This window comes from Streptomyces sp. NPDC037401, assembly GCF_055602345.1.
This window is the reverse complement of the sequence record NZ_JBVJWO010000002.1, coordinates 80903-193053: the sequence shown is the minus strand read 5'-3', so window position 1 is coordinate 193053 and position 112151 is coordinate 80903. Positions and strand designations below refer to the sequence as shown.

Here is a 112151-nt window from a genome sequence, read left to right as displayed (position 1 = left end):
TTGTCCACCCCGGCCAACCACGGACGGGTGATCCTTCCGGACAGGCGGAAATCCGCCCCCGCGCCGCCACTACACTGCTCAACACATACGCGTCAGGCCCACAGTGTCGTGCGTCTTCCACGCGGCTACCCCCTCCACCGCCTGCGGCCGTCGGGACGGCCGTCCGCACTGGACTTGTGAGGACCCACGTGAGCTCGAAACCTGTCGTACTCATCGCCGAAGAGCTTTCGCCTGCCACCGTCGAGGCGCTCGGCCCCGACTTCGAGATCAGGCACTGCAACGGCGCCGACCGCGCGGAGCTGCTGCCCGCCATCGTGGACGTGGACGCGATCCTCGTCCGCTCCGCCACCAAGGTCGACGCCGAGGCCATCGCCCTCGCGAAGAAGCTCCGGGTCGTCGCCCGTGCGGGCGTCGGTCTCGACAATGTGGACGTCTCCGCCGCCACCAAGGCCGGCGTGATGGTCGTGAACGCCCCGACCTCCAACATCGTCACCGCCGCCGAGCTGGCCTGCGGCCTGCTCGTCGCCACGGCCCGCAACATCCCGCAGGCCAACACCGCCCTGAAGAACGGCGAGTGGAAGCGGAACAAGTACACGGGCGTCGAGCTCAGCGAGAAGACCCTCGGCGTCGTCGGCCTCGGCCGCATCGGCGTCCTGGTCGCCCAGCGGATGTCGGCCTTCGGCATGAAGGTCGTCGCGTACGACCCGTACGTGCAGCCGGCGCGCGCCGCCCAGATGGGCGTCAAGATGCTGACGCTGGACGAGCTGCTGGAGGTCGCGGACTTCATCACCGTGCACCTGCCCAAGACGCCGGAGACCCTCGGTCTCATCGGCGACGAGGCCCTGCACAAGGTCAAGCCGTCCGTCCGCATCGTCAACGCCGCGCGCGGCGGGATCGTGGACGAGGCCGCGCTGTACTCCGCCATCAAGGAGGGCCGCGTCGCCGGCGCCGGCCTGGACGTGTACGCGAAGGAGCCCTGCACGGACTCCCCGCTGTTCGAGCTCGACCAGGTCGTCTGCACCCCGCACCTGGGCGCGTCCACGGACGAGGCCCAGGAGAAGGCCGGCGTCTCGGTCGCCAAGTCGGTGCGCCTCGCGCTCGCCGGCGAGCTCGTGCCGGACGCGGTCAACGTCCAGGGAGGCGTCATCGCCGAGGACGTCCGTCCGGGACTGCCGCTCGCCGAGAAGCTCGGCCGCATCTTCACCGCCCTCGCGGGCGAGGTCGCGGTCCGCCTCGACGTCGAGGTGTGCGGCGAGATCACCCAGCACGACGTGAAGGTGCTCGAGCTGTCCGCGCTCAAGGGCGTGTTCGAGGACGTCGTGGACGAGACGGTCTCCTACGTCAACGCGCCGCTGTTCGCGCAGGAGCGCGGTGTCGAGGTGCGCCTGACGACGAGCTCGGAGTCCCCGGACCACCGCAACGTCGTCACCGTCCGCGGCACGCTCTCGGACGGCCAGGAGGTGTCGGTCTCCGGCACCCTCGCGGGCCCCAAGCACCTCCAGAAGATCGTCGGCGTCGGCGAGTACGACGTGGACCTGTCGCTGGCCGACCACATGGTCGTGCTGCGCTACCAGGACCGCCCGGGCGTCGTCGGCACCGTGGGCCGGATCCTCGGTGAGGGCGGCCTGAACATCGCGGGCATGCAGGTCGCCCGTGCGGAGGAGCACGGCGAGGCGCTCGCCGTCCTCACCGTGGACGACACCGTTCCGCAGTCCGTGCTCACGGAGATCTCCGAGGAGATCGGTGCCACGTCGGCCCGCTCGGTGAACCTGGCCGGCTGACCGCCGGCGGCAGTGTGACGAAGGGCCCGGGGTGTTCCCCGGGCCCTTCGCCGTGTCCGCCGGACGGCGGTGTGGCACGTACGCCGTTCGGCGCGCGGCGCCGGCCGGCCCGGGCACCTCCGCCGGGACCGGAGCCCCACCGGGCCGCAGCAGCGCGGCCGCGAGGAGGGCCGCCCCCAGCAGGAGGGCCGCGCCGCCGAGGGCGGCGTACTGCATCCCGTGCACGAAGGCCTCCCGCGCCAGGGTCAGGACGCCGTCGCCCGCCGGGCCCCCGAGCTGCCGGGCGGCGGCCACCGGGCCGCCCAGGGTCTCGCGGACCGCGGGCCCGCTGCCGTCGAGGTCGTCGCGGTAGACCGCCGTGCCGAGGCTGCCGAGCGGGGCCATGCCGAGGGCGCCGCCGAACTCCTGGCCGGTCTCCAGCAGGGACGCGGCAGATCCGGCCTTCTCGGCGGGGGTGGAGGCCAGCCAAGGACGCCCTGCTCACCCAGGCCTTCATCGCCCTCATGGAGGAGTGGGGCGAAGGCTTCTCGAGCGGCGTCACGGGCGAGCCCGGCTCGCTGGACCGCTTCCGCTCGGTGTGGGAGGGCGTGATGGCCCAGCACGAGGCCTCGGCGCCGGTGCGGGCCGCGAGCCTGGAGGTCGCGCTGAGCCGGGACCGGCTCCCGGAGCTGCGCGCGATGATGTCGACCTCGCAGGCCGAGGGGCGCCGCGGACTGATCTCCATGCTGGCCGGCACGCCGGAGGACGAGGTCGACGAACGGGACGAGCGCACCGTCGGGGCCTTCTGCCAGGCCCTCCTGAACGGCCTCATGATCCAGTGGCTGTTCGACCCCGAGTCGGCCGCCACCCCGGAGGAGCTCACGGAGGGAATGCGCCGCGCCGCCGGGGCGGCGACCCGCAACCAGGGCCCCGCCGGTGCCTCACCGCGCCAGCCGGGCCGCCTTCAGTGACATGTGCAGGAGCAGCCGGTCCTCGCCCTCGTCGAGGTCGAGGCCGGTGAGCTGCTCCACGCGGGAGAGCCGGTAGTACAGCGTCTGGCGGTGGATGCCGAGGGCCGCCGCCGCCCGGCTCGCCTGGCCCGCGCAGTCGAGGAACACCTCGGCGGTGCGGGCCAGTTCGGCATGGGCGGGGGAGAGCAGCGCGCGGGTGGCCGGATCGTCGGCCGGGCCCGCCGGGAGCGCCGCCAGCATCCGGTACGGGCCGACGTCCGACCAGTGCGCGACCTGGCCCAGCCGGGGCTGCGCCGCTGCCGCGCGGGCCGCGGCGACCGCTTCGCCCCAGGCGTCGGCCAGCTCGCCCAGTCCCCTCCGCGGGGCGGCGATCCCGCCGGTGCGGGGGGCGGCACCGGCCGGCGCGGCGGTCGAGACGCCGGCGCCGCTGCCGCCCGTTCCGCTCCTCGCCCCGTTCCCCTCCCCGGTTCCGGAAGCCCGCGCCGTCCCCGCGCCGCCGTCGGCGAGCAGCCGGGCCGCGGCCGCCGCCGCAGGCGCCGGGGTGTCCGCCGAGCGCAGCCGGACCAGGGCGGCGAGGGCGTGCGTACCCTCCGACCGCCACGGTGCCAGGCACACGGCGGCCGCGCCCGGCACCGACTGCGGGGCCTCCGTCTGCCAGGGGGCCACGCAGACCACGGCGTGCAGTCCCTCCGCCCCCGCGCCCAGCGCCGCCCGCAGTGCGGCCAGTGCCGAGTCCCGTTCCCAGCCCGGGCCCGCCGTCAGCACCGCCCGGAACTCCCGGGACAGGTCGGCCCCGGCCTTCGCCTCGTCGGCCATCAGCACGCCGATCCGGGCGGCCACCTCCATCGCCGCGTCGAGCTGCTCCCGACCGGGGCCCGGGTCGGTGTCCAGCAGCCACACGTAGCCGTGGACGATGCCGCGGTGGCGGACCGGCAGGCAGATCCGGCCGCGGAAGACCCCCGCGTCCGGGGCCGCCGGGATGCGGACCGGGCCGGTGGCCCGGGCGATCCCGAAGCCCTCGAACCAGCTGCGCACGGCCGCCGTCGACCGGCGGGTCAGGATCGACCGGGTCCGCACCGGGTCCATGGCGAGGTCGTCCTCGCTGTCGTGCGCACCGAAGGCGATCAGCCGGAAATCGCGGTTCTCCAAGGTCGCCGGCGCCCCCAGCAGCACGGAGATCTCGTCGACCAGGTCCTGGTAATCGCCCTTCACGCTGGCATTCTCCCACCCCTTCAGACATCTGTCTGAGATCCCGGCCACGGATGCGTGACAGCTGTCGATGGCAGAGCATCGGAACGGTCCTTAGGTTTCACGGTGGTTCTCCGTGTCGCGGCGGGATAAAGATGTTCCGTTCATCTCCATCACCTTTGCGGCATTTCTTATAGTTTTTCTGCCACCCGTTGGAGGTGCCCCGTGCTGGGTCCCGTGATCCTCGCCGCGTCGCGCAGCGACAAGATGCGCAAGATCGTCTCTGCTGCCCCGGTGACCAAGCCCGTGGTGAACCGGTTCATCCCCGGTGAGACGGTCGGCCAGGTCATCCCGATCGTCACGGAGCTCACCGACAAGGGCCTCGAGGTCACCCTCGACGTGGTCGGCGAGGACATCACCACCGTCGAGCAGTCCTACGCCGCGCGTGACGCCTACCTCGAGCTGATCGGCCGCCTGAAGGAGCTCGGCCTGGGTACCAGGGCCGAGATGTCCGTCAAGCTGTCGATGTTCGGCCAGGCGCTGGAGGGCGGCCACGAGCTCGCCCTCGCGAACGTCCGCCCGGTCGTCGAGGCCGCCGCCGCCATCGGCACCACCGTCACCCTGGACGCCGAGGACCACACCACCCTCGACTCGATGTTCGCCATCCACGACGAGCTGCGGAAGGACTTCCCGCAGACCGGATGCGTCATCCAGGCGTACCTCTTCCGCACCGAGGACGACGCCCGCCGCCTGGCCGACTCCGGCAGCCGCGTGCGCATCGTCAAGGGCGCCTACAAGGAGCCCGCCGAGGTCGCGTACCAGGACAAGGGCGAGATCGACAAAGCGTACGTCCGCATCCTGAAGATCCTCATGGAGGGCGAGGGCTACCCGATGATCGGGTCCCACGACCCGCGCCTGATCGCCATCACGCAGGAGCTGGCCCGCAAGGCCGGCCGCAAGCTCGACGAGTACGAGTTCCAGATGCTGTACGGCATCCGCAGCGAGGAGCACGTCCGGCTCGCCGCCGAGGGCCACCGGATGCGCGTCTACACGGCGTACGGCACCGACTGGTACGGGTACTTCATGCGGCGCCTCGCGGAGAAGCCGGCGAATCTGCTGTTCTTCGTCCGATCTTTGATCACCAAGAACTAGCTTCAGGCCCGAGCACCCCCGGTCGGCAGAACACCCCTCATCAAGGAGTTGCACCTCTCATGGACGCTGTGACCCAGGTCCCCGCCCCGGTCAACGAGCCGGTTCACTCGTACGCCCCCGGCAGCCCGGAGCGCACCCGGCTCGAGGCCCAGCTGAAGCAGCTGGCCGAGAACCCGATCGACCTCCCGATGACCATCAACGGCGAGAAGCGGATGGGTGGCGGCGAGCGTTTCGACGTGGTCCAGCCGCACAACCACAAGGCCGTCATCGGCACCTACGCCAACGCCACCAAGCAGGACGCGCAGGACGCCGTCGACGCCGCACTGGCCGCGGCCCCGGCCTGGCGCGCCTCCTCCTTCGACGACCGCGCCGCGATCATCCTGCGCGCCGCCGAGCTGCTGGCCGGCCCGTGGCGCGAGAAGCTCGCCGCCTCGACCATGCTCGGCCAGTCCAAGACCGCCCAGCAGGCCGAGATCGACACCCCCTGCGAGCTCGTCGACTTCTGGCGCTTCAACGTCCACTTCGCCCGCCAGATCCTGGCCGAGCAGCCGATGGCGAACTCCGCCGGCGTGTGGAACCGCAGCGACCACCGCCCGCTCGAGGGCTTCGTCTACGCGATCACGCCGTTCAACTTCACGGCCATCGCGGGCAACCTGCCCACCGCCCCCGCCCTGATGGGCAACGTGGTCGTGTGGAAGCCGTCCCCGACGCAGACCCACGCCGCCGTGCTCCTCATGGAGCTCCTGGAGGAGGCCGGCCTGCCCAAGGGCGTCATCAACCTGGTCACCGGCGACGGCATCGCGGTCTCCGAGGTCGCCCTCGAGCACCCCGAGCTCGCCGGCATCCACTTCACCGGCTCGACCAAGACCTTCCAGTACCTGTGGAAGACGGTCGGCAACAACATCGAGAAGTACAAGTCCTACCCGCGCCTGGTCGGCGAGACCGGTGGCAAGGACTTCGTCGTCGCGCACCCGTCCGCCGACCGCGCGATCCTGAAGACCGCCCTGACCCGCGGCTCCTTCGAGTTCCAGGGCCAGAAGTGCTCGGCTTCCTCCCGCGCCTACGTCCCGGCCTCCATCTGGAACGACGGCTTCAAGGAGCAGTTCGCGGCCGAGGTCGACGGCATCACCATGGGTGACGTCACCGACCTGTCGAACTTCATCGGCGCGGTCATCGACGAGCGCTCCTTCGCGAAGAACAAGGCCGCGATCGACCGTGCGAAGGCCGACCCGACCTGCACGATCGTCGCCGGCGGCACCTACGACGACTCGGAGGGCTACTTCGTCCGCCCGACCGTCATCGCGTGCACCGACCCGGAGAACGAGGTCTTCACGACCGAGTACTTCGGCCCGATCCTCGCGATCCACGTCTACGAGGACGACAAGTACGACGAGATGCTCGCCCAGATGGAGAACGTCTCGGCGTACGCGCTGACCGGCTCGGTCATCGCCGCGGACCGCTACGCGGCCGCGCACACGATGGAGAAGCTCCGCTTCGCCGCGGGCAACTTCTACATCAACGACAAGTCGACCGGCGCCGTCGTCGGCCAGCAGCCCTTCGGCGGCGGCCGCGCCTCCGGCACCAACGACAAGGCCGGTGCCGCCTCGAACCTCCTGCGCTGGACCTCCACGCGCTCCATCAAGGAGACGCTGGTCCCGCCGACCGAGTACGGCTACCCCCACATGGGCTGACGCCCCCACGGGCCGCCCGCCGGCCCCTTGTGACCCCGCCCCCGCCCCGGTACCCCCAAGTCCGGAGCGGGGGCGGTTCCATGTCCGCGGCACCCCACCCCGAGGGCGCGACCCTGTGGGTGCACCCCGAGATGGGGCGCCAGGTCCTCGCCTCGCTGCTCCCGCGGGTCGACTCGTTCAGCGGCGGGGGGTGCCGCGCGTTGCGCGGGATCCCCGGGGTGCGGCCCGAGCGCGAGGGGACCCAGGTCCGCCTGCGGTGCGACGCCTCCCTCCTGCTGCTGCACCCCGACCCGGGTGGGCTTCCTACCTGGAGGAGTTCGCCTGCCCCGACCACGTGTGGTGGCACAGCCGGAACCGGCTGCACCCGGCCGAGGCCGAGTGGCTGGACGCGGCCCGGGATCCGGACCCGGACCGGGACCGCCTGCTCAGCCGGCTGATCCGCAGGCCCAGGCTCCTCAACGCCGCGGGCTCGGCCCACGGATGGGCCAACACCTACAGCCGCGGCGACCGGGAGCTGGCCATCGAATGGTGCTGCTCCGTCGAGACCGACGAACTGGCCCGGCGGCTGCGGCGCAGCGGGCTCACCGCCGGGCAGGCCCGGGAAGCGGCGCGGCGCGGGTGGGACGGACCCGGGACCCTGGCGCTCGGCGATGCGGCGGTCATCATCCGGCGCGGGCCGTGCGGGCTCGCCCCGCAGGCCGCCGGTTGGAAGGCCGGGGCATGCTGACCGCCGGCATCGTGGCGGCCGTGGTGCTCGGGGTCGCCAAAGTGGTGCGGGACGTGCTGATCCTGCGGCAGGTGCGGGCCGCCATGGACGGGTGCTCGGCCAGGGACCGGGTGCGGATCGGGCTCCGGCTCGCGGGGGCGCTGGGCGGGCGGCGCGCCGGGGATCCGGGCCCGCCCGCCGAACCCCGGAACTAGACCTCCACCAGGACCTGGTCCAGGGACTTGCGGACCAGGTCGGGGACCTCGCAGGGGTCGGCGGGGTAGCCGACCGGGATGACCGCGAAGGCCTTCTCGTTCTCGGGCCGTCCCAGGACGTGGCTCAGGAAGCGCATCGGGCTCGGAGTGTGGATCAGGGCGGACAGGCCGCTCAGGTGGAGGGCCGAGAGGAGCATGCCGACCGCGATGCCGACCGACTCGTCGACGTAGTAGTGCTTGCGCTTGGTGCCGTCGGGGCCCAGCCAGTACCGCTGCTGGAAGACCACGACGAGGGCGGGCGCGTCGGTGAGGTGGGTCTTGACGGAGTCGGTGCCCAGCGGGCGCAGTGCCGCCAGCCATTCGTCGCCGAGCCGCCCGTCGTAGGAGAGCTCCTCCTCCTGCTCGGCGGCCGCCCGGATCTGCTGCCGGACCGCGGGGTCCTTCACCAGGACGAAGGTCCACGGCTGCTGGTGGGCCCCGGACGGCGCGGTCGCCGCGCAGGCGATCGCGTCCCGGACGACCTGCTCGGGCACGGGGTCGGCGGAGAAGTGCCGTACGGTCCGCCGCTCGTCCATCCGGGCACGCAACTCCGCGGCCCGCGCGAGCGATTCGCCGGCCGGCATGCGGTCGGGACGGTAGGCGACGGGCCGGTAGGGCTGTCCGTGCGTGGGGGTCCACTGCTGCGTCTCAGGTGCCATGCGCAGAGTGTGCGACGCGCACACCGCACTGGCTACCGGCTCTTCGCGGGCTCCTGTCCGATGTGTACGGACAGGCGGACTATGCCCCGCGCACACGTCGGCCGTTTCCCGCCCGGCCCGGGCCGCCGCCGCGGGCACCGCCGGAGCCCCGCGGCCGCAACGCCCCTGGCGCGCCTGGCCGCACCCCGCGTCCGGCATCCGGACCCCGCACGATTCCGGCCTTTCCCGTGCGGACGGGGCCTGTGCGAGGGGCAGACTGGCGCCATGAACGCGACACGTCTTGCGCACACCTCCCAGCTGACCGCGCCGGAACTCCGCGAGGTCCGCGGGCTGCTCGACGAGGCCTTCGACGGGGACTTCTCCGACGAGGACTTCGAGCACGGCCTCGGCGGCATGCACGCGCTGCTGCGCGAGGGCGGGGAACTGGTCGCGCACGGGAGCGTGGTGCAGCGGCGGGTCGTCCACGAGGGGCGGGCGCTGCGGACGGGGTACGTCGAGGCGGTGGCCGTACGGGCGGGACGGCGGCGCCGGGGGGTGGGGCACGCCGTGATGGACGCCCTCGAGGGGGTCATCGCCGGGGCCTACGTCCTCGGCGCGCTGTCGGCGTCGGACGAGGGCGCGCTGCTGTACGCGGTCCGGGGCTGGCAGGTCTGGGGCGGCCGGGTCGGCGCCCTGTCGCCCGGGGGACCGGTCCGCCTCCCCGAGGAGGAGGGCTCGACATACCTGTGGACGCCGCCCGGCGGCGCCCTGCCGGACCCCGCCGGGGCGCTGTTCTTCGACTGGCGGGACGGGGACGTGCTCTGAGGGGGCCGCGCAGGCGGGCCCGGCGTGCTCCGGACGGTGCAGTCCCGCGCGCCGGGACGCCGGAGGCTGCCTAGCGTGGCGCTGTGGAAGCAGCCCGCCGGACGCCGTCCGGCCCGACGCCCCCGACCGCGTACCTGAACCTGGCTGTCGTCACGGTCGGGTTCACGCTCACGTTCTGGGGCTGGGACCTGATCGCCCCGCTGGGCAGCGACTACCGGGACCGGCTCGGGCTGAGTTCGTTCGAGCAGTCCCTCCTCGTCGCCGTGCCGGTGATCGTCGGGTCTCTGGGCCGGGTCCCGGTCGGCGCGCTCACCGACCGGTACGGCGCCCGCCTGATGTTCCCGCTGGTCTCCGCGCTCACCATCGTGCCGGTGCTGCTGCCGCGGCCCTTCAGGATCCCGTGATGCTCGGCGTGCCGGTCTCGATGTGGCCGGTGTAGCGGCGCGACCAGGTGCCGTCGGAGTCGGCCAGGACCGTGAAGTCGTACCAGCCGTTGCTGTAGGCGACGGCGTTGAAGAAGTCCTCGCGGGAGGAGTTCGCGGGGACCGTGTAGGTCCACGGCCCGTCCGTGCGGTAGGCGTTGGCGCGGACGGTGAAGGTGACGGGCGCGCCGGAGGCGTTGGTCATCTTCAGCCAGAGTGCGGTCTTGCCCGTGCCGGGTTCCACCGCGTAGCGCGAGGCGACCTCGATCGACTTGCCCGCCTTGGACGCGTCGCCGATGAAGCGGCGCAGGAAGCGGTTCGGGCCGTACATCGAGATGTCGTACTTCCCCGCGCCGTGGCCGAGGCCGATGTAGAAGTAGTCCGAGGCGGTGGCGCCCGGCTCGACCGTGTACTGCCAGGCCGTCGTGTCCCGGTGCTGGTGCGGGTGGATGGAGAAGTGCGCCGCGCGGGTGGCCTGCGGGCCCGTGTTGCCCATCTCGAACCACGCCAGGATCTTCCCGGCGGCGCCGAACTCCAGGCGGGTCAGGTTGCCGTTCGGCTGGTACGGCAGGGCGCGGGCCGGGCGGGTGCCGGGTTCCTGGGCGGGCAGGGCGTTGTCCTGCGGGGCCGGGTTGGGGAGCGGGCGGCAGGTGTCCTGGCCGATCACCTTTGCCGTGGAGGGGAGACCGGCGGGGACCCCGTACACCGGGCGGGCGAAGTCGAAGACGCCGGTGAGGTCGCCGGTCACCTTGCGGCGCCAGGGGCTGATGTGCGGGCAGGCGGCGGGGGTGCCGAGGGCGGCCGTCCACGTCTCCAGGAAGCGCAGGACGGAGGTGTGGTCGAAGACCTCGGAGCTGACCCAGCCGCCCCGGGTCCACGGGGACATGACGAGCATCGGTACGCGGAAGCCGAGCCCGATCGGGACCCCGTCGAGGTATTCGCCGGGGGTGCCGGGCGGGGCCACGGGCGGCGGCACGTGGTCGAAGAAGCCGTCGTTCTCGTCGTAGTTGAGGATGAAGACGGTCGAGTCGAAGACCTCGGGGTTCGCGGCGAGCGCACGGTAGACCAGGTCCACGAAGTGGGCGCCGTCGCCGGGCGGGGCGTACGGGTGCTCGGAGAAGGCCTCGCTGGCGACGACCCAGGAGACCTGGGGGAGGGTGCCCGCGAGGGCGTCGGCGCGCAGGGCGGCCGCGATGTCGTCGGGGGTCGAGCCGGTGACCCGGGGGACCGAGGCCATCCCGCGGTCGTGGAGCGGGTCGCCGGGGCGTGCGTCGGTGAACTTCTTGAAGTAGGCGAGCCCGTTGTCCCCGTAGTTGTCCTGGGCGTTCTGGTAGACCTTCCAGCTGACGCCCGCCCGCTGGAGGGCCTCGGCGTACGTCTCCCAGGTCAGCCCTGCCGCCTCGCCGCCGTCCTTGCTGGACGCGTCGATCCGCCCGCTCCACAGGAACGCGCGGTTGGGTCCGGTGGCGCTGAGCGCGGAGCAGAAGTACGCGTCGCAGACGGTGTAGTGGTCGGCGAGCGCGTAGTGGAAGGGGATGTCGTCGCGGTCGAGGTGGCCCAGGGTGCGGACGTTGCCGACGCCGGTGACCCAGTTGTCCATCCGGCCCTTGTTCCAGGCGGCGTGCTGAGAGGTCCAGCTGTGCGGCAGGTCGCCGGTGCACTGGGCGAGGGTCTTGCCGTCGGCCCCGCCCGCAGGCGGGGTGGAGCTGAGCTTCCACGGGAACTGCCGGCCGCCCCAGTTGGGCTGCTGGAACGTCCCCCAGCCGCCCGGAATGTTGCCCGCGGCGCGGTCGCCGAAGCCGCGGACCCCGCGCAGCCTGCCGAAGTAGTGGTCGAAGCTGCGGTTCTCCTGCATGAGGATCACGACGTGCCGCACGTCGGTCAGGGTCCCCGTGGCCGCGGCGGCCGCCGCGCTCGCGGCGGCGGGCGGCACCGCGCCGGCCACGAGCCCTGCACCCAGCCCTGCACCGATCCCGACGAATCCCCTGCGGCTGATGGGAGTCATGCCCCGCCCCTCGCGTCCCGCGTGCCCCGGCGGCACGCCCAGCACAGGGTGGGGGAGCGGAGCCCAAAGGTCTAGATCCGTGCAGTAAGCCCTCGGTTAACATCCGGTGGACACCGGTCAGTTCGCCACGCGGACGAGCATCTTGCCCGTGTTCTCCCCGCCCAGCATGCCGAGGAAGGCGTCGACGGTCCGCTCGAAACCGGTGACCACGGTGTCGTCCGAGGTGACGGCGCCGCTGCGCAGGTGGGGCACGAGGAAGTCCTCCAGCTCCTCCTGGAGATTGGTGTGGTTTCGAACCAATACGCCTTCCAGGCGAAGGGACTTGTGCACGACCTCGAAGAGGTTGCGCGGCGCGGCGGGCGCCCGGTCCCCGTGGTACTGCGCGATCGCCCCCACCCACGCGATCCGCCCGTACTCGCGCAGCCCCTCGATGGCGCCCTCGAGGTGGTCGCCGCCCACGTTGTCCACGTACACGTCGATCCCCTCCGGCGCGGCGGCGGCCAGCTGCTCCGCCACCGGGCCGTCGTGGTAGTCGAAGGCGGCGTCGTAGCCGACGTGCGACGTCAGGTACGAGACCTTCGCCGCCGAGCCTGCGCTGCCCACGATCCGGCGGGCGCCGAGCAGCCGCGCGATGCGCCCGGCGGCCGTGCCGACCCCGCCCGCCGCGGAGGAGACGAAGAGGTCCTCGCCCTCGCGCAGGGCGGCGGTACGGGTGAGGGCGGCGTACGCGGTCAGCCCGGTGCCGCCGAGGATGCCGAGGTGCGCGGCGAGCGGCACGCCCTCGTGGGAACGGATCCGGCGGGTCCCGTCGGTGCCCGCCGTGACCAGGGCGTGGGTGCGCCAGCCCTGGCGGTGGAAGACGAGGTCCCCCTCGCGCAGCGACGGGTCCTTCGAGTGCAGGACCCGGCCCAGCGCCCGGCCCTCCAGCGGGGCGTTCAGGTCGAAGCCGCCCTCGCCGCCGTCCATCAGCCCGCGGTGGTACGGGTCGACGGAGAGGTAGAGGTTCTCGACCAGGGCGGTGCCGGGTGCGGGGGAGGGCACCGGGACCTCGGCGTAGCGGAACAGGTCCGCGGTCGGGAAGCCGGTGGGGCGGGCGGTCTGGTGGACGGCGTAGCCGGTGTGCGTGGTCATGGCCATGACGTTAGGAAGGAATCCCGGGGCCGGGCAGGGGGTTGGGTTCATGGCAGCACCCGCTGCATGAATCCCGCTCATGGATCGAGGTGGCAGGCCTGATGACGGATCTCGCACCGCAGGAACTGCGGATCCTGGTGGCCGTCGCGGACGAGGGCGGCTTCTCCGCGGCCGGAGCCGCGCTCGGGATCACCCAGTCGGCCGTGTCCCACTCCGTGCGGGCGAGCGAGGCGAAGATCGGCGCGGTGCTCTTCGAGCGCGACCGGCGGGGGGCCCGGCCGACCCCGGCCGGAGAGCGGGCCGTCGGACACGCGCGGCGCATCCTGCGCCTGATGTCCGCCCTGGTGTCCGAGGCCCGCGGCGCCGGCCGTCCCGTCGACGGGACGGCACTCGGCGGCACGCTGCGCATCGCGGCCTTCCGCAGCGCGGCGCTGCACCTGCTGCCGCCCGTCCTGGAGCGGCTCCGGGCCCGCCATCCGGGGATCGAGCCCGAGGTACGGGTCGTCCGCGAGCTCGGGGCGGGCACCGCGGGGGAGGTGCTGGCGGGCCGCGCCGACCTGGGCATCGCCACCCTGAACGGCCCGGACGGACTGCCGCCGGGCCTGCTCAGCGGCGTCCTGCTGGAGGAGCCCTACGCCCTGGTCCACCCGGCCGGGCACGCCGATCCGCGGAACCTGCCGCTGCTGGACTGGGACGAGAACTGCGGCTCCTACACCCGGTCCTGGTGGGCCGGCCAGGACTGGATCCCGCGTGCCACGGTGAAGGCCGAGGACGACGCCATGGTGGTGACGATGGTGGAGCGCGGGCTCGGCATGGCGATCATGCCCGCCCTGTCCCTGACCGGGGCTCCCGCCGCCGTCGGCATCACCGACCTCGGCCCGGACCGGCCGACCCGCTCGGTGGGGTACGTCACCACCCCGGAGCAGGCCGCGACCCTGGCCGTCCAGGCGCTGGTGCGAGAGCTGAGGGCCACCCGCGCGAACCCCGCCGGGTGAGCCCCGTCTCAGATACTAGGAAGTCCGACTAATTGCAGAGACATACAGCGAAAGCTGTCCTAGCGTTGTAGGAGCCGAACGTCTCGCTGATCAGCGACCGGCGGTCGTGAGTGTGCGCCCCCGTGCAGGCAACCCCTGCCGGCGCCCGACTCCCCGCCCCTTCCGGCGCCTTGAAGAACCCCTCTCATCAGCGGCCCCCTCCTGCTTTCCGGGCCGCGCCGTGACCTCAAGGAGTCGATCACGATGACCAAGACCGCCATGCCCGCCGCCCGCCGCGTCCGCCGCTCCTCCCGCTCCGCCGCCGAGCGCCAGAACGCCGCCGCCGCCCTGCAGCGCGCCCTGGACCGCCGCGACAACGGCGGATCCACCGGCCACTGACGTCGCGCTTGCATTCCGCTGACACGTCATGTCCGGATGATGGACATGACGTGTCAACGGATGGGACAGGGAGTACGGTGCCGTCATGTCGACCAGCATCAATCTCGCAGTGATCCCCGGTGACGGCATCGGCCAGGAAGTCGTGGCGCAGGGCCTGAAGGTCCTGACCGCGGTCCTGCCCCAGGATGTGAAGCTGGAGACCAAGGAATACGACCTCGGCGCCAAGCGCTGGCACCGCACCGGCGAAACCCTGCCGGACGCGGAGCTGGAGGCCCTCAGGCACCACGACGCGATCCTGCTGGGCGCCATCGGCGACCCGTCGGTGCCGTCCGGCGTGCTGGAGCGGGGGCTGCTGCTGAAGCTCCGCTTCGCCTTCGACCACTTCATCAACCTGCGCCCGTCGAAGCTGTTCCCGAACACCGCCACCCCGCTCGCGAGCCGCCCGGAGATCGACTTCGTCGTGGTCCGCGAGGGCACCGAGGGCCCGTACACCGGCAACGGCGGCTCGCTGCGCACGGGCACGCCGGCCGAGGTGGCCACCGAAGTCAGCATCAACACCGCCTACGGCGTCGAGCGCGTCGTCCGTGACGCGTACGAGCGCGCCAACAGCCGCCCGCGCAAGAAGCTGACCCTGGTCCACAAGAACAACGTGCTCGTGTACGCGGGCCACCTGTGGAAGAACACCTTCGACAAGGTCGGCCAGGAGTACCCCGAGGTCACCACCGATTACCTGCACGTCGACGCCGCGACGATCTTCTTCGTCACCCAGCCCGAGCGCTTCGACGTCATCGTCACGGACAACCTCTTCGGCGACATCCTCACCGACCTGGCCGCAGCCGTGACCGGCGGCATCGGCCTGGCCGCCTCGGGCAACGTCAACCCGACCGGCGCCTTCCCGTCCATGTTCGAGCCGGTCCACGGCTCGGCCCCGGACATCGCGGGCACCGGCAAGGCCGACCCGACCGCGACGATCCTCTCGGTCGCCCTGCTGCTGCGCCACCTCGGCTACGAGGCCCAGGCCGTGCGGATCGAGGAAGCGGTCTCCGCCGACCTGGCCGAGCGCGACGGCACCTTCCGCAGCACCGACGAGATCGGCGACACCCTCGCGGCGCGAGTAGCCGGCTGACCCGGCAGCCCTTCACTCTTCACAAGCGAAGCCGCCGGGTCCGCCCTGTAAGGGCCCCGGCGGCTTCTCCTGTGCGGCCTCCGGGTGCCACCATCTCCCCTGGGCCGCATCACCCCGGTTCTCCGTACGACCGCTCCCGCGCGATAATCGAACGCGGGGCCGCGGAAAACGGGGAGCTCGGACGTCCTAGTACGCAGTGAGCGCGGTCCACTCCACACAACCGGTGAAGGACACGCACTCATGACGACGCCCACGATCGAGCTCAAGCCCTCCTCGCACCCGCTGTCCGACACGGAGCGCGAGGCGATCTTGGCCAGCCCCGGATTCGGCCGCCACTTCACCGACCACATGGTGACCATCAAGTGGACCGAGGGGCGCGGCTGGCACGACGCCGAGCTGGTCCCGTACGCGCCGCTCGCCATCGACCCGGCGAACATGACCCTGCACTACGCGCAGACGATCTTCGAGGGTCTCAAGGCCTACCGGCAGCCCGACGGCTCGGTGGCCACCTTCCGCCCGGAGGCGAACGCCGAGCGCTTCCGGGCCTCCGCCCGCCGGATGGCCATGCCGGAGCTCCCGACCGACCTGTTCATCGCCGCCTGTGACGCCCTGATCCAGCAGGACCGGTCCTGGGTCCCGTCCTCCGGCGAGGCCTCCCTCTACTTGCGGCCGTTCATGTTCGCCACCGAGGTGGGCCTCGGCGTCCGCCCGGCCAACGAATTCCTGTTCATGGTCATCGCCTCGCCGGCCGGCGCGTACTTCCCCGGCGGCGTGAAGCCGGTCTCCGTGTGGCTGTCCGAGGAGTACGTCCGCGCCGTCAAGGGCGGCACCGGCGCCGCGAAGACCGGCGGCAACTACGCCGCCTCCCTCGTCGCGCAGGCCGAGGCCGCCGGCCACGGCTGTGACCAGGTGGTCTGGCTCGACGCCGTCGAGCACCGCTGGATCGAGGAGATGGGCGGCATGAACCTGTACTTCGTGTACGGCGACCGCATCGTCACCCCCTCGCTCACCGGCTCGCTGCTGCCGGGCATCACCCGCGACTCGCTCCTCACCATCGCCCGCGACCTCGGCTACACCGCCGAGGAGGGACGTATCTCCACCGAGGACTGGAAGCGCGACAACGAGAACGGCACGCTCACCGAGGTCTTCGCCTGCGGCACCGCCGCGGTCATCACCCCGGTCGGCTCGGTCAAGTCCCACGGCGCGAGCTGGACCCAGGGCAACGGCGAGCCCGGCGAGGTCACCATGAAGCTCCGCAAGGCGCTGCTGGACCTCCAGACCGGCCAGAGCGCGGACGCCCACGGCTGGATGCACCCGCTCGGCTAGCCCTCAGCTCCACGACATACGGGAAGGGCCCCGCGCACACTGCGCGGGGCCCTTCCCGTATGCCTGCCGGCGGGTGCGCCGGGCGGTCAGCGCGTGCGGCGCCTGCGCTTCTGCTTGCGTGCGGCGACCCGGGAGCTGCCGTCCGGCAGGAGCGCCACCAGCGCGTCACCGAAGAGGTACAGCACGCCGGCCAGCCCCCTGACGACCTTGCCCAGTACGAATGCAGCCTCTTCCACGGTCACTCCCCGTATGTCCCCGTCGCCGTCAGTCCACGGCGGCGACCTCGATGTTACCGGTCGGTTCGGTGGAGTTGATCACCGTCGGCCGGAGCGTCAGTGCGGCGTAGGCCAGGCCGCCCGACAGCCCCGACAGGACGAAGCTGCAGTCCACCCCGCCCGTCAGGGCCAGCAGCGGACCCTCGTACAGCGGTGTGGACACGGCGGCCAGGCCCACCGCCGCGCCCAGCGCCCAGGACGCCGTCGCGCGGAGGTTCCACCCGGCGCTGTACCAGTAGACGCCGCCGCGGGCCCGACGGTTGAACACCTGGAGCGCGTCGGCGTCGTAGCGGCCTCGGCAGCGGACGTACCCGATCAGGGTGATGACCGCCCAGGGGGTGCCGAGGGCGGTCAGGAGCAGGACGAACGACGTCATCGCGGACTGGGCGTCCCAGGCGAAGGACCCGAGGAAGACGAAGGCGGTCGCGACGGCCGCGGCCACCACGGTGGCCCGGGTGCGGGTGGTCTTGGGGACGATCGCGTCGAGGTCCAGGCCCATCGAGTAGAGCATCAGGCCGGCGTTGCCCACCGTCCCGCCCGCGGCGGCGGCGAACAGCGGCAGCAGGTACCAGACGGGCGAGGCGTCCACGAGCGGCCCGGCGTAGTCCAGTCCCGCGCGGGCGGCCAGCGCGGTGTACGTGCCGAACAGCTGCGGGATCAGCAGGCCGGCGAACAGCCCCAGGCAGGTCGCCCACAGGACCGTACGGGAGCCGTGCCGGCGCGGGGAGACGTAGCGGGTGTAGTCGCCGAGCAGCGTGATGAAGGCGACCGGCCCGCTGAGCCCGGCGGCGACGGCGGCGAGCAGCCAGGTCGGCCAGAACGAGCCGAGCAGGTACGGGGTGTCCGGCGGGGCGGCGGTGGTGAAGTCGCCGGCGTACGCGAACACGCCCACCGCGAGCAGGACCACCATGGCGACGGCGAGCACCTTGCTCATGCGCAGCAGGAGCCGGTAGCCGAAGACGGCTCCGACGACGGTGCACGCGGCCAGGACGCCGTACATCACGGCGCGCGAGAGCCCGGTGTCGGGCAGTCCGGTCAGCCGGGACAGCACGCCGACCATGACGTCACCGCCGATCCACAGCGTCAGGGCGGTGTAGCCGAGGGAGAGCAGCAGGCCGACCACCGAGCCGACGAGCCGGCCGCGGACGCCGAACTGCGCTCCGCTGGACGTGGACAGATTGGTGGCCGTGCGCAGCGAGACGAGTGCCAGCGGCGCGGTGAACGCGATTCCCACCACGGTGCCGGTGACGATCGCGGTGACCGAGGGCCACAGGCCCAGTCCGAACGACGGGGGCAGCCAGCCGAAGACGATCACGCCGAGGCAGAGATTGGAGCCGAGGAGGATCGAAATCAAGTCACGAGGGCCGCTCGTGCGCTCCTCTTCGGGGATGGTGTCGACTCCGCGCTGTTCGATGGGCATGGGGGGACTCCCTCACAGGGCGACAGAAGGGCGGCGTGAAGTGCCGGAGAAATTTGAGCGCCACTCAATGTGACTCAAGCCCTGCTGTCAGGTCAATGATTCCGTGCAGCGAAATGAAGAGTTAGAGTGATGCTCTAACCGGACGAGTGGAAGAGTGGTGGATCGTCGTGCGGCTTACTCCAACCGAGCGTGACCGGCTTCTGCTGTTCAGCGCGGCAGAGCTCGCACGGGCACGCCGGGCCCGTGGCCTGAAACTAAATGTCCCCGAGGCGACCGCGCTGATCGCGGACACGGTCTGCGAAGCCGCCCGCGACGGAATGCGGCTCGCCGAGGCCATCGAGGCGGCGCGCAGTGTGCTCGGCGCCGACGACGTCCTCCCCGGTGTCGCCGACGTCGTCACCGAGGTGCACGTCGAGGCGGTCTTCGACGACGGCTCCCGGCTCGCCGTGGTCTCCGCGCCGATCCAGGGCGCCACCGGCCTCGGCGACGACGCCCCCGGCGCCGTCGTGCCCGGACCGGAGAGCCCCGCCGCGGAGCCCGAGCTGCGCCTGACCGTGCGCAACACGGCCGCGGTGCCGGTGAGCGTGACCTCGCACTTCCACTTCTTCGAGGCCAATCCGCGGCTCGACTTCGACCGCGCCGCCGCCTACGGCATGCGGCTGTGCGTGCCGGCCGGGTCCTCGGTCCGCTTCGACCCGGGCGGCGAGGCCGAGGTCGGCCTGGTGTCCATCGGCGGTGCCCGGGTCGCGATCGGTTTCGCGGGTCTGGTGGATGGGCCGCTGGATGCGCCCGGTGCGCGGGAAGAGGCCCTGCGCAAGGCCGTGGCCTGCGGTTATCTCGGAGCCGAGGGAGAGCAGCGATGAGCAAGCAGACCAGGCACAGTGATCACTGTGCGCCGGGGAGCCGGCACATCGATCCGCACGAGTACGCGGCGGTGTTCGGGCCGCGTGCGGGGGACCGGGTGCGGTTGGGCGACTCGGGGCTGACCGTGCGGGTCGAGTCCGATGCGCAGAAGCCGGGGGAGGAGTTCCTGGCGGGTTTCGGCAAGACGGCGCGGGACGGGCTGCACCTGAAGGCGGCCGCGGTCCGCGAGACGTGTGACGTGGTGATCAGCAACGTGCTGGTCATCGATGCGGTGCTCGGCATCCGCAAGGTGTCGATCGGTATCCGCGAGGGCCGGATCCACGCGATCGGGCGGGCGGGGAATCCCGACACCCTCGACGGCGTCGACGTCGTCGTCGGCACCGGCACCTCGATCGTCTCCGGCGAGGGCCTGATCGCCACCGCCGGAGCCGTGGACACGCACGTCCACCTGCTCTCCCCCCGGATCATGGAAGCCTCGCTCGCCGCGGGTGTCACCACCGTGATCGGCCAGGAGTTCGGCCCGGTCTGGGGCGTGGGGGTCAACTCCCCGTGGGCCCTCAAGCACGCCTTCAACGCCTTCGACGCCTGGCCGGTGAACATCGGGTTCCTGGCCCGCGGCTCCTCCTCCGACGCCGCTCCGCTGGTGGAGGCGCTGGCCGAGGGCGGTGCGTCCGGGTTCAAGGTGCACGAGGACATGGGTGCGCATACGCGTGCGCTGGACACGGCGCTGCGGGTGGCGGAGGAACACGACGTGCAGGTCGCGCTGCACAGTGACGGTCTCAACGAGTGCCTGTCGGTGGAGGACACCCTGCGGGTGCTGGAGGGCCGTACGATCCACGCGTTCCACATCGAGGGGTGTGGCGGCGGGCACGTTCCGAACGTGCTGAAGATGGCGGGCGTGCCGAACGTCATCGGCTCCTCGACGAACCCGACGCTGCCGTTCGGGCGGGACGCGGTGGCCGAGCACTACGGGATGATCGTCTCGGTCCACGACCTCAAGCCCGACCTGCCCGGGGACGCGGCGATGGCCCGGGACCGGATCCGCGCGGGCACGATGGGCGCCGAGGACGTCCTGCACGACCTCGGCGCGATCGGCATCACCTCCTCCGACGCCCAGGGCATGGGCCGCGCCGGCGAGACGATCCGCCGCACCTTCGCCATGGCCGCCAAGATGAAACACGAACTGGGCCCCATGGCCGGCGACGGCGAAGGCGACGACAACGCCCGCGTGCTGCGCTACATCGCGAAGCTGACGATCAATCCGGCGATCGCGCACGGTCTGGCGCACGAGATCGGGTCGGTGGAGGTCGGCAAGCTCGCGGACATCGTGCTGTGGCGTCCGCAGTTCTTCGGTGCGAAGCCGCAGCTGGTCCTGAAGTCCGGCTTCCCCGCCTACGGCGTCACCGGCGACCCCAACGCCGCCACCGACACCTGCGAACCCCTCGTCCTCGGACCGCAGTTCGGCTCGTACGGCGCCACCGCCGCCGACATCTCCGTCGCGTTCGTCTCCGCGGCCGCCGCCGCCCTCGGCTCCGACGAGATGCCCACCCGGCGCCGCCGCGTCGCCGTCCGCGGCACCCGCGGCATCGGCCCCAAGGACATGCTCCTCAACTCCCGGGTGGGCGCGGTCGATGTCGACGGCCGCAGCGGCCTCGTCACCCTCGACGGTGACCCGCTGCGCTCCGAAGCCGCCGAATCGGTCTCCCTCAACCGCCTGTACTTCCTGTAAGTCAGCTCAGCCCGTAAGGACCCCCGACCATGAGCACGACTCCTGCTGCCGCCCCCGCCGGCACCCCCGCCGCCAACGGTTTCCGGATGCCCCCCGAGTGGGCTCCCCACGAGCGCACCTGGATGGCCTGGCCCAGCCCCAACCCCACGTTCACCGACGCCCGCGAGCTGGCCGAGGCCCGCGAGGCCTGGGGTGCCGTCGCCCGCGCCGTCCGCGCCTTCGAGCCGGTGACCCTGGTCGTCGCCCCCGGTGACGCCGAGGACGCCCGCGCGACCGCAGGCGCCGGCGACGGCCACCCCCTCGACGTCGTCGAGCGCGAACTCGACGACGCCTGGATGCGCGACATCGGCCCCACCTTCGTCACCGACGGCCGCGGCGCACTGGCCGCCGTAGACTGGACCTTCAACGGCTGGGGCGCCCAGGAGTGGGCCCGCTGGGAGCACGACTCCAAGATCGCCCGGCACGTCTCCGACCTCGCGGGCACCCGTACGTACAGCACGAAGCTGGTCAACGAGGGCGGTGCGATCCACGTCGACGGCGAGGGCACCGTCCTGCTCACCGACACCGTGCAGCTCGGCGAGGGCCGCAACCCCGGCTGGACACGCGAGCAGGTCGAGGCCGAGATCCACGCCCACCTCGGCACCACCAAGGCCATCTGGCTCCCGTACGGACTGGCCGGCGACTACGGCACCTACGGCACCCAGGGCCACGTCGACATCGTCGCCGCCTTCGCCCGCCCCGGCGTGGTGATGGTGCACACCCAGCCCGACCCGGCCCACCCCGACCACGAGCGGTGCAAGCTGATCGCCGCCCTGTTGCGGGCGGCCACCGACGCGCAGGGCCGCCGGCTGGAGGTCGTCGAGATCCCCGCGCCGACCGTGCTCCAGGAGGACGGCGAGTGGGTCGACTACTCGTACATCAACCACTTCCTGTGCAACGACGGCGTCGTGCTGTGCTCCTTCGACGACCCGCGGGACGAGGAGGCGGCCGAGATCTTCCGCGGACTCTTCCCGGACCGGACGGTCACGCTGGTTGACGCACGTACGATCTTTGCCGGGGGCGGCGGTATCCACTGCATCACCCAGCAGCAGCCGAAGGTCTAGGACACACCGAGGAGAGGTCATGGCGGCAGGGGCGCGTGCACGCAGGAACGCACCGCCGCGCGAGGACGTACTCGTAGCCGCCATGGCCACGATCGCCGAACGCGGCCTGGACGGGCTCACCATGGCCGGTCTGGGCCGCGAGGTCGGCATGAGCAGCGGCCACCTCCTCTACTACTTCCGCAGCAAGGACGAGCTCCTGCTGCAGACCCTGGAGTGGAGCGAGGCCCGGCTCGGCACCGAGCGCCGGGCCCTGCTCGCCCGCCGCGGCACGGTCCGCGAGCGGCTCGAGGCGTACGTCGACCTGTACGTGCCCGACGGACCCCGCGACCCGCACTGGACCCTGTGGCTGGAGGTCTGGAACCGCTCGCAGAACGCCGGTCCGGAGGAGCGCGAGCGGCAGGCCGCCATCGAAGGCGCCTGGCACCGCGACCTGGTCGCCCTGCTCGCCGAAGGCGTCTCGCGCGGCGAGTTCAGGCCGGTCGACGCCGACCGCTTCGCCACCCGGATACGGGCGTTGCTCGACGGCTTCAGCATCCAGCTGGCGGTCGGCCTCCCGGACACGGCGCGGGCGGAGATCCTGGAACACGCCCGCGAGTTCCTCACCGAAGGGCTCGCCCCGCGGCCCGAATCGTGAGACGGCCCCTGCCCGCCGCAGGGGGTATGGCAGACTGCGGACCGTGCATGCATTCACCATGATTATGGGAAGCAGCGCGCCGGTCCGCAGTGCCCGCTGAACCGTGGAAGACCCCCGCGGCAGCGGCCACCGTGCCCCAGACCCGCGCGCAGACCTCTCGCACCCGCGAGAGGTTTTTTCGTTTCCCGGCTCCATTCCTGCCGGGAGCCGAGTGCGCGGGATGATGAGGGCAAGTGGATCCCGGGCATCCGGAGCCACTCATCCGACAGGAGTCAGATCAGCATGACGACAGAGGTCATCGACGACAGCTTCCATGTCTTCGACACCACGCTGCGCGACGGTGCACAGCGCGAAGGCATCAACCTCACGGTCGCGGACAAGCTGACGATCGCCCGTCACCTGGACGACTTCGGTGTCGGCTTCATCGAGGGCGGCTGGCCCGGTGCCAACCCGCGGGACACCGAGTTCTTCGCGCGGGCCAGGACCGAGATCGAGTTCAAGAACGCCAAGCTGGTGGCCTTCGGCGCCACCCGCCGCGCCGGCGGCCGCGCCGCCGAGGACCCGCAGGTCAGGGCGCTGCTGGAGTCCGGCGCCCCGGTGATCACGCTGGTCGCCAAATCGCACGACCGGCACGTCGAGCTGGCTCTGCGCACCACGCTCGACGAGAACCTCGAAATGGTCCGGGACACCGTCTCCTACCTGGTCGGACAGGGGCGGCGGGTGTTCGTGGACTGCGAACACTTCTTCGACGGCTACCGCGCCAACGCCGAGTACGCGAAGTCCGTGGTCCGCGCCGCCCACGAGGCGGGCGCGGACGTCGTCATCCTGTGCGACACCAACGGCGGCATGCTCCCGGCCCAGATCTCCGCCGTGGTGGCCACGGTCCTGTCGGACACCGGAGCCCGCCTGGGCATCCACGCCCAGGACGACACCGGCTGCGCGGTGGCCAACACCCTCGCGGCGGTCGATGCGGGCGCGACCCACGTGCAGTGCACCGCGAACGGCTACGGCGAGCGGGTCGGCAACGCCAACCTCTTCCCCGTCGTCGCGGCCTTGGAGATCAAGTACGGCCGCAAGGTGCTGCCCACGGGCGCACTCGCGGAGATGACCCGGATCTCGCACGCCATCGCCGAGGTCGTCAACCTGACCCCGTCCACCCACCAGCCGTACGTCGGCGTCTCGGCCTTCGCGCACAAGGCCGGCCTGCACGCCTCGGCGATCAAGGTCGACCCCGACCTGTACCAGCACATCGACCCCGAGCGGGTCGGCAACACCATGCGGATGCTGGTCTCCGACATGGCAGGGCGCGCCTCCATCGAGCTCAAGGGCAAGGAGCTCGGCGTCGACCTGGGCGGGGACCGCGCCCTGGTCTCCCGCGTGGTCGAGCGGGTCAAGGAGCGCGAGCTCCGCGGCTACACGTACGAGGCCGCCGACGCCTCCTTCGAACTGCTGCTGCGCGCCGAGGCCGAGGGCCGGGCCCGGCGCTACTTCCGCACGGAGTCCTGGCGCTCGATCGCCGAGACCCGCCCGGACGGCACCCACGCCAACGAGGCCACGATCAAGCTGTGGGCCAAGGGCGAGCGGATCGTCGCCACGGCCGAGGGCATCGGCCCGGTGAACGCGCTCGACCGCGCCCTGCGCGTCGCACTGCAGCGGTTCTACCCCCAGCTCGCCAAGTTCGAGCTGGTGGACTACAAGGTCCGCATCCTCGAGGGCACGCACGGCACCGAGTCCACGACCCGGGTCCTGATCTCCACCACCGACGGCCACCGCGAATGGTCCACGGTCGGCGTCGCGACCAACGTCATCGCTGCTTCCTGGGAGGCCATCGTCGACGCCTTCACCTACGGCCTCCTCCACGCGGGCGTGGAGCCCGCCGAGTAGGCCCACGGGTGCCCGACCTGGCCCTTATGTCCTACTCACACAGGAAAGTCCCTGTTCAGGTAGCGTCATGCATATGAGGACCAGGCTGATAACCGTACTGTCCGGTCTGCTGCTGGGCCTGTCGGTGGCCGCCCTCGGGGCGGCCCCGCAGGCACAGGCGGCCACCGGGCCCGCTGCCGTGGCTGAGGCCCTCAAGAAGGGCCCCGTCTATGTGGATCCGCGTGCCGAGGCGCAGCTGCCCAAGGAGCAGGCGGACGCCCTCGCGCAGAAGATCAAGGACGCCGGGAAGCCCGTGTTCGTCGCGGTGCTGCCGGCCGTGTCCGAGTTCCCGCCCGCGAGCGTGCTGAAGACCGTGCGGGCCGAGACCGGGATCACCGGGCTCTACGGCATCCGGCTCGGCGACGGCTTCGACGCCGGAGCCGACCGGGCCGTCATGCCCGTGAACGCCGTACGCAACCTCACCGACGCGGTGAAGGCCGGCGGCCCGGTCGACGCCGCGACCCAGCTGAACAACTTCGTCGACCAGGCGCTGACCCAGGTCAGGGGCGGCGCCCCGAGTTCGTGGCAGGGCTCCGGCGGAAGCGGTGACGGGGTGCCCGTCGGCGGTCTGGTCGCGCTCGGCACGGTGGCCGCCCTCGGCGGCGGCGGGGCGTACGCGCTGGTGCGGCGCAACCGGAAGAAGAAGGAAGAGGCCGAGCGCGAAGCCGTCGAGAAGCTGCGCGTGGTCGTGGACGAGGACATCACGGCCTTCGGCGAGGAGCTGGAGCGGCTGGACTTCCACCCCGGCGAGCCCGGCGCCGACGACGCCATGCGCAAGGACTACGAACAGGCCCTGGACTCGTACGACCGGGCGAAGCAGATCATGGGGAACGTCCGCCACCCCGACGAGGTGAAGGGCGTGACCCAGGCGCTGGAGGAGGGCCGGTTCTCGCTCGCGGTCCTGGCCGCCCGGCGCGAGGGCGGCCCGCTCCCCGAGCGGCGCTCGCCCTGCTTCTTCGACCCGCGCCACGGTCCCAGTACCGAGGACGCCGAGTGGACCCCGGCCGGCGGGGCGGCCCGTACGGTCCCGGTGTGCGCGGCGGACGCGGTCCGGCTGCGGGAGGGCCGGGAGCCGATGGTCCGTACGGTCGACACCGAACACGGCCCGCGCCCGTACTACGACGCGGGGCCGGCGTACGGCCCGTGGGCCGGCGGCTACTTCGGCGGCGGCATCCTGCCCGGTCTGCTGGTGGGCACCATGCTCGGCTCGATGATGGCGACCCCCGCGTACGCCTCCGACTACGGCGGCGGATACGAGGGCGGCGACTACTCCGGCTCCGACTTCAGCTCCTCCGACTTCGGGGGAGGGGACTTCGGCGGCGGCGGAGGCTTCGACGGCGGGGGCGGCTTCTAGGGAGTGGCCTGCCGCCCCCGGGGCCGGTCGGGCCCGCAGCTCAGGCCTGCTTGATCGCGGAGATGTCGAAGGTCAGCCGGACCTTGTCGCTGACCATCACGCCACCGGCCTCGATGGCGGCGTTCCAGGTCAGACCCCACTCGGAGCGCAGGATGTCGGTGCTGCCCTCGAAGCCCACGCGCTCGTTGCCGTACACGTCCGTCGCGGAGCCGTTGAACTCCAGGTCGATGGAGAGCGGGCGGGTGACGTCCTTGATGGTCAGCTCGCCGGTGATGCGGTACGTGTCGCCGCCGAGTGCGGACGCCGCGGTGGAGCGGAAGGTCATCAGCGGGAAGGTCTCGGAGTCGAAGAAGTCACCGCTGCGCAGGTGGCCGTCGCGGTCGGCGATGCCGGTGTCGATCGAGGCGGTCGTGACGTCGATGGTGGCGGTGGAGCGCGCCGGGTCCGCGCCGTCCAGGTGCAGGGCGCCCTCGTACGTGCCGAACGATCCGCGGACGTTGGTCACCATCGCGTGGCGGACCGTGAAGCCGATGCGGCTGTGGGCCGCGTCGATGACGTAGTCGCCGGTCAGGGCCGCGAGGGCCGGGTCGGCTTCGAGCGTGGCGACGGCGCCGGCGGCGACGGTCGTGGCCGGGGTACCGGTGGTGGCGGTCTCGCGGCTGCGGCGGGTGAACAGACCCATGACGTTCCTCCTCGTTCGGGTCGCCCTCTCAGGGCGGCCTCGTTGAATGTTCAACTAGAACCACAGTAGAGCCCGTCTGTTCAAATTTCAACTTTCTAGTGGGACTCCAGCCGATTTTGTAGGACACGCACAAAGGACTCGGGTTGCAACTGGTGGGTCACTTACCCCGCCGACCCGTACTGTCCGGCCACCACAGCGGATCGGGCCGGAGACTGTGCGGAACTGACGGAGGGTTTTTCTTGACGCTCTTCGTAAGGTCGGTACATGACCGTTGTGGACGAGACCCCCGGCGAGCCGACGGACGCTCGCGGCCGCGTGGCCGAGCTGCTTGCCCTGCGTGAGCAGGCGCGGCGCGGACCCAGTGAGCGCGCCACCGAGGCCCAGCACGCCAAGGGCAAGCTCACCGCCCGTGAGCGCATCGAGCTGCTGCTCGACGCAGGTTCGTTCAAGGAGGTCGAGCAGCTCCGGCGGCACCGCGCCACCGGCTTCGGCCTCGAGTCCCGCAAGCCGTACACCGACGGTGTCATCACCGGCTGGGGCACGGTCGAGGGCCGCACGGTCTTCGTCTACGCGCACGACTTCCGGATCTTCGGCGGCGCGCTGGGCGAGGCCCACGCCACCAAGATCCACAAGATCATGGACATGGCCATCGCGGCCGGTGCCCCTCTGGTCTCCCTCAATGACGGCGCCGGCGCCCGCATCCAGGAGGGCGTCTCCGCCCTCGCCGGCTACGGCGGCATCTTCCAGCGCAACACCAAGGCCTCCGGGGTCATCCCCCAGATCTCCGTCATGCTCGGCCCCTGCGCCGGCGGCGCGGCCTACTCCCCGGCCCTCACCGACTTCGTGTTCATGGTCCGGGAGACCTCGCAGATGTTCATCACCGGCCCGGACGTGGTCCGCGCGGTGACCGGCGAGGAGATCACCCAGAACGGGCTCGGCGGCGCGGACGTCCACGCCGAGACCTCCGGCGTCGCGCACTTCGCCTACGACGACGAGGAGACCTGTATCGCCGAGGTGCGGTACCTGATCTCCATGCTCCCGTCGAACAACCGGGAGAACCCTCCGGTCCACGAGACCGACGACCCCGCCGACCGGCGCTCCGACGTCCTCCTGGACCTCGTGCCGGCCGACGGCAACCGCCCGTACGACATGCACAAGGTCATCGAGGAGCTCGTCGACGACGGCGACGTCCTGGAGATCCACGAGCGCTGGGCGCGCAACATCATCTGCGCCCTCGCCCGACTGGACGGCCAGGTCGTCGGCATCGTCGCCAACCAGCCCCAGTCGCTGGCCGGCGTGCTCGACATCGAGGCCTCGGAGAAGGCCGCGCGCTTCGTCCAGATGTGCGACGCCTTCAACATCCCGATCATCACGCTGCTGGACGTCCCCGGCTTCCTCCCGGGCGTCGACCAGGAGCACGGCGGCATCATCCGCCACGGTGCCAAGCTGCTCTACGCCTACTGCAACGCCACCGTGCCCCGGATCTCCCTGATCCTCCGCAAGGCCTACGGCGGCGCCTACATCGTCATGGACTCCCAGTCCATCGGCGCCGACCTCACGTACGCCTGGCCGACCAACGAGATCGCGGTCATGGGTGCCGAGGGCGCCGCCAACGTCATCTTCCGCAAGCAGATCGCCGAGGCCGAGGACCCAGAGGCCATGCGCACCCGCATGGTCAAGGAGTACAAGGCCGAGCTCATGCACCCGTACTACGCGGCCGAGCGGGGCCTGGTCGACGACGTCATCGACCCCGCCGAGACCCGAGAGGTGCTCATCAGCTCGCTCGCGATGCTGCGCAACAAGCACGCAGACCTTCCGTCCCGCAAGCACGGCAACCCGCCGCAGTAAGGAGACACGCCACCCCATGAGCACTCCCGCTGACGCTCTGCTCCGCGTCGAGAAGGGCCACGCCGAGCCCGAGGAGCTGGCCGCGATCACCGCGATCCTGATGGCCCGCGCCGCCTCTGCCCCGGCCCCCGCCCGGCGCAGCCGCTCCCAGGCCGGCTGGCGCCGCCTGGAGCGCACACCGGGCTTCCGCGCCCCGCACAGCTGGCAGGGCTGAGCCGGTACGCCCCAGGGGCGCAACGGCACGCCGCGAAGGCCCCCGTACCCGTCACCGGGTGCGGGGGCCTTCGGCGTACCGGGACGCGTGCAGGACGGGCCGGTACGCGCCCACGGGAAGGCCCCCGCACTCCGATGGGTGCGGGGGCCTTCCCGTACGGTGACGCGGCCTGGGGGCCCGACTACCGGAGGCGGGCCATGAGTGCGTGTTCGACGAGCGTGATGAGGGCGCTCTTGGCGTCGGCGCGGTGGCGGGCGTCGGTGGTGATGATGGGTGCGTCGGGGCCGATCTGGAGTGCTTCGCGGACTTCTTCGGGGGTGTACGGCTGGTGCCCGTCGAAGCCGTTGAGGGCGATGACGAAGGGGAGGCCGCTGTTTTCGAAGTAGTCGACGGCGGGGAAGCAGTCGGCGAGGCGGCGGGTGTCGACGAGGACGACGGCGCCGATGGCGCCGCGGACGAGGTCGTCCCACATGAACCAGAAGCGGTCCTGTCCGGGGGTGCCGAACAGGTAGAGGATGAGGTCCTGGTCGAGGGTGATGCGGCCGAAGTCCATGGCGACCGTGGTGGTCGTCTTGTCACCGGTGTGGGTGAGGTCGTCGATTCCGGCGGATGCGGATGTCATGACGGCTTCGGTGCGCAGCGGGTTGATCTCGGAGACGGCGCCGACGAACGTGGTCTTGCCCACGCCGAAGCCGCCCGCCACCACGATCTTCGCGGAGGTGGTGGAGCGCGGCGCCCCTCCAGCAGAACCTCCGTTAGAGCTTGCGAAGTCCACTGAGCACCCTTTCGAGCAGTGTCACGTCAGGCTGGCCGCCGGCCGACTCGTCGCCGCCGGGCTGGTGAATGGCGACGAGTCCGGCCTCGGCCAGGTCGGCGACGAGGATTCGGGCGACGCCGAGGGGAATGGAGAGGAGTGCCGAGATCTCCGCAACGGACTTGATCTCCTGGCACAGGCGGCAGATGCGCTGGTGCTCGGGCAACTGCCCTTGCAGCCGTGCGGGATCCGCCGTGGTGCTGACCAGCGCCTCGATGGCGAGCTGGTAGCGCGGCCGGGTCCGGCCACCGGTCATCGCGTAAGGGCGTACCAGCGGGTTGTGGGCCTTCGGAGCCGCCTGGGCTGCCCGCTGGGGCTGCGGCGGCGGCATATGAGGCGGCTGGGACTGCCCATAAGGCTGCTGTTGCATATACGGGTTCTGCTCCTGCGAGGGGTGCCTGGACGGAGCGGAGGGGAAGTTGAAGCGGTTCTGGTCGTGCCCACCCTGCGGCTGGCCGCCGCCATAAGGATGTCCTCCGGGTGTTGTCACGTTTCCTCCTCCGACTCCAAGAACGCAGTACTCCCTGTGGAACCGCGCCACCGCACCTTATGGTGCGGTGGCGCGAAACGCACTGCCTGTCTGCTAGTTGAGAACTAGTTGAGAAGGCTTCCTTGCAGTTCGGCGCGCAGGTCCGGGGTGAGGACACTGCCCGCTCGGTCCACGAGGAGGGCCATCTCGTAGCCCACGAGGCCGATATCGCACTCCGGGTGCGCGAGCACGGCCAGCGAGGAGCCGTCCGAGATCGACATGAGGAAGAGGAAGCCTCGCTCCATCTCCACCACCGTCTGGTTGACCGCGCCACCCTCGAAGATCCGCGAGGCACCCGCAGTCAGCGACGTCAGGCCGGAGGCCACGGCCGCCAGCTGATCGGCGCGGTCACGCGGGAATCCGTCGGACATCGCCAGAAGAAGGCCGTCGGCGGAGACCACCACGGTGTGGGACACCCCGGGGGTGTTGTCCACGAAGTTGGTGATCAACCAGTTCAGGTTCTGTGCCGCCTGGCTCATCGGGCTCACACTAACGCTCCTGGTCATAGCTGTTACTTGACTGCTCGTTTCCCGCGCTGCGGCCCTGCTGCACACCGCGGCGGAGGTTGCTCAACCTGCCGCGGACGTCCTCAGGGGCGCGGGAGACCTGTGGGCCGCCCTGCGGGGTGGACTCCGCGGTGCCCTCGACCAGGTTGGCCTTGGGCACCCGCCGGGGGAGACCGGAGGGGGTGACCCCGCCTGCCTTCGGCTCACGGAGCTTTCCGGCCTGCTGCCAGCGCTCGTCGTTGGCCGACCGCCAGCTCTCGTCGCCCGCCCCGTTCTCCGCGGCGCCGGAAGTGGCCCCCTCGAAGAACGACTTGCGCTCCGTTTCCTGCTGCGCCGGCTGCCACTGCTGCTGGCTGCCGCGCCGCGGCAGGCCCGCTCCGGTCATCTGGTGACCGGTGTCGGCAGCGGTACCCGGACGGTCGAAGCCTACGCGGTCCCGGGCTGCTTCGGGAGCGGGCTGGGATTCCGATTCGGAGCCGTAACCCTGCTGGTAGTCGCCCTGATAGGCGTTCTGGGCAGGCCACTCGGCCTGGTGGGGCCGGGCGTCGTAGCCGCTCTCGTACTCCTGGCCGACGGGCGGCTGGTCCTGGTACTGCGCTTCCGGATAGGCGTACCCGTCCGGGGTGTAGTCCTGGTAGCCGTTCTCGGCCGGCTGCTCGTAGCCGCCGTCCTGCTGCTGGTACCCGCCCGGCTGCTGCTCGTACCCGCCGGACTGCCGGTAACCGGCCTCCTCGGAGTACTGGCCCTCCGCTTCGCCCTGGTACTGCTGGTAGCCGTGCTCCGGCTGGGGCTCCTGCGGGTAGCCGTCCTGCGGGGGCTGCGGGCCCTGCTGGTATTCGGCCTGGGCGCCGAGGTTCGCACGCCGCTCACCGCGGCCGAGCGAGCGGCCGACCGGATCGAGGCTCGTGCCGTCGGCCTGCGGGGCGTCATAGCGGGAGTCGTCGAAGCCGAGTTCGGCGGCCGTGCGCAGCGGGGCGCCCTCGTGGGCCTGCTGCTGGGGGATCATCGAGGACACCGTGAAGTCGTCCTCGGGGATGCCCTCGCCACCGCCACCGTGGGTGATCGCGTCCGGGAGCATGACCAGCGAGGTGGTGCCGGCCGCCTCGCCCGAGGGGCGCAGCTGGACGCGGATGCCGTGCCGGTCCGACAGCCGGCCGACCACGAACAGACCCATGCGCTGCGAGATCGCGGCGTCCACGGTCGGCGGGTTGGCCAGCTTGTGGTTGATGTCCGCGAAGTCCTCGGCCGTGAGGCCGATGCCCTTGTCGTGGATCTCGATCATCACGCGGCCGTCGGGAAGACGGGTGGCGTTGACGCGGACCTTGGTCTGCGGGGAGGAGAACGTGGTGGCGTTCTCCAGCAGCTCGGCGAGCAGGTGCACGAGGTCGGTCACGGCCTGGCCGTGGATCTCGGCCTCCGAGACGCCCGAGAGCTCGATGCGCTCGTACTGCTCCACCTCGGAGGAGGCGGCGCGCAGGACGTCGACCAGCGGGACCGGCTGGTCCCAGCGGCGGCCGGGCTCCTCGCCCGCGAGGATGAGGAGGTTCTCGCCGTTGCGGCGCATACGGGTCGCGAGGTGGTCCAGGCGGAAGAGGTTCTCCAGCTGGTCCGGGTCGGCCTCGTTGTTCTCCAGGTCGGTGATGAGGGTCAGCTGGCCCTCGATCAGCGACTGGTTGCGCATGGAGAGGTTCGTGAAGATCGCGTTGACGTTCCCTCGCAGGAGCGCCTGCTCGGCGGCGAGACGGACCGCTTCGCGGTGGACCTGGTCGAACGCGCGGGCGACCTCGCCGATCTCGTCCTGGGAGTCGATCGGGATGGGGTGGACGCGGGTGTCGACCTTGCCCGGGTCGGTGCGCGAGAGCTGGTCGACGAGCGACGGCAGGCGCTGCTCGGCGATGTCGAAGGCGGCACCGCGCAGACGGCGCATGGAGCGGCCCATCTGGCGTGCCATCAGACCGGCCATGATGAAGGCGGTGAGGAGGGCCACGACCACGACGGCGCCGTTGATGATGGCGTCGTTGCGGGCGTCCTCGGAGATCGCCACGGCCTCGTTCACGGCCTTGGCGAGAACGTCCTTCTCGATGTCGGTGTACGCGTCGAACTTGGCGGTGGCACCGGCCTGCCAGAAGACGGCGTTGGTGCCCTTCTCGGCGAGGTCCTTCGGGTCCTCGCCGCTGGCTATCGCCTCGGTCATGCCCTCGAGCGCGGAGCCGTTGACGACCGGCGGGGACTTGAACTCGGCGCCCACGGCGTCGGCGTCGGCCTTGGCCTGCGCGAGCTTGGCCTCGGCCTCCTTGGTCTTCGTGGCGAAGACGTCCTTGAGCCGCTGGGTGTCGGCGTCGGTGCCCGCCGCGACGTACTCGGCGAGGGCGATCTCTTCCAGGTACGCGTACGAGGAGAAGGCGACGAGCTGGCCGTCGTGGATCTCCTCGTTCTTGCTCGGGCGCACGAGGAGGTGCGTGCCGATGGCGCGCTGGAGCGAGCCGGCGGCCTTGGCCAGCTGGATCGCGTAGACCATGCGGCCGTAGGACGTGACGTTCCCGGTGCCGAGGCCGAGTTCGTTGGAGAACTGCATGAGGTTGTGCTGGACCAGCACGTAGCCCTCTTCGGTGGCGACGGGGCCACCCTGGTTCTGCGCCGGGTTCTTCTTCGGGGTCTCGGCAGCCGTGGCGTAGGCGGTCTGGCGGATCTTCTCCAGCTTCGGCTCTTCGCGGCGGAAGAGGTCGAGGCGGTGCTCCAGACCCTGCTTCTCCGGCATGCCCTTGACGGCCTCGTCGAAGTTCGCCTTCGCCGTGTCCGTCGCGGCACGGGCCGAGGCGACGGCGTCGCTGCCCTTCTTGCCGCTCAGGAGCGGTTCGGCGCTGAGGTCGCGCTCGTTGAGGAGGGCCTGTCCGTACTCCGACGCGGCCTGGACGATGCGCGCGGTCTTCTCCGCGTCCTTGGCCTCGTCCCAGGTCTCGATGGAGCCCTTCACCTGGAAGCCGCCCATGACCAGGCCGACGAGGGCGGGCACGAGCAGGATCGCGTTCAGACGCGTGGGCACACGCCAGTTGCGGGGCGCGAACCGGCTCTGGCTGCCGGGCTTCGCCGGCAGGTCGGCAGGCGCGTCGGACGACGGCACCGCGCGCTGTGCCGGGGTGAAGTTGCCCCGTGCACCCCCGTCGGACGGGACTGCCTCCGCGGGGCTCTCGTTGCTTCGCCTCACTCGACCAACAACCTCTCGGCGGTGCTACTAGCTAGTTCGTTGAATTCCAGCACGGGTAACGTCCGTGTTCCAAACAGTTGAATCCGGCCGTTCCAAGAGCCTTATGCCACACGTAAAACGGACATAAAGAGCGAGCTGCGGCAAAAGCCGGGGCTGTCGTGCGCGCAGCGACACCGGGCGAACGCACGGGGTGTCCAACTCGCGCCAATTCTCTGTCGAAACGTTATGAACAAAAGGGCGGGCCGTGTCAGAGGACACAGCCCGCCCCGGAGTCGGCGGCACCGCCGCTACTTCAGCCGGGCCATGAGTGCGTGTTCGACGAGCGTGATGAGGGCGCTCTTGGCGTCGGCGCGGTGGCGGGCGTCGGTGGTGATGATGGGTGCGTCGGGGCCGATCTGGAGTGCTTCGCGGACTTCTTCGGGGGTGTACGGCTGGTATCCGTCGAAGCCGTTGAGGGCGATGACGAAGGGGAGGCCGCTGTTTTCGAAGTAGTCGACGGCGGGGAAGCAGTCGGCGAGGCGGCGGGTGTCGACGAGGACGACGGCGCCGATGGCGCCGCGGACGAGGTCGTCCCACATGAACCAGAAGCGGTCCTGTCCGGGGGTGCCGAACAGGTAGAGGATGAGGTCCTGGTCGAGGGTGATGCGGCCGAAGTCCATGGCGACCGTGGTGGTCGTCTTGTCACCGGTGTGGGTGAGGTCGTCGATTCCGGCGGATGCGGATGTCATGACGGCTTCGGTGCGCAGCGGGTTGATCTCGGAGACGGCGCCGACGAACGTGGTCTTGCCCACGCCGAAGCCGCCCGCCACCACGATCTTCGCGGAGGTGGTGGAGCGAGCCGCTCCACCGCTAGATGTTCCGAAGGCCACTGAGCACCCTTTCGAGGAGCGTTACATCCGGCGTTCCGCCGGCCTCTCCGTTGCCCGGCTGGTGGATGGCCACCATCCCGGCCTCCGCCAGGTCGGCGACGAGGATCCGGGCGACGCCGAGCGGCATCTGAAGCAGTGCCGACACCTCGGCGACGGACTTCACCTCACGGCACAGCGTGCAGATGCGCTGGTGCTCGGGAAGCAGTGTCGACAGGTGCGCCGGGTCGGCCGTGGTGCTGACCAGCGCCTCGATGGCGAGCTGGTAGCGCGGCCGGGTCCGGCCACCGGTCATGGCGTAGGGACGTACCAGCGGCTGGTCGCCTTCCGCGTACGACTGGTCGCCGTACGCATCGGGAAAGGCGGGGGGCGGGGTCATTGATCCTCCGGGCTGGACAGCAGTGGTCAGCCTGCCGTCCTACGGGGCCGGTGGGGGGACGGGGGTACGGCCTGACGGTGGTACTGGGAATCCGGGTACGCCCCGGTCCCCTGGCCGGGAGTACCGCCCGGCCAGGGGAGTGGCGGTTCAGCTGAGGAGACTGCCTTGCAGTTCGGCGCGCAGGTCCGGGGTGAGGACACTGCCCGCGCGGTCCACGAGGAGGGCCATCTCGTAGCCCACGAGGCCGATGTCGCACTCGGGGTGCGCGAGCACGGCCAGCGAGGAGCCGTCCGAGACGGACATGAGGAAGAGGAATCCCCGGTCCATCTCGACCACGGTCTGGTTGACGTGGCCGCCCTCGAAGATGCGGGAGGCGCCTGCGGTCAGCGAGGTCAGACCGGAGGCCACGGCCGCCAGCTGATCGGCGCGGTCACGCGGGAAACCTTCGGACATCGCCAGAAGGAGGCCGTCGGCGGAGACCACCACGGTGTGGGACACCCCAGGGGTGTTGTCCACGAAATTGGTGATCAGCCAGTTCAGGTTCTGTGCCGCCTGGCTCATGGAACTCAACTAACGCTCCTGCTGGTGAGTGGGGCCGGTGCGGTAACTGCCGGTGGCCGGGCCGCTGTTGCCCGCCTGGCGACCCTGCTGGATACCGCGGCGGAGGTTGGTGAGTCGTCCGCGCACGTCGTCGGGCGCACGCGAGACCTGGGGTCCGGACTGGGCGTCCGACTGCTGCTGAGCGGTGCCCGCGACGAGGTTGGCCCGCGGGACCCGGCGGGGCAGGCCCGAGGTGGTGATGCCGCCCGCTGCGGGCTGACGCACCCGCTCGGCCTGCTTCATCAGCTCGTCGTTGGGGGAGCTGCGCCAGCTCACCGTCGGCGTCGCGCCCGTGGCCGTCAGCGGGTCCGCGGCACGCTCCTGAGCGCGCTGCGGGAGGGGCCGCTGGGGCGGCTGCGGGGCCGGGGCGTTCGGCTGCTGGTACTGCTGCGGCTGCTGCGGTACCGAGGGGTTCTGCTGGCCGGGCTGGCCGGCGTCGCTCTGGTACCAGTTCGACTCGAGGTTGTCGAAGAGCGGCGTGCGGCCGTCGACCGGGCCGGAGGCCGGGGGCAGCGCCTCGGGCTGGTGGGCCTGCGGCAGGCGCGGCGCCTCGGGACGCGCACCCGGTACGGGGAACTCGCCGGTCTGGTGCTGCTGCTGCGGATACGGCTGGCCCTGGGGCTGTCCGTAGCCGCCGACACCCGGGCCGCCGGGCCGCGGGGCCTGGAAGTCGGGCCGCTCGAACTGAGCGGTGGCAGCCGGGTCCTGGGCGGCCGGGAACTGCGGGCGCGGGAACTGGCCGGTGGTGGAGCCGAGGTGCTGCTGCGGCAGCTCCGGACGGGCGAACTGCCCCGTCTGGGACGGGTCCGCGGCGCCGGGGCCCTGCGGCGTCGGCGCGTTGAAGTCCGGCCGGGCGAACTCGGCGGTGGAGCCGGGGCCCTGGCGCTCGTCGTGACCGCGCGGCACGTCCTGGCCGCCGCGGCCGGCCGCCTGGTCCGCACCCCAGCTGGCGGCCTGCGGCATGCCGGGCAGCTCGGGGCGGGCGCCGCCGCGGGGAGGCAGCTGCGGCCGCGGCGCGCCGGGCAGCTCGCCCGCGTCGGCCCGGACCGGTGCGGCCGGAGCCGCGGGACGGGTGGGCGCGGCGGGCGCGGCCGGGTTCTGCTGCGGGCGCTCGAAGCCGGTGCCCTGCGGGAAACCGCCCTGCTGACCCTGACCCTGACCGGGCTGGCCCTGCTGCTGACCACGGGCGCCGTCTTGCCGGCCCGGACCCTGCTGCCCCGGACCCTGCTGGCCGCGGGCGGGCTGTGCCGGAGCCGGCCGGCCCTGCGGAGCACCCTGCGGGCCGCCCTGCGGACCACGGGAGCCCATCGGGGCGCCGGCACCGAAGGCGTTGGGGGCCTGCGACTGGCCCTGGCCCGGACCCTGCTGCCGGCCGCCCTGCTGCTGACCGCGCTGACCGGCACCGTCGCGGCCGGGAAGCGCGGCGCGCTGACCGCCGCCGGCGACCTGGCTGCGCTGGGGGCCGCCCGCGAGCAGGCCGCCGCCCTGCGGCATCGCTCCGGCGTTCGGCCGGGCACCGCCGCCCTGCTGGCCGGGCGCCTGGCCCGGAGCCTGCTGTCCGGCACCCGGGGCACCGGGCACGGGGCCCGGCTTCTTGCCGCCCTGGGCCACGTCGACGGGGAGCATGACGAGGGCCGTCGTACCGCCCGAGTCGGACGGGCGCAGCTGGATGCGGATGCCGTGTCGCAGGGACAGGCGGCCGACCACGAACAGGCCCATGCGGCGGGAGACGGAGACGTCCACGGTGGGCGGCGAGGCGAGCCGCTCGTTGATCGCGGCGAGGTCCTCGGGGGAGAGGCCGATGCCGGTGTCGTGGATCTCGACCAGCACGCGGCCGTCAGGCAGCGCGTGACCGGTCACCTTGACCTTGGTCTGCGGGGAGGAGAACGACGTGGCGTTCTCCAGCAGCTCGGCGAGGAGGTGCACGAGGTCGTTGACGACGCGGCCGGCGACCTCGGTGCCGGGCACCGAGGCGAGTTCGATGCGCTCGTACTGCTCCACCTCGGAGGCGGCGGCACGCAGGACGTCGACCAGCGGGACCGGGCGGGTCCACCGGCGGCCGGGCTCCTCACCCGCGAGGACGAGGAGGTTTTCGCCGTTACGGCGCATGCGGGTCGCGAGGTGGTCGAGCTTGAAGAGCGAGGACAGCTGGTCCGGGTCGGCCTCGCGGGACTCCAGCTCGGAGATGAGCGAGAGCTGGCGCTGGATAAGACCCTGGGAGCGGCGCGAGAGGTTGGTGAACATCGCGTTGACGTTGCCCCGGAGGAGGGCCTGCTCGGCGGCGAGGCGGACGGCCTCGCGGTGCACGTCGTCGAAGGCCGCGGCCACCTGGCCGATCTCGTCGCGCGAGTGGACACCGACCGACTCCACGGACGTGTCCACGTCCTGCGGGTCGGTCTCGGAGAGCTGCTTGACGAGCTCGGGCAGGCGGTCCTGGGCGACCCGGGTCGCCGTGTCCTGCAGCCGCTTCAGCGAGCGGATCATCGAGCGGGCCACCACGAAGGCGCCGACGAGCGAGACGCCGAGGACGAGGAGGATCAGCGCACCGTTGATGATGGCGTCGCGCTGGGCCTCGCTCTTGAGCCGGCGGGCTTCCTGGTCCATGTCGTCGAGCAGCGAGAGCTCGATGGTCTTCATGGCCGCGAGCTTGGTGTCGGCCTGGTCGTACCAGTCCATCCAGGAGCGGTTCTTCTCCTTGGCGAACTGGCCCTGGGTGCCGAGGATGCGGCGCGCGTAGTGCTCGGCGCTGGAGATCTCGGCGTGGCCGTCGTTGAGGGTCTCCGTGAGCTCCTCGGCCTTGCCCTGGTAGACGAGGTCGAAGGTCTTGCGGGCCTGGCCCTCGCTCTTGAGCGCGGCGAGCGCGTAGAGGCGGTCGTTCTCCGTGAGGGTGCCGGGCTTGCTGTTGGACTCGGGCAGCGCGGCGGCGATGACCGCGCGCTGCATCGAGGCGTACTCCTTGGCGGCGGAGAACGCGGCCAGGGCACGGGTGCGCTTGATCATCTCCGGGCTGGAGGTGGCCTGGGCCATGTCCTGGGAGAGGCTGAGCAGCGACTGGATCAGCTGGTTGTACTCGGAGACGGTCTGCTGAGCGCCGTTCTGATAGGCGTTCTTCCGGATGTCCTCGATCGTCATCAGCTGCTGGCTGATCTGGAGGACGTTGGACCGGATCGACTCGAGCGTCTCGTCGTTCTGGTCCTGCTCGTCGATGTTCTGCGTGGCCTCGAGGAAGGCGGTCGCCGAGTCGGTGGTGTTCTTGCGAACGCCGTCGACGAGGCTGTTGGGCTTGTTCTTGTTGTTCTTCAGCGGGCCCGCGGACTTGTCGCGCTCCTCCTGGAGCGCGGAGGCCAGCGCGGTCGCCTGCTTCGTCATCGTGGTCAGCAGCTGCATGTGCTCGAGCTGCTGGATGTCGGTCATCGACTCGTTGATACGGAAGCCACCGAGCGAGGTGGCGGCGACGACCGGCAGGGCGAGCAGCGACACGAGTCGCGTGCTGATGCGCCAGTTCTGGAGAGCGAGGCGGGAGCCGGGGCCCTGGGGAGCCGCGGCGACGGGTATCGCCTGGTCCTGCCCCTGGTCGCTGCTCTTGCCGGCCTTGGCCTTGGCGGTCTTGCCCTTGCCCTTGCCCTTGGCCTTCACCTGAGCACCGGGCTCGCCCGCGGGGGCGGCACCCGGGCCGCCTGCGGCCGGCCCTCGGTTCTGGGCGTGCTGGGGCGAGGAGCCACGGTCGTTCCCGCCGCGCGGCTCCTGCTCCGCCGCCGCGCTGCCATCCCTCTTGAATCGTCCCTGCACTAGCGTCGCAACCTCTGGACCAGGCGTTCCACCGGTGAACGGCGGAACGGTGTCGAGTCGTGGGGCACTAACGAGCCCCATGGTGGTCGTCGGTGACCGGCGCTTCTCCCCTTCCGATACCGCCGCCCGGCGCTGCGTTGCGCCCTCTGCGCGCCGGCTGAATCCCGCGGCGGTCCCCGGAATTCCAGCACAGTGCCGGATCTCCAACAAGGTGCGAGTACCGCACCCCGTGATCCGTGACCCCTTGTGACGGGAGTGCTACGCGACGTCGAAGGTGTTCCAGGAGAAAACGGACTTTAGTTTATGAATCACTTACGCCCCCCGGGTGTCCCAGTCGAGATGATCAGGAGCGGAATGGAGCATTCAGTGGCGCAATGTCCGTTTCTTCGGGTCAAAGCGCCTGTCCGTAATGTCGGTAATGCCTGGCAGCTCGTGAGCAAACTCACATACTCGGAGCCATTACTTCCTTGGTTCCGCGGGGATTTCGATGTTTAGCCTTGCTGTTTACATGGATGAGTCATCCGACAACCGGCGCCCTCGGGTGCCCGTGACCGACAGGGTTCCGAGACAGCGATGAAGACGACGATGATGTTCCGCAACATAGCCAACCCGCGCCGCACCACCCTCGCGCACCTGAAGGACGCCGAGGAGCTGCAGGCCGTCGAGGCCCCGGAGCACGCCGTCGAGCTGCCCACCCAGACCGCAAACCCGCGCCGTACGGTCCTCATGGTCGCGCCCGCCGGCACCGCCGCGCAGTAGCCACCGCACCCCGAAGGAACGCCAAGCGTCAGGCCCGCCGCGTTAGCCTGGAGCGCAGACTCCAGCCAGCGGAAACAGAGGGGCAGACGCAACACGTGCGCATCGCCAGGTTCTCCATCGACGGCAATGTCGCCTTCGGCGCCGTAGAGGGCACTGCCCAAGACGAGCTCGTCCTCGACATCATCAAGGGCATCCCGTTCGCGGACTTCGAGCTCTCGGGCACGAAGGTCCCGCTGAACAAGGTCCGCCTGCTGCCGCCCGTGCTCCCCAACAAGGTCGTGGCCATCGGCCGCAACTATGCGGAGCACGCGGCGGAGCTCGGCAACGCCATCGTCGACGATCAAGGCCGTCCCGAGGCCCCGATCACGTTCTTCAAGCCCTCGACCTCCGTCGTCGGCTCCGGTGACCCGATCACCTACCCCTCCTTCTCGCAGGAGCTGCACCACGAGGCCGAGCTGGCCGTGGTCATCGGCCGGATGTGCCGCGAGGTCCCCCGCGAGCGCGTCAAGGAAGTGATCCTCGGCTACACCTGCGCCAACGACGTCACCGCGCGCGACGTCCAGCGGCGCGAGAAGCAGTGGGCCCGGGCCAAGGGCTTCGACAGCGCCTGCCCGCTCGGCCCCTGGATCGAGACCGACCTCGACCCCGGCGACCTCACGATCCAGTGCACGGTCAACGGCGAACAGCGCCAGCTCGGCCGCACCAGCGACATGGTCCGGTCGGTCGAGGACCTGGTCGTGCACATCTCCGAGGCCATGACGCTGCTCCCGGGCGACGTCATCCTCACGGGCACCCCGGCAGGGGTCGGCCCCCTCAACGTCGGCGACGAGGTCGCCGTCACCATCGAAGGCATCGGCACTCTCACCAACAAGGTGATCAAGCGTGGCTAACGCGAACGTCCGCGTACGTTTCTGTCCCTCACCGACCGGCAACCCCCACGTGGGCCTGGTCCGCACCGCCCTCTTCAACTGGGCGTTCGCCCGCCACCACGGCGGTGCGTTCGTCTTCCGCATCGAGGACACCGACGCGGCGCGCGACTCCGAGGAGTCGTACGTCCAGCTGCTCGACTCGCTGCGCTGGCTCGGCTTCACCTGGGACGAGGGCCCCGAGGTCGGCGGCCCGCACGCTCCGTACCGCCAGTCCCAGCGGATGGACGTCTACGCCGACGTCGCCAAGAAGCTGATCGACGGCGGGTACGCGTACCACTGCTACTGCACCGCGGAGGAGCTCGACGAGCGCCGCGAGCTCGCCCGCCGCGAGGGCCGGGCCTCCGGCTACGACGGCACGTGCCGCGTGGTGACCGAGGAGCAGAAGGCCGCGTACGAGGCCGAGGGACGGACCTCCATCGTCCGCTTCCGCATGCCCGACGAGCCGATCACCTTCACCGACCTGGTCCGCGGCGAGCTCACCTTCACCCCGGAGAACGTGCCGGACTACGGCATCGTCCGGGCCAACGGCGCCCCGCTGTACACCCTGGTGAACCCGGTGGACGACGCGCTGATGGAGATCACGCACGTCCTGCGCGGCGAGGACCTGCTCTCCTCCACCCCCCGCCAGATCGCCCTGTACAAGGCGCTGATCGAGCTGGGTATCGCGCAGCAGATCCCGTCCTTCGGCCACCTCCCGTACGTCATGGGCGAGGGCAACAAGAAGCTCTCCAAGCGCGACCCCGAGTCCTCGCTCAACCTGTACCGCGAGCGCGGCTTCCTGCCCGAGGGGCTGCTCAACTACCTCTCGCTGCTGGGCTGGTCGTTCTCCAAGGACCAGGACGTCTTCTCGATCGAGGAGATGGTGGCGAAGTTCGACATCGACGGCGTGAACGCCAACCCGGCGCGCTTCGACCTGAAGAAGGCCGAGTCGATCAACGCCGACCACATCCGCCTCCTGGACCCGAAGGCCTTCGCGGACGCCTGCACCCCGTGGCTGCAGGCCCCGCACGCCAACTGGGAGCCCGAGGAGTTCGACGCCGAGGCCTGGGCGCGCATCGCGCCCCACGCCCAGACGCGCGTGACCGTCCTGTCGGACATCACCGCCAACGTCGACTTCCTCTTCCGCAAGGAGCCCGTCGAGGACCAGGCGTCCTGGGACAAGGCCATGAAGGGCGAGCCCGCGGCCCTGCTGACCACCGCGCGCGCCAATCTGGACGCCGCCGACTGGTCGGACCCGGAGTCCCTCAAGCAGGCCGTCCTGACCGCCGGCGAGGCCCACGGACTCAAGCTCGGCAAGGCCCAGGCCCCCGTCCGCGTGGCCGTCACCGGCCGCACGGTCGGCCTGCCGCTCTTCGAGTCCCTGGAGATCCTGGGCAAGGAGAAGTCGCTCGCCCGCATCGACGCGGCGCTGGCCAAGCTCGCCGCCTGAGCCGTCCGCGGCGGCGCACCAGGCGACCTGTACGTCCCGCAGGGGGCGGCGGCCGGACCACCGGCCGCCGCCCCCTGCGGCGTTACCCGGCCGCCGGTCTTCCCGTACCGCCCCCGCGGGCGCGGCGCCCGGCGTAGGCTCGGCCCATGCCGATCCGCGCCGTGCTGTGGGACATCGACGACACCCTCTTCGACTACACGGGGGCCGACGCCGCCGGTCTGGCCCGGCAGCTCGAAGCCGAGCGGATCGCGGAGCGCTACGGCACGCCCGCGCAGGCGCTCGCCCTGTGGCGGGAGATCACCGACCGCCACTGGGAGCGCTTCGCCGCCGGCGAGGGCACCTTCCAGGGGCAGCGCCGGGACCGCGTACGGGAGTTCCTCGGAGAGCCCGGGATGACCGAGGACGAGGCCGACGCGTGGTTCGACCGGTACGTCGTGCACTACAAGTCCGCCTGGAGCGTCTTCCCCGACGTCGTGCCCGCCCTCGACGCCCTCGCGCAGGGCTACCGGCACGGGGTTCTCTCCAACTCCTCCACCGCCAACCAGGACCCCAAACTGCGCGACCTCGGGCTGCGCGACCGGTTCGAGGTGCTGGTCTGCGCCGTCGAACTGGGGATCAGCAAGCCCGAGGAAGGTGCGTTCCTGGCCGCCTGCGAGGCGATGCGGCTGCCGCCGGGCGAGGTGGCGTACGTGGGCGACCAGCCGGAGATCGACGCGCGCGGGGCGCGCGACGCGGGGCTGCTGGCGGTCTGGCTCGACCGGGACGGCGGCCGCGGGGACGGTCCCGCCGGCGTGCACCGCATCTCCGGCCTCGACGGGCTCCCGGATCTGCTGGCAGGGGATACCCGTTTTGGAGCACGGTCAGGCATCCGGTAATGTTCTTTCTGCGCCGCCGGAGCGGGCCGAAAGGCCGGACGGAGGCGCCACTCGAAAGAAAGTACCGACAAGGTCTTGACTTTCAGTGGGGTATAGTGTAATTGGCAACACGAGGGTTTCTGGTTCCCTTATTCTAGGTTCGAGTCCTGGTACCCCAGCGCAGTGCAGCAGTAACGCAGTGCTTTGCCCCCGTTGTGTAGCGGCCTAGCACGCCGCCCTCTCAAGGCGGTAGCGCCGGTTCGAATCCGGTCGGGGGTACAGATCCTTCCCGCGAGGTGTCCTGGGTAGCTCCCGTACGTCTTGATGCAGGATCGCTAGGGCCCCCGTTGTGTAGCGGCCTAGCACGCCGCCCTCTCAAGGCGGTAGCGCCGGTTCGAATCCGGTCGGGGGTACTGTTGGTCTGGTTTAGACCACTTTGGGCTATGGTGTAATTGGCAACACGAAGGTTTCTGGTTCCTTTGTTCTAGGTTCGAGTCCTGGTAGCCCAGCGCAGTGCAGCGAAAGCTGTGAGGCATGCCCCCGTTGTGTAGCGGCCTAGCACGCCGCCCTCTCAAGGCGGTAGCGCCGGTTCGAATCCGGTCGGGGGTACGCACAGAAGAGGCCCTCCGCGATCATCGCGGAGGGCCTCTTTCGTGTTCCCGGGTTCCCGTGTTCCCGGGTCCGGGAGCAAGTGCGGGCCCGAAGGCGCCTGTTCGGACGTGTGCGGCGTCGTAGGCGCCCCCGGGCCCGGGGGAGTGGGTGGCGGGCCGGAAACCGGTCAGCCGGAGCGGCGGAGGGCCTCCGAGAGGCGTGCGGCGGCGTCGATGACCGCCTGGGCGTGCATCCGGCCCGGGTGGCGCGTCAGGCGCTCGATCGGCCCGGAGACCGACACGGCGGCGACCACGCGGTTCGAAGGCCCGCGCACGGGCGCCGAGACGGAGGCCACACCGGGCTCCCGCTCGCCGATCGACTGGGCCCAGCCGCGGCGCCGTACGCCGGACAGGGCCGTGGCCGTGAAGCGCGCGCCCTGCAGGCCGCGGTGGAGCCGCTCGGGCTCTTCCCAGGCCATCAGGATCTGCGCGGCCGAGCCGGCCTTCATGGGGAGCGTGGAGCCGACCGGAACCGTGTCCCGTAGACCGGACAGCCGCTCGGCGGCCGCCACGCAGATGCGCATGTCGCCCTGCCGGCGGTAGAGCTGCGCGCTCTCGCCGGTGACGTCGCGCAGGTGGGTGAGTACCGGTCCCGCCGTGGCCAGGAGCCGGTCCTCGCCCGCCGCCGCGGCGAGCTCCGCAAGCCGCGGGCCGAGGATGAACCGGCCCTGCATGTCCCTCGCCACCATCCGGTGGTGTTCCAGTGCCACGGCCAGGCGATGTGCCGTGGGTCGTGCGAGCCCTGTCGCCGCGACCAGCCCGGCGAGGGTGGCCGGACCGGACTCCAGTGCGCTCAATACCAGAGCTGCCTTGTCGAGAACGCCGACGCCGCTAGAGTTGTCCATGCAACGATATTCATGTCTCACACTGTGAAACGCAAGTTCAATTTTTCCAAGAAGCCGCCAGTCTGTATGTACGGGCCCACGAACCAGTGGGTTCAGAGTCTCGACAAGCGCCGGCAGAAGCCGCTGGCCGGAGGGAAGGCGATGGGTAGGACACTCGCGGAGAAGGTCTGGGACGACCATGTCGTCCGGCGCGCCGAAGGCGAGCCCGACCTGCTCTTCATCGATCTGCACCTGCTGCACGAGGTGACCAGCCCGCAGGCCTTCGAGGGGCTGCGGCAGAACGGCCGCAAGGTGCGGCGCCTCGACCTCACCATCGCGACCGAGGACCACAACACCCCCACGCTCGACATCGACAAGCCGATCGCGGACCCGGTCTCCCGCATGCAGCTGGAGACGCTGCGCAGGAACTGCGCCGAGTTCGGCGTCCGGCTGCACTCGCTGGGCGACGTCGAGCAGGGTGTCGTCCACGTGGTGGGACCGCAGCTGGGACTGACGCAGCCCGGCACCACCGTGGTCTGCGGTGACTCCCACACCTCCACCCACGGCGCCTTCGGTGCGCTGGCCTTCGGCATCGGCACCAGCCAGGTCGAGCACGTGCTCGCCACGCAGACGCTGCCGCTGGCCCGCCCGAAGACCATGGCGATCACGGTGACCGGAGAGCTGGCCGAGGGCGTCACCGCCAAGGACCTGATCCTGGCGATCATCGCCAAGATCGGCACCGGCGGCGGCCAGGGCTACATCCTGGAGTACCGCGGCGAGGCCATCGAGAAGCTGTCGATGGAAGCCCGCATGACCATCTGCAACATGTCGATCGAGGCCGGTGCCCGGGCGGGCATGATCGCCCCGGACCAGACCACCTTCGACTACCTGGAAGGCCGCGACCACGCGCCCGCGGGAGCGGACTGGGACGCGGCCGTCGCGTACTGGAAGACCCTGCACACCGACGAGGACGCGGTCTTCGACGCGGAGGTCGTCATCGACGGCGCCTCGCTGTCGCCGTTCGTCACCTGGGGCACCAACCCGGGCCAGGGCGCGCCGCTGTCGGCCGACGTCCCCGACCCGGCTTCGTACGAGGACGCTTCGGAGCGCCTGGCCGCCGAAAAGGCCCTGGAATACATGGGGTTGACCGCCGGACAGCCGCTGCGCGACATCAAGGTCGACACCGTCTTCGTAGGTTCCTGCACCAACGGCCGCATCGAGGACCTGCGCGCGGTCGCCGGGATCGTCGAGGGCCGCAAAGTCGCCGACGGCGTACGGATGCTGATCGTCCCGGGCTCCGTCCGGGTCGCGCTCCAGGCCGTCGAGGAGGGCCTGGACAAGGTCTTCAAGGAGGCCGGCGCCGAATGGCGGCACGCGGGCTGCTCGATGTGTCTGGGCATGAACCCCGACCAACTGGCCCCCGGTGAGCGCTCCGCGTCCACGTCGAACCGTAACTTCGAGGGGCGCCAGGGCAAGGGCGGCCGTACCCACCTGGTCTCCCCCCAGGTGGCCGCCGCCACCGCGGTCCTGGGCCACCTGGCCTCGCCCGCCGATCTGGCCGGTGCGTCCGAAGTTCCCGCCCCCGCAGGAGTCTGAGAGTCATGGAAGCCTTCACCACGCACACCGGCCGGGCCGTCCCGCTGCGCCGCAGCAACGTCGACACCGACCAGATCATCCCGGCCCACTGGCTCAAGAAGATCACCCGGGACGGGTTCGAGGACGGGCTCTTCGAGGCCTGGCGCAAGGACGCGGAGTTCGTGCTGAACCGCCCCGAGCGCCAGGGCGCGACCGTCCTGGTCGCCGGCCCCGACTTCGGCACCGGATCCTCTCGCGAGCACGCCGTCTGGGCGCTCCAGAACTTCGGCTTCAAGACCGTCATCTCCTCGCGCTTCGCCGACATCTTCCGCGGCAATTCGCTGAAGAACGGTCTGCTCACCGTGGTCCTGCCGCAGGAGACCGTGGACCGGCTGTGGGAGCTGACCGAGGCCGACCCGAACGCCGAGATCACCGTCGACCTCGTGGACCGCCGGGTTCGCGCGGCCGGAATCGAGGCGGAGTTCGAACTCGACGAGAACGCCCGCTGGCGACTGCTGGAGGGGCTGGACGACATCTCCCTCACCCTTCAGAACGAAGCCGACATCTCCACGTACGAAAGCGCCCGGCCGTCCTTCAAGCCGAGCACGATTCAGGCGTGATTCCGGCCTGATCAGCGCTTATTCGCCACTTGGTGATCGCTGAACGAACACTGTGCCCCCTGCTTCAAGCAGGGGGCACAGTCGTATGTTGAGGCCCCGTGAGGCGACAACTCGCCCCAGATGGCACAATCTGTGCATGGAACGCGACAGTCAACTCGAGCTCTACGAGCTCGTCGCGGACCGGTTGAAAGAAGCACACGCAAGGGTGCGCTCACTGCAAGTCCCGGAGGGCGTAAGGATGACGCTGTCCCGGAAGCTGTTGGTCGTCACGGCCGCGGCGAAGCACGATCTCGCCGATGCGGCAAGGCGCCTGGACAGGTTGATGAAGGACCTCGACGAGGGTCGATTCCCTGAAGGCGACTGATGCGAAGGAACTCCGCAACGGTCCACATCGTTGCGGCACTAGGGTGATTAGCCCGTTTCGTGTTTGATTTGCGGTATATATCCGCCTAACGTGCGAAAAAGCTTGAACACATTCGTTCTGGCAATGTCTCCGAAGGGGAAGACGTGAACAAGGCGCAGCTCGTAGAAGCGATCGCCGACAAGCTCGGCGGCCGCCAGCAGGCCGCGGACGCTGTCGACGCGGTACTCGACGCGATGGTCCGCGCAGTCGTCGCGGGCGACCGGGTCTCGGTCACGGGCTTCGGCTCGTTCGAAAAGGTCGACCGTCCGGCCCGTTACGCCCGCAACCCGCAGACGGGTGAGCGCGTCCGGGTCAAGAAGACCTCCGTGCCCCGCTTCCGCGCCGGCCAGGGCTTCAAGGACCTGGTCAGCGGCACCAAGAAGCTCCCCAAGGGCGACGAGGTGGCCGTCAAGAAGGCCCCCAAGGGCAGCCTGACCGGCGGCGCCTCGGCCACTGTCAAGAAGGCCGCGGCGAAGAAGGCCACCACCGCCAAGAAGGCGGCGGCCAAGAAGACGACCGCCGCGGCCAAGAAGACCACGGCGGCCGCGAAGAAGACCGCGGTCAAGAAGACCACTGCCGCCGCGGCCAAGAAGACCACCACGGCCGCAGTGAAGAAGACCGCCGCGGCCAAGAAGGCGGCACCGGCGAAGACGGCGGCCAAGAAGACCACCGCCAAGAAGACCGCGCCCGCCAAGAAGGCCGTCGCGAAGAAGGCGCCCGCCAAGAAGACGACGGCGCGCAAGACCACTGCCAAGAAGACGACCGCCCGCAAGAAGTAACGGCGGCCGCACCCTTCACGCGCCGGGCCGGTGTCCCTCTCCTGGGGATACCGGCCCGCGCCGTGTCCCGACGTCCGTGCAGGTCACAGGGTTTGCAGCGTGATCAGGGTGATCCGCAGGCCCTCGCCCTCGCCCTCGGTCTCGATCCGTACCCGCTGTCCCGGGCGGAGCAGCAGCAGGCCGCCCGCGTCGAAGGCGGGGGCCTCGAAGGGCACCGGGGTGCCGTCGTCCAGCAGCACACTGCCGCTGCGGGTCTGGGTGTCGTACGTGTACGCGGTCGCCTGCATGCCCGGATTTTAGCGGCGCCGCGCCCCGGCCAGCGCCGTGTAGCGGGCCGAACTGCGCGGGCCCAGGCCCAGGGCGGCCGCTGCGTGCAGATCCTCGCCCGTATCCACGTCCCGGCGGACGGTGTCCACCCCGGACAGGGCGATTTCCACCGCCCCCGAGGCCGAATGCCGGGCCCGTGAAGGACCGCCGAACGCGGGTGCCAATTCCACGTCCGGAGCAGCGGAAAGCAGCGTTGTTCCGATTCCTGCCGCATCCGCCAGAAATGCCCGGGGAAATGCCGCTGCCGTATCGAGCACGCGTTGCAATTCGGTGGGGCGCAGAGCGGGGAGATCCGCGTTCATGGCCGCCAGTGCAACTCCCGGGCGCCCCGCCCGCGCCGCCCGCGCACCATGGGCCAGGGCGGCGTTGAGCCCGCGTCCGGGGGAGTCCGGCACTATCCGCGCCCCCAGTCCGGCGAGTTCCGACGCGGCCCGGCCGTCGTCCGTGACGACCACCACATTCCGTACCGCCGGGCAGGCCAGCGCCCCCGCGACGGTGTCCAGCGCGAACGCCAGCGCCAGTGCGGGCCGCTCCTCGCCCACCGCTGCCGCGAGGCGGCTCTTGGCCAGCGCGAGCGGCTTCAGCGGCACCACCAGGGTCCAGGCGGTATTCGTGGCGTCCCCCGTCCTCGAAAGCGTGCAGGCGTGCGAGTGGGCCCCATTGTCACCCCCGGCCGCCCTGCCCGGGGGTACGGTCGTCCGACCGGGGCGTACGGTGTTCTCGACAGAGTCCGGACCGGTGGCGACACTTGTCCGGCCCGGTCAGGTGCCCATGACCGAACCGGTCCTAGAGGAAGGTGTCCGAGTGCCCCGCCGCAGAATCGGCTTCTGGTACCGCCTGGCGGCGGTCATCGCAAAACCGCCGCTGGTAGTGCTCTTCAAGCGGGACTGGCGGGGAACGGAACACATTCCGGCCGAGGGCGGATTCATCACCGCCGTCAATCACAACTCGTATCTTGACCCGCTCTCGTACGCGCACTTCCAGTACAACACCGGACGAGTGCCCCGATTGCTGGCGAAGGCCGGACTCTTCAAGGTGCCTTTCGTGGGCATGATCCTGCGCGGATCCGGGCAGATCCCCGTCTACCGGGAGACCACGAACGCCCTCGACGCATTCCGGGCCGCCGTGGACGCCATCGAGCGCGGTGAATGCGTGGCCTTTTACCCGGAAGGCACCCTCACCCGCGATCCGGAGATGTGGCCCATGGCGGGCAAGACCGGTGCGGCCCGGGTGGCGCTGATCACCAAGGCCCCGGTCATTCCGGTGGCCCAGTGGGGCGCGAATCTCGCGATGCCGCCCTATGCCAAGGAGAACAAGGTCCGGCTGTTCCCGCGCAAGACCCTCCAGGTGCTCGCCGGACCGCCCGTGGACCTCTCGGAGTTCTACGACCGGGAACCCACCCCGGAGATCCTCAAGGCCGCCACCGAGGCCATCATGGCCGACATCACCAAGCTCCTGGAGGAGCTGCGCGGCGAAACCGCGCCGGCGCAGCCGTACGACCATCGCAAGGCCAGGGCGCAGCAGCGGCGCAACGCCGCGGGGGAGGGCAAGAAGTGACAGGTCCCGTGAAGGCCGCCGTCTTCGGAACCGGATCCTGGGGCACGGCCTTCGGCATGGTGCTCGCCGACGCCGGCTGCGAGGTGACCCTGTGGGGCCGCCGCCGGGAGGTGGTCGACGCCATCAACACCGGCCGGACCAACCCCGACTACTTCCCCGGCGTCGAACTGCCCGCGAACATGCGCGCCACCACCGACGCGGCCGAGGCCGCCCGCGGCGCCGACTTCGCGGTCCTCGCCATCCCTTCGCAGACCCTGCGCGGCAATCTCGCCGACTGGGCCCCGCTGCTGCCCCCCGACGCCGTGCTCGTCTCCCTGATGAAGGGCATCGAACTCGGCAGCGCCAAGCGGATGAGCGAGGTCATCGAGGAGGTGGCCAAGGTCCCGTCCGAGCGGGTCGCCGTCGTCACCGGGCCCAACCTGGCCCGCGAGATCGTCGCCCGGCAGCCCGCCGCCTCCGTCGTCGCGTGCGTGGACGAGGCCGTGGCCCAGCGCCTCCAGGCCGCCTGCCACACCCCGTACTTCCGCCCGTACACGAGCACCGACGTCATCGGCTGCGAACTGGGCGGTGCCATCAAGAACGTCATCGGGCTCGCCGTCGGCATCGCCGACGGCATGGGCCTGGGTGACAACACCAAGGGGTCCCTCATCACCCGCGGCCTCGCCGAAGCGACCCGCCTGGGCGTGGCGATGGGCGCCGACCCGCTGACGTTCTCCGGCCTCGCGGGCCTCGGAGACCTGGTCGCCACCTGCTCCTCGCCGCTCTCCCGGAACCACACCTTCGGCACGAACCTCGGCCGCGGGATGACCCTGGAGGAGACCATCGCGGTCACCCGCCAGACCGCGGAGGGCGTCAAGTCCTGCGAGTCGGTGGCCGATCTGGCCCGCCGCCACGGAGTCGACATGCCGATCACGGACACGGTGGTCGACATCGTGCACAACGGCAAGCCGCCGCTGGTCGCGCTCAAGGAACTCATGGGGCGCAGCGCCAAACCGGAACGCCGCTGACTCCTTTCCGGACGTCTGAGCGGGTACTCTCGTGGCGATATGAGCAGCGAGAACCTCCCCCAGACCCCTGAGCAGCAGGGCCGCAAGCCCCGCGTGGCCGTCGTGTTCGGCGGGCGCAGCTCCGAGCACGCCATTTCGGTCGTCACGGCGGGCGCCGTGCTGCGCTCCATCGACCGTTCGAAGTACGAGGTGCTGCCCATCGGCATCACCCGGGACGGCCGCTGGGCCCTGACCGCGGACTCCCCCGAGCGGATGGCCATCACCGACCGCAAGCTCCCGGACGTCGAGGAGCTCGCCGATTCCGAGGACGGCGGTGTCGTGCTCTCCGTGGACCCCGCCAACCGCGAGGTCGTCTACACCGAGCCCGGCTCCGTCCCCAAGGCGCTCGGCGAGGTCGACGTCGTCTTCCCGATGCTGCACGGCCCGTACGGCGAGGACGGCACCCTCCAGGGCCTGCTGGAGCTGTCCGGAGTCCCGTACGTCGGCGCGGGCGTGCTCGCCTCGGCCGTCGGCCAGGACAAGGAGTACATGAAGCGGGTGTTCACCAGCTTCGGTCTCCCCGTCGGCCCCTACGTCACGATCCGCCCGCGCGAGTGGGAGCGGGACCAGGCCGCCCCCCGCAAGAAGATCGTCGACTTCGCGGGCGAGCACGGCTGGCCGCTGTTCGTGAAGCCGGCTCGCGCCGGCTCCTCCATCGGCATCACCAAGGTCGACGACCTCTCCGGGCTGGACGATGCCGTCGCCGAGGCACGGCGCCACGACCCGAAGATCATCGTCGAGTCGCTGCTGCGCGGCCGCGAGATCGAGTGCGGCGTACTGGAGTTCGAGGATGGCCCGCGCGCCAGCGTGCCGGCCGAGATCCCGCCGGTCTCCAGCCACGACTTCTACGACTTCGAGGCCAAGTACATCGACTCGGCCTCCGGGATCGTGCCCGCGCCGCTCACCCCCGAGCAGACCGCCGAGGTCCAGCGCCTGGCGATCGAGGCCTTCGACGCCGCGTCCTGCGAGGGCCTGGTCCGCGCGGACTTCTTCCTCACCGAGGACGGATCGTTCGTGATCAACGAGATCAACACGATGCCGGGCTTCACCCCCATCTCCATGTACCCGCGGATGTGGCAGGAGTCGGGCGTCTCGTACGCAGAGCTGGTGGACCGCCTGATCCAGGCGGCGATGAACCGCTCGACCGGCCTGCGCTAGTCCTTCCGCACATACGACCGCCCGCCGGGGATGCCCCGGCGGGCGGCCGTACGTCGCAGCGACGCCCGGTCAGTACGAGGAGATGCCCTCGGGGATCGTCTTCGCGATGGCGGGCGACAGCGGCACGAGGAGCCCCGCGTCGGTGGCGTGCGCGCTGTCGACCGTGACCTCCACGTACGCCAGGCGACCGCCGGTGAAGAAGCGGAACGATCCGTCCTCGCGGGCCTTCTCGATCAGCCAGCCCACGCCGTCGACCTCGACCTGGCCCGTCCCGGCATCCAATATCCGGTCGACGGGCTTCGGAACGCCGCAGCGCAGTACGATCGCTCCGCCGCCCCACGCGGCGGTCAGCCCGGACGCCGGTTCGGGGTCGCGGCGGTCCTCGCCGGCCACCTTCGCCGGGAGCTCCTCGTGCAGTGCCGCACAGAGCTTCGCGACGTCCGCGGGCGGGGCAGGCGGAGATTCCACCTGCGCGCGCTCGTCACCGGAAGAACAGCCCGCGAGGGCCAGCAGCACGGTGGCGGCCAGGGCGGGCAGACGGAAGGGCCGGTGGCGGAATGACGTCACCGGCCAAGACTAGACGGGGGCTACAGATGGACGACCGGGCAGGTCAGGGTGCGGGTGATGCCTTCCACCTGCTGGACCTTGGCGACCACCATGCGGCCGAGCTCGTCGACCGTGTCGGCCTGGGCGCGCACGATCACGTCGTACGGCCCCGTCACGTCCTCGGCCTGGATCACCCCCGGGATCTTCGCGATGGACTCGGCGACCAGGGACGCCTTGCCCACCTCGGTCTGGATAAGGATGTACGCCTGTACCACGGAACCTCCAGGGCGGCCACGAGGATCATCTCCCCTAACCTTCGGTCAGGGACGTCCCCGCCCCTGACTCGGCGGGGATGCCCCAGGGAAGACCCCCGGGAAGAAGGGACGCCACGGTACCGCGTCGCCGAGCGCCGCGGGGAGACCCCCGGACCCGGTGCCGCGCGCAGCGGGGCGTACGGAGAGCAGAAGTTGACGTATCTGTTGACGGTACCTACAGCAGTGACGGCTCGCGACCGCAAGCCCACTGGGCCAGAAGGAGCACAGCGATGAAGGGCACCGTGGGCGAGCTGGGGGAGTTCGGGCTCATCAGAGAGCTCACCTCCCGGCTCACCTCCACCCCGGCGGTACGACTGGGGCCCGGCGACGACGCCGCGGTCGTGTCGGCACCCGACCGGCGGGTCGTGGCGAGCACGGACATCCTGCTGGAAGGCAGGCACTTCCGCCGCGACTGGTCCACGGCCTACGACGTGGGCCGCAAGGCCGCCGCCCAGAACCTCGCCGACATCGCCGCGATGGGCGCGGTGCCCACCGCGCTGCTGCTCGGCCTCGTGGTACCGGCGGACCTCCCGGTGACCTGGCCGACCGAGCTGATGGACGGCATCCGGGACGAGTGCCAGGTCGCGGGCGCCGCCGTGGTCGGCGGCGACGTCGTACGCGGTGACACCATCACGGTCGCGATCACCGCGCTCGGCGACCTGCGCAACCACGAGCCGGTCACCCGGGCCGGCGCACAGCCCGGCGACGTGGTGGCCGTCACCGGCTGGCTCGGCTGGTCCGCCGCCGGATTCGCCGTCCTTTCGAGGGGCTTCCGCTCACCGCGGGCCTTCGTGGAGGCGCACCGGCGCCCCGAGCCGCCTTACCACGCCGGTCCCGCGGCCGCCGGGCTCGGCGCCACCGCCATGACCGACGTGAGCGACGGGCTGGTCGCCGACCTCGGGCACATCGCGGAGGCCAGCAAGGTCCGCATCGACCTGCGTTCGGCCGCCATCGACATCCCGACGCAGATGAACGACATCGGGCAGGCCGTGGGCGTCGACCCGCTCCAGTGGGTGCTGACCGGGGGAGAGGACCACGCGATCGTCGCGACCTTCCCGCCGGACGTGAAGCTGCCCGCCCGCTGGAAGGTCATCGGCGAGGTGCTCAACCCCTCCGCCCAGCCCCAGGTGACCGTCGACGGCGCCCCCTGGACCAGCACGGGCGGCTGGGACCACTTCGGCGGCGACATCGAGGACGGCACCCCGTGAGCGGACGGCCGCCGCTGTGCCTGACCGTCGCCGGATCCGACTCCGGCGGCGGTGCGGGCATCCAGGCCGACCTCAAGACGATGCTGGCCCTGGGCGTGCACGGGATGAGCGTGCTGACCGCGGTGACGGCGCAGAACTCCCTCGGGGTCCGCGGAGCCTGGGAGCTGCCCGCCGAGGCCGTCACGGCCCAGTACCGGGCCGTGGTGGACGACATCGGCGTCCAGGCCGTCAAGACCGGCATGCTGGCGTCCGCCGAGCTGGTGGAGACCGTCGCCGGCCTGCTGGCCGGCACCGGCGCCCCCGCCGTGGTCGACCCCGTGGGGGTCTCCAAGCACGGCGACCCGCTGCTCGCCGCCTCCGCCCTGGACGCCGTACGGACCCTGCTGCTGCCGGCGGCCACGGTCGCCACGCCCAACCTGGACGAAGTGGCACAGCTCACGGGGATCCACGCCCGCTCAGAGGACGACATGCGCCGGGCCGCGGACGCGGTCCTCGGCTTCGGGCCGCGCTGGGCGCTGATCAAGGGCGGCCACCTGGCCGTCGGCGACGAGGCCGTGGACCTGCTCACGGACGGCACGGAAGAGCTGTGGCTGCGGGCGCCCCGGCACGACAACCGGCACACGCACGGCACCGGATGCACGCTCGCCAGCGCGATCGCGGCAGGACTGGCCAGGGGCCTGGAGGTGCCGGCTGCGGTCACCGCCGCCAAGGAGTACGTGACCGGGGCCATAGCCGCCGGCTTCGCGCTGGGCGGCGGCATCGGCCCGGTGGACCACGCCTGGCAGTGGCGCTCCCCGTCCCCGCGCACGGCCTGACCCGCGCACGGCCCGGCGGCGCCGCGGCCCGCGGGGCCGCCCGGGGGAGAAAAGGCAAAAGGCCGGTCCACGAGGTGGACCGGCCTTCTTGGCAACCGGAAGGGGCTGCGCTACGACGGGAGCGTCAGCGCGAGACCTTGCCGGCCTTGATGCACGAGGTGCAGGCGTTGAGGCGCTTCGGCGTCCCACTGACCACGGCACGGACGCGCTGGATGTTCGGGTTCCAGCGACGGGACGTACGGCGGTGCGAGTGCGAGATGTTGTTGCCGAAGCCCGGCCCCTTGCCGCAAACGTCGCAGTTGGCAGCCACAGGTCACTCCAAAGACTTCAGATGCACTTACAGTGAAATCCGGCGCACCGGAATCAGAGATCTGAAGTGGTTTGCCGGGGGGATGGCCCGATTCGCATCGGGCAACCGGAGCAGCATACAACGACTGCTCCCGTCCGAGAAAACTACCACGGCTCCCGCGGACCCCGCCCCGGGTGGTCTCCCCGGAACGCTCCTCCCGCTTCGTTACCCTGCGGTGACAGACCCGCATGCCAAGGAGGAACGCCAGGTGCACGTGCCGCACACCCTCGACGCCGTTGCGGTGCGCACGTGGAGCTCGCTGGCCGTGACGGCACTGGGCCGGGCCCGCGAGGACATCGACGCGATCAACGTCTACCCGGTCGCGGACGGGGACACCGGCACCAACCTCCTCCTGACCGCCGAATCCGGCGCCCGGGCCGTCGCGGCCGCCTTCGCCGCCCCGGGCGGCGACAGCACCGCCCCCACGCTCGGACAGGCCGCCCGGGCCTATGCGCACGGCGCTCTCATAGGTGCCCGCGGCAACTCCGGCACGATCCTCGCCCAGCTCCTGCGGGGTGTGGCCGACGTGCTCGGCGGCACGCAGGAGCCGGCCGGCGGGCAGGACGGCCGGGCCGACGGGCTTCCGGGACGCCCTGCAGAGCTGCTCGCGGCGGCGCTGGACCGGGCCGCCGCATCCGCGTACACGGCCGTGGCCCACCCCGTCGAGGGCACCATGCTCACCGTCGCCGCGGCCGCCGCCGAAGCAGCCGGCTCCGCCTGCGCCGCCGGCCGGGACCCCGCCGTCGTGGCCCGCGCCGCCTACGACGCGGCCCGCACCGCCCTCGACCGGACCCCGGACCAGCTCGGCGTGCTCGGCCGGGCCGGGGTCGTCGACGCGGGCGGCTGCGGAGTCGTCGCCGTACTCGGAGCCCTGTGGGAGGCCCTGTCGGGGGAGCAGGCCCCACCGGAGCCGGTCCGGGCCCGCCCCGCCGCGGGCACCGCGGCCTCCGGACCCTGCACCGCGGAGGACCGGGGCGGACCGGCGTACGAGGTCGTCTACCTGCTCGACGCCGGCGACCAGGGGGTCGCCGGGCTGCGGCGCACCCTGGACGCGCTCGGCGACTCGCTCGTGGTGGTCGGCGGCGACGGGCTGTGGAACGTCCACGTGCACGTCGACGACCCCGGGGCCGCCGTCGAGGCCGGCGTCGAGGCCGGCCGGCCCCACCGGATCCGCATCACGCACTTCGGGGACGAGCGGCTGCGCGCCCGCGGCGAGCGCGTGCAGCGCGCGGTCGTGGCCGTCGTGCCGGGCGAAGGCCTCGTCGGACTCTGCGGCGAGGCGGGCGCGACCACCGTCCTGGCCCGCCCAGGAGAGCCGCCCACGGCCGCCGACCTCCTCGACGCCGTCCACCGTGCGCACGCCCGCGAGGTGGTGCTGCTGCCCAACGACGCCGAGCTGCGCCGGACCGCGGCCGAGGCCGCCGAACAGGCCCGTGCCGAGGGCGTACGCGTCGCCCTGATCCCCACCCGCTCCGCGGTCCAGGGACTCGCGGCCCTGGCCGTGCACGACCCGGAGGGCAGCTTCGACGAGGACGTCGTCGCCATGACCGCCGCCGCGGGAGCCACCCGCTACGGCGAACTGGCCGTGGCGGAACGCCAGTCCTTCACCTCGGCGGGCATCTGCCAGGCCGGGGACGTGCTCGGCCTGATCGACGGGGACGTCGCCGTGATCGGGACGGAGCTCGCCGAGACGGCGCAGGCGGTGCTGTCGCGGATGCTCGGCTCCGGCGGCGAACTGGTCACCCTGGTCCTCGGACCCGAGGTCCCGGACGCCCTCGCCGACCGCCTCGAGGCGTACGTACGCGAGGGACACCTCGCCGTGGACACCGTCACCTACCGGGGCGGCCGGTACTCGGCACCGCTCCTGATCGGCGTCGAGTAGCGGCCTTGTCAGCGGCATGGTGTGGAATGGAACACGTGCCCGCGCTCGACGAACCACTCAAGAAGACGCTCGGCCCCGCCACCGCCAAGGTGCTGGCCGAAAACCTCGGCCTGCACACGGTCGGCGACCTGCTCCACCACTACCCGCGCCGCTACGCCGAGCGCGGGGAGCTGACCTCCCTCGCCGAGCTCGCCGACCAGACCGACGAGCACGTCACGGTGGTCGCACAGGTCGCCGACGCACGCGTCCTGACCTTCAACGGCGGCCGCGGCAGGCGGCTGGAGGTCACCATCACCGACGGCAGCGGGCGCCTCCAGCTGGTCTTCTTCGGCTCGGGCGTGCACAAACCCCACAAGGACCTGCTGCCCGGCACCCGCGCGATGTTCGCGGGCAAGGTCGGCGTCTTCAACCGCAAGCTGCAGCTCTCCCACCCCGCCTACGAACTCCTCGCCGGCGAGGCCTCCGACCGCGACGCGGCCGCCGCCTTCGCCAACCAGCTCATCCCGATCTACCCGGCCTGCGCGAAGCTGGAGACCTGGAAGATCTCCAAGGCCGTCGACGCCGTGCTGCCCAGCGCCCGGGACGCCCTCGACCCGCTGCCGCCCGCACTCCGCGAGGGCCGCGGGATGCCCACCCTCCCCGAGGCGCTGCTGAAGATCCACCGGCCGCACACCAAGGCCGACATCGAGGACGCACGGCAGCGCCTCAAGTGGGACGAGGCCTTCGTGCTCCAGGTGGCGCTGGCCCGCCGGCGGTTCGCCGACACCCAGCTCCCCGCGGTGCCCCGCCGCCCCGCCCCCGGCGGCCTGCTCGACTCCTTCGACGCCAAGCTGCCCTTCACGCTCACCGACGGCCAGCAGACCGTCTCCCGCGAGATCTTCGACGACCTGGCCACCGACCACCCCATGCACCGCCTGCTCCAGGGCGAGGTCGGATCCGGCAAGACCATGGTCGCGCTGCGCGCCATGCTCGCCGTCGTCGACTCCGGCGGCCAGGCCGCCATGCTCGCGCCCACCGAGGTCCTCGCCCAGCAGCACCACCGCTCGATCACCGAGATGATGGGCGAACTGGCCGAGGGCGGCATGCTCGGCGGCGCCGAGCAGGGCACCAAGGTCGTGCTGCTCACCGGCTCCATGGGGATGCCCGCCCGCCGCCAGGCGCTCCTCGACCTGGTCACCGGCGAGGCCGGCATCGTGATCGGCACGCACGCGCTGATCGAGGACAAGGTGCAGTTCCACGATCTCGGCCTTGTCGTGGTCGACGAGCAGCACCGGTTCGGCGTCGAGCAGCGCGACGCCCTGCGCTCCAAGGGCAAGCAGCCCCCGCACCTGCTCGTGATGACCGCCACCCCCATCCCGCGGACCGTGGCCATGACGGTCTTCGGCGACCTGGAGACGTCCGTACTCGACCAGCTGCCCGCCGGCCGCTCTCCCATCGCCACCCACGTCGTGCCCGCCAAGGACAAGCCGCACTTCCTGACCCGGACCTGGGAGCGGGTCCGCGAGGAGGTGGAGAACGGCCACCAGGCGTACGTCGTCTGCCCGCGCATCGGCGACGGCGACGACGAGCCGAAGAAGAAGTCCGCGGAGGACGACGCGGAGAAGCGGCCGCCGCTCGCCGTGCTCGACATCGCCGCGGAGCTGGTGAAGGGCCCGCTGGCCGGACTGTCCGTCGAGGTCCTGCACGGCCGGATGGACCCGGCCGACAAGGACGACGTCATGCGCCGCTTCGCCGCGGGCGAGGTCAAGGTCCTCGTCGCCACCACCGTCATCGAGGTGGGCGTGAACGTCCCCAACTCCACCGTCATGGTGATCATGGACGCGGACCGGTTCGGCGTCTCCCAGCTGCACCAGCTGCGCGGCCGCGTCGGCCGCGGCTCCGCCCCCGGGCTGTGCCTGCTGGTCAGCGAGATGCCGGAGGCCAGCCCCGCCCGAGCCCGGCTCGCCGCCGTCGCCGCCACCCTCGACGGCTTCGAGCTCTCCCGGATCGACCTCGAGCAGCGCCGCGAGGGCGACGTGCTCGGCCAGGCCCAGTCCGGCGTCCGCTCCTCCCTGCGCATGCTCGCCGTCATCGAGGACGAGGAGGTCATCGCCCAGGCCCGCGAGGAGGCCACCCGCATCGTCTCCGCCGACCCGGACCTGGAGGCCCTCCCCGGCCTGCGCACCGCCCTCGACGCCCTCCTGGACGCCGAGCGCGAGCAGTACCTCGACAAGGGGTGACAAGGGCCGGGGGAAACGGCCCGGGGGCTCCGCAGAGCGCCTTCCGGGCCGGACGACCTATCGTGGAGTCCTCCGTACCCGCTGCAACGAAGGAATCCCGGATGACCCGCGTGATCGCCGGCACGGCCGGCGGCCGCCGGCTGGCCGTACCGCCCGGCACCGGCACCCGTCCCACCTCGGACCGGGCGCGCGAAGGCCTGTTCTCCACCTGGGAGTCGCTGCACGGCGTCGAGGGCGCCCGCGTCCTCGACCTGTACGGCGGCTCGGGGGCCGTGGGCCTGGAGGCGCTCTCGCGCGGCGCGGTCCACACCCTGCTGGTGGAATCCGACCCGAAGGCCGCCAAGGCCATCCGGGACAACATCCGCACGCTCGGTCTGCCCGGGGCGGAGTTCCGGGCCGGAAAGGCCGAGCAGATCGTGGACGGCCCGGCCCCCGCCGAGCCGTACGACATCGTCTTCCTCGACCCGCCGTACGCCGTCACCGATGGTGATCTTGGCGAGATCCTCCTCACACTCCGGACCAAGGGCTGGCTCACGGACGATGCGCTCGTCACCGTGGAGCGCAGCACGAGAGGCGGGGAGTTCCCGTGGCCCGACGGCTTCGAGCCGCTGCGGTCCCGGCGCTACGGCGAAGGCACCCTTTGGTACGGTCGCGCCGCCTCTGCCGGAGACAACGCATCATGACCGCATCGGAGAACGAGGGAGTACGCGTGCGCCGCGCCGTCTGTCCGGGGTCCTTCGACCCCATCACCAACGGACATCTCGACATCATCGGACGTGCCTCGAAGCTGTACGACGTCGTCCACGTGGCCGTGATGATCAACCAGTCCAAGCAGGGGCTGTTCACGGTCGAGGAGCGGATAGAGCTGATCCGCGAGGTCACGGCCGACTACGGCAACGTCGAAGTGGAGGCCTTCCACGGCCTCCTCGTCGACTTCTGCAAGCAGCGCGACATCCCGGCGATCGTCAAGGGCCTGCGCGCCGTCAGCGACTTCGACTACGAGCTCCAGATGGCCCAGATGAACAACGGCCTCTCGGGCGTCGAGACGCTCTTCGTCCCCACCAACCCCACCTACAGCTTCCTGTCCTCCTCGCTGGTCAAGGAGGTCGCGGCCTGGGGCGGCGACGTGGCCCACCTGCTTCCCGCCGTGGTGCACCGGGCGCTGGTCGAACGCCTGGGCAACCGCTGACGTTCTCTCAGCCGGTGTCGGGCGGCCACCCCGTGGCCGTACAGTCGTCCCGTCCGTCTCAGGAACAGCCGAGGCCGAGAGAGTGCGAGCACAGGTGGACGTGCAGAAGAAGCTCGACGAGATCGTCGAGACGGTCGGCAGCGCCCGGTCCATGCCCATGTCGGCCTCGTGCGTGGTCAACCGCGCCGAGCTGCTCGCCCTGCTGGAAGAGGTGCGCCAGGCCCTGCCCGGCTCGCTCGCCCAGGCGCAGCAGCTGATCGGCGGCCGGGACCAGCTCGTGGAGGAGGCCCGCCAGGAAGCCGAGCGGATCATCGACTCCGCCCGTGCCCAGCGCGGCTCCCTCATCTCGGACACCGAAGTCGCCCGCCGCTCCCAGGCCGAGGCCGAGCGGATCCTCGACGAGGCCCGCCGCGAGGCCGACGAGATCCGCGCCGAGGCCGACGACTACGTCGACAGCAAGCTGGCGAACTTCGAAGTCGTCCTCACCAAGACCCTCGGATCGGTGGAGCGCGGCCGCGACAAGCTCCTCGGGCACGCCCCCGGCCTGGTCGAGGAGGGCTACGGCTCCGCGGACGAGTACATCGCGGCGAAGATCGGCGCCTTCGAGGCGGTGCTCGGCAAGACCCTGGAAGCCGTCGGCCGGGGCCGGCAGAAGCTCGTCGGCCGGGTGCCCTCCGACGACCTCGGCGCGCACATGGCCGCGCAGGACGCCGCCGGCGACCCGCGCGCGGCCACCAGCGACGCGGACTTCCTCGCCGGGCTGGCCGAGCCCGCCCCGGCGATCCCCGCCCAGGCCCAGCCGGAGCCCGCGTACGACGCGTACGCCTATGCGCAGCCCGCCCAGGCCGTTCAGCCCGCCCAGGAGTCCGGGTACGGCTACCAGGACCCGTACGGCTACCAGCACGCGTCCCAGCCGGACCCGTACGGCTACGCCCCGCAGCAGGACCCGTACGCCGTCGCGGCCGACGGCTCCGCCGCGGGGGCCTATGCCGGGCACTACGGCGACCAGCAGCAGGCGGACCCGCACGGGCAGCACGGGCAGGCCGGCCGGCAAGGGCAGTCCGGCACGCTCGACGAGACCAGCTTCTTCGACACCAGCATGATCAACCTCGATCAGCTGCGCGCCTACGAGCAGGGACGCTAGCCTCCGCCAGACCCGGATTGGGCCCTGAGCGAAGCGCCGGGTATCCTGGCTGTTCGGTCGCGCGTATGCACCGCGATCTCTGCTGCCCGCAGCTGCCTCATGTACGTGAGGTGCGCGGCAGCTCCCCCAGCCAAGCCGAAAGCAGGAACAGCTCTGAACCGCCGCCTCGACCACCGCGACCCCCTCGTGTTCGACACACGCGAGCTGGGTCGGCGTCCTGGTGCGCAGCAGAAGGTGTCCCGCACGGTCCCCGCTCCGGCGGACCTCGGCCTCGCCGGTGTCATCGCAGTGCCGGAAGGCGCTCCGGTGCAGATTGGACTCCGCCTGGAGTCGGTCATGGAAGGGGTGCTTGTCACAGGCATCTCCCGTGCATCGGCCGTGGGGGAGTGCGTAAGGTGTCTGGAGCCGCTTGAGCTGGCGCTCAATGCGCGCTTCCAGGAACTGTTCTCGTACCCTGACGCCGATGGCCGGGGCCGCCCTGTGGCGGAGCCGGCCGACGACGCCGAGGACGACGAGGACAGGTACTTCATCGAGGAAGACCTGTTCGACCTCGAACCCTTGCTGCGGGATGCGGTGGTGCTCGCACTGCCGTCGCAGCCGGTGTGCCGGGAGAACTGTCTCGGTCTGTGCTCCGAATGCGGGGCCAGCCTGAACGACGACCCGGACCACCACCACGACGCCGTCGACATCCGTTGGGCGGCACTGCAGGGACTCGTCGCGACCGATCAGGACGACGAGAAGGACAACATGAGCGGCGCCGAAGCGGGCGTCGACGAGAAGCAGGAGAAGTAGCCGTGGCTGTTCCGAAGCGGAAGATGTCGCGCAGCAACACGCGCCACCGCCGGTCGCAGTGGAAGGCTGCGGTCCCCACCCTGGTTTCGTGCGAGCGTTGCCAGGAGCCGAAGCTGCAGCACATCGCGTGCCCCAGCTGTGGCACCTACAACAAGCGCCAGGTCCTCGAGGTCTGAGCGGCTGGTGAGAGGCGCAATGTCTGAGCTTGCCGGCGATAAGAAGCAGGCAGACAACAGCAACGCGGCCTCGTCCCACACCCTTCTGGAAGGGCGGCTCGGGTATCAGCTCGAGACCGCCCTTCTGGTGCGTGCGCTCACCCACCGCTCGTACGCGTACGAGAACGGCGGTCTGCCCACCAACGAACGCCTGGAGTTCCTCGGGGACTCCGTGCTGGGCCTGGTGGTCACGGACACGCTGTACCGGACCCACCCCGACCTGCCGGAAGGCCAGCTGGCCAAACTGCGGGCCGCGGTGGTCAACTCGCGTGCACTGGCGGAGGTCGGGCGCGGCCTCGAACTCGGCTCCTTCATCCGGCTCGGCCGGGGCGAAGAGGGCACGGGCGGCCGGGACAAGGCCTCCATCCTCGCCGACACCCTTGAAGCGGTGATCGGCGCGGTCTACCTCGACCAGGGCCTCGACGCGGCCTCGGAGCTGGTCCACCGGCTCTTCGACCCGCTGATCGAGAAGTCTTCGAACCTCGGTGCCGGACTGGACTGGAAGACCAGCCTCCAGGAACTCACCGCGGCGGAGGGCCTCGGCGTACCGGAGTACCTGGTCACCGAGACCGGGCCGGACCACGAGAAGACCTTTACTGCTGCTGCCCGCGTCGGTGGTGTCTCGTACGGCACCGGCACCGGCCGCAGCAAGAAGGAAGCGGAACAGCAGGCGGCGGAATCCGCGTGGCGCGCGATCCGCGCGGCCGCGGACGAGCGGATCGCGGCGCAGGCCGCGGCCGTGGAAGCGGCTGCCGTACCGGACGGCGGGGCGCCGACTCCCGCCGCGGGTGCGACGCCCGCCGACTGACCCGGCTCCTTCGGTTTTTCCACCGCCCCGCGGCCTCCTCCGAGGCCGCGGGGCGGTGCCGTTTTCATGCCGATCGGGTGTCGTCAGGTGCTGTCAGGTGCTGCGCGAGGGCCGTTCCGGCCGTGCGGAACGGCGGCGGTAGGGTGCTGGTGACCGGTCCACACCCGAGGAGACGCCGTGCCCGAACTGCCCGAGGTCGAAGTCGTACGCCGCGGGCTGGAGCGCTGGGTAGCCGGACGGACCGTCGGCGCGGTGGAGGTGCGCCACCCCCGGGCCGTACGCAGGCACCCCGCGGGCGGCGCCGACTTCGCGGCCCGCCTCCGCGGCGAGACCATCGGCATCCCGCGCCGCCGCGGCAAGTACCTGTGGCTGCCCCTCGAGGGCCGGGAGCTCTCGGTGCTGGGACACCTCGGGATGAGCGGGCAGCTGCTGGTGCAGTCCGAGGAGGCCCCGGACGAGAAGCACCTGCGGATCCGGGTGCGCTTCCAGGACGACCGGGGCACCGAACTGCGCTTCGTCGACCAGCGGACCTTCGGCGGGCTCTCCCTGCACGAGAGCGTCCCCGGCAGCCCGGACGGGCTTCCCGACGTCATCGCGCACATCGCCCGGGACCCCCTGGACCCGGAGTTCGACGAGACGGCGTACCACCTCGCCCTGCGGGCCAAGCGGACCACCGTCAAGCGGGCGTTGCTCGACCAGTCGCTGATCAGCGGGGTCGGGAACATCTACGCCGACGAGGCCCTGTGGCGCGCCCGGCTGCACTACGAGCGCCCGACGGCCACGCTCACGCGCCCCCGGAGCGCGGAACTCCTCGCTCACGTACGGGACGTGATGAACGCGGCCCTCGCGGTCGGCGGGACCAGCTTCGACAGCCTGTACGTCAATGTGAACGGCGAATCCGGGTACTTCGACCGGTCGCTGGACGCATACGGCCGTGAGGACGAGCCCTGTCGGCGCTGCGGCACGGCCATGCGCCGCCGCCCCTGGATGAACCGGTCGAGCTACTTCTGCCCGCGCTGTCAGAGGCCGCCGCGCCCGGCGTCGTAACGCTCCCGCGAGGCGAGCACCTCAGGCGTGCCCTCTTCCAGGAACCGGATCAGGGTCAGCAGCCGCTCCGCGACGCCGCGTCCCAGCGGGGTCAGTTCGTAGTCCACGCGGGGCGGGTTCGTCGGCTGCGCCTCCCGGTGCACGATGCCGTCGCGCTCCAGCGCGTGCAGCGTCTGGGAGAGCATCTTCTCGCTCACGCCGTCGACCCGTCGGCGCAGCTCGTTGAACCGGCAGGCGCCGTCGTACAGCGCGCCGACCGTCAGCGTGCCCCAGCGGCCGGTGACGTGTCCCAGCGTCTCCCGCGAGGGACAGGCACGGGCGAAGACGTCGAACGCCAGGTCTTGGGTGGGGGTGGCGGCGTTTTCCATGCCAACGAGGGTACTCCGCCTCGTCTACGACAGGTAAGCGCTGAAGGAAGGATTGCGCTTTCGAAAAGTAAGTGCTTTCCTTCTTTCAGTGCACGGCGCGGTCCTGCCGTGCGGCCACACGTCTGAGGAGAGCTCCATGACCGCCACGCAGAACCCCGTCGTCTCGATCGCCTACCACTCGGGCTACGGCCACACGGCGGTCGTCGCCGAGGCCGTCCGCTCCGGTGCGCTGGACGCGGGCGCCACGGTCCACCTGATCAAGGTCGACGAGATCGACGACGCGCAGTGGGAGCTGCTCGACGCGTCCGACGCGATCATCTTCGGCTCGCCCACCTACATGGGCACCGCCTCCGGCGCCTTCCACGTCTTCGCGGAGGCCACCTCGAAGCGCTGGTTCACCGACGCCTGGAAGGACAAGCTGGCCGCGGGCTTCTCCAACTCCGGCTCCAAGAGCGGCGACAAGCTGCACACCCTGCAGTACTTCCAGACGCTTGCCGCGCAGCACGGCATGAGCTGGGTCAACCTGGGCCTGAAGCCGGGCTGGAACTCCACCACGGGCTCCGAGCACGACCTCAACCGCCTGGGCTTCTTCTCCGGCGCCGGTGCCCAGACCAACTCCGACGAGGGGCCGGACGCCGTCCACAAGGCCGACCTCGCCACCGCCGAGCACCTCGGCCGCCGCGTCGCCGAAACCGCCCGGGTCTTCACCGCCGGCCGCGCGGCCCTCGCCGCCTGACCCGTACAGCCCCAGGGCCTGGGGCCGCGGTCGTCTCAGAAGCCGAAGTCCTGGGTCCACCAGGGGCCGCCGGGGGCGAAGTGGGCGCCCACGCCCAGGGTGCGGAACTCGCAGTTGAGGATGTTGGCGCGGTGGCCGGGGCTGTCCATCCAGGACTGCATCACGGCCTCGGCGTCGGCCTGGCCGCGGGCGATGTTCTCGCCGCCGAGGCCCGAGAGGCCCGCCTGCGAGGCGCGGTCCCAGGGCGAGTCGCCGTCGGGGTCCGTGTGGTCGAAGAACTTCCGCTCCGCCATGTCCTTGCTGAACGCGCCCGCCAGGGCGGCCAGCGGCGGGTTCTGGCGGACCGGGCGGCAGCCGGCCTGGGCGCGCTCCTGGTTCACCAGCGCCAGCACCGCGGCTTCCGCGGCGGACTCGCCGTCCGCGGGCGGGTCGGCGGGCGTCTGCGTGGGAGCCGGCGGCTGGGGCTTCGGCGTCGGCTTCCTGGTCGCCTTCGTCACGCTCGGCTTCGGGGAGGACGAGGCGGTGGAAGGGGAAGGAGAAGGGGTGGCAGACGCGGATGCCGAGGGCTTCGGCTTGGGCTTCGGCTTGGGCTTCGCCTCGGGCTTCGCCTTGGGCTTGGGCGACGAGGCGCGCGTCGCCGTGCCGGCTCCGCCCGAGACCGTACCGGCCGAGCTGCTGTCGGTCAGGCTCTTGAGGCCGCCGTGCTGGCGCGGCTGGTCCCCCATCGATGCAGAGGCCTTGGCCTCGACCTTCGGCGCCCGGTCGCCGGAGCTGCTGCTCCCGCCGAGGATGATGTTGTCCCCGACCGGCACCAGGCCGGAGGTGACGGCCACCACGCCCAGTGCGGCAGCCGCGGTCACGCCCAGCAGACCGGTGCGCACGGGTGCGGTGCCCTTGCCGCGGCGTGGCGCGGTGCTTCGGTGGCGTCCCATCGGCGGTGCCCTTCTGGCCGTACGAGGTCCTCTGGTCGTCTGCAAGATCGACCTTTACTCACCCAAATAGGCGAGTTCATTGAGGCGCGACTGTACGCCATGCAGCCAGGGGGGCGAGGTGATCGTCGCGGGACTGAACGGTTAGCGTTCACACATGAGCGAAGACGTACGCATGACCGCCTGGGTGAGGGGTCGTGTGCAAGGAGTGGGCTTCCGCTGGTTCACCAGGGAGAACGCACTGGCCATCGGAGGCCTCGTCGGATTCGCCTCCAATCTCGACGACGGGCGGGTACAAGTCGTCGCCGAAGGTCAACGTGACAATTGCCACCGCCTCCTCGAATGGCTCGGGTCCTCCGCCACGCCCGGGCGCGTGGACGGCGTCACGGAAATATGGGGAGAGCCGCGCGGCGGCTACGACGGCTTCGAGATCCGCTGACGGGCGCCTGACCAGCAGTCGGTCCCGGTGCGGCCGGTGACCGCCGACACGCGGCGGTCACCTCGGCAGTTCACACGGTTCACACGCGCCATTGCCGATCTCGTCACGGCGTGGAAGGCTCGGACTGAGGCTGATCTTCGAAGCGCTCCAGAGCCCCTCGAACGGGCCGGGTTGCCCGCCGATACGGGGCGTGATCGTGTTGACCGTCAAACTTTTTGGTGAGACGCTGGAAGCCCCGCGCACCCTAGCTGTTTGGCAGTGTCGGCAGAAGAACCGCCGTGACACACAGATACTGCCGGGCACCGCGGGTGCGAATCCCTCACGACCCACACCGCTTCGGTCGGTCACTCAGTGTGGAGGACCATCCATCATGGCAAAGGCGCTTCTCGGTTACGTCGGCGGTTCCGACCCGCGACTCCTCGCCGAGATGCGACGGCTTCAGCAGCGCGTCCAGGACCTGGAGTCCGAGCTCGTACGGATCCAGTCCGAGAACGACGCACTGACCGCCGCCGCTCAGCACGGAGACTCGCTGCTGGACAGCATCGACATCGACGTACCCCAGGCGGAGCCTGCGCTCACCTGATCGCTTGACCCGTTAACTCATCCAGCAGGACCTGCAAGGGACGCTCCGGCGTCCCTTCTTTACTTTTGCCCAGGCGAGGACCCGTTTCCTTTAACGTCTGATGTGCCCTGCACCTTCATGGGTGAAACCGGATGTGAAAGGTAGAGTCCGGCTGCGTGCACCTCAAGGCCCTGACTCTCCGCGGATTCAAATCCTTCGCATCCGCCACGACCCTGCGCTTCGAGCCCGGCATCACCTGTGTCGTGGGCCCCAACGGCTCGGGCAAATCCAATGTCGTGGACGCCCTCTCCTGGGTCATGGGCGAACAGGGGGCCAAATCCCTGCGCGGCGGCAAGATGGAGGACGTCATCTTCGCCGGGACCACGGGGCGGCCGCCGCTGGGCCGGGCCGAGGTCTCGCTCACCATCGACAACTCCGACGGTGCCCTGCCGATCGAGTACGCCGAGGTCACCATCACGCGGATCATGTTCCGCAACGGCGGCAGCGAGTACCAGATCAACGGCGACACCTGCCGGCTGCTCGACATCCAGGAACTGCTGTCGGACTCCGGCATCGGCCGCGAGATGCACGTCATCGTCGGCCAGGGTCAGCTGGACTCCGTACTCCACGCGGACCCCATGGGCCGCCGCGCCTTCATCGAGGAAGCGGCCGGCGTGCTCAAGCACCGCAAGCGCAAGGAGAAGGCGCTGCGGAAGCTGGATGCGATGCAGGCCAACCTCGCGCGCGTCCACGACCTCACCGAGGAACTGCGCCGCCAGCTCAAGCCGCTCGGAAGGCAGGCGGCCGTGGCCCGGCGGGCCGCCGTGATCCAGGCAGACCTGCGCGACGCCCGGCTGCGGCTGCTCGCCGACGACCTGGTGGCGCTGCGCACCGCCCTCGACGCGGAGCTCGCCGACGAGGCGGCGCTCAAGGAGCGCAAGGAGACGGCGGAGGCCCAGCTCAAGGAGGCACTGGACCGCGAGGCGCGGCTCGAGGCCGCGGTCCGCGAGCTCGCCCCCCGGCTCCAGCGGGCCCAGCACACCTGGTACGAGCTGTCGCAGCTGGCCGAGCGGGTCCGCGGCACGGTCTCGCTCGCCGACGCCCGGGTGAAGAGCGCCGGCGCGCCGCAGGAGGAGGAACGGCGCGGCCGCGACCCCGAGGACATGGAACGGGAAGCCGCCCGCATCCGCGAACAGGAAGCCGAACTCGAAGCCGCCCTGGAAGCCGCCTCTCGCGCGCTCGAGGACACGGTCGAGCACCGGGCCGAGCTGGAACGTTCGCTCGCCGCCGAGGAACGCCGCCTCAAGGACGTGGCGCGGGCCATCGCCGACCGGCGCGAGGGGCTGGCCCGGCTCTCGGGCCAGGTCGGCGCGGCCCGGTCGCGCGCCGGCGCCGCCCAGGCCGAGATCGACCGGCTGGCCGAGGCGCGGGAGTCGGCGGCCGTACGGGCGGCAGCTGCCCAGGAGGAGTACGAGCAGCTGGCGGCCGAGGTCGCGGGGCTCGATGCTGACGATGCGGAACTGGCCGCCGAACACGATGCCGCGCGGGCCGCTCTGGCCGCCGCGGAGGCGGAGTTCGGCGCGGCCCGGGAGGCGGCGACGGCTGCGGAGCGCTCGCGCGCGGCCGTGGCCGCCCGGCACGACGCGCTGGCGCTGGGGCTGCGCCGCAAGGACGGCACGGGCGCGCTGCTGGAGGTGCGGGACCGGCTGACGGGACTGCTGGGACCGGCCGCCGAACGGCTCTCGGTGGCCCCCGGGTACGAGGTGCCGGTCGCGGCGGCACTGGGCGCGGCGGCCGACGCCCTCGCGGTGACCTCGGCCGGAGCTGCGGCCGAGGCGATCCGCCACCTGCGCGCGGCGGACGCGGGCCGCGCGACGTTCCTGGTGGCGGGCTCCGCGAGCGCTTCCGCCGGGGCGGGCCGGGCCGAGTCTCCGGCTCCCCTTCCCGTTCAGTCCGCCGCCGGTCCCGGCCGGGCGGGCGAGGGACCCGTGGACACGTCGGTCGGTGAGCCGGCCGGTGCGGGGGTCCCCGCCCAGGCCGGCCCGCCGGCCGTCACCGGCCAGTGCGTTTCCGCCGCTCCCGCAGGTCCGGCCGGGTCCGGGCCCGGAGGTCCCGTGTCCGCGGCGGGCGCTCCCGCCCCTGCGGGAACGGCCGTCGCCCACGCGCCGGACCGGTCGGCGCAAGCCGGCTCGCCCGACGTGCCCTTGTACGCGGCGGACCTCGTGCACGGCGACCCCGCCCTCGTCCTGGCCGTCGGCCGCGTGCTGCGCGACTACGTCGTCGTACCCGGACTCGACGAGGCCGAGGCGCTGGTGCGGGAGCGGCCCGAGGCCGTGGCCGTCACCGCCGACGGCGACGTCCTGGGCGCGTACCTCGCGCACGGCGGCGCCGCCGGTGCGCCCAGCCTCATCGAGGTGCAGGCCGCCGTCGACGAGGCCGCCGCCGAACTGGCCCGGCTGGACGGCAGCTGCAGCGAACTCGCCGGGGCCCAGCAGGCCGCCGCAGCGCGCCGCAGCGCGAGCGCAGCCCTCGCGGAAGAGCTCGGCGAGCGCCGCCGGGCCGGGGAGAAGGAGAAGTCCGGGGTCGCCCAGCAGCTCGGCCGGCTGGCCGGGCAGGCCCGCGGCGCCGCCGGGGAGGCGGAGCGCAGTGCCACCGCCGCGGCCAAGGCCGAAGAGGCTCTGGAGCGGGCCCTCGCCGAGGTCGAGGAGCTGGCCGAACGCCTGCTGGTGGCCGAGGAGCTGCCGGTGGAGGAGGAGCCGGACAGCGCGGTACGGGACCGGCTCGCCGCCGACGGGGCGAACGCCCGCCAGACCGAGATGGAGGCCCGCCTCCAGCTGCGCACCCACGAGGAGCGGGTCAAGGGCCTGGCCGGCCGGGCCGACTCCCTCGACCGCGCGGCCCGCGCCGAACGCGAGGCACGGGCCCGTGCCGAGCGCCGCCGCGCCCGGCTGCGGCACGAGGCGGAGGTCGCCGCCGCCGTCGGTGACGGCGCCCGTCAACTGCTCGCGCACATCGAGGTGTCACTCGTACGGGCCGAAGCGGAGCGGGCCGCCGCCGAGTACGCCAGGGGGGAGCGGGAGCAGGCGCTCGGCACCGAGCGCACCCGGGGCCGCGACCTCAAGAGCGAACTCGACAAGCTGACCGACTCCGTGCACCGCGGCGAGGTCCTCGGCGCGGAGAAGCGCCTGCGGATCGAGCAGCTGGAGGCGCGGGCGCTGGAGGAGCTGGGCGTCGAACCCGCCGCGCTGGTGGCCGAGTACGGGCCGGACCAGCTCGTTCCGCCTTCGCTGCCCGCCGAGGGGGAGGAGCTGCCCGAGGACCCGGAGCACCCCCGCAACCGGCCGGGGCCGTTCGAACGCGCCCAGCAGGAGAAGCGGCTCAAGGCGGCCGAGCGGGCCTACCAGCAGCTCGGCAAGGTCAATCCGCTGGCCCTGGAGGAGTTCGCGGCGCTGGAGGAACGGCACAAGTTCCTCAGCGAGCAGCTCGACGACCTGCGCCGGACGCGCGCCGACCTCCTCCTGGTGGTCAAGGAGGTCGACGAGCGCGTCGAGCAGGTGTTCACCGAGGCGTACCGGGACACGGCGCGGGAGTTCGAGGGCGTGTTCTCGCGGCTGTTCCCCGGGGGTGAGGGGCGGCTGATCCTGACCGATCCCGACAACATGCTCGCCACGGGCGTCGACGTGGAGGCCCGCCCGCCGGGCAAGAAGGTCAAGCGGCTCTCCCTGCTCTCCGGCGGCGAGCGCTCGCTGACGGCCGTGGCGCTGCTGGTGTCGATCTTCAAGGCCCGGCCGAGCCCGTTCTACGTGATGGACGAGGTCGAGGCCGCGCTCGACGACACCAACCTCCAGCGGCTGATCCGGATCATGGAGGAGCTCCAGGAGAGCTCGCAGCTGATCGTCATCACCCATCAGAAGCGAACCATGGAGGTCGCCGACGCGCTGTACGGCGTCTCGATGCAGGGCGACGGCGTGTCCAAGGTGATCAGCCAGCGGCTCCGTTAACCCCCTTTCCGTTCAAGACTTGAATCAAAAGCCCAGGGCCTCTCTGACGAGAGCCGGATAGAGCGCAGTCGCCTTGAAGTCTTGACTTCATAAAATGAACACATAAGCTCGCTCCGCTGTCTCCCGCCTTCCGGTGGTGCCCGATCTTGACCTGTGCGCCACTGAGAGGACGGACGAAACCCCACGGAGCACACCTTGACCAGCACAGCGAAGGCGCCCGCGCCCGGCGGCGGACGCGCGCCGCAGCCGGAGCACCTCGGCCACGTCATCTTCATCACCGCGGCCGCCGCCATGGGCGGCTTCCTCTTCGGCTACGACAGTTCCGTCATCAACGGCGCCGTCGAGGCGATCCGGGAGCGGTTCGACATCGGGTCCGAGGCGCTCGCCCAGGTGATCGCCGCCGCGCTGATCGGCTGCGCCATCGGCGCCGCGACGGCCGGCCGGGTCGCCGACCGGATCGGCCGGATCCGCTGCATGCAGATCGCCTCCGTGCTCTTCGCGGCCAGTGCCGTCGGTTCCGCCCTGCCCTTCGCCCTGTGGGACCTGGCCATGTGGCGGGTCATCGGCGGCTTCGCCATCGGCATGGCCTCCGTCATCGGCCCCGCGTACATCGCCGAGGTCTCGCCGCCCGCCTACCGCGGCCGCCTCGCGTCGTTCCAGCAGGCCGCGATCGTCATCGGCATCGCCATCTCCCAGCTGGTCAACTGGGGCATCCTCAACCTCGCGGACGGCGACCAGCGCGGCGAGATCGGCGGCCTGGAGGCCTGGCAGTGGATGCTGGGCGTGATGGTGGTCCCGGCGATGCTCTACGGCCTGCTGTCCTTCGCCATCCCGGAGTCCCCGCGCTTCCTGATCTCCGTCGGCCGCACCGAGCAGGCCAGGAAGGTCCTCGGCGAGGTCGAGGGCACGGGCATCGACCTCGACGCCCGCGTCCGGGAGATCGAGACCGCCATGCGGTCCGAGCACAAGTCGACCTTCAAGGACCTGCGCGGCGGCCGCTTCGGCCTGCTGCCCATCGTCTGGATCGGCATCGGCCTGTCCGTGTTCCAGCAGCTCGTCGGCATCAACGTGATCTTCTACTACAGCTCCTCGCTGTGGCAGTCCGTGGGCATCGACCCGACGAGCTCGTTCCTGTACTCCTTCACCACGTCGATCATCAACATCATCGGCACGGTGATCGCGATGGTGTTCGTCGACCGGATCGGCCGCAAGCCGCTGGCCCTCATCGGCTCGGTCGGCATGGCGCTCTCCCTCGGCCTCGCCGCCTGGGCCTTCTCCTACAAGCGGGAGGTCGCGGGCGAGATCTCGATGCCCGAGGCGCAGGGCACCGTCGCCCTGATCGCCGCGCACTCCTTCGTCCTCTTCTTCGCCCTGTCCTGGGGCGTGGTCGTCTGGGTGCTGCTCGGCGAGATGTTCCCCAACCGCATCCGGGCCGCGGCGCTCGGTGTGGCCGCCGCGGCCCAGTGGGTCGCCAACTGGGTGATCACGGTGACGTTCCCGACCCTGTCCGACTGGAACCTGTCCGGTGCGTACGTGATCTACACGTTCTTCGCCGTGCTCTCGATCCCCTTCATCCTCAAGTGGGTGCCGGAGACCAAGGGCAAGGCGCTGGAGGAGATGGGCTGACCACCCCGCCCTTGCCCTCTCCTCGCGAAGCGGGTGCCGCCCCGGCTCAGTCCCCCACCTCCTCGGGGCCCTTGAGCCGGGGCAGCACCTGTTCGCACAGCAGCTGAAGGCTGCGCCGGCCCTCGTCGACAGGCATCCCGCCGCACAGCGGGTGCAGGACGAGGTTTCCCGCCTCGCCCGCCCCGCGCGCGTACGCCACCGCCTCGTCCGGGGTGAGGATCCGGTACACCCCCTCCGCGCGCAGCTCCTCGACCGTCCCCGCCGCCGACCGGACCGCCGACTTGATGTCCTTGGACTGCCACGAGGCGTACATGCCCGCCTCGTGCAGGAAGTGCTTCCCGTACAGCGCCCACGCCCGGTCCGGATCCTGCGAGATGTGCAGCAGCGGGGTCTGCTCGGCGGGCATCATGCAGAAGCCCTCCGTCCCGTACTCCGCGAGCCGGGCGTGGTAGTACGCCTCCAGCTCCGGCAGGTGCGCACTGGGGAAGAACGGCAGCCCCAGCCGCGCCGCCCGGCGGGCCGCGGCCTGCGAACTCCCGCCGACCAGCAGCAGCGGGTGGGGCTGTGTGAACGGGCGCGGGGTCACCCGTACGGTCCGGCCCCGGTACGTGAACGGCTCGCCCGTCCAGGCCTGGAGCAGCGTCTCCAGCAGCTCGTCCTGGAGCCGGCCGCGCCGGCCCCACTCCACGCCGTGCTGCTCGTACTCCTCGGGCCGGTAGCCGATGCCCGCGACGGTGACCAGGCGGCCGCCGCTGAGCAGGTCGAGCACCGCGATGTCCTCGGCCACCTTCAGCGGGTCGTACAGCGGGCCGATGATGGCCGAGACGGTGACCGCGATCCGCCGGGTGGCACCGAAGACCGCGCCGGCGAAGGCGAACGGCGAGGGCAGCCAGTTGTTGGCGGTGCCGTGGTGCTCCTCGGTCTGGACCGTGTCGATGCCGTGGTCGTCGGCGTACGCGGCCATCTCCAGGGCGGCCCGGTAGCGGGCGGCGAGGGTCTCGGGCGTCCCGTGCGGGTCGACGAGATTGAACCTGGCCACGGTGATGGGCATGAAGAAGTCCCCCTTCGCCTTGGTGGACGGGCCGGGCGAAGGGGGACGTTAGCTGACGCGGCGTCAGTTGGACAGGGATCCGGCGGTCTCCGGCTCGGGCACCGCCGCCGGCGCCGGCGCGGGAGCGGCCGCACTGCGCGGCAGGACCGCGTACAGCAGGCCCGAGGTGAGGATGCCGGCCGCCCAGCCGAGCCCGTTCTCGCCGATCCAGGTACCGGCCAGCGGCCCGGCGAACCAGTCGACGCGGGTGAACAGCAGACCCGCCACGAGCGCCGCCGCCCACGCCGTCATGGCCTGCCGGGCGAACCCGCCGCGGTACCAGTAGGCACTCGTTCGGGTGGTGTTCAGCAGCGCCTCGGCGTCATAGACCCGGCCGCGCAGCATGTCCACGCCGAACACGCCGATCCAGGCGGAGAACGCCACGGCGAGCAGGGTCAGGAAGGAGATGAACGACCCGAAGAAGCTCGTGGCCACGACCATCAGCAGGAAGCCGAACACCAGGCTGATCACGGCGTTCACACTGACGGCCCAGGCGCGCGGCACCTTGATGCCCAGCGTCTGCGCGGTGAAGCCCGCCGAATACATCGACATCGAGTTGATCAGCAGCATGCCGACCAGTGCGATCAGCAGGTACGGGACCGCGATCCAGGTGGGCAGCAGCTCCCCGATGAACGACACCGGGTCCTGCGCGGTCGCCAGGTCCGGGGTGCCGACCGCCATCACCGCACCCATCAGCACCATCGGCAGCACGACGACGCCCGCGCCGCCGACCGTCGCGCCGACCATGCCCTTGGAGGAGGCCGTACGGGGGAGGTAGCGGGTGAAATCCGGGCCGGAGGGCACCCAGCTGATGCCGCCCGCGGCGATGGTGCCGATGCCCGCGATCATCATCGCGGTGGAACCGGCGGGCTTGCCGAAGACGGCCGACCAGTCGGTGTCCACGACCAGGTACCCCAGCACGAGCACGCTGAACGCGCCGAAGAGGTACGTGGACCACGTGCTGCACCTGCGCAGGGCGTTGATGCCCAGCCCGGAGACCAGGAACGTGCAGCCGACGAAGAGCAGGAGCGTGACCACGATCAGCGGCGTGCTGCTCTCGATGCCGAAGAGCAGGTCGAGCACGGTCAGGAGGGCGTAGGCGCCGCTGACGGCGTTGATCGTCTCCCAGCCCCAGCGCGCCACCCAGATCAGCGCCCCGGGGAACAGGTTGCCGCGCTGGCCGAAGACCGCGCGGGACAGGGCCATGCCGGGGGCGCCGCCGCGCTTCCCGGCGATCGAGATCAGCCCGACGATGCCGTACGACACCAGGGGCGCGACCATCGCGACGACCAGGACCTGCCAGATGTTCAGCTTGTTGAAGATCACCAGGCCGGCGCCCATGGTCAGCAGCAGCACGCTGATGTTCGCGGCGGCCCAGGTGGGCATCAGCTCGCGGACGCGGCCGGTGCGCTCGCCGTCCGGGACGGGCTCCAGGCCGCGGGTCTCTATCGCGCCGTCGGCGGTCTCGGCAGGCATGCGTGCTCCGTGAGGGGGGGATGGGGGAGTCGCCCATCATCGTAGGTTTGCCGGGAAATGTACAAATAGAGGCTTACGGCCTTGTGTCATCCTCCAGGCTCCGGGTTCTCCGCCGACCGTGGCCGATACTGGTACGCGTTATGGAAATCCTCATCCTTGCTGTAGTCATCGCCCTGGTCGCGGTCGGCGTGATCAGCGGGCTCGTGGTCAGCGGCCGCAAGAAGAAGCAGCTGCCGCCCACGGCACCGTCGAGCACGCCGACCATCACTGCCCCGCCCGCCGAACCGCGCGTGGGGGAGGACGCCGCGCCGACGGTCGACGAGCCGCGCCGCACGATCGAAGAGGTCGTGCTCCCGGACGCCGGGACCCAGGCCCCGACGGCGGAGGTCCCCGCCCCGGCCGCCGAGCCCGCCGCTCCGGCCGCGCCCGAGATCGAGGTGCCCGAGCCGACGGCCGGCCGCCTGGTCCGGCTCCGAGCCCGCCTCTCCCGCTCCCAGAACTCGCTCGGGAAGGGCCTGCTCACGCTGCTCTCCCGCGAGCACCTGGACGAGGACACCTGGGAGGAGATCGAGGAGACGCTGCTCGTCGCGGACGTCGGCGTCGCCCCCACCCAGGAGCTGGTCGACCGCCTGCGCGAGCGCGTCAAGGTGCTCGGCACCCGCACCCCCGAGGGGCTCCGCACGCTGCTGCGCGAGGAGCTCGTCGCCATCATCGGCCCCGACATGGACCGCGCGGTCAAGACCGAGAGCGGCACGGACACCCCGGGCGTCGTCATGGTCGTCGGCGTCAACGGCACCGGCAAGACCACCACCACCGGCAAGCTCGCCCGCGTCCTGGTCGCCGACGGCCGCAGCGTGGTGCTCGGCGCCGCGGACACCTTCCGTGCCGCCGCCGCCGACCAGCTGCAGACCTGGGGCGAGCGCGTGGGCGCCCGCACCGTCCGCGGCCCCGAGGGCGGCGACCCGGCCTCGATCGCCTACGACGCCGTCAAGGAGGGCATCGCCGAGGGAGCGGACGTCGTACTGATCGACACCGCCGGCCGCCTCCACACCAAGACCGGCCTCATGGACGAGCTCGGCAAGGTCAAGCGCGTCGTCGAGAAGCACGGCCCGCTGGACGAGGTCCTGCTCGTCCTCGACGCCACCACCGGCCAGAACGGTCTGGTCCAGGCCCGGGTCTTCGCCGAGGTCGTGGACATCACCGGCATCGTGCTGACCAAGCTCGACGGCACCGCCAAGGGCGGCATCGTCATCGCCGTCCAGCGCGAGCTGGGCGTCCCGGTCAAGCTCGTGGGCCTCGGCGAGGGCGCGGACGACCTCGCGCCGTTCGAGCCCGGCGCGTTCGTCGACGCGCTGATCGGGGACTGATTTCCCCGTACGCGGTAATCCGTACGAGTGGGGCCCGGCAACGGTGGTTGCCGGGCCCCACTCCGTCGTACGCGCCCTACAGCTGGAAGCGGTGGCAGATGTACGCCAGCGTCCCGAGCAGCAGGCGCGCCTGCGGGGGCGCGCCCGCGGTGTCGAGCGCCGGGGGACGCAGCCAGCGGACCGGCCCCAGACCGCCGTGGTCCGACGGGGGCGCCGTGACGAACGCCCCCGTGCCCAGCGCGCGCAGGTCCAGATCGGCGTCGTCCCAGCCCATCCGGTACAGCAGCTGGGGCAGTTCGGCGGCCGCGCCGGGCGCCACGAAGAACTGCGCACGCCCGTCGGGCGTCGCCGTCACCGGGCCCAGCGGCAGGCCCATTCGCTCCATCCGGACCAGCGCCCGCCGCCCCGCCTCCTCGGCCACCTCGATGACGTCGAAGGACCTGCCCACCGGCAGCAGCACCGCGGCCCCCGGGAACTCGCCCCAGGCCTCGGTGACCTCGTCCAGCGTGGCGCCCGCGGGCACCCCGGCGTCGAAGGCCAGCGGATGCGCGCCCGGTGCGGCGCACTGCGGATCGCCGCACGAGCAGGTGCGGGACCCGGCCGCAGCCCGCGCCCCGGGCACCGCGTCCCAGCCCCACAGGCCGGTGTACTCCGCCACGGCCGTGCACTCCGACATCCGGCCGCGGCGCCGCGAGCCGGACCGGAACTCCTTGGTCCCCCGGCTGCTGCCGCCGATCGTGAAGCCCATGCCCCCTCCAACGGGTCGAACTCGCCGGTGGTTACGACACGGAGACCAGGCAGTCCCACGGCGCACTCCATCGCCGTCTGCGCCCCGGCGTACGGCCGGTCCGCCCGCTGCCCGACATCCTGTGTCAAGTGAATCGCGCCCGGCGGGTGGCGAGTTCATTCAAAGGGGTGGCGAATGGTGGCGTTTCCGGGATCGGCCTCGCGGGAGGGGTGATCGTAGGATTACTTTCGGTACACGAAATCCTGGCGGAAGACGCATCCTTGGGTATGCCGGTGGCAAGGTGTGTGGCTATTCCCTGGCGGACGCGAGGGTGTTCCGAGGATGAATGGATGGGGGCGTTCCAGTGAGCGGCAGTGGCCCAAACGGCGCGAGCGAGGAGCCCGTACCCCGCACCGGCGGGGGAGAGCCGAGCCCGAACGAACAGCTGACGTCGTGGTTCGTGCGCAGCGGCTGGTCCAAGGGCGAGCTCGCCCGCCAGGTCAACCGCCGAGCCCGGCAGCTCGGCGCGCACCACATCAGCACCGACACCTCCCGGGTCCGCCGCTGGCTCGGCGGCGAGCAGCCCCGCGAACCCATCCCGCGGATCCTGTCCGAGCTGTTCTCCGAGCGCTTCGGCGCGGTCGTCGCCATCGAGGACCTCGGCCTGCGCATCGCCCACCAGTCGCCGTCCGTCTCCGGCGTGGACCTGCCCTGGGCCGCCCCCCAGACCGTCGCCCTGCTCGGCGAGTTCTCCCGCAGCGACCTGATGCTCGCCCGGCGCGGCTTCCTCGGAACCTCGCTCGCACTCTCCGCCGGCCCCGCCCTCATCGAGCCCATGCAGCGCTGGCTCGTACCGGTCCCGGCCGCCGACCCGGGGTCGGAGGGCGGGCCGGCGGTCCGCCCGCGCGCGCGGCTGTCCGCGCCCGAGCTGGACCTGCTCGAGGACACCACGGTCATGTTCCGGCAGTGGGACGCCCAGTGCGGCGGCGGGCTGCGCCGCAAGGCCGTGGTCGGGCAGCTGCACGAAGTCACCGACCTGCTCCAGGAGTCCCACCCGGCACCCACGATGAAGCGCCTCTTCAAGGTCGCCGCCGAACTGGCCGAACTGGCCGGCTGGATGAGCTACGACATCGGCCTCCAGCCCACCGCCCAGAAGTACTTCGTCCTCGCCCTGCACGCCTCCAAGGAGGCCGGTGACAAGCCGCTCGGCTCGTACATCCTCTCCAACATGAGCCGCCAGATGATCCACCTGGGCCGGCCCGAGGACGCGTTGGAACTGATCCACCTCGCGCAGTACGGCAGCCGCGACTGTGCCGGCCCGCGGACCCAGGCCATGCTGTATGCGATGGAGGCCCGCGCCTACGCCAACATGGGCCAGCCCAGCCGGTGCAAGCGGGCCGTGCGGATGGCCGAGGACACCTTCGCGGACGTCGCCTTCGGCGGGGAGCCCGAGCCCGACTGGATCCGCTTCTTCTCCGAGGCGGAGCTGAACGGCGAGAACTCCCACTCGTACCGCGACCTCGCCTACGTAGCCGGGCGCAGCCCGACGTACGCCTCCCTCGCCGAACCCGTCATGCAGCGTGCCGTCGACCTCTTCGGCAAGGACGAGGAGCACCAGCGCTCCTACGCCCTCAACCTCATCGGCATGGCCACCGTCCACCTGCTCAGGCGCGAGCCCGAGCAGGCCGTCGGGTTCGCCGAGCAGGCCCTCCCGGTGGCCAAAAAAGTGCGCTCCGAACGGGTGAACACCCGGCTGCGGAAGACCGTCGACACCGTGGCCCGCGAGTACGGCGACATCGCCGAGGTCGTGCGCCTCACCGACCACATCGCCGCCCAGCTCCCCGAGTCCGCCCAGGCCGTCTGACAGCCGCACCGCACCGCGCCGGAACCCGGCCGCGCCGTCCACCCGCAGCAGCCGACCCGGCTCTCCCCGAGCCGGGCCGCGCGGGTGCCGCCGCGGCCGACGTACGTTCCGGCCCATTCACGGGGGCGTAACACGCCCGACCTCTTCGTCACGGCAGCGAAACATCGAGCGGCACCGCCGGAAACCGGCTTGCGCGAATCTCGTGGCTCATAACCGGCCAGTCCCCAGGCCGCGAGCCTTGCGCCGCTCAGGTTTCCCACGATCGCCCGCACGCGAACGTACCGACGACGAGGAGACGCCGATGGCACCAGCCATCACGACCCTGGCCGCAGACGCCCCCGAGCTGTCTGCCGCCAACACCGGGTTCATGCTCATCTGCTCCGCCCTGGTCATGCTGATGACCCCGGGCCTCGCCTTCTTCTACGGAGGCATGGTCCGCGTAAAGAGCAGCCTCAACATGCTCATGATGAGCTTCATCAGCCTCGGGATCGTCACGATCCTCTGGGTCCTCTACGGCTTCAGCCTCGCCTTCGGCACCGACTCCGGCTCGGTCATCGGCTGGTCCGCCGACTACGTGGGCCTCAGCGGCATCGGACTCACCGAACTCTGGGACGGCTACACCATCCCGGTCTACGTGTTCGCCGTGTTCCAGCTGATGTTCGCGATCATCACCCCGGCCCTGATCAGCGGTGCGCTCGCCGACCGCGTCAAGTTCAGCGCCTGGGCCCTGTTCATCGCCCTGTGGGTCACCGCCGTCTACTTCCCCGTCGCCCACTGGGTCTGGGGAGCCGGCGGCTGGCTCTTCGAGATGGGCGTCATCGACTTCGCGGGCGGCACCGCCGTCCACATCAACGCCGGCGCCGCGGCCCTCGGCGTGATCCTCGTCATCGGCAAGCGCGTCGGCTTCAAGAGGGACCCGATGCGGCCGCACAGCCTGCCGTTGGTCATGCTCGGCGCCGGCCTGCTGTGGTTCGGCTGGTTCGGCTTCAACGCCGGCTCCTGGCTCGGCAACGACGACGGCATCGGCGCCGTGATGTTCATCAACACCCAGGTCGCCACCGCCGCCGCGATGCTCGCCTGGCTCGCGTACGAGAAGCTGCGCCACGGCGCCTGCACCACCCTCGGCGCCGCCTCCGGTGCCGTCGCCGGCCTCGTCGCGATCACCCCCTCCGGCGGTTCCTGCTCCCCGCTGGGCGCGATCGCCATCGGTGCCATCGCCGGTGTCCTGTGCGCCATGGCCGTCGGCCTCAAGTACAAGTTCGGCTACGACGACTCCCTCGACGTCGTCGGCGTCCACCTCGTCGGCGGCATCCTCGGCTCCCTGCTCGTCGGCTTCTTCGCCACCGGCGGGGTCCAGTCCGATGCGGCCGGCCTCTTCTACGGCGGCGGCCTCGAGCAGCTCGGCAAGCAGGCCGTGGGCGTCTTCTCCGTCCTGGCCTACTCTCTGGTCGCGTCCGCGGTGCTCGCCTTCCTCATCGACAAGACGATCGGGATGCGGGTCTCCGAGGACGACGAGGTCTCCGGCATCGACCAGGTCGAGCACGCCGAGACCGCGTACGACTTCAGCGGAGCCGGTGGCGGCGCCTCCTCGCGGAGCACCGCAGCCCCCGCGCACGCCGTCACGGAGACCGAGAAGACCAAGAAGGTGGATGCATGAAGCTCATCACCGCGATCGTCAAGCCGCACCGGCTCGACGAGATCAAGGAAGCCCTCCAGGCCTTCGGAGTCCACGGCCTCACCGTCACCGAGGCCAGCGGGTACGGCCGCCAGCGCGGCCACACCGAGGTCTACCGCGGCGCCGAGTACACCGTCGACCTCGTCCCGAAGATCCGCATCGAGGTCCTGATCGACGACGACGACGCGGAAGACGTCATCGCCGTCATCGTGAAGGCCGCCAAGACCGGCAAGATCGGCGACGGCAAGGTGTGGAGCGTGCCGCTCGACACCGTCGTCCGGGTCCGCACCGGCGAGCGCGGCGCAGAAGCGCTCTGAGCGACGGGAGCCCTTGGGTGACGAGCGTCGAAGAGACCACCGGCACGGCCGACTCGGGACCCAGCGGTTACGCCGCGGCCCGGCTGCGACTCCTCCAGGAGGGGTCGCGGTCCGGGCCTTCGCGGCGTTCCGCCCTGGCCGGCCTGACCGACACCTGGCTGACCGCGCTGTTCGCGGCAGCCGTCAAGGAGACCGGCGTACGGGGTGCGGCCCTCGTCGCCGTCGGCGGCTACGGCCGCGCCGAACTCTCCCCGCGCAGCGATCTCGACCTGCTGCTCCTCCACGACGGCAAGGCCGGCGCGGCGGACCTCGCCGCCCTCGCCGACCGGATCTGGTATCCCGTCTGGGACCTGGGACTGGCCCTCGACCACTCCGTACGGACCCCCGCGCAGGCCCGCAAGACCGCGGCCGAGGACCTCAAGGTCCAGCTGGGGCTGCTCGACGCCCGGCCCGTCGCGGGCGACCTCGGCCTCGTCGCGGGCCTGCGCACCAGCGTGCTGGCCGACTGGCGCAACCAGGCCGTCCGGCGCCTGCCCGAACTGCACGCCCTGTGCCGGGAGCGGGCCGACCGCGCGGGCGAACTGCGCTTCCTCCTCGAACCCGACCTCAAAGAGGCCCGCGGCGGACTCCGCGACGTCACCGCCCTGCGGGCCGTCGCCGCCTCCTGGATCGCCGACGCACCCCGCGAGGGCCTCGCCCAGGCACGCCGGCACCTGCTCGACGCCCGAGACGCCCTGCACCTCGTCACCGGCCGGGCCACCGACCGGCTCTCGCTCCAGGAGCAGACCCAGGTCGCCCAGGCCCTGGAACTGCCCGACGCGGACGCGCTGCTGCGCCAGGTGTACGAGGCCGCGCGCGTCGTGTCGTACGCCGGCGACGTCACCTGGCGCGAGGTGGGGCGGGTGCTGCGGGCCCGCGCCACCCGGCCGCGGCTGCGCGGACTGCTCGGGACCCGCACCGCACCGGCCGAGCGGGCCCCGCTCGCCGAAGGAGTGGTCGAGCAGGACGGCGAAGCGGTGCTGGCGCTGGCCGCCCGCCCCGAGCGCGACCCCGTCCTGCCGCTGCGGCTGGCCGCCGCCGCGGCCCAGGCCGGACTGCCCGTCTCCCCGCACGCCGTACGCCGGCTCGCCGCCCAGGGCAAGGCCCTGCCCGTGCCCTGGCCGGCCGAGGCGAGGGAACAGCTCGTCACCCTGCTGGGCGCCGGCGAGCCCACGGTCGCCGTCTGGGAGGCCATGGAGGCCGAAGGCCTCATCACCCGACTGCTGCCCGACTGGGAACGGGTCCGCTGCCGCCCGCAGCGCAACCCCGTCCACACCTGGACCGTCGACCGCCACCTCGTCGAGACGGCCGTCCGCGCCTCCGCGCTGACCCGCCGGGTCGGCCGCCCCGACCTGCTGCTCACCGCCGCACTGCTCCACGACATCGGCAAGGGATGGCCGGGGGACCACTCGGTCGCCGGCGAGACCATCGCCAGCGACATGGCGGCACGGGTCGGCTTCGAGCCCGCGGACGTGGCGGTCCTCGGCACCCTCGTACGCCACCACCTGCTCCTCATCGAGACGGCGACCCGGCGCGACCTGGACGACCCGGCCACCGTCCGCTCGGTCGCCGAGGCCGTCGGCTCGGCCGGGACGCTCGAGCTCCTGCACGCCCTGACCGAGGCCGACGCCCTGGCCACCGGTCCCGCCGCGTGGAGCGCCTGGCGCGGCTCGCTCGTCGCCGACCTGGTCGCACGCGTCGCGGCCCTGCTCGCCGGCGAGGTCCCTCCCGCGCCGGCGCCCACCGCCCCGTCGGCGCCCGCGGCGCACGCCGAGCAGGAGCGGCTCGCCGTGGAGGCCCTGCGGACCGGCGAGCCCGTGCTGTCCCTGCACGCCCGTACGGAAGCCGAGGGCGAGGTCGGCGTCGAGCTGATCGTGGCCGTACCCGACCAGCCGGGGGTCCTGCCCGCGGCCGCCGGAGTCCTCGCGCTGCACCGGCTCACGGTCCGCGCCGCCGACCTGCGCACCCTCGAACTCCCCGACCGGCTGGGCGAGGTCCTCGTGCTGCGCTGGCGGGTGGCGGCGGAGTACGGCTCCCTCCCGCAGGCGGCCCGGCTGCGCGCCGACCTGATCCGCGCGCTGGACGGCTCGCTGGACGTCCCGGCCAAGCTGGCGGCCCGCGAGGCCGCCTACCCGCGCCGCCGGGGCGTCGTACCGCCGCCGCCCCGCGTCTCGGTCGTCCCCGACGTCTCGTCCGCGGCCACGGTCCTCGAAGTCCGCGCCCCCGACGCGGTGGGCCTCCTGCACCGAATCGGCCGCGCCCTGGAGGGAGGCGGCGTACGCGTCCGCAGCGCCCACGTCTCGACCCTGGGGGCGAACGCCGTGGACTCCCTGTACGTGACGACCCCGGACGGCAAACCCCTCGACCCGGCGGAAGCGGAAGCCCTGGCGGCGGCCGTGGCGGCCGCCCTGTCGTAGCCGCGCTCCCGCACCGGAACCGGCCCCGGCCCCCCGGATACGGCGGGCGAGGTCGATTCCCGTGCGGGGCCGGATACCCTGGAGGGCGATCCACCGCCCCCGACCCCAAGGACCAACGAGCGCCGTGTTCGATACTCTCTCCGACCGCTTGGCGAATACTTTCAAGGGCCTGCGTGGCAAGGGTCGCTTGAGCGAGGCCGACATTGACTCGGCGGCGCGGGACATCCGCATCGCGCTCCTTGAGGCCGACGTAGCCCTCCCAGTCGTCCGCTCCTTCATCGCCAACGTCAAGGAGCGCGCTCGCGGCGAGGAGGTCAGCAAGGCGCTGAACCCGGGCCAGCAGGTCCTCAAGATCGTCAACGACGAACTGGTCAAGATCCTCGGCGGCGAGACCCGCCGCCTGCGGTACGCCAAGACCGCGCCGACCGTGATCATGCTCGCCGGCCTCCAGGGTGCCGGTAAGACCACCCTCGCCGGAAAGCTCGGCCTCTGGCTCAAGGGGCAGGGCCACTCCCCGCTGCTCGTCGCCTGCGACCTCCAGCGCCCCAACGCCGTCAACCAGCTCAGCGTCGTCGCCGAGCGGGCCGGCGTGGCCGTCTACGCCCCCCAGCCGGGCAACGGCGTCGGCGACCCGGTCCAGGTCGCCAAGGACTCCATCGAGTACGCGAAGACCAAGGTCCACGACATCGTGATCGTGGACACCGCCGGCCGCCTCGGCATCGACGCCGAGATGATGCAGCAGGCCGCGGACATCCGCGACGCCGTCAGCCCCGACGAGATCCTCTTCGTCGTCGACGCCATGATCGGTCAGGACGCGGTCAACACCGCCGAGGCCTTCCGCGACGGCGTGGGCTTCGACGGCGTCGTGCTCTCCAAGCTCGACGGCGACGCCCGCGGTGGTGCCGCGCTCTCCATCGCGCACGTCACCGGCAAGCAGATCATGTTCGCCTCGAACGGCGAGAAGCTCGACGAGTTCGACGCCTTCCACCCGGACCGCATGGCGGGCCGGATCCTCGACATGGGTGACATGCTCACCCTCATCGAGCAGGCCGAGAAGACCTTCTCGCAGGCCGAGGCCGAGAAGATGGCGGCCAAGCTCGCCAAGGGCCCCAAGGAGTTCACGCTCGACGACTTCCTGGCCCAGATGGAGCAGGTCCGCAAGATGGGCTCCATCTCCAAGCTGCTCGGCATGCTGCCCGGCATGGGGCAGATCAAGGACCAGATCAACAACATCGACGAGCGCGACGTCGACCGCACCGCGGCCATCATCAAGTCGATGACGCCCAAGGAGCGGCAGGACCCGACGATCATCAACGGCTCGCGCCGTGCCCGTATCGCCAAGGGCTCCGGCACCGAGGTCAGCGCCGTCAAGAACCTGGTCGAGCGGTTCTTCGAGGCCCGCAAGATGATGTCCCGCATGGCCCAGGGCGGCGGGATGCCCGGCATGCCCGGCATCCCGGGCATGGGCGGCGGCCCCGGCCGTCAGAAGAAGCAGGTCAAGCAGGCCAAGGGCAAGCGCAAGAGCGGCAACCCGATGAAGCGCAAGGCCGAAGAGGCCGCTGCCGCCGCGCGCCGGGACCAGGGCGGTGACACCCCGGCGCTGGAGCCCGGCGGTGCCTTCGGCCTGCCGGCCGGCCAGCCCGGCCAGGACTTCGAGCTCCCGGACGAGTTCCGCAGGTTCATGAAGTAGGCAGTACGTCCCGGCGAGAGGGCCCCGCTCCGGCGGGGCCCTCTCGCGTCACGGCACCCGGGCGATCACGTAGCGGAAGACGTTGGGGAGCCAGACCGTCCCGTCGGGCCGCTCGTACGGGTGCAGCGACTCGGCGAGCTCCTTCTCCGCCTGGGCGGCGTCCGGCAGCCCGGAGGACCCTGCGTCGGCGCCGCCGTACCGGCCCGCCGACAGCAGCCCGCGCACCGCGCTCTCCATGTCGGCGTACCCGAACGGGCAGAACACCCGGCCCGAGCCGTCCAGGCGCAGCCCTGCGGCGCTGGCGACGTCCTCCAGATCGTCGCGCCGGGGCGGCCGGCGCCACTCGGTGCCCAGCGCCGTCAGCGTGGCGCAGCGCTCCGGCGGCCCCCAGCCGGTCAGCACCACCGCTGCGCCCCGGCGGACCAGCGGCAGGGTGCCGGCGAGGTCGGCCGCCGTGTACGGGGCGTCCGGGCAGAGCGCCGTGAGGACGTCGTACGGTCTGCCGTCCGGCCGGGGCGGGGCCTGGTCCACGTCGAGGTGCCGTTCGCGGGCCAGGGCGAGCCGCCCGGGGTCCGCCTCGGCGCCCGCGACCCGCGCCCCGCGGGCCGCGCCGAGCAGCAGGGCCAGACCGGCCCCGCAGTCCAGGCCGAGCAGCCGGGTGCCGGGGCCGACGTCGAGCCGGTCGTACACCGCTTCGTACAGCGGTACGAGCATCCGCTCCTGGATCTCCGCCCAGTCCCGGGCGACGAGCGTCGGTGTCATGCGAAAGCGCTCCTGTCCTCCTTGCCCCCGTTGCCAGAGAACTGCTCATCGGGCCGCTCGTCCAGAGGACGGTGCGACCCGATTCACGCTCAGCGTGCCGGGCGCCGTACCATTCGCGCCATGGCAAAGGCTCCCGTTCTCACCCCCCAGGCGGAGGACTTCCCCCGCTGGTACCAGGATCTGATCAACAAGGCCGAGCTGGCCGACAACGGCCCGGTGCGCGGCACGATGGTCATCCGACCGTACGGCTACGGCCTGTGGGAGCGGATGCAGCAGGAGATGGACGCGCGCATCAAGGATGCGGGCGCCCAGAACGCGTACTTCCCGCTGTTCATTCCGCAGTCGTACCTGACGAGGGAAGCCGAGCACGTCGAGGGCTTCGCCCCCGAGCTGGCGGTCGTCACGCACGGCGGCGGCAAGGAGCTCGAAGAGCCCGTCGTGGTCCGGCCCACGTCCGAGACGATCATCAACGACTACTTCTCCAAGTGGGTGCAGAGCTACCGCGACCTGCCCCTGCTGATCAACCAGTGGGCGAACGTCGTCCGCTGGGAGATGCGTCCGCGCGTCTTCCTCCGTACGAGCGAGTTCCTCTGGCAGGAGGGCCACACCGCCCACGCCACCTACGAGGACGCCCGCGACTACGCCGCGCACATCCACCGGAACGTGTACGGCGACTTCATGACCAACGTCCTCGGCATCGACGTCGTGCTCGGCCGCAAGACGCCCAAGGAGCGCTTCGCCGGCGCCATCAACACCCTCACCCTCGAGGGCATGATGGGCGACGGCAAGGCCCTGCAGCTCGGCACGAGCCACGAGCTCGGCACCAACTTCGCCAAGGCCTTCAACACGCAGTACCTGTCGAAGGAAGGCAAGCAGGAGCTCGTCTGGCAGACCTCGTGGGGCGTTTCGACCCGCATGGTCGGCGGTCTGATCATGTCGCACGGCGACGACAACGGCCTGCGGGTGCCGCCGCGGCTGGCGCACGTCCAGGTCGTCGTGATGGCCATCAAGGGCGACGAGGCCGTGGCGAAGGTCCGCGAGCTCGGTGCCCAGTTGAAGGCCGCCGGCATCCGGGTGCAGATCGACGACCGCGTCGACACCCCCTTCGGCCGCCGGGCCGTGGACTGGGAGCTCAAGGGCGTACCGGTCCGCATCGAGATCGGCCCCCGCGACCTGGAGGCCGGGACCGCGATGCTGGCCCGCCGGATCCCGGGCGGCAAGACCCCGGTGCAGATCGACGCGCTCGCCGACCTGCTGCCCAAGGTCCTGGACGAGGACCAGGCGCAGCTGCTGCGCGAGTCCCGCGAGCGGCGCGAGTCGCGCACCAGCGACGTGTCGACGATCGAGGAGGCCGCCGAGGCCGCGGCCGCCGGCGGCTGGGCGCGGATCCCGTGGGACGTGCTGGGCCCGGAGGGCGAGGCCAAGCTCGGGGAGCAGGCCGTGACCGTGCGGTGCCTGGTCGCCGAGGACGGCTCGGTTCCCGTCTCGGACGACGCCCCCGGCACGATCGCCATTGTGGCGCGCTCGTACTGACGTGACGACCGCACGCTGAAGTGACGGGAGTGATCCCCCGGACGGAGTCCGGGGGATCTCCTGTACGTACCGACTCCTCCGGAGATATGCGCACCCGCCCTCGTCGGGATGCATGAGTGTGAACTGACTGGTACGTGCAAAAAATTTGGAATGGCCCGGAATCGGAACACCGGGGCACCTCGGCTCGTTGTCACGACGTGAGCACGACACCACCTGTACTCGCCGCAGAGCTGGCGCAGGCGTGGGCCGATATTCAGCGGTACCACCCCGAGCTGCCGGACCTTGCCGCACCCGAGTCATTGATCGGGGAGTCTTCGTCCGCGTGTGGCGCGGAGCTCTCCTTCGAACGACTGCTCCACGAGGCAGTCCACGGAATCGCCGCCGCCCGCGGAGTCCGCGACACGTCCCGGGCGGGCCGCTACCACAACCGCAGATTCCTTGCGATCGCCGAGGAGATGGGCCTGGACCACTCCGAGGAGCCGCACGCGAGCAGCGGATTCTCCCTGGTGACGCTCAACCCCGAGGCCAAGCGGCGCTATCGCCCGACCATGGAGCGCCTGCAGCGCGCCCTCAAGGCGCACACGGTCGCGACGGCCGCCGACACCAAGCGCACCTTCCGCGGACCGGCCGCCCGGCACGGCTCCTCGGGCGGGGGCGTGCGGGTCAAGGCGGTCTGCGACTGCGGGCGCAACGTCCGCGTGGTCCCCTCGGTGCTGGCGCAGGCCCCGATCGTGTGCGGCGGCTGTATGAAGCCGTTCCGCATCCCGGAGGTGGCGGTCACCGCGGCCGCGTCCTGACGCGGCGCAGGCATGTGGCACAATGGCTAGCTGTACTCGACAGTCGCATAGGACCCCTCTCTCCTCCGGCTGACGCGTCCATCGGGCACCCGAGTACCGCAACCCCACGTGGCATCTCATGTGCCCAACCACGTCAAGTTCAGGAGACACCACTCCAGTGGCAGTCAAGATCAAGCTCAAGCGCCTCGGCAAGATTCGCCAGCCGCACTACCGCATCGTCGTCGCCGACGCCCGCACCCGCCGGGATGGTCGCGCGATCGAGGAGATCGGTATCTACCACCCGACGTACAACCCGTCGCGCATCGAGGTCAACGGCGAGCGCGCGCAGTACTGGCTGTCGGTCGGCGCCCAGCCCACCGAGGCTGTGCTCGCCATCCTGAAGCTGACCGGTGACTGGCAGGCCCACAAGGGTCTCCCGGCCCCCGCGCCGCTGCTCCAGCCGGCGACGAAGGAAGACAAGCGTCGTTCCTTCGACGAGTTCGCCAAGGCCCTCGAGGGTGGCGACGCCAAGGGCGAGGCCATCACGCAGAAGGCGAAGAAGGCCGACAAGAAGGCGGACGAGGCTGAGGCCGCCGCCGAGTCGACCGAGGCCTGAGCATGCTCGAGGAGGCTCTTGAGCACCTCGTAAAGGGCATTGTGGACAACCCGGACGAAGTGCAGGTCGCCTCGCGCAACCTGCGCCGCGGGCAGGTGCTCGAGGTCCGGGTTCACCCCGACGACCTCGGCAAGGTGATCGGCCGCAACGGCCGCACCGCGCGTGCCCTGCGTACCGTCGTGGGCGCCATCGGCGGCCGCGGGATCCGCGTCGACCTCGTCGACGTGGACCAGGTCCGCTGAGAAGTTGAATCACCGGCACGGGCCGGGGAGGGCTCTTGAGGCCCGCCCCGGCCCGTCGTCGTCTGAACAGGAGAGAAGAGCGTGCAGCTGGTAGTCGCGCGGATCGGCCGCGCCCACGGGATCAAGGGCGAGGTCACCGTCGAGGTACGGACCGACGAGCCGGAGCTGCGGCTCGGGCCCGGTGCCGTCCTCCACACCGAACCCGCCTCGGTCGGACCGCTGACCATCGAGACCGGGCGCGTCCACAGCGGCCGTCTCCTGCTGCGCTTCGCGGGCGTCAAGGACCGCACCGCCGCCGAGGCGCTGCGCAACACCCTGCTGATCGCCGACGTGGACCCCGCGGAGCTCCCCGAGGAGCCGGACGAGTACTACGACCACCAGCTGATGGACCTCGACGTGGTCCTCGCCGACGGCACCGAGATCGGCCGGATCACCGAGATCTCGCACCTGCCCTCGCAGGACCTGTTCATCGTCGAGCGCCCGGACGGCTCCGAGGTGATGATCCCCTTCGTCGAGGAGATCGTGACCGAGATCGACCTGGAGCAGCAGCGCGCCGTCATCGACCCGCCCCCGGGGCTGATCGACGACCGTGCGGAGGTCGTGTCCGCGCGTGACGCCGAGGCCGAAGCCTGATGCGGCTCGACGTCGTCACGATCTTCCCCGAGTACCTGGAACCGCTGAACGTCTCGCTCGTCGGCAAGGCGCGGGCGCGCGGCCAGCTCGACGTCCACGTCCACGACCTGCGGGACTGGACGTACGACCGGCACAACACCGTCGACGACACCCCGTACGGCGGCGGCCCCGGCATGGTCATGAAGACCGAGCCGTGGGGGGACTGCCTCGACGACGCCCTGGCCGACGGCTACGAGACCGGGGCGCACGGCCCCGTGCTCGTCGTGCCCACGCCCAGCGGCCGGCCCTTCACCCAGGAGCTCGCCGTCGAGCTCTCCGAGCGGCCCTGGCTGGTCTTCACGCCCGCGCGCTACGAGGGCATCGACCGTCGCGTCATCGACGAGTACGCCACCCGCATGCCCGTCTACGAGGTCTCCATCGGCGACTACGTCCTGGCCGGCGGCGAGGCCGCGGTCCTGGTGGTCACCGAGGCCGTGGCCCGGCTGCTGCCCGGGGTGCTGGGCAACGCCGAGTCCCACCGCGACGACTCCTTCGCCCCCGGAGAGATGGCCAACCTCCTCGAAGGGCCCGTGTACACCAAGCCGCCGCAGTGGCGCGGGCGCGGGATCCCCGACGTGCTGCTGAGCGGCCACCACGGGAAGATCGCCCGCTGGCGGCGGGACGAGGCGTTCACCCGTACCGCCCGCAACCGCCCGGACCTGCTGGAGCGCACGCCGGCGTCGGCCTTCGACAAGAAGGACCGCGAGATGCTGAGCCTGCTGGGCTGGTCCCCGGCTCCGGACGGCCGATTTTGGCGCAGGCCGGAGGCCGTGGAAGAATAGGCGGCTGCTGTACGCCCGAGGACGCCCCTGCCACAGGGGGACCGTCGTCCACCGGGTGGTGCGGCTCCCGAATTCTCTACGGAAACCCGCATCGGCGACCTGTGGCGTCGTGCGAAGAAAGCAGACGAAGAACATGTCTTCTCTCCTGGATGGCGTCAACGCCGCCTCCCTGCGTTCGGACGTCCCGGCCTTCCGCCCCGGTGACACCGTCAACGTGCACGTCCGAGTGATCGAGGGCAACCGCTCCCGTATCCAGCAGTTCAAGGGCGTTGTCATCCGTCGCCAGGGCTCTGGCGTCTCCGAGACCTTCACCGTCCGCAAGGTCTCCTTCAGCATCGGCGTGGAGCGCACCTTCCCGGTGAACTCCCCGATCTTCGAGAAGATCGAGCTCGTCACCCGCGGTGACGTGCGTCGCGCGAAGCTGTACTACCTCCGTGAGCTCCGCGGCAAGGCCGCGAAGATCAAGGAGAAGCGCGACAACTGATCGCGTCTCCGGGTCCCGGGGGTGGCCGGATAGGCTCCCCCCGATGGACACCGAAGCACGACTCACGCAGCGCGGCCGCTCTTCCTCCGGAAACGGGGAGGCGCGGTCGCGCTTCGCGCGTTTCCGGCCCGGTACGTCCCTGCTGCCGCGCTCCCCGTGGCGGCGGGCCGGTCTGCTGGGCGCGGTCTGCGCGGTGTTCCTGCTGCTCCTGAGCAGCTTCGTCGTACAGCCCTTCCTGATCCCGAGCCGCTCGATGGAGCCGACCCTGCGCATCGGGGACCGGGTGCTCGTGAACAAGCTGGCGTACCGTTTCGGCGGTGCTCCTGCACGCGGCGACGTGGTCGTCTTCGACGGCGCCGGGTCCTTCCTGGACGAGGCACCGGAGGGCAACCCCGTGGGGGACCTGCTCCACGGCGCGGCCGCGGCGGTCGGCCTCGCGGAGCCGGCCGACACGGACTTCGTGAAACGCGTCGTCGCGGTCGGCGGCGACGACGTGGTGTGCTGCGACGCACGGGGCCGGATGCGTGTGAACGGCGTCCCGGTGGACGAGGCATACCTGTACCCCGGGGACGCGCCGTCGAAGGTGCCCTTCCGGACCGTGGTGCCGCTGGGGACCCTGTGGGTGATGGGCGACCACCGGTCGCAGTCGCGCGACTCCCGGGACCGCCTCGGGAGCCCGGGAGGCGGGATGGTGCCGGTGGAGAAGGTGATCGGGCGGGTCGACTGGATCGGCTGGCCGTTCTCCCGGTGGCGCGCGATCGACGCCGTGGAGGCTTACGGCGGCCCGGCCGCCGCGGCGAGACCCGGCGGGGGCCATGGGTAGCCGGGGCCGGCCCCGCGGAGCCGCGGCGCGCCTGCGGGCGGACGCGGAGGCGGCCACCCCGACCCTGGGGCGTGCGGAGCGGCGCAGGCTGGCCCGGCGGGTCAAGCGGCGGCGGCGTACCCGGCGGGCGGGCGAGCTGCCGCTGCTGGTCGTGGTGGCCCTCCTCATAGCCCTGCTGCTCAAGACCTTCCTGGTGCAGGCGTTCGTCATCCCCTCCGGGTCGATGGAGCAGACCATCCGGATCGGCGACCGGGTGCTGGTCGACAAGCTGACGCCGTGGTTCGGCACCAGGCCGGAGCGCGGGGACGTCGTGGTGTTCAAGGACCCCGGCGGCTGGCTCAAGGACGAGACCCGGCGGGTGGAGCCGGACCCCGTGGGCGTCAAGCAGGTCAAGCAGGTCCTCACCTTCATCGGCCTGCTGCCCTCGGCCGACGAACAAGACCTGATCAAGAGGGTCGTCGGCGTCGGCGGGGACCGGGTGGTCTGCTGCGACGAGCGCGGCAAGGTCACGGTCAACGGCGCCGCGCTCGACGAGCCGTACGTGAACCCGGGGAACTCACCCTCCGACATCAGGTTCGACGTGAAGGTGCCCGCGGGACGCCTGTTCGTGATGGGCGACCACCGGGCGAACTCCGCCGACTCGCGCTTCCACCTGGACGAGCCCCACCAGGGAACGATCTCCGAGGAAGGCGTCGTCGGGCGGGCCGTCGTGATCGCCTGGCCCTTCGGCCACTGGCGGAAGCTGGAGGAGCCGGTCACCTTCCGCTCCGTACCGGAACCAGCGCGCCGGGGGCGCCGTAGGGCCCGGGCCGTCGCATAGTCTGTGCTCTTGGACACGAACTCCCGGATCTCCGGGCTCTTTCGATTCTTCGGGATCGCCGGAGCGCCCGGTTCTTCCGTGGAACGGTCCGGCCCCCGACCCCTGCGGAACTCCCGCTCGTTAGGGGAGTGGAGGGTCCGTGTCTTTCCGGACGCGGGCGGCAGACGGAGTGAGGAGTGGACGTGGGGGATGTGGCGGTCGGCGCACGGTCCGGACGCGAGGAACCCGAAGAGCGGCCGGAGGTTGCTGTGGACAGCGAGGCCGACCGGCCCGGCGGATCCGGTGAGGCCGGGGACGAGGACAGCGGCGAGCAGGACGGCGCCGCGCCCAGGCAGCGTTCCTTCTGGAAGGAACTGCCCCTCCTCATCGGCATCGCGCTGATCCTCGCCCTGCTGATCAAGACGTTCCTCGTACAGGCGTTCTCGATCCCGTCCGACTCGATGCAGAACACCCTGCAGCGCGGCGACCGGGTCCTGGTGGACAAGCTCACGCCGTGGTTCGGGTCCGAGCCCGAGCGCGGCGAGGTCGTCGTCTTCCACGACCCGAACAACTGGCTGGAGGGCGAACCGACCCCGGACCCCAACGCCGTGCAGAAGTTCCTGAGCTTCATCGGCCTGATGCCTTCGGCCGAGGAGAAGGACCTGATCAAGCGGGTCATCGCGGTCGGCGGGGACACGGTCGAGTGCAGCAAGGGCGGGCCGGTCAAGGTCAACGGCAAGGCCCTCGTGGAGCCGTACATCTTCCCCGGGAACACCGCCTGCGACGACAAGCCGTTCGGCCCGTTCAAGGTGCCCGACGACAAGATCTGGGTGATGGGCGACCACCGCCAGAACTCGTACGACTCCCGCTGGCACATGGACGACGCGACCAAGGGCTTCGTGCCGGTGGACAAGGTCGTCGGCCGGGCCGTGGTGATCGCATGGCCGGTGACCCGCTGGGCGACCCTGCCGGTCCCGGACACCTTCGACCAGCCGGGCATCAACAAGGCCGCCGCGGCGGCGCTGGGCGCGGCGCCGGTGGGCGCGGGCCTGGTGGGCGCGCTGCCGCTGGTGCTGTGGCGCCGCCGCAGGGTGACCCGCAGCGAGGGCTGACCCGGAGCGTACTGCCGGGTAGGGTGCCGTCCCAGGTCACGACTCCGGAGTGTGGGGGCGCTGGGATGGGCGGAACGGGCAGTACCGCAGGACAACGACGCGGTGGCGACGGCCACGGCAGACTCGGCAGCGTGCTGTCGGGGATTGCCGTGGCCGTCGGTTTTGCGCTCTTCCTCGGCGGGTTCGTGTGGGGCGCGCTGGTGTACCAGCCGTACACCATCCCCAGCGACTCGATGGTGCCGACCGTGAAGCCGGGCGACCGGCTGCTGGCGCAGCGCATCGACGGCTCCGAGGTGCGCCGCGGCGACGTCGTCGTCTTTACTGATGCGGTGTGGAGCAACGCACCGATGGTCAAGCGCGTGGTCGGCGTCGGCGGCGACACTGTCTCCTGCTGCGGCGAGGGCGGCCGGCTGACGGTCAACGGCACCCCGGTCGACGAGCCCTACCTCGGGCTCTTCAAGGAGAAGGCCTCCGACACCCCCTTCGAGGTCACGGTCCCCGAGGGCAAGCTCTTCCTGCTGGGTGACCAGCGGGGCGCCTCGCTGGACTCCCGGTCGCACATCGCCGAGGCCGGACAAGGATCCGTGTCCCGGTCGGCGGTCACCGCCCGTGTGGACGCGGTCGCCTGGCCCTCGCCGGCGATGGTGGAGCGGCCGAAGGCCTTCGCGGCGCTGCCCGGCGGCATCTCCGCTGCAGGGCCGCTCAAGATGCAGCTGACCGCCGTGGTGGCAGGCGCCCTGCTGGTGCTGGCAGGGGCCGCGTACGGACCGCTGGCGAAGCTCGCCGGCCGGCGCCGCCGCCCCGCCGGCGGAGTGCCGGGCGGGGGGCCGCGGGAGCAGGCCCGTGTCGGCTGACCCGGCGCCCGCTGCGGGACCGCCCGGGGTGCGCAAGGTGTCCCGGGTCGTCCTGCTGGACCCCCGGGACCGGATCCTGCTGCTGCACGGCTTCGAGCCGGCGGACCCCGCCCACGACTGGTGGTTCACCCCGGGCGGCGGCCTGGAGGGCGCGGAGACCCGGGAGCAGGCCGCGCTGCGGGAGCTGGCGGAGGAGACCGGGATCACGGACGTCGAGCTGGGACCGGTGCTGTGGCGCCGGTACTGCTCCTTCCCCTTCGACGGGCGCCGCTGGGAGCAGGACGAGTGGTACTTCCTGGCCCGTACGGAGCAGACCGAGACGGCGCCGGCGGGGCTCACGGAGCTGGAGCGGCGCAGCGTGACCGGGGCCAGGTGGTGGACCTCCGAGGAACTGTCCGCGGCCCGTGAGACGGTGTACCCGACCAGACTCGGCGAGCTGCTCCGCACGCTGCTCGACGAGGGTCCTCCGGGTGCGCCGGTGGTCTTGGCCCCGGAAATCGTTTAGGGGCGTACCGGCCTGGCGCACAATAGGGGGACGCACGGCTGAAGGGGAACATGCCATGAGCGCCGAGGACCTCGAGAAGTACGAGACCGAGATGGAGCTGAAGCTCTATCGCGAGTACCGCGACGTCGTCGGGCTGTTCAAGTACGTGATCGAGACGGAACGCCGTTTCTACCTCACCAACGACTACGAGATGCAGGTGCACTCGGTGCAGGGCGAGGTGTTCTTCGAGGTCTCGATGGCCGATGCCTGGGTCTGGGACATGTACCGGCCGGCCCGCTTCGTCAAGCAGGTCCGTGTGCTGACCTTCAAAGACGTGAACATCGAGGAGCTCAACAAGAGCGACCTCGAGCTTCCGGGTGGCTGAGATATCCACAACGCCTGAGTTGTCCACCAAGATCCACTAGTCGGCTGCGGGTGCGGGATCTTCGGTACCGGAGGTGGTACCGATGGACGCACAGGGCGTTGCGGCGGACACGGCCCGGCAGGCGCTGGGGCGGTACGGCGAGGAGCTGGCCGCGCGGCGGCTGGCCGAGGCCGGGATGACGGTGATCGCGCGGAACTGGCGCTGCCGGAGCGGGGAGATCGACATCCTCGCGCGGGACGGTGACGCGCTGGTGGTGTGCGAGGTCAAGACCCGCCGGGCGGGTCTCTTCGAGCACCCGATGGCCGCGCTGCGGGCGGGCAAGGCCGAGCGGCTCCGAAGGCTGGCGGGCCGCTGGCTCGCGGACCACGGCGGACCCCCGCCGGGCGGGGTGCGGATCGACCTCGTCGGCGTGGTGCTGCCGCGCCGAGGCGCGCCGGTGGTCGAGCACGCCAGGGGGGTGGCCTGAGATGGGCTTCGCCCGTGCGTGCTCCGTGGCGCTGGTCGGTGTGGAGGGCGTCGTCGTGGAGGTCCAGGCCGACCTGGAACCGGGCGTCGCGGCCTTCACCCTGGTCGGGCTGCCGGACAAGACCCTGGTCGAGAGCAGGGACCGGGTCAGGGCGGCCGTGGTGAACTCCGGCGCCGAATGGCCGCAGAAGAAGCTCACCGTGGGGCTCAGTCCGGCCTCCGTGCCCAAGTCCGGGAGCGGATTCGACCTGGCCGTCGCCGCCGCCGTGCTGGGGGCGGCCGAGCGGATCGACCCCGGGGAGATCGCCGACCTGGTGCTCATCGGGGAACTGGGACTGGACGGCCGGGTGCGGCCGGTCCGCGGGATCCTGCCCGCCGTGCTCGCCGCCGCCGAGGCGGGGTACCGGCAGGTGGTGGTTCCCGCGCAGTCCGCCGCCGAGGCCGCGCTCGTCCCCGAGGTCTCGGTCCTGGGGGTGCGCAGCCTGCGCCAGCTGATCGCCGTGCTGACCGACGGTGAGGTGCCGGCGGAGGAAGCGCCCGACCACCCGGGACGGCCCGACGCCATGCTCGCGGGACTGATGGTGCCGGGCGCCGGCGCGGGCAGCGGGCTCTCCGGCGGATCCGGGGAACCGCCCGACCTCGCGGACGTCGCCGGGCAGCGGTCCGCCCGGCGGGCCCTGGAGGTCGCCGCGGCCGGCGGCCACCACCTCTTCCTTTCGGGCCCGCCCGGCGCCGGGAAGACGATGCTGGCCGAGCGGCTGCCCGGGATCCTCCCGCGGCTCACCCGGCAGGAGTCCCTGGAAGTGACCGCGGTGCACTCCGTCGCCGGGATCCTGCCGCCCGGCGAACCGCTGGTGAGCGCACCGCCCTACTGCGCTCCGCACCACTCGGCGACGATGCAGTCGCTCGTCGGCGGGGGGAACGGCCTGCCGAGGCCGGGCGCCGTCTCCCTCGCCCACCGCGGAGTGCTTTTCCTGGACGAGGCGCCGGAGTTCAGCGGCCGCACCCTCGACGCCCTGCGCCAGCCGCTCGAATCCGGGCAGGTGGTCATCGCGAGGGCGGCCGGCGTGGTCCGGCTGCCCGCCCGCTTCCTGCTGGTCCTCGCCGCCAACCCCTGCCCGTGCGGGCGGCACACGTTGCACGGATCCGGCTGCGAATGTCCGGCCTCGGTGATCCGGCGCTACCAGGCCAGGCTCTCCGGGCCCCTGTTGGACCGGGTGGACCTCAGGGTCGAGGCCGAACCGGTCACCCGCTCCGATCTGCTCGGCCAGGGCGGCCGGGGCGAGTCCAGCGCCGCCGTCGCCGGCCGCGTCCGGGAGGCCAGGGCGCGGGCCGCGGCCCGGCTCGCCGACACTCCCTGGTCCATCAACGCCGAAGTGCCCGGACACGAGCTGCGCACGCGCTGGCAGGCCGCCCCGGGGGCGCTGGCCCAGGCGGAGCGTGACATGGAGCGCGGGCTGCTCACGGCACGCGGACTGGACCGGGTGCTCAGGGTCGCCTGGACCGTCGCCGACCTCGGCGGACGGGACCGGCCCGAGGCCCTGGACGTGGCCGTCGCCCTCGAACTGCGCACGGGCATCGCCCGCGGAGCGCAGCTCCTGACGGCAGGTGCGGCATGAGCGGGACCGTGCCCACACAGGAGGAGAGGTTCGCGCGGGCCGCGCTCACGCGGGTGCTGGAGCCGGGCGACGAGCACGGAGGCCGCTGGCTGAGGGAGTTCGGGGCAGTCCCCCTGCTGCGGCTGCTGACGGCGCCGGGCTTCGAGGAGGGCACGCTGGCCGGAGCGGCTCCCGACCGGATCGCCGGATACCGCAGACGGGCCGCGGCCGCAGACCCCGCCGCCGATCTGGCGGCGGCCGAGGAAACCGGCGCGCGCTTCGTGTGCCCCGGCGAACCGGACTGGCCCGGCCAGCTGGACGACCTGGGCGACGCCCGGCCGTTGGGCCTGTGGGTGCGGGGCCGGCCGTCCCTGCGGATGTGGGCCCTGCGCTCGGTCGCCGTGGTCGGAGCGCGGGCCTGTACTCCGTACGGGGCGCACATGGCGGCCACGCTGGCCGCCGGGCTCGCCGAGCGCGGCTGGGTGGTGGTCTCGGGAGCGGCGTACGGCATCGACGGCGCCGCGCACCGCGGAGTGCTGGCCGCGGGCGGGGCGACCGCCGCGGTGCTGGCCTGCGGAGTCGACACCAGCTATCCGCGCGGGCACGCCGGACTGCTGGGGCGGATCGCGGAACAGGGCCTGCTCATCGGGGAGCTGCCGCCCGGCAGCCATCCGACGCCCAGCCGGTTCATCCAGCGCAACCGCGTGATCGCCGCCCTGACCCGGGGGACCGTGGTCGTCGAGGCCGCGTACCGCAGCGGCTCCCTGGTCACGGCCCGCGGAGCGCAGCGGCTGGGACGGCACACCATGGGCGTGCCGGGGCCCGCGACCAGCGGACTCTCGGCAGGCGTGCACGAACTGCTGCGGGGCGAGGGGGTGCTGGTCACGGACGCCGAGGAAGTGATCGAGCTGATCGGGGAGATGGGGGAACTGGCACAACCGCGGCGCGGGCCGCTGTGTGCGCGCGACCTGCTCGACCCGCGCACCGCGCGGGTGCTGGAGGCGCTCCCGGCTGGGCGCGCCGCCGACGCCGCGGAGGTCGCGCTCGCCGCCGCCTCGGACACCGATGAAGTCATCGGCAGACTGTACGAACTTCACTCTCTGGGGTTCGTCGAACGGCAAGGCGACGCCTGGCAGTTGACCACTCGGCGGGATGACCCCGGCAGACAAACCGGCTCCGTCCGGCGAGGCGGTACTTGACCTGGGGCGTTCCGGTGAAAGGGTGAAGCCGATGAGATACGCCGTCTTCCCGGTCTCACCCTCCGGAGCTGCGCACCCGGTGCCGGACCCGGACCGCCCGCGCGTCACCGGGAGCCCGTGCGCCCCCTCGCGATCCCGTACTCTTCGCGCACCGCGACAGTCCAGTCACGCTACGCTCGCAAGGATTCCGAACCGGCCCCGGCCTCCCGCTCAGATCAGCCAGACCACAGCAGAACGGCTCAAGGCGACGCATGCCCCAGCACACCTCCGGGTCTGACCGCGCTGCGGTGCCCCCTGCTGCCCGCGGCAGCGTGCGGCCCACCGCACCCTCGTCCCTGGACGAGCTCTGGCGGTCGTACAAGGACACCGGCGACGAGCGTCTGCGGGAGCAGCTGATCCTGCACTATTCGCCGCTGGTGAAGTACGTGGCGGGGCGGGTGAGCGTGGGGCTGCCGCCCAACGTCGAGCAGGCGGACTTCGTCTCCTCCGGGGTGTTCGGGCTCATCGACGCCATCGAGAAGTTCGACATCGAGCGCTCGATCAAGTTCGAGACGTATGCGATCACGCGGATCCGGGGCGCGATGATCGACGAGCTGCGCGCGCTGGACTGGATCCCGCGGTCGGTGCGGCAGAAGGCGCGGGCCGTGGAGCGTGCCTACGCGACGCTGGAGGCGCAGCTGAGGCGCACGCCCACCGAGGGCGAGGTCGCCTCGGAGATGGGGATCGGCCTGGAGGAACTGCACGCGGTATTCAGTCAGTTGTCGCTGGCGAACGTCGTCGCCCTGGAGGAGCTGCTGCACGTCGGCGGCGAGGGCGACCGGCTCAGCCTGATGGACACCCTGGAGGACACCGCCGCGGACAACCCCGTGGCCGTGGCGGAGGACCGGGAGCTGCGCCGGCTGCTCGCGCGCGCCATCAACACGCTGCCCGAGCGGGAGAAGACGGTGGTGACCCTCTACTACTACGAAGGCCTCACACTGGCCGAGATCGGGAACGTCCTGGGCGTGACCGAGAGCCGGGTGAGCCAGATCCACACCAAGTCGGTGCTCCAGCTGAGGGCGAAGCTGGCCGATGTGGGCCGGTGAGGGCGCCGTCCGTCCGTAAAGTGGAAGGGTGCCCAGGATTCGAGCGGCCTCCGTGGCCGAGCACCGGACGATGCAGCGCGGCGCCCTGCTTGATGCCGCGCGTTCCCTCCTGTCCGAGGGGGGGACGGACGCGCTGACGTTCCCCGCCCTCGCCGAGCGGACCGGGCTGGCCCGCTCCTCCGTCTACGAGTACTTCCGTTCGCGCGCCGCGGTGGTGGAAGAGCTGTGCGCCGTGGACTTCCCGGTGTGGGCGGCGGAGATCGAGGCCGCGATGGAGGCCCAGGAGGCCCCCGAGGCCAAGATCGAGGCCTACGTGCGCAGCCAGCTGTCCCTGGTCGGCGACCGGCGGCACCGGGCCGTGGTCGCGATCTCGGCCGGCGAGCTGGATGCGGGGGCCCGGGAGAAGATCCGGGCGGCGCACGGCGGCCTCATCGCCATGATCGTGGAGGCGCTGGGCGCCCTCGGGCACCGGCAGCCCCGGCTCGCGGCCATGCTGCTCCAGGGCATCGTCGACGCCGCGGTCCGCCGGATCGAGCTCGGTGCGGCCGAGGACCCCGCCGAGGTCGCCGACGCCGCCGTCGCGATGGCCCTGCGGGGCGTCGGCGGCTGACCCGCGGCGGCAGGCTCTCAGGGCAGCAGCGGCAGCGGCAGCGGCAGCAGCCGCGGCTCGGGCCGGGGGAGCAGGGTCAGCGGGTTCAGGTACGTCTCGCCCGCGAGGAGGCCCCAGTGCAGGCAGGACTGCGGGCAGTGGGCGCCCGAGGTGAGGACCGCCACCGGCCGGCCCGCGGTGACCTGCTCGCCCTCCCCGACCAGCGGCCGCACCGGCTCGTACGTCGTGCGCAGCCCGCCCGGGAGGGTGAGGGACAGCACGCCGCGCCCCGCCACCTGTCCGGCGTAATGCACCCGCCCGGGGCCGACGGCCCGCACCTCCGCGCCGACCGGCGCCGCGAGGTCCACCCCGCGGTGTCCGGCGGCGTACGGAGTGGGCGGCGGCTGCCACCACCGCAGCACCCGCAGCGGGGCGGGCAGCGGGCGGGCCGCCGCGGAGTGCGCGGGCGGCGGCAGCAGCGTGAACAGCAGGGCGAGGGCGAGTGCGGTCATGGCCCCACGCTGCCGCGACGGGCCGGTCCGGCGGGCCGGCCTGTGGACGGCGGGGCCGCTGTGGACAGGCACGTCACCCGGCACGGGCACGGGTCCCGTACACTTCTTGTGGCGATCCGGGTCACCGGGTCGACTTCGCACGCCCCGCCACCCGGCCCGCAAGGGCAGGTGGCCGCGCTCCTCGGTCCCTCGTGGCACGGCGCGTCGGGGCGTCAGGCGCGGCAGCCGTCCGGCAGTCGCGATAACCGAGCACCTCAAGGAGTACGGCCATGGCCGTCGTCACGATGCGGGAGCTGCTGGAAAGCGGCGTCCACTTCGGTCACCAGACCCGTCGCTGGAACCCGAAGATGAAGCGCTTCATCTTCACCGAGCGCAACGGCATCTACATCATCGACCTGCTCCAGTCGCTGTCGTACATCGACCGCGCCTACGAGTTCGTCAAGGAGACCGTCGCGCACGGCGGCTCCATCATGTTCGTCGGCACCAAGAAGCAGGCGCAGGAAGCGATCGCCGAGCAGGCGACCCGCGTCGGCATGCCCTACGTGAACCAGCGCTGGCTGGGCGGCATGCTCACCAACTTCTCCACCGTCTACAAGCGTCTGCAGCGCCTCAAGGAGCTCGAGCAGATCGACTTCGAGGACGTGGCCGCCTCCGGTCTCACCAAGAAGGAGCTCCTGGTCCTCTCGCGCGAGAAGGCCAAGCTGGAGAAGACCCTCGGTGGTATCCGCGAGATGCAGAAGGTGCCCAGCGCCGTCTGGATCGTCGACACCAAGAAGGAGCACATCGCCGTCGGTGAGGCGCGCAAGCTCCACATCCCGGTCGTCGCGATCCTCGACACCAACTGCGACCCCGACGAGGTCGACTACAAGATCCCGGGCAACGACGACGCGATCCGCTCCGTCACCCTGCTCACCCGCGTGATCGCCGACGCCGTCGCCGAGGGCCTCATCGCCCGTTCCGGCGTTGCCGCCGGTGACTCGAAGCCGGGCGACAAGGTCATCGGCGAGCCGCTCGCCGAGTGGGAGCGCGACCTGCTCGAGGGCGAGAAGAAGGCTGACGACGCCGTCGAGGCTCCGGCCGCCGACGCCGCCGCTGCCGAGGCTCCGGCTGCTGCCGAGGCCCCCGCCGCCGAGGCCCCCGCCGCCGAGGCCCCGGCCGCGGACGCCGAGCAGGCCTGACCCACTGAGAGCGCCCCGAGTTCACGCTCAGGGCACTCACAGCACGGACGATGACGACGGGGGACGGTGCCACAAGCGCCGGCCCCCGCCGTTCACCCGTAGATCTACGACTTCGAGAGAGAATCACAGACTCATGGCGAACTACACCGCCGCTGACGTCAAGAAGCTCCGCGAGCTCACCGGCGCCGGCATGATGGACTGCAAGAAGGCCCTCGACGAGGCCGACGGCAACGTCGACAAGGCCGTCGAGGCGCTCCGCATCAAGGGCCAGAAGGGCGTCGCCAAGCGCGAGGGCCGTTCTGCCGAGAACGGTGCCGTCGTCTCCGTCCTCGCCGACGACAAGACCTCCGGTGTCCTCGTCGAGCTGAAGTGCGAGACGGACTTCGTCGCCAAGGGTGACAAGTTCCAGGCCGTCGCCAACACCATCGCCGCGCACGTCGCCGCGACCTCCCCGGCCGACATCGAGGCCCTGCTGGCCTCGGAGATCGAGGCCGGCAAGACCGTCCAGGCGTTCGTGGACGAGGCCAACGCCAACCTGGGCGAGAAGATCGTCCTGGACCGCTTCGCGCAGTACGCCGACGGCTTCGTCACCGCGTACATGCACCGCACGATGCCCGACCTGCCCCCGCAGATCGGTGTTCTCGTCGAGCTCGACAAGGACAGCGACGTCGCCCGCGGCATCGCGCAGCACATCGCCGCGTTCGCGCCGAAGTACCTCTCCAAGGAGGACGTGCCGGCCGACGTCGTCGAGTCCGAGCGCCGCGTCGCCGAGGAGACCACCCGCGCCGAGGGCAAGCCCGAGGCCGCCCTGCCGAAGATCGTCGAGGGTCGCCTCAACGGCTTCTTCAAGGACGCCACGCTGCTCGGCCAGCCGTACGCGCTGGACAACAAGAAGTCCGTCCAGCAGATCCTGGACGAGGCCGGTGTCACCCTGAAGCGTTTCACCCGCATCAAGGTCGGCATCTGAGTCCGTCCGTACGCGACGGACACCGGACCCCGGTAGGGTCTGAAGCAGTCGCCCGCGTTCGCGCAGGACGACCGCAGATCTGACGAGGAGGCCATTGCCGTAGAGGGAACCGCAAGGACCCACCGGCAATGGCCTTCTTCGTATGTGCACGAGGAGATCTCCATGAATCAGGGCGTGGACCCCCACACCGCTTCCGAAGACCAGAGCGACCACGACAAGAAGGGCCGCCGCTTCATGCTGAAGCTGTCGGGCGAGGCCTTCTCCGGCGGCGGCGGACTGGGTGTCGACCCCGACGTCGTGCACGCCATCGCGCGCGAGATCGCGGCCGTCGTCCGCGACGGCGCCGAGATCGCCGTCGTCATCGGCGGCGGCAACTTCTTCCGCGGCGCCGAGCTGCAGCAGCGCGGCATGGACCGTGCCCGGTCCGACTACATGGGCATGCTCGGCACGGTCATGAACTGCCTTGCCCTCCAGGACTTCCTGGAGAAGGAGGGCATCGACTCCCGCGTCCAGACCGCCATCACGATGGGCCAGGTCGCGGAGCCGTACATCCCCCTGCGTGCCGTACGGCACCTGGAGAAGGGCCGCGTCGTCATCTTCGGCGCCGGCATGGGCATGCCGTACTTCTCCACCGACACCACCGCCGCCCAGCGCGCCCTGGAGATCGACGCCGAGGCGCTTCTCATGGGCAAGAACGGCGTGGACGGGGTCTACGACTCCGACCCCAAGACCAACCCGGACGCGGTGAAGTTCGACGCGCTCGAGTACGGCGAGGTGCTCTCCCGCGACCTCAAGGTCGCCGACGCCACCGCCATCACGCTGTGCCGTGACAACAAGCTGCCGATCCTCGTGTTCGAGCTCCTGGCGGAGGGCAATATCGCCCGCGCCGTCAAGGGTGAGAAGATCGGCACGCTGGTGAGCGACCAGGGCACCCGGGCCTGAGTCTCCGGGCCCCCCGCCCCCGCCCGAACCATCCACTCAAGACATGCAGGAGCACGTGGTGATCGAAGAAATCCTCCTCGAGGCCGAGGAGAAGATGGAGAAGGCCGTCGTGGTCGCCAAGGAGGACTTCGCCGCGATCCGCACCGGCCGTGCGCACCCGGCGATGTTCAACAAGATCGTGGCGGACTACTACGGTGCCATCACGCCCATCAACCAGCTCGCGTCCTTCTCGGTGCCCGAGCCGCGCATGGCCGTGGTCACCCCGTTCGACTCGAGCGCGCTGCGCAACATCGAGCAGGCCATCCGGGACTCCGACCTGGGCGTCAACCCCAGCAACGACGGCCGTATCATCCGGGTGACCTTCCCCGAGCTCACCGAGGAGCGCCGCCGCGACTACATCAAGGTCGCGCGCACCAAGGCCGAGGACTCGAAGGTCTCCATCCGCTCCGTGCGCCGCAAGGCCAAGGACGCCCTCGACAAGCTCGTCAAGGACAAGGAGTCCGGCGAGGACGAGGTGCGCCGCGCGGAGAAGGAGCTCGACGACACCACCGCGAAGTACGTCGCGCAGGTCGACGAGCTGCTCAAGCACAAGGAAGCCGAGCTCCTCGAGGTCTGATGAACGACTCTCCCTGGGTGGCCTCGCCGGGCGCCGGATTCTCCGGCGGCCGGCAGCCGTCCGACCTGGGGCCTGTCCCGGAGACGGTTCCGGCGGGTCCCGCATACGATGCGCTGGCGGGCCCGCACACTCGGCCCATGCCCATCGTGCCCGACCGCTTCGGAGACCCGGAAGCACGCGACCGGGGGGTTGCTCAGCCGAGCGCCCCCCTGTTCCGCGACGAGACGCCGCTGCAGGAGCCCATGCCCACGCCGCCCCCTTCGCCGGCCCCCCAGGCCTCGCAGCCGCCGCAGAAGAAGCGTGCGGGGCGGGATCTGCGTGCCGCCATAGGGGTCGGCGTCGGCCTCGGCGCGGTCATCTTCGCCTCGCTGTTCATCGTGAAGGCGGTCTTCGTCGGCGTCATCGTCGTCGCGGTGGTCGTCGGCCTCTGGGAGCTGACCTCCCGGCTGGCCGAGCGCAAGGAGATCAAGGCGCCGCTCGTCCCGCTCGCGATCGGCGGCGCGGCGATGGTCGTCGCCGGATACGTACGCGGTGCCGAGGGCGCCTGGGTCGCCATGGCGCTCACCGCGCTGGCGGTGCTCGTCTGGCGGATGACCGACCCTCCCGAGGGCTACCTGAAGGACGTCACGGCGGGTGTCTTCGCGGCGTTCTACGTGCCGTTCCTGGCCACCTTCGTGGCGATGCTGCTCACGGCCGACGACGGTCCGCAGCGCGTGGTCACCTTCCTGGTGCTCACGGTGGTCAGCGATACCGGGGCCTACGCCGTCGGCTGGCGCTTCGGCAAGCACAAGCTCGCGCCGCGCATCAGCCCCGGGAAGACCCGCGAGGGCCTGCTCGGCGCTGTCGCGTTCGCCATGGGCGCCGGCGCGCTGTGCATGGAGTACCTCATCGACGGCGGCTCCTGGTGGCAGGGCCTGCTGCTGGGCCTCGCGGTCGCGGTCAGCGCCACCCTCGGCGACCTGGGCGAATCGATGATCAAGAGGGACCTGGGCATCAAGGACATGGGCACGCTGCTGCCGGGCCACGGCGGCATCATGGACCGGCTGGACTCGCTGCTGCCCACCGCTCCGGTGGTGTGGCTGCTGCTGGCGCTCTTCGTCGGCACGGGCTGAGCAGGATCCGCGTCCGGCGGAGCCGCAAACCGGGCACTGTATCCTGAAGGGCGCGCCACTTTCGAGTGGCGCGCCTTTTCCGTCCCGCGACCGCGCGGACGGACCCCATGAGGTCTCCCGGCTCCGGTCGAGCCATCCGTCCGCTCCGCTCCGCGGAGGCGCGCCCAGGCCTCGCCGTACCGAGGAGTACCTTCCATGGCCCCCCGTCCCGCACCGGGCGAGCTGACCTTCGTCGCGCCCCGCGGCGCCAAGAAGCCGCCGCGCCACCTGGCCGACCTCTCGCCCGCCGAGCGCCGTGAGGCCGTCGCCGCGATCGGCGAGAAGCCCTTCCGTGCCAAGCAGCTCTCGCAGCACTACTTCGCCCGGTACGCGCACGACCCGGCCGAGTGGACCGACATCCCCGCCGCCTCCCGCGAGAAGCTCCGCGAGGAGCTGCTCCCGGACCTGATGTCCGTGATCCGGCACATCAGCTGCGACGAGGACACCACCCGCAAGACCCTGTGGAAGCTGCACGACGGCACGCTCGTCGAGTCCGTGCTGATGCGCTACCCGGACCGGGTCACCATGTGCATCTCCTCGCAGGCCGGCTGCGGTATGAACTGCCCCTTCTGCGCCACCGGCCAGGCGGGCCTCGACCGCAATCTGTCCACGGCCGAGATCGTCCACCAGATCGTCGACGGCATGCGCGCCCTGCGCGACGGCGAGGTCCCCGGCGGGCCGGCCCGGCTGTCGAACATCGTCTTCATGGGCATGGGCGAGCCGCTCGCCAACTACAAGCGCGTCGTCGGAGCGATCCGCCGCCTCACCGACCCCGAGCCCGACGGCCTCGGCCTGTCCCAGCGCGGCATCACGGTCTCGACCGTCGGCCTGGTCCCGGCCATGCTGCGCTTCGCCGACGAGGGCTTCAAGTGCCGCCTCGCGGTATCACTGCACGCTCCGGACGACGAGCTGCGCGACACCCTCGTGCCCGTGAACACGCGCTGGAAGGTCCGCGAGGTCCTCGACGCCGCCTGGGAGTACGCCGAGAAGTCCGGCCGCCGCATCTCCATCGAGTACGCGCTGATCCGCGACATCAACGACCAGGCCTGGCGCGGCGACCTGCTGGGCCGCCTGCTCAAGGGCAAGCGGGTCCACGTCAACCTCATCCCGCTGAACCCGACGCCGGGTTCCAAGTGGACCGCCTCCCGTCCCGAGGACGAGCGGGCGTTCGTGCAGGCCATCGCCGCCCACGGGGTGCCGGTGACCGTGCGGGACACCCGTGGTCAGGAGATCGACGGAGCCTGCGGCCAGCTGGCCGCCTCCGAGCGCTGAGTGCCGGTTCGGGCCCGGGGTACCCTGGGCCCGAACCAATTGCATATTCCGACAGGGGAGCGCCACAGCGCTGAGAGTGCGGAGCCGTCAGTCCGCAGACCCTCTGAACCTCGCCCGGGTCATTCCGGGTAGGAAGTTCGGTCATCACACCTCAAGCTGTTGCGCCCTGCCCGGCGTCCGCTCGACAGAGCGCCGGTGCGGGGCCGCGTCTTCTCCTGGTCACTCCAGGAGGAATGTTTCCGTGAGCACCACCAAGAGAATGGCGGGCGCCGCGCTCGCCGCGGCCCTCGGCGTCAGCACGCTCGCCGCCTGCGGCGGCAGCGACGGCAAGGACAAGGGCGACGCTTCGAGCCCCGCCGCGAAGATCAAGGAAGTCAGGCTGGTCAGCCACGACTCCTTCAACGCCACCCCGGCGGTCCTGAAGGAGTTCGAGAAGGAGACCGGCTACACCGTCAAGGTCCTCAAGAGCGGGGACGCGGGCGCCGCGCTCAACCAGGAGATCCTGACCAAGGGCTCCCCGCGCGGCGACGTCTTCTTCGGCGTCGACAACACCCTGCTCTCGCGCGCGCTCGACAACGGCATCTTCACCCCGTACGAGGCCAAGGGCCTGGCCGGGATCCCCGAGCACTACCAGCTCGACAAGGCGCAGCACCGGGTCACGCCGATCGACTCCGGCGACATCTGCGTCAACTACGACAAGAAGTACTTCGCGGACAAGAAGCTCGCCCCGCCGCAGACGCTGGACGACCTGGCCGAGCCCGCGTACAAGGACCTGCTGGTCGTCGAGAACGCCGCGACCTCGTCGCCCGGCCTCGGCTTCCTCCTCGCCACCGTCGGCAAGTACGGCGAGAAGGGCTGGGAGGAGTACTGGGGCAAGCTGAAGGCGAACGGCGTCGAGGTAGTCGACGGCTGGGAGCAGGCGTACAACGACCGCTTCTCCGGCTCCGCGGGCGGCAAGAAGGCCAAGGGGGACCGGCCGCTGGTCGTCTCCTACGCCTCCAGCCCGCCGGTCGAGGTGCTGTACGCCGAGCCGCAGCCGAAGGAGGCCCCGACGGGCGTCTCCACCGGCACCTGCTTCCGCCAGACCGAGTTCGCGGGGCTGCTCAAGGGCGCCAGGAACGAGGCCGGCGGCAAGGCGCTGCTGGACTTCCTGGTGAGCAAGAAGTTCCAGGAGGACATGCCGCTGAACATGTTCGTGAACCCGGTGCTCAAGGACGCGAAGCTGCCCGAGCTCTTCACGAAGCACGGCGTCGTGATCGACAAGCCCGAGAACGTGACTCCGGACCGGATCGCCGCGAACCGTGAGCAGTGGGTCAAGGCATGGACCTCGCTCGTCCTGAAGTAGCAGGCACGAAGAGGCGCAGGCCCCCGGGGAGCAGAGAGAATCCGGGGGCGGGGCGGGCCGCGGCCGTCAGGCTGGGTCTGATGGCCGTCCCGCTCGTGTTCTTCGGGATCTTCTTCGCCTACCCCGTGGCCGCGATCGTCGGCCGCGGGTTCAAGACCGACGAGGGCTGGCAGTTCGGGCGGTTCGGCGAGGTGCTGGCCCGCCCGGACATCGCCGAAGTGCTCTGGTTCACCACCTGGCAGGCGCTGGCGTCGACCGTGCTCACCCTGCTGATCGCGCTGCCCGGTGCCTATGTCTTCGCCCGCTTCGAGTTCCCCGGCAAGCAGCTGCTGCGGGCGGTGGTGACCGTGCCGTTCGTGCTGCCGACCGTGGTGGTCGGCACCGCCTTCCTGGCGCTGGTCGGGCGCGGCGGACTGCTCGACGAGCTGTGGGACGTCAGGCTCGACACCACGGTCTGGGCGATCCTGCTGGCGCACGTCTTCTTCAACTACGCGGTGGTCGTACGGACCGTCGGCGGGCTCTGGGCGCAGCTCGACCCGCGCCAGGAGGAGGCCGCCCGGGTGCTGGGGGCGGGCCGGTTCGGCGCGTTCCGGCGGGTGACGCTGCCCGCGCTCGGGCCCGCGGTGGCCGCGGCCGCCCTGATGGTCTTCCTCTTCACGTTCAGCTCCTTCGGCGTCGTGCAGATCCTCGGCGGACCGGCGTACTCCACCCTGGAGGTGGAGGTCTACCGGCAGACCGCGCAGCTCCTGGACCTGCCGACCGCGGCCGTCCTGACGCTGGTGCAGTTCGCGGCCGTCGGGATGATCCTCGGCGTGCACGCGTGGACGGTGCGGCGGCGCGAGAGCACGCTGAGGCTCGTCGATCCCGCGCGGACCGCGCACCGGCTGCACGGGCCGGCGCAGCGGGCGCTCCTGGGGGCCGTACTGCTGAGCATCGTGCTGCTGATCCTGCTGCCGCTGGGTGTTCTCGTCGAGCGGTCCTTCGACACCTCCGGCGGCTACGGCCTCGGCTTCTACCGGGCCCTCCAGGACCCCGACGCCACCGGCACCTTCGTCGTACCGCCCCTCGAGGCCATCCGGAACTCCCTCCAGTACGCGCTGGCCGCGACCGGCATCGCGCTGCTGATCGGCGGGCTCGCGGCCGCGGCGCTGACCCGGCGTGGCGGGCGGCTGGTACGCGGCTTCGACGCGCTGCTGATGCTGCCGCTCGGGGTGTCGGCCGTGACCGTCGGCTTCGGCTTCCTGATCACCCTCGACGAGCCGCCACTGGACCTGCGGACCTCGTGGATCCTGGTGCCGCTGGCGCAGGCGCTGGTGGGGGTGCCGTTCGTGGTGCGGACGATGCTGCCGGTCCTGCGCGCGGTCGACGGGCGGCTGCGGGAGGCCGCGGCGGTGCTCGGAGCCTCGCCGCTGCGGGTGTGGCGCGAGGTCGACCTGCCGCTGGTACGGCGGGCGCTGCTGGTCGCGGCCGGGTTCGCGTTCGCCGTCTCGCTGGGCGAGTTCGGCGCGACGGTGTTCATCGCGCGGCCCGACCATCCGACCCTGCCGGTGGCCGTGGCGCGGCTGCTGGGGCGGGCCGGCGAGCTCAACTACGGGCAGGCGATGGCCCTGAGCACCATCCTCATGCTGGTGTGCGCGGTGTCGCTGCTGGCGCTGGAGCGCCTGCGACCCGACCGAACCTCCGGAGAGTTCTGATGACGCTGCAGCCCCTGCTGGAGATCGAGGGGGCGACGGTGCGGTTCGGCGACCGGGCCGTCGTCGACTCCGTCGACCTGTCGGTCGCCGAGCACGAGACCGTGTGCGTGCTCGGGCCCAGCGGCAGCGGGAAGTCCACGCTGCTGCGGGTGGTGGCCGGGCTCCAGCCGGTGGCGGCGGGCCGGGTGCTGCTGGACGGCGCGGACCAGTCGCCGGTGCCCGTGCACCGGCGCGGGGTGGGCCTGATGTTCCAGGACCACCAGCTCTTCCCGCAGCAGGACGTGGGCGGCAACGTCGCCTTCGGGCTGCGGATGCGCGGGGTCGGCCGGGCCGAGCAGCAGCGCCGGGTCGCCGAGCTGCTGGAACTGGTCGGGCTGCCGGGGGCGCAGCGGCGGGCGGTCTCCTCGCTGTCCGGCGGTGAGCAGCAGCGCGTGGCCCTGGCCAGGGCGCTGGCCCCGCGGCCGCGGCTGCTGATGCTCGACGAGCCGCTAGGCCAGCTGGACCGGGGGCTGCGGGAGCGGCTCGTGGTGGAGCTGCGCGGGCTGTTCGGCCACCTGGGGACGACGGTGCTCGCGGTCACGCACGACCAGGGCGAGGCCTTCGCGCTCGCCGACCGGGTGGTGGTGATGCGGGACGGCCGGATCGCCCATGCGGGTACCCCGCTGGAGGTGTGGCAGCGGCCCGCATCGGAGTTCGTGGCCCGCTTCCTCGGCTTCGACAACGTCGTCCCGGGCACGGTGGCCGGGGCCGCCGCGGACACGCCCTGGGGCCGGATCCCGGTGCCGGAGGGGACGCCGGACGGGGAGTGCCGGCTGCTGGTGCGGCCCGCCGGCGTCCGGCTCGTACCCGCGGGGGAGGGCCTCGGCTGCGTGGTGGAGGCCCGAACCTTCCGCGGGACGCACGTGGCGCTGCGGCTGCGGCCCGACGGCGGACCGGTGCTGGAGGCGGAGTGCGAGCTGCGCGAGGCACCGGAGGCGGGGGAGCGGGTGACCGCCGCCTTCACGGCCTCCGAGGTCGTCGTCCTGCCGGAGGCCTGAGGAGCACGCGGGGCGGGGGGGGGGGGGGGGGGGGGGGGGCCCCCCCCCCCCCCCACCCCCCCCCCCCCACCCCCCTCGCCCCCCCCTTTGGGGGAGGGGGGGGGGGAGGTCGCG

At 71.5% G+C, this 112151-nt stretch carries 107 protein-coding genes, 5 tRNA genes and 1 pseudogene; 85 read left to right on the top strand and 28 right to left on the bottom strand.

Annotation, left to right across the window (positions count from 1 at the left end; genetic code table 11):
- The first annotated feature begins 188 nt into the window (after positions 1 to 188).
- Together serA and ACZ7H1_RS02435 are read left to right on the top strand one after the other, a co-directional pair.
- Positions 189 to 1781 carry a phosphoglycerate dehydrogenase gene (gene serA, locus ACZ7H1_RS02440; RefSeq protein WP_470782999.1) on the top strand — a complete coding sequence of 531 codons (1593 nt, stop codon included), beginning with the start codon at positions 189 to 191 and terminating at the stop codon, positions 1779 to 1781.
- 503 nt (positions 1782 to 2284) lie between these two features.
- Positions 2285 to 2731, top strand: a complete 447-nt coding sequence (locus ACZ7H1_RS02435; protein WP_470782997.1) for a hypothetical protein — start codon at positions 2285 to 2287, stop codon at positions 2729 to 2731.
- Here ACZ7H1_RS02435 and ACZ7H1_RS02430 read toward each other — a convergent pair.
- Complete coding sequence (locus ACZ7H1_RS02430; RefSeq protein ID WP_470782996.1) at positions 2702 to 3943, bottom strand: PucR family transcriptional regulator; 1242 nt, start codon at positions 3941 to 3943, stop codon at positions 2702 to 2704. The two genes, ACZ7H1_RS02435 and ACZ7H1_RS02430, sit on opposite strands and share 30 nt — an antisense overlap.
- Positions 3944 to 4144: 201 nt before the next feature.
- Between ACZ7H1_RS02430 and ACZ7H1_RS02425 the strand changes: the two genes are divergently transcribed.
- The 4 genes from ACZ7H1_RS02425 to ACZ7H1_RS02410 all read left to right on the top strand — a co-directional run bounded on the left by ACZ7H1_RS02425 (position 4145) and on the right by ACZ7H1_RS02410 (position 7683).
- Positions 4145 to 5071, top strand: a complete 927-nt coding sequence (locus tag ACZ7H1_RS02425; protein WP_470782994.1) for a proline dehydrogenase family protein — start codon at positions 4145 to 4147, stop codon at positions 5069 to 5071.
- A gap of 59 nt (positions 5072 to 5130) precedes the next feature.
- Entirely contained in the window at positions 5131 to 6762 is a 1632-nt protein-coding gene (pruA, locus tag ACZ7H1_RS02420; RefSeq protein WP_470782993.1) for an L-glutamate gamma-semialdehyde dehydrogenase, read from the top strand.
- Positions 6763 to 7018: 256 nt separating this feature from the next.
- A complete protein-coding gene (locus ACZ7H1_RS02415) occupies positions 7019 to 7489 on the top strand; it encodes a hypothetical protein (RefSeq protein ID WP_470782992.1) in 471 nt (156 codons plus the stop codon).
- Positions 7483 to 7683, top strand: a complete 201-nt coding sequence (locus ACZ7H1_RS02410; RefSeq protein WP_470782991.1) for a hypothetical protein — start codon at positions 7483 to 7485, stop codon at positions 7681 to 7683. The genes ACZ7H1_RS02415 and ACZ7H1_RS02410 overlap by 7 nt, the downstream gene beginning before the upstream one ends.
- Here ACZ7H1_RS02410 and ACZ7H1_RS02405 read toward each other — a convergent pair.
- Positions 7680 to 8381, bottom strand: a complete 702-nt coding sequence (locus ACZ7H1_RS02405) for a nitroreductase family protein (RefSeq protein ID WP_470782989.1) — start codon at positions 8379 to 8381, stop codon at positions 7680 to 7682. The genes ACZ7H1_RS02410 and ACZ7H1_RS02405 overlap by 4 nt on opposite strands.
- A gap of 264 nt (positions 8382 to 8645) precedes the next feature.
- Between ACZ7H1_RS02405 and ACZ7H1_RS02400 the strand changes: the two genes are divergently transcribed.
- Both ACZ7H1_RS02400 and ACZ7H1_RS02395 read left to right on the top strand, forming a co-directional pair.
- Entirely contained in the window at positions 8646 to 9185 is a 540-nt protein-coding gene (locus ACZ7H1_RS02400; RefSeq protein WP_470782987.1) for a GNAT family N-acetyltransferase, read from the top strand.
- 83 nt (positions 9186 to 9268) lie between these two features.
- A pseudogene (locus ACZ7H1_RS02395) lies at positions 9269 to 9574 on the top strand (MFS transporter); the annotation flags it as partial.
- A gap of 1 nt (position 9575) precedes the next feature.
- Here ACZ7H1_RS02395 and ACZ7H1_RS02390 read toward each other — a convergent pair.
- A complete protein-coding gene (locus tag ACZ7H1_RS02390) occupies positions 9576 to 11612 on the bottom strand; it encodes a phosphocholine-specific phospholipase C (RefSeq protein WP_470782986.1) in 2037 nt (678 codons plus the stop codon).
- Positions 11613 to 11729: 117 nt separating this feature from the next.
- On the bottom strand, positions 11730 to 12743 hold the full coding sequence (locus ACZ7H1_RS02385; RefSeq protein ID WP_470782984.1) for a zinc-binding dehydrogenase: 1014 nt from the start codon (positions 12741 to 12743) through the stop codon (positions 11730 to 11732).
- A 101-nt stretch (positions 12744 to 12844) separates the two neighbouring features.
- Here ACZ7H1_RS02385 and ACZ7H1_RS02380 point away from each other — a divergent pair, with 101 nt between their 5' ends.
- From ACZ7H1_RS02380 to ACZ7H1_RS02365, 4 genes are all read left to right on the top strand, one after another.
- On the top strand, positions 12845 to 13738 hold the full coding sequence (locus tag ACZ7H1_RS02380) for a LysR family transcriptional regulator (RefSeq protein WP_470782983.1): 894 nt from the start codon (positions 12845 to 12847) through the stop codon (positions 13736 to 13738).
- A 243-nt stretch (positions 13739 to 13981) separates the two neighbouring features.
- Positions 13982 to 14116 (top strand): hypothetical protein, encoded by a 135-nt coding sequence (locus tag ACZ7H1_RS02375; protein WP_470782981.1) that lies wholly within the window; start codon positions 13982 to 13984, stop codon positions 14114 to 14116.
- 85 nt (positions 14117 to 14201) lie between these two features.
- Positions 14202 to 15242, top strand: coding sequence for a 3-isopropylmalate dehydrogenase (locus tag ACZ7H1_RS02370; RefSeq protein WP_470782980.1), 1041 nt, complete (start codon positions 14202 to 14204; stop codon positions 15240 to 15242).
- 240 nt (positions 15243 to 15482) lie between these two features.
- Positions 15483 to 16568 (top strand): branched-chain amino acid aminotransferase, encoded by a 1086-nt coding sequence (locus ACZ7H1_RS02365; protein ID WP_470782978.1) that lies wholly within the window; start codon positions 15483 to 15485, stop codon positions 16566 to 16568.
- Between the two features lie 86 nt (positions 16569 to 16654).
- Here the strand turns inward: ACZ7H1_RS02365 and ACZ7H1_RS02360 are convergent, their stop codons facing one another.
- The gene (locus ACZ7H1_RS02360) at positions 16655 to 16804 is read right to left on the bottom strand and encodes a hypothetical protein (RefSeq protein WP_470782977.1); all 150 of its coding nucleotides are present in this window, start codon (positions 16802 to 16804) and stop codon (positions 16655 to 16657) included.
- Between the two features lie 28 nt (positions 16805 to 16832).
- Entirely contained in the window at positions 16833 to 18263 is a 1431-nt protein-coding gene (locus ACZ7H1_RS02355) for a cytosine permease (protein WP_470782976.1), read from the bottom strand.
- A gap of 167 nt (positions 18264 to 18430) precedes the next feature.
- On the opposite strand from ACZ7H1_RS02355, the gene ureA reads away from it, so the two are divergent.
- The 6 genes from ureA (at position 18431) to ACZ7H1_RS02325 (ending at position 25870) form a co-directional block, all read left to right on the top strand.
- The gene (ureA, locus tag ACZ7H1_RS02350) at positions 18431 to 19126 is read left to right on the top strand and encodes an urease subunit gamma (protein WP_470782974.1); all 696 of its coding nucleotides are present in this window, start codon (positions 18431 to 18433) and stop codon (positions 19124 to 19126) included.
- The gene (locus ACZ7H1_RS02345) at positions 19123 to 20856 is read left to right on the top strand and encodes an urease subunit alpha (RefSeq protein ID WP_470782973.1); all 1734 of its coding nucleotides are present in this window, start codon (positions 19123 to 19125) and stop codon (positions 20854 to 20856) included. Before ureA ends, ACZ7H1_RS02345 begins: the two co-directional genes overlap by 4 nt.
- Before the next feature lie 29 nt (positions 20857 to 20885).
- A complete protein-coding gene (locus tag ACZ7H1_RS02340) occupies positions 20886 to 21959 on the top strand; it encodes an agmatine deiminase family protein (RefSeq protein WP_470782971.1) in 1074 nt (357 codons plus the stop codon).
- A 19-nt stretch (positions 21960 to 21978) separates the two neighbouring features.
- The gene (locus tag ACZ7H1_RS02335) at positions 21979 to 22593 is read left to right on the top strand and encodes a TetR/AcrR family transcriptional regulator (RefSeq protein WP_470782970.1); all 615 of its coding nucleotides are present in this window, start codon (positions 21979 to 21981) and stop codon (positions 22591 to 22593) included.
- A 282-nt stretch (positions 22594 to 22875) separates the two neighbouring features.
- Positions 22876 to 24477: a citramalate synthase gene (gene cimA, locus ACZ7H1_RS02330; RefSeq protein ID WP_470782969.1), complete on the top strand. Its 1602-nt coding sequence runs from the start codon at positions 22876 to 22878 to the stop codon at positions 24475 to 24477.
- Between the two features lie 73 nt (positions 24478 to 24550).
- Positions 24551 to 25870, top strand: a complete 1320-nt coding sequence (locus ACZ7H1_RS02325) for a hypothetical protein (protein ID WP_470782967.1) — start codon at positions 24551 to 24553, stop codon at positions 25868 to 25870.
- 40 nt (positions 25871 to 25910) lie between these two features.
- On the opposite strand, the gene ACZ7H1_RS02320 is transcribed toward ACZ7H1_RS02325, so the two are convergent.
- Positions 25911 to 26552, bottom strand: a complete 642-nt coding sequence (locus tag ACZ7H1_RS02320) for a YceI family protein (protein ID WP_470782965.1) — start codon at positions 26550 to 26552, stop codon at positions 25911 to 25913.
- A 264-nt stretch (positions 26553 to 26816) separates the two neighbouring features.
- On the opposite strand from ACZ7H1_RS02320, the gene ACZ7H1_RS02315 reads away from it, so the two are divergent.
- Both ACZ7H1_RS02315 and ACZ7H1_RS02310 read left to right on the top strand, forming a co-directional pair.
- Positions 26817 to 28400, top strand: coding sequence for an acyl-CoA carboxylase subunit beta (locus ACZ7H1_RS02315; RefSeq protein ID WP_470782964.1), 1584 nt, complete (start codon positions 26817 to 26819; stop codon positions 28398 to 28400).
- 16 nt (positions 28401 to 28416) lie between these two features.
- Positions 28417 to 28614, top strand: coding sequence for an acyl-CoA carboxylase subunit epsilon (locus ACZ7H1_RS02310; protein WP_470782963.1), 198 nt, complete (start codon positions 28417 to 28419; stop codon positions 28612 to 28614).
- 181 nt (positions 28615 to 28795) lie between these two features.
- Here the strand turns inward: ACZ7H1_RS02310 and ACZ7H1_RS02305 are convergent, their stop codons facing one another.
- The 8 genes from ACZ7H1_RS02305 to ACZ7H1_RS02270 form a co-directional block, all read right to left on the bottom strand.
- Positions 28796 to 29389 (bottom strand): GTP-binding protein, encoded by a 594-nt coding sequence (locus ACZ7H1_RS02305; RefSeq protein WP_031144258.1) that lies wholly within the window; start codon positions 29387 to 29389, stop codon positions 28796 to 28798.
- Positions 29370 to 29918, bottom strand: a complete 549-nt coding sequence (locus ACZ7H1_RS02300) for a DUF742 domain-containing protein (protein ID WP_470782962.1) — start codon at positions 29916 to 29918, stop codon at positions 29370 to 29372. The genes ACZ7H1_RS02305 and ACZ7H1_RS02300 overlap by 20 nt, the downstream gene beginning before the upstream one ends.
- Positions 29919 to 30022: 104 nt before the next feature.
- Entirely contained in the window at positions 30023 to 30436 is a 414-nt protein-coding gene (locus ACZ7H1_RS02295) for a roadblock/LC7 domain-containing protein (protein WP_470782961.1), read from the bottom strand.
- Positions 30437 to 30446: 10 nt separating this feature from the next.
- Positions 30447 to 33668 carry a nitrate- and nitrite sensing domain-containing protein gene (locus ACZ7H1_RS02290; protein WP_470782960.1) on the bottom strand — a complete coding sequence of 1074 codons (3222 nt, stop codon included), beginning with the start codon at positions 33666 to 33668 and terminating at the stop codon, positions 30447 to 30449.
- Positions 33669 to 33955: 287 nt separating this feature from the next.
- Entirely contained in the window at positions 33956 to 34537 is a 582-nt protein-coding gene (locus tag ACZ7H1_RS02285; RefSeq protein WP_470782959.1) for a GTP-binding protein, read from the bottom strand.
- Positions 34518 to 34913, bottom strand: coding sequence for a DUF742 domain-containing protein (locus ACZ7H1_RS02280; RefSeq protein ID WP_470782958.1), 396 nt, complete (start codon positions 34911 to 34913; stop codon positions 34518 to 34520). Before ACZ7H1_RS02280 ends, ACZ7H1_RS02285 begins: the two co-directional genes overlap by 20 nt.
- Before the next feature lie 147 nt (positions 34914 to 35060).
- Positions 35061 to 35474, bottom strand: coding sequence for a roadblock/LC7 domain-containing protein (locus ACZ7H1_RS02275; protein WP_470783171.1), 414 nt, complete (start codon positions 35472 to 35474; stop codon positions 35061 to 35063).
- Positions 35475 to 35483: 9 nt separating this feature from the next.
- A complete protein-coding gene (locus tag ACZ7H1_RS02270; protein WP_470782957.1) occupies positions 35484 to 39302 on the bottom strand; it encodes a sensor histidine kinase in 3819 nt (1272 codons plus the stop codon).
- 573 nt (positions 39303 to 39875) lie between these two features.
- Here ACZ7H1_RS02270 and ACZ7H1_RS02265 point away from each other — a divergent pair.
- The 9 genes from ACZ7H1_RS02265 (at position 39876) to ACZ7H1_RS02225 (ending at position 43882) form a co-directional block, all read left to right on the top strand.
- Complete coding sequence (locus tag ACZ7H1_RS02265; RefSeq protein WP_470782956.1) at positions 39876 to 40061, top strand: hypothetical protein; 186 nt, start codon at positions 39876 to 39878, stop codon at positions 40059 to 40061.
- Positions 40062 to 40156: 95 nt separating this feature from the next.
- Positions 40157 to 40951 carry a fumarylacetoacetate hydrolase family protein gene (locus ACZ7H1_RS02260; protein ID WP_470782954.1) on the top strand — a complete coding sequence of 265 codons (795 nt, stop codon included), beginning with the start codon at positions 40157 to 40159 and terminating at the stop codon, positions 40949 to 40951.
- On the top strand, positions 40944 to 42419 hold the full coding sequence (gene gltX / locus ACZ7H1_RS02255; RefSeq protein WP_470782953.1) for a glutamate--tRNA ligase: 1476 nt from the start codon (positions 40944 to 40946) through the stop codon (positions 42417 to 42419). The genes ACZ7H1_RS02260 and gltX overlap by 8 nt, the downstream gene beginning before the upstream one ends.
- A gap of 146 nt (positions 42420 to 42565) precedes the next feature.
- The gene (locus ACZ7H1_RS02250) at positions 42566 to 43294 is read left to right on the top strand and encodes an HAD family hydrolase (RefSeq protein ID WP_470782952.1); all 729 of its coding nucleotides are present in this window, start codon (positions 42566 to 42568) and stop codon (positions 43292 to 43294) included.
- Positions 43295 to 43380: 86 nt separating this feature from the next.
- A tRNA-Gln gene (locus tag ACZ7H1_RS02245) sits at positions 43381 to 43452 on the top strand.
- A gap of 27 nt (positions 43453 to 43479) precedes the next feature.
- A tRNA-Glu gene (locus ACZ7H1_RS02240) sits at positions 43480 to 43552 on the top strand.
- A gap of 61 nt (positions 43553 to 43613) precedes the next feature.
- Positions 43614 to 43686: transfer RNA gene (locus ACZ7H1_RS02235), tRNA-Glu, on the top strand.
- Positions 43687 to 43710: 24 nt separating this feature from the next.
- A tRNA-Gln gene (locus ACZ7H1_RS02230) sits at positions 43711 to 43782 on the top strand.
- A 27-nt stretch (positions 43783 to 43809) separates the two neighbouring features.
- Positions 43810 to 43882, top strand: a tRNA-Glu gene (locus ACZ7H1_RS02225).
- A 169-nt stretch (positions 43883 to 44051) separates the two neighbouring features.
- On the opposite strand, the gene ndgR is transcribed toward ACZ7H1_RS02225, so the two are convergent.
- A complete protein-coding gene (gene ndgR / locus ACZ7H1_RS02220; RefSeq protein WP_037837458.1) occupies positions 44052 to 44768 on the bottom strand; it encodes an IclR family transcriptional regulator NdgR in 717 nt (238 codons plus the stop codon).
- Positions 44769 to 44909: 141 nt separating this feature from the next.
- Here ndgR and leuC point away from each other — a divergent pair, with 141 nt between their 5' ends.
- From leuC to ACZ7H1_RS02200, 4 genes are all read left to right on the top strand, one after another.
- Positions 44910 to 46343: a 3-isopropylmalate dehydratase large subunit gene (leuC, locus tag ACZ7H1_RS02215; RefSeq protein ID WP_470782950.1), complete on the top strand. Its 1434-nt coding sequence runs from the start codon at positions 44910 to 44912 to the stop codon at positions 46341 to 46343.
- 5 nt (positions 46344 to 46348) lie between these two features.
- Entirely contained in the window at positions 46349 to 46942 is a 594-nt protein-coding gene (gene leuD, locus ACZ7H1_RS02210; protein WP_470782948.1) for a 3-isopropylmalate dehydratase small subunit, read from the top strand.
- Between the two features lie 136 nt (positions 46943 to 47078).
- Entirely contained in the window at positions 47079 to 47306 is a 228-nt protein-coding gene (locus ACZ7H1_RS02205) for an SCO5555 family protein (protein WP_470782947.1), read from the top strand.
- Positions 47307 to 47449: 143 nt separating this feature from the next.
- Positions 47450 to 48124 (top strand): HU family DNA-binding protein, encoded by a 675-nt coding sequence (locus ACZ7H1_RS02200; protein WP_470782946.1) that lies wholly within the window; start codon positions 47450 to 47452, stop codon positions 48122 to 48124.
- A gap of 83 nt (positions 48125 to 48207) precedes the next feature.
- On the opposite strand, the gene ACZ7H1_RS02195 is transcribed toward ACZ7H1_RS02200, so the two are convergent.
- Positions 48208 to 48411, bottom strand: a complete 204-nt coding sequence (locus ACZ7H1_RS02195) for a hypothetical protein (RefSeq protein WP_470782944.1) — start codon at positions 48409 to 48411, stop codon at positions 48208 to 48210.
- A 9-nt stretch (positions 48412 to 48420) separates the two neighbouring features.
- Positions 48421 to 49047: a 2-phospho-L-lactate guanylyltransferase gene (gene cofC, locus ACZ7H1_RS02190; protein ID WP_470783169.1), complete on the bottom strand. Its 627-nt coding sequence runs from the start codon at positions 49045 to 49047 to the stop codon at positions 48421 to 48423.
- Positions 49048 to 49255: 208 nt separating this feature from the next.
- On the opposite strand from cofC, the gene ACZ7H1_RS02185 reads away from it, so the two are divergent.
- Genes ACZ7H1_RS02185 through ACZ7H1_RS02175 form a run of 3 tightly spaced genes read left to right on the top strand, consistent with a single transcriptional unit; the run spans position 49256 to position 52212 of the window.
- Positions 49256 to 50008, top strand: a complete 753-nt coding sequence (locus tag ACZ7H1_RS02185) for a lysophospholipid acyltransferase family protein (protein ID WP_470782942.1) — start codon at positions 49256 to 49258, stop codon at positions 50006 to 50008.
- Positions 50005 to 51015 (top strand): NAD(P)H-dependent glycerol-3-phosphate dehydrogenase, encoded by a 1011-nt coding sequence (locus ACZ7H1_RS02180; protein WP_470782941.1) that lies wholly within the window; start codon positions 50005 to 50007, stop codon positions 51013 to 51015. Before ACZ7H1_RS02185 ends, ACZ7H1_RS02180 begins: the two co-directional genes overlap by 4 nt.
- Positions 51016 to 51054: 39 nt before the next feature.
- The gene (locus tag ACZ7H1_RS02175; protein ID WP_470782939.1) at positions 51055 to 52212 is read left to right on the top strand and encodes a D-alanine--D-alanine ligase family protein; all 1158 of its coding nucleotides are present in this window, start codon (positions 51055 to 51057) and stop codon (positions 52210 to 52212) included.
- 69 nt (positions 52213 to 52281) lie between these two features.
- Here ACZ7H1_RS02175 and ACZ7H1_RS02170 read toward each other — a convergent pair whose 3' ends face one another.
- Positions 52282 to 52779: a DUF3515 domain-containing protein gene (locus ACZ7H1_RS02170; RefSeq protein WP_470782937.1), complete on the bottom strand. Its 498-nt coding sequence runs from the start codon at positions 52777 to 52779 to the stop codon at positions 52282 to 52284.
- Between the two features lie 20 nt (positions 52780 to 52799).
- On the bottom strand, positions 52800 to 53033 hold the full coding sequence (locus ACZ7H1_RS02165; RefSeq protein ID WP_468132381.1) for an Lrp/AsnC family transcriptional regulator: 234 nt from the start codon (positions 53031 to 53033) through the stop codon (positions 52800 to 52802).
- Positions 53034 to 53302: 269 nt separating this feature from the next.
- On the opposite strand from ACZ7H1_RS02165, the gene ACZ7H1_RS02160 reads away from it, so the two are divergent.
- Together ACZ7H1_RS02160 and thiD are read left to right on the top strand one after the other, a co-directional pair.
- Positions 53303 to 54280, top strand: coding sequence for a thiamine-phosphate kinase (locus tag ACZ7H1_RS02160; protein ID WP_470782935.1), 978 nt, complete (start codon positions 53303 to 53305; stop codon positions 54278 to 54280).
- Positions 54277 to 55095, top strand: coding sequence for a bifunctional hydroxymethylpyrimidine kinase/phosphomethylpyrimidine kinase (gene thiD, locus ACZ7H1_RS02155; protein WP_470782934.1), 819 nt, complete (start codon positions 54277 to 54279; stop codon positions 55093 to 55095). Before ACZ7H1_RS02160 ends, thiD begins: the two co-directional genes overlap by 4 nt.
- 124 nt (positions 55096 to 55219) lie before the next feature.
- Here thiD and rpmB read toward each other — a convergent pair whose 3' ends face one another.
- A complete protein-coding gene (gene rpmB, locus ACZ7H1_RS02150; protein WP_064070327.1) occupies positions 55220 to 55405 on the bottom strand; it encodes a 50S ribosomal protein L28 in 186 nt (61 codons plus the stop codon).
- Between the two features lie 253 nt (positions 55406 to 55658).
- Between rpmB and ACZ7H1_RS02145 the strand changes: the two genes are divergently transcribed.
- The 9 genes from ACZ7H1_RS02145 (at position 55659) to mutM (ending at position 64740) form a co-directional block, all read left to right on the top strand.
- Positions 55659 to 57326, top strand: coding sequence for a DAK2 domain-containing protein (locus tag ACZ7H1_RS02145; protein ID WP_470783167.1), 1668 nt, complete (start codon positions 55659 to 55661; stop codon positions 57324 to 57326).
- Between the two features lie 26 nt (positions 57327 to 57352).
- Entirely contained in the window at positions 57353 to 59545 is a 2193-nt protein-coding gene (recG, locus tag ACZ7H1_RS02140; protein ID WP_470782933.1) for an ATP-dependent DNA helicase RecG, read from the top strand.
- Positions 59542 to 60228, top strand: coding sequence for a 16S rRNA (guanine(966)-N(2))-methyltransferase RsmD (gene rsmD, locus ACZ7H1_RS02135; protein ID WP_470782931.1), 687 nt, complete (start codon positions 59542 to 59544; stop codon positions 60226 to 60228). Before recG ends, rsmD begins: the two co-directional genes overlap by 4 nt.
- A 26-nt stretch (positions 60229 to 60254) precedes the next feature.
- On the top strand, positions 60255 to 60734 hold the full coding sequence (gene coaD, locus ACZ7H1_RS02130; RefSeq protein ID WP_470783165.1) for a pantetheine-phosphate adenylyltransferase: 480 nt from the start codon (positions 60255 to 60257) through the stop codon (positions 60732 to 60734).
- Positions 60735 to 60828: 94 nt separating this feature from the next.
- Positions 60829 to 61878 carry an ATP synthase F0 subunit B gene (locus ACZ7H1_RS02125; RefSeq protein WP_470783164.1) on the top strand — a complete coding sequence of 350 codons (1050 nt, stop codon included), beginning with the start codon at positions 60829 to 60831 and terminating at the stop codon, positions 61876 to 61878.
- Between the two features lie 99 nt (positions 61879 to 61977).
- Complete coding sequence (locus ACZ7H1_RS02120) at positions 61978 to 62670, top strand: YceD family protein (RefSeq protein ID WP_470782929.1); 693 nt, start codon at positions 61978 to 61980, stop codon at positions 62668 to 62670.
- Positions 62671 to 62672: 2 nt separating this feature from the next.
- Positions 62673 to 62846, top strand: coding sequence for a 50S ribosomal protein L32 (gene rpmF / locus ACZ7H1_RS02115; protein ID WP_003965982.1), 174 nt, complete (start codon positions 62673 to 62675; stop codon positions 62844 to 62846).
- 19 nt (positions 62847 to 62865) lie between these two features.
- Positions 62866 to 63693: a ribonuclease III gene (gene rnc / locus ACZ7H1_RS02110; protein ID WP_470782928.1), complete on the top strand. Its 828-nt coding sequence runs from the start codon at positions 62866 to 62868 to the stop codon at positions 63691 to 63693.
- A 177-nt stretch (positions 63694 to 63870) separates the two neighbouring features.
- The gene (mutM, locus tag ACZ7H1_RS02105; protein ID WP_470782927.1) at positions 63871 to 64740 is read left to right on the top strand and encodes a bifunctional DNA-formamidopyrimidine glycosylase/DNA-(apurinic or apyrimidinic site) lyase; all 870 of its coding nucleotides are present in this window, start codon (positions 63871 to 63873) and stop codon (positions 64738 to 64740) included.
- Here the strand turns inward: mutM and ACZ7H1_RS02100 are convergent.
- Complete coding sequence (locus ACZ7H1_RS02100; RefSeq protein ID WP_470782925.1) at positions 64713 to 65108, bottom strand: winged helix-turn-helix transcriptional regulator; 396 nt, start codon at positions 65106 to 65108, stop codon at positions 64713 to 64715. The genes mutM and ACZ7H1_RS02100 overlap by 28 nt on opposite strands.
- Before the next feature lie 136 nt (positions 65109 to 65244).
- Between ACZ7H1_RS02100 and ACZ7H1_RS02095 the strand changes: the two genes are divergently transcribed.
- The gene (locus ACZ7H1_RS02095; RefSeq protein ID WP_470782924.1) at positions 65245 to 65844 is read left to right on the top strand and encodes a flavodoxin family protein; all 600 of its coding nucleotides are present in this window, start codon (positions 65245 to 65247) and stop codon (positions 65842 to 65844) included.
- Positions 65845 to 65879: 35 nt separating this feature from the next.
- Here ACZ7H1_RS02095 and ACZ7H1_RS02090 read toward each other — a convergent pair whose 3' ends face one another.
- Entirely contained in the window at positions 65880 to 66776 is an 897-nt protein-coding gene (locus ACZ7H1_RS02090; RefSeq protein WP_470782922.1) for a CAP domain-containing protein, read from the bottom strand.
- Between the two features lie 154 nt (positions 66777 to 66930).
- On the opposite strand from ACZ7H1_RS02090, the gene ACZ7H1_RS02085 reads away from it, so the two are divergent.
- The 4 genes from ACZ7H1_RS02085 to ACZ7H1_RS02070 all read left to right on the top strand — a co-directional run bounded on the left by ACZ7H1_RS02085 (position 66931) and on the right by ACZ7H1_RS02070 (position 73401).
- Positions 66931 to 67212 carry an acylphosphatase gene (locus ACZ7H1_RS02085; protein WP_470782921.1) on the top strand — a complete coding sequence of 94 codons (282 nt, stop codon included), beginning with the start codon at positions 66931 to 66933 and terminating at the stop codon, positions 67210 to 67212.
- A 370-nt stretch (positions 67213 to 67582) separates the two neighbouring features.
- Positions 67583 to 67795, top strand: a complete 213-nt coding sequence (locus ACZ7H1_RS02080) for a hypothetical protein (RefSeq protein WP_150207136.1) — start codon at positions 67583 to 67585, stop codon at positions 67793 to 67795.
- 155 nt (positions 67796 to 67950) lie between these two features.
- Entirely contained in the window at positions 67951 to 71775 is a 3825-nt protein-coding gene (locus ACZ7H1_RS02075; protein WP_470782920.1) for an AAA family ATPase, read from the top strand.
- A gap of 195 nt (positions 71776 to 71970) precedes the next feature.
- Positions 71971 to 73401 carry a sugar porter family MFS transporter gene (locus ACZ7H1_RS02070; RefSeq protein WP_470782919.1) on the top strand — a complete coding sequence of 477 codons (1431 nt, stop codon included), beginning with the start codon at positions 71971 to 71973 and terminating at the stop codon, positions 73399 to 73401.
- 46 nt (positions 73402 to 73447) lie between these two features.
- On the opposite strand, the gene ACZ7H1_RS02065 is transcribed toward ACZ7H1_RS02070, so the two are convergent.
- Together ACZ7H1_RS02065 and ACZ7H1_RS02060 are read right to left on the bottom strand one after the other, a co-directional pair.
- The gene (locus ACZ7H1_RS02065; protein ID WP_470782917.1) at positions 73448 to 74452 is read right to left on the bottom strand and encodes an LLM class flavin-dependent oxidoreductase; all 1005 of its coding nucleotides are present in this window, start codon (positions 74450 to 74452) and stop codon (positions 73448 to 73450) included.
- 63 nt (positions 74453 to 74515) lie between these two features.
- Positions 74516 to 75967: a cytosine permease gene (locus ACZ7H1_RS02060; RefSeq protein ID WP_470782915.1), complete on the bottom strand. Its 1452-nt coding sequence runs from the start codon at positions 75965 to 75967 to the stop codon at positions 74516 to 74518.
- A 140-nt stretch (positions 75968 to 76107) separates the two neighbouring features.
- Here ACZ7H1_RS02060 and ftsY point away from each other — a divergent pair, with 140 nt between their 5' ends.
- Positions 76108 to 77334, top strand: a complete 1227-nt coding sequence (ftsY, locus tag ACZ7H1_RS02055; RefSeq protein WP_470782913.1) for a signal recognition particle-docking protein FtsY — start codon at positions 76108 to 76110, stop codon at positions 77332 to 77334.
- A gap of 76 nt (positions 77335 to 77410) precedes the next feature.
- Here ftsY and ACZ7H1_RS02050 read toward each other — a convergent pair whose 3' ends face one another.
- Positions 77411 to 78082, bottom strand: coding sequence for a bifunctional DNA primase/polymerase (locus ACZ7H1_RS02050; RefSeq protein WP_470782911.1), 672 nt, complete (start codon positions 78080 to 78082; stop codon positions 77411 to 77413).
- A gap of 325 nt (positions 78083 to 78407) precedes the next feature.
- Here ACZ7H1_RS02050 and nsdA point away from each other — a divergent pair, with 325 nt between their 5' ends.
- The 5 genes from nsdA (at position 78408) to ffh (ending at position 86063) form a co-directional block, all read left to right on the top strand.
- Positions 78408 to 79925: a transcriptional repressor NsdA gene (gene nsdA / locus ACZ7H1_RS02045; RefSeq protein WP_470782910.1), complete on the top strand. Its 1518-nt coding sequence runs from the start codon at positions 78408 to 78410 to the stop codon at positions 79923 to 79925.
- A gap of 301 nt (positions 79926 to 80226) precedes the next feature.
- Entirely contained in the window at positions 80227 to 81582 is a 1356-nt protein-coding gene (locus tag ACZ7H1_RS02040; protein ID WP_470782908.1) for an ammonium transporter, read from the top strand.
- Positions 81579 to 81917 (top strand): P-II family nitrogen regulator, encoded by a 339-nt coding sequence (locus tag ACZ7H1_RS02035; RefSeq protein ID WP_470782907.1) that lies wholly within the window; start codon positions 81579 to 81581, stop codon positions 81915 to 81917. Before ACZ7H1_RS02040 ends, ACZ7H1_RS02035 begins: the two co-directional genes overlap by 4 nt.
- A 17-nt stretch (positions 81918 to 81934) precedes the next feature.
- Complete coding sequence (locus ACZ7H1_RS02030) at positions 81935 to 84373, top strand: [protein-PII] uridylyltransferase (RefSeq protein WP_470782905.1); 2439 nt, start codon at positions 81935 to 81937, stop codon at positions 84371 to 84373.
- Between the two features lie 124 nt (positions 84374 to 84497).
- Positions 84498 to 86063 (top strand): signal recognition particle protein, encoded by a 1566-nt coding sequence (gene ffh / locus ACZ7H1_RS02025; RefSeq protein ID WP_470782903.1) that lies wholly within the window; start codon positions 84498 to 84500, stop codon positions 86061 to 86063.
- Between the two features lie 48 nt (positions 86064 to 86111).
- Here the strand turns inward: ffh and ACZ7H1_RS02020 are convergent, their stop codons facing one another.
- Positions 86112 to 86825, bottom strand: coding sequence for a methyltransferase type 11 (locus tag ACZ7H1_RS02020; protein ID WP_470782901.1), 714 nt, complete (start codon positions 86823 to 86825; stop codon positions 86112 to 86114).
- A gap of 120 nt (positions 86826 to 86945) precedes the next feature.
- Here ACZ7H1_RS02020 and proS point away from each other — a divergent pair, with 120 nt between their 5' ends.
- The 18 genes from proS (at position 86946) to ACZ7H1_RS01930 (ending at position 101344) form a co-directional block, all read left to right on the top strand.
- Positions 86946 to 88358, top strand: coding sequence for a proline--tRNA ligase (gene proS, locus ACZ7H1_RS02015; RefSeq protein WP_470782900.1), 1413 nt, complete (start codon positions 86946 to 86948; stop codon positions 88356 to 88358).
- A gap of 197 nt (positions 88359 to 88555) precedes the next feature.
- The gene (locus ACZ7H1_RS02010; protein WP_470782898.1) at positions 88556 to 89155 is read left to right on the top strand and encodes a hypothetical protein; all 600 of its coding nucleotides are present in this window, start codon (positions 88556 to 88558) and stop codon (positions 89153 to 89155) included.
- Positions 89156 to 89312: 157 nt separating this feature from the next.
- Positions 89313 to 89750, top strand: coding sequence for a 30S ribosomal protein S16 (gene rpsP, locus ACZ7H1_RS02005; protein WP_150207121.1), 438 nt, complete (start codon positions 89313 to 89315; stop codon positions 89748 to 89750).
- A 2-nt stretch (positions 89751 to 89752) separates the two neighbouring features.
- The gene (locus ACZ7H1_RS02000) at positions 89753 to 89992 is read left to right on the top strand and encodes an RNA-binding protein (RefSeq protein ID WP_030011889.1); all 240 of its coding nucleotides are present in this window, start codon (positions 89753 to 89755) and stop codon (positions 89990 to 89992) included.
- Between the two features lie 81 nt (positions 89993 to 90073).
- Positions 90074 to 90625: a ribosome maturation factor RimM gene (gene rimM / locus ACZ7H1_RS01995; protein ID WP_470782897.1), complete on the top strand. Its 552-nt coding sequence runs from the start codon at positions 90074 to 90076 to the stop codon at positions 90623 to 90625.
- On the top strand, positions 90625 to 91446 hold the full coding sequence (trmD, locus tag ACZ7H1_RS01990; RefSeq protein ID WP_470782895.1) for a tRNA (guanosine(37)-N1)-methyltransferase TrmD: 822 nt from the start codon (positions 90625 to 90627) through the stop codon (positions 91444 to 91446). Before rimM ends, trmD begins: the two co-directional genes overlap by 1 nt.
- A gap of 133 nt (positions 91447 to 91579) precedes the next feature.
- Complete coding sequence (gene rplS / locus ACZ7H1_RS01985) at positions 91580 to 91930, top strand: 50S ribosomal protein L19 (RefSeq protein WP_470782893.1); 351 nt, start codon at positions 91580 to 91582, stop codon at positions 91928 to 91930.
- Between the two features lie 43 nt (positions 91931 to 91973).
- Positions 91974 to 92753, top strand: a complete 780-nt coding sequence (gene lepB, locus ACZ7H1_RS01980) for a signal peptidase I (RefSeq protein WP_470782891.1) — start codon at positions 91974 to 91976, stop codon at positions 92751 to 92753.
- Entirely contained in the window at positions 92746 to 93573 is an 828-nt protein-coding gene (gene lepB, locus ACZ7H1_RS01975) for a signal peptidase I (protein ID WP_470782890.1), read from the top strand. The genes lepB (ACZ7H1_RS01980) and lepB (ACZ7H1_RS01975) overlap by 8 nt, the downstream gene beginning before the upstream one ends.
- 191 nt (positions 93574 to 93764) lie before the next feature.
- Positions 93765 to 94664: a signal peptidase I gene (lepB, locus tag ACZ7H1_RS01970; protein ID WP_470783162.1), complete on the top strand. Its 900-nt coding sequence runs from the start codon at positions 93765 to 93767 to the stop codon at positions 94662 to 94664.
- Positions 94665 to 94729: 65 nt separating this feature from the next.
- Positions 94730 to 95518: a signal peptidase I gene (lepB, locus tag ACZ7H1_RS01965; RefSeq protein WP_470782889.1), complete on the top strand. Its 789-nt coding sequence runs from the start codon at positions 94730 to 94732 to the stop codon at positions 95516 to 95518.
- Positions 95508 to 96023 carry an NUDIX hydrolase gene (locus tag ACZ7H1_RS01960; RefSeq protein WP_470782887.1) on the top strand — a complete coding sequence of 172 codons (516 nt, stop codon included), beginning with the start codon at positions 95508 to 95510 and terminating at the stop codon, positions 96021 to 96023. The genes lepB (ACZ7H1_RS01965) and ACZ7H1_RS01960 overlap by 11 nt, the downstream gene beginning before the upstream one ends.
- Before the next feature lie 55 nt (positions 96024 to 96078).
- Complete coding sequence (locus ACZ7H1_RS01955; protein ID WP_003965949.1) at positions 96079 to 96387, top strand: DUF2469 domain-containing protein; 309 nt, start codon at positions 96079 to 96081, stop codon at positions 96385 to 96387.
- A gap of 82 nt (positions 96388 to 96469) precedes the next feature.
- Entirely contained in the window at positions 96470 to 96853 is a 384-nt protein-coding gene (locus ACZ7H1_RS01950; protein ID WP_470782885.1) for a YraN family protein, read from the top strand.
- A gap of 1 nt (position 96854) precedes the next feature.
- The gene (locus ACZ7H1_RS01945) at positions 96855 to 98471 is read left to right on the top strand and encodes a YifB family Mg chelatase-like AAA ATPase (RefSeq protein ID WP_470782883.1); all 1617 of its coding nucleotides are present in this window, start codon (positions 96855 to 96857) and stop codon (positions 98469 to 98471) included.
- Positions 98468 to 99649, top strand: a complete 1182-nt coding sequence (gene dprA / locus ACZ7H1_RS01940; protein ID WP_470782882.1) for a DNA-processing protein DprA — start codon at positions 98468 to 98470, stop codon at positions 99647 to 99649. Before ACZ7H1_RS01945 ends, dprA begins: the two co-directional genes overlap by 4 nt.
- Before the next feature lie 251 nt (positions 99650 to 99900).
- On the top strand, positions 99901 to 100734 hold the full coding sequence (gene whiG / locus ACZ7H1_RS01935; RefSeq protein WP_470782880.1) for an RNA polymerase sigma factor WhiG: 834 nt from the start codon (positions 99901 to 99903) through the stop codon (positions 100732 to 100734).
- Between the two features lie 70 nt (positions 100735 to 100804).
- Positions 100805 to 101344 carry a TetR/AcrR family transcriptional regulator gene (locus tag ACZ7H1_RS01930; protein ID WP_470783160.1) on the top strand — a complete coding sequence of 180 codons (540 nt, stop codon included), beginning with the start codon at positions 100805 to 100807 and terminating at the stop codon, positions 101342 to 101344.
- 17 nt (positions 101345 to 101361) lie between these two features.
- On the opposite strand, the gene ACZ7H1_RS01925 is transcribed toward ACZ7H1_RS01930, so the two are convergent.
- A complete protein-coding gene (locus ACZ7H1_RS01925; protein ID WP_470782878.1) occupies positions 101362 to 101835 on the bottom strand; it encodes a peptidoglycan DD-metalloendopeptidase family protein in 474 nt (157 codons plus the stop codon).
- 269 nt (positions 101836 to 102104) lie between these two features.
- On the opposite strand from ACZ7H1_RS01925, the gene rpsB reads away from it, so the two are divergent.
- From rpsB to ACZ7H1_RS01880, 9 genes are all read left to right on the top strand, one after another.
- The gene (gene rpsB, locus ACZ7H1_RS01920) at positions 102105 to 103013 is read left to right on the top strand and encodes a 30S ribosomal protein S2 (RefSeq protein ID WP_470782876.1); all 909 of its coding nucleotides are present in this window, start codon (positions 102105 to 102107) and stop codon (positions 103011 to 103013) included.
- 133 nt (positions 103014 to 103146) lie between these two features.
- Positions 103147 to 103980 (top strand): translation elongation factor Ts, encoded by an 834-nt coding sequence (tsf, locus tag ACZ7H1_RS01915; protein WP_470782874.1) that lies wholly within the window; start codon positions 103147 to 103149, stop codon positions 103978 to 103980.
- Positions 103981 to 104142: 162 nt separating this feature from the next.
- A complete protein-coding gene (gene pyrH / locus ACZ7H1_RS01910; protein WP_470782872.1) occupies positions 104143 to 104922 on the top strand; it encodes a UMP kinase in 780 nt (259 codons plus the stop codon).
- A 58-nt stretch (positions 104923 to 104980) separates the two neighbouring features.
- Positions 104981 to 105538, top strand: coding sequence for a ribosome recycling factor (gene frr / locus ACZ7H1_RS01905; RefSeq protein ID WP_470783159.1), 558 nt, complete (start codon positions 104981 to 104983; stop codon positions 105536 to 105538).
- Positions 105538 to 106650, top strand: a complete 1113-nt coding sequence (locus ACZ7H1_RS01900) for a phosphatidate cytidylyltransferase (RefSeq protein ID WP_470782870.1) — start codon at positions 105538 to 105540, stop codon at positions 106648 to 106650. Before frr ends, ACZ7H1_RS01900 begins: the two co-directional genes overlap by 1 nt.
- Positions 106651 to 106845: 195 nt before the next feature.
- Positions 106846 to 107961 (top strand): dual-specificity RNA methyltransferase RlmN, encoded by a 1116-nt coding sequence (gene rlmN, locus ACZ7H1_RS01895; RefSeq protein ID WP_470782869.1) that lies wholly within the window; start codon positions 106846 to 106848, stop codon positions 107959 to 107961.
- Between the two features lie 241 nt (positions 107962 to 108202).
- Positions 108203 to 109306 (top strand): thiamine ABC transporter substrate-binding protein, encoded by a 1104-nt coding sequence (locus tag ACZ7H1_RS01890; RefSeq protein WP_470782868.1) that lies wholly within the window; start codon positions 108203 to 108205, stop codon positions 109304 to 109306.
- 80 nt (positions 109307 to 109386) lie between these two features.
- On the top strand, positions 109387 to 111000 hold the full coding sequence (locus ACZ7H1_RS01885; RefSeq protein ID WP_470782866.1) for an ABC transporter permease: 1614 nt from the start codon (positions 109387 to 109389) through the stop codon (positions 110998 to 111000).
- On the top strand, positions 111000 to 112037 hold the full coding sequence (locus ACZ7H1_RS01880) for an ABC transporter ATP-binding protein (protein ID WP_470782864.1): 1038 nt from the start codon (positions 111000 to 111002) through the stop codon (positions 112035 to 112037). The genes ACZ7H1_RS01885 and ACZ7H1_RS01880 overlap by 1 nt, the downstream gene beginning before the upstream one ends.
- Positions 112038 to 112151: the final 114 nt, after the last annotated feature.

Excerpts from the sequence above, each read along its gene's own strand:
- ACZ7H1_RS01955 (WP_003965949.1), top strand. The coding sequence starts at position 96,079 with ATGAGCGCCGAGGACCTCGAGAAGTACGAGACCGAGATGGAGCTGAAG.
- ACZ7H1_RS02345 (WP_470782973.1), top strand. The coding sequence starts at position 19,123 with ATGAGCAAGCAGACCAGGCACAGTGATCACTGTGCGCCGGGGAGCCGG.
- ACZ7H1_RS02095 (WP_470782924.1), top strand. The coding sequence starts at position 65,245 with ATGACCGCCACGCAGAACCCCGTCGTCTCGATCGCCTACCACTCGGGC.
- pruA (WP_470782993.1), top strand. The coding sequence starts at position 5,131 with ATGGACGCTGTGACCCAGGTCCCCGCCCCGGTCAACGAGCCGGTTCAC.
- nsdA (WP_470782910.1), top strand. The coding sequence starts at position 78,408 with ATGGATGGGGGCGTTCCAGTGAGCGGCAGTGGCCCAAACGGCGCGAGC.
- ACZ7H1_RS02085 (WP_470782921.1), top strand. The coding sequence starts at position 66,931 with ATGAGCGAAGACGTACGCATGACCGCCTGGGTGAGGGGTCGTGTGCAA.
- trmD (WP_470782895.1), top strand. The coding sequence starts at position 90,625 with ATGCGGCTCGACGTCGTCACGATCTTCCCCGAGTACCTGGAACCGCTG.
- ACZ7H1_RS02175 (WP_470782939.1), top strand. The coding sequence starts at position 51,055 with ATGAGCAGCGAGAACCTCCCCCAGACCCCTGAGCAGCAGGGCCGCAAG.
- ACZ7H1_RS02250 (WP_470782952.1), top strand. The coding sequence starts at position 42,566 with ATGCCGATCCGCGCCGTGCTGTGGGACATCGACGACACCCTCTTCGAC.
- ACZ7H1_RS02310 (WP_470782963.1), top strand. The coding sequence starts at position 28,417 with ATGAGCACTCCCGCTGACGCTCTGCTCCGCGTCGAGAAGGGCCACGCC.
- rpsB (WP_470782876.1), top strand. The coding sequence starts at position 102,105 with ATGGCCGTCGTCACGATGCGGGAGCTGCTGGAAAGCGGCGTCCACTTC.
- rlmN (WP_470782869.1), top strand. The coding sequence starts at position 106,846 with ATGGCCCCCCGTCCCGCACCGGGCGAGCTGACCTTCGTCGCGCCCCGC.
- leuD (WP_470782948.1), top strand. The coding sequence starts at position 46,349 with ATGGAAGCCTTCACCACGCACACCGGCCGGGCCGTCCCGCTGCGCCGC.
- ACZ7H1_RS02280 (WP_470782958.1), bottom strand. The coding sequence starts at position 34,913 with ATGACCCCGCCCCCCGCCTTTCCCGATGCGTACGGCGACCAGTCGTAC.
- leuC (WP_470782950.1), top strand. The coding sequence starts at position 44,910 with ATGGGTAGGACACTCGCGGAGAAGGTCTGGGACGACCATGTCGTCCGG.
- ACZ7H1_RS01945 (WP_470782883.1), top strand. The coding sequence starts at position 96,855 with ATGGGCTTCGCCCGTGCGTGCTCCGTGGCGCTGGTCGGTGTGGAGGGC.
- ACZ7H1_RS02265 (WP_470782956.1), top strand. The coding sequence starts at position 39,876 with ATGAAGACGACGATGATGTTCCGCAACATAGCCAACCCGCGCCGCACC.
- ACZ7H1_RS02090 (WP_470782922.1), bottom strand. The coding sequence starts at position 66,776 with ATGGGACGCCACCGAAGCACCGCGCCACGCCGCGGCAAGGGCACCGCA.
- rnc (WP_470782928.1), top strand. The coding sequence starts at position 62,866 with ATGTCTGAGCTTGCCGGCGATAAGAAGCAGGCAGACAACAGCAACGCG.
- ACZ7H1_RS02380 (WP_470782983.1), top strand. The coding sequence starts at position 12,845 with ATGACGGATCTCGCACCGCAGGAACTGCGGATCCTGGTGGCCGTCGCG.
- tsf (WP_470782874.1), top strand. The coding sequence starts at position 103,147 with ATGGCGAACTACACCGCCGCTGACGTCAAGAAGCTCCGCGAGCTCACC.
- ACZ7H1_RS01900 (WP_470782870.1), top strand. The coding sequence starts at position 105,538 with ATGAACGACTCTCCCTGGGTGGCCTCGCCGGGCGCCGGATTCTCCGGC.
- ACZ7H1_RS02275 (WP_470783171.1), bottom strand. The coding sequence starts at position 35,474 with ATGAGCCAGGCGGCACAGAACCTGAACTGGCTGATCACCAATTTCGTG.
- ACZ7H1_RS02195 (WP_470782944.1), bottom strand. The coding sequence starts at position 48,411 with ATGCAGGCGACCGCGTACACGTACGACACCCAGACCCGCAGCGGCAGT.
- ACZ7H1_RS02020 (WP_470782901.1), bottom strand. The coding sequence starts at position 86,825 with ATGACACCGACGCTCGTCGCCCGGGACTGGGCGGAGATCCAGGAGCGG.
- ACZ7H1_RS02035 (WP_470782907.1), top strand. The coding sequence starts at position 81,579 with ATGAAGCTCATCACCGCGATCGTCAAGCCGCACCGGCTCGACGAGATC.
- ndgR (WP_037837458.1), bottom strand. The coding sequence starts at position 44,768 with ATGGACAACTCTAGCGGCGTCGGCGTTCTCGACAAGGCAGCTCTGGTA.
- ACZ7H1_RS02100 (WP_470782925.1), bottom strand. The coding sequence starts at position 65,108 with ATGGAAAACGCCGCCACCCCCACCCAAGACCTGGCGTTCGACGTCTTC.
- ACZ7H1_RS02365 (WP_470782978.1), top strand. The coding sequence starts at position 15,483 with ATGACGACGCCCACGATCGAGCTCAAGCCCTCCTCGCACCCGCTGTCC.
- ACZ7H1_RS02400 (WP_470782987.1), top strand. The coding sequence starts at position 8,646 with ATGAACGCGACACGTCTTGCGCACACCTCCCAGCTGACCGCGCCGGAA.
- ACZ7H1_RS02065 (WP_470782917.1), bottom strand. The coding sequence starts at position 74,452 with ATGCCCATCACCGTGGCCAGGTTCAATCTCGTCGACCCGCACGGGACG.
- ACZ7H1_RS02120 (WP_470782929.1), top strand. The coding sequence starts at position 61,978 with ATGTACGTGAGGTGCGCGGCAGCTCCCCCAGCCAAGCCGAAAGCAGGA.
- ACZ7H1_RS02080 (WP_150207136.1), top strand. The coding sequence starts at position 67,583 with ATGGCAAAGGCGCTTCTCGGTTACGTCGGCGGTTCCGACCCGCGACTC.
- ACZ7H1_RS02335 (WP_470782970.1), top strand. The coding sequence starts at position 21,979 with ATGGCGGCAGGGGCGCGTGCACGCAGGAACGCACCGCCGCGCGAGGAC.
- ACZ7H1_RS02295 (WP_470782961.1), bottom strand. The coding sequence starts at position 30,436 with ATGAGCCAGGCGGCACAGAACCTGAACTGGTTGATCACCAACTTCGTG.
- ACZ7H1_RS02435 (WP_470782997.1), top strand. The coding sequence starts at position 2,285 with ATGGAGGAGTGGGGCGAAGGCTTCTCGAGCGGCGTCACGGGCGAGCCC.
- dprA (WP_470782882.1), top strand. The coding sequence starts at position 98,468 with ATGAGCGGGACCGTGCCCACACAGGAGGAGAGGTTCGCGCGGGCCGCG.
- ACZ7H1_RS01925 (WP_470782878.1), bottom strand. The coding sequence starts at position 101,835 with ATGACCGCACTCGCCCTCGCCCTGCTGTTCACGCTGCTGCCGCCGCCC.
- ACZ7H1_RS01885 (WP_470782866.1), top strand. The coding sequence starts at position 109,387 with ATGGCCGTCCCGCTCGTGTTCTTCGGGATCTTCTTCGCCTACCCCGTG.
- ACZ7H1_RS02040 (WP_470782908.1), top strand. The coding sequence starts at position 80,227 with ATGGCACCAGCCATCACGACCCTGGCCGCAGACGCCCCCGAGCTGTCT.
- ACZ7H1_RS02205 (WP_470782947.1), top strand. The coding sequence starts at position 47,079 with ATGGAACGCGACAGTCAACTCGAGCTCTACGAGCTCGTCGCGGACCGG.
- cimA (WP_470782969.1), top strand. The coding sequence starts at position 22,876 with ATGACGACAGAGGTCATCGACGACAGCTTCCATGTCTTCGACACCACG.
- ACZ7H1_RS02340 (WP_470782971.1), top strand. The coding sequence starts at position 20,886 with ATGAGCACGACTCCTGCTGCCGCCCCCGCCGGCACCCCCGCCGCCAAC.
- ACZ7H1_RS02160 (WP_470782935.1), top strand. The coding sequence starts at position 53,303 with ATGAAGGGCACCGTGGGCGAGCTGGGGGAGTTCGGGCTCATCAGAGAG.
- ACZ7H1_RS02315 (WP_470782964.1), top strand. The coding sequence starts at position 26,817 with ATGACCGTTGTGGACGAGACCCCCGGCGAGCCGACGGACGCTCGCGGC.
- recG (WP_470782933.1), top strand. The coding sequence starts at position 57,353 with ATGGAACACGTGCCCGCGCTCGACGAACCACTCAAGAAGACGCTCGGC.
- ACZ7H1_RS01930 (WP_470783160.1), top strand. The coding sequence starts at position 100,805 with ATGCAGCGCGGCGCCCTGCTTGATGCCGCGCGTTCCCTCCTGTCCGAG.
- ACZ7H1_RS02410 (WP_470782991.1), top strand. The coding sequence starts at position 7,483 with ATGCTGACCGCCGGCATCGTGGCGGCCGTGGTGCTCGGGGTCGCCAAA.
- proS (WP_470782900.1), top strand. The coding sequence starts at position 86,946 with ATGGCAAAGGCTCCCGTTCTCACCCCCCAGGCGGAGGACTTCCCCCGC.
- whiG (WP_470782880.1), top strand. The coding sequence starts at position 99,901 with ATGCCCCAGCACACCTCCGGGTCTGACCGCGCTGCGGTGCCCCCTGCT.
- lepB (WP_470782890.1), top strand. The coding sequence starts at position 92,746 with ATGGGTAGCCGGGGCCGGCCCCGCGGAGCCGCGGCGCGCCTGCGGGCG.
- ACZ7H1_RS02390 (WP_470782986.1), bottom strand. The coding sequence starts at position 11,612 with ATGACTCCCATCAGCCGCAGGGGATTCGTCGGGATCGGTGCAGGGCTG.
- lepB (WP_470782889.1), top strand. The coding sequence starts at position 94,730 with ATGGGCGGAACGGGCAGTACCGCAGGACAACGACGCGGTGGCGACGGC.
- ACZ7H1_RS01950 (WP_470782885.1), top strand. The coding sequence starts at position 96,470 with ATGGACGCACAGGGCGTTGCGGCGGACACGGCCCGGCAGGCGCTGGGG.
- ACZ7H1_RS02375 (WP_470782981.1), top strand. The coding sequence starts at position 13,982 with ATGACCAAGACCGCCATGCCCGCCGCCCGCCGCGTCCGCCGCTCCTCC.
- rplS (WP_470782893.1), top strand. The coding sequence starts at position 91,580 with ATGTCTTCTCTCCTGGATGGCGTCAACGCCGCCTCCCTGCGTTCGGAC.
- ACZ7H1_RS02060 (WP_470782915.1), bottom strand. The coding sequence starts at position 75,967 with ATGCCTGCCGAGACCGCCGACGGCGCGATAGAGACCCGCGGCCTGGAG.
- ACZ7H1_RS02370 (WP_470782980.1), top strand. The coding sequence starts at position 14,202 with ATGTCGACCAGCATCAATCTCGCAGTGATCCCCGGTGACGGCATCGGC.
- ftsY (WP_470782913.1), top strand. The coding sequence starts at position 76,108 with ATGGAAATCCTCATCCTTGCTGTAGTCATCGCCCTGGTCGCGGTCGGC.
- lepB (WP_470782891.1), top strand. The coding sequence starts at position 91,974 with ATGGACACCGAAGCACGACTCACGCAGCGCGGCCGCTCTTCCTCCGGA.
- ACZ7H1_RS02320 (WP_470782965.1), bottom strand. The coding sequence starts at position 26,552 with ATGGGTCTGTTCACCCGCCGCAGCCGCGAGACCGCCACCACCGGTACC.
- pyrH (WP_470782872.1), top strand. The coding sequence starts at position 104,143 with ATGAATCAGGGCGTGGACCCCCACACCGCTTCCGAAGACCAGAGCGAC.
- ACZ7H1_RS02385 (WP_470782984.1), bottom strand. The coding sequence starts at position 12,743 with ATGACCACGCACACCGGCTACGCCGTCCACCAGACCGCCCGCCCCACC.
- ACZ7H1_RS02050 (WP_470782911.1), bottom strand. The coding sequence starts at position 78,082 with ATGGGCTTCACGATCGGCGGCAGCAGCCGGGGGACCAAGGAGTTCCGG.
- ACZ7H1_RS01880 (WP_470782864.1), top strand. The coding sequence starts at position 111,000 with ATGACGCTGCAGCCCCTGCTGGAGATCGAGGGGGCGACGGTGCGGTTC.
- ACZ7H1_RS02000 (WP_030011889.1), top strand. The coding sequence starts at position 89,753 with ATGCTCGAGGAGGCTCTTGAGCACCTCGTAAAGGGCATTGTGGACAAC.
- ACZ7H1_RS02405 (WP_470782989.1), bottom strand. The coding sequence starts at position 8,381 with ATGGCACCTGAGACGCAGCAGTGGACCCCCACGCACGGACAGCCCTAC.
- ACZ7H1_RS02325 (WP_470782967.1), top strand. The coding sequence starts at position 24,551 with ATGAGGACCAGGCTGATAACCGTACTGTCCGGTCTGCTGCTGGGCCTG.
- ACZ7H1_RS02355 (WP_470782976.1), bottom strand. The coding sequence starts at position 18,263 with ATGCCCATCGAACAGCGCGGAGTCGACACCATCCCCGAAGAGGAGCGC.